Source organism: Pseudomonas sp. LjRoot71, assembly GCF_964253255.1.
Taxonomy (GTDB): Bacteria; Pseudomonadota; Gammaproteobacteria; order Pseudomonadales; family Pseudomonadaceae; genus Aquipseudomonas.
Genome location: NZ_CAXURA020000001.1, coordinates 1,532,501 through 1,647,843 on the forward strand (window position 1 = coordinate 1,532,501; position 115,343 = coordinate 1,647,843).

The window sequence follows — 115,343 nt, forward strand, 5'->3', positions numbered from 1 at the left end:
TCCCCACGCTTTCGCACCTCAGTGTCAGTATCAGTCCAGGTGGTCGCCTTCGCCACTGGTGTTCCTTCCTATATCTACGCATTTCACCGCTACACAGGAAATTCCACCACCCTCTACCGTACTCTAGCTCAGCAGTTTTGAAAGCAGTTCCCAGGTTGAGCCCGGGGATTTCACTTCCAACTTACTGAACCACCTACGCGCGCTTTACGCCCAGTAATTCCGATTAACGCTTGCACCCTTCGTATTACCGCGGCTGCTGGCACGAAGTTAGCCGGTGCTTATTCTGTCGGTAACGTCAAAGTAGCAACGTATTAGGTTACTACCCTTCCTCCCAACTTAAAGTGCTTTACAATCCGAAGACCTTCTTCACACACGCGGCATGGCTGGATCAGGCTTTCGCCCATTGTCCAATATTCCCCACTGCTGCCTCCCGTAGGAGTCTGGACCGTGTCTCAGTTCCAGTGTGACTGATCATCCTCTCAGACCAGTTACGGATCGTCGCCTTGGTGAGCCATTACCTCACCAACTAGCTAATCCGACCTAGGCTCATCTAATGGCGCGAGGTCCGAAGATCCCCCGCTTTCTCCCGTAGGACGTATGCGGTATTAGCGTCCGTTTCCGAACGTTATCCCCCACCACTAGGCAGATTCCTAGGCATTACTCACCCGTCCGCCGCTCTCAAGAGAAGCAAGCTTCTCTCTACCGCTCGACTTGCATGTGTTAGGCCTGCCGCCAGCGTTCAATCTGAGCCATGATCAAACTCTTCAGTTCAATACTGCTTGGGTTTTGAGAAAACCCTAAACTTGGCTCAGCAATCGCAAAACTCTCAATTTAATGAGAGGTAACTCTCGAATTAACGAGTGTTGCTTTGTGATGCTGATAATCTTGCGACTAACAGTCTTACCTCACAAGCACCCACACGAATTGCTTGATTCAGTTGTTAAAGAGCGGTTGGTTAAGTCTTTCGCCTCAACCGAGGCGCGCATTCTACAGCAGCCTCATTCCTCGTCAAGTGATTTTGAAAATTTCTTTTCAATCTCAACCACTTGCGCCTTCGATCAACATCTAGCTTCTCGTCAGCGGGAGGTGAATTCTACAGCGTTTCAAACCACTGTCAACCGCCTCTTTTACCGCTTTCGATCTACCTGACCGAACCTCTTCAGACTCAAACACCACCACCTGAAGAGGTGGCGCATTCTACGCAACTTTCGCTGCTTTGCAAGCCCTTATTTAAATATAACTTCTTGTTTTATAAGAAGTTTAAGGAACCGCTTACACCTGAAGAGCTGCGCATTATAGGGACAGAAAATCCAAGGTCAACCGATTGTTGCGCTTTTGTTTCACCCCCAGCAAAAGCCTGCGCAACAATCCAAGCACCGCGTCGCCTGCAGAAACGACAAAGCCGTTGAAGCTGACGCTTCAACGGCTTTGTCGAACCAACCGCACAACAACCTACACAGCAGTGAGCGGATAGGTTATTCCGTCTTGAGCGTAATCCGCGCGAACGCTTTCTTACCCGCCTGGCAAACGTGCACCGCACCTACCTTATATATGAAGGAGCGATCAACCACCTCGCCATCGACACGCACACTGCCGGAACCCAGCAGATCACGCGCCATCGCCGCATTCTTTACCAACCCAGCTTTATTCAGCAGTGCAGCAATCGGCATATCTTCTGCGGACAGGACTTCGATCTCGGGCAAGTCTTCCGGCAGCTCACCATCCTTCATGCGATTCCCCGCCGAACGATGCGCACTGAGCGCTGCCTCTTCGCCATGGAAACGCGCCACAATCTCTTCAGCCAGCTTGATCTTGATATCGCGCGGGTTGGCACCCTGCTCGACATCACGCTTGAACTGCTCAATCTCATCCATGGAGCGGAAGCTGAGCAACTCAAAATAACGCCACATCAGCGCATCTGGCATGGACACCAGCTTGTTGTACATAACCCCCGGCGCTTCCTGGATACCGATGTAGTTACCCAGTGACTTGGACATCTTTTTAACGCCATCCAACCCTTCAAGCAGCGGCATGGTGACAATGCATTGCGAGGCCTGCCCATAGGAGCGCTGCAATTCGCGCCCCATCAGCAGATTGAATTTCTGATCAGTGCCGCCCAGCTCTACATCCGCCCGAAGTGCAACCGAGTCATAGCCCTGCACCAGCGGATAGAGGAATTCGTGAATGGCGATCGGTTGATTGGTCGAATAGCGCTTACTGAAGTCATCGCGCTCGAGCATGCGCGCAACGGTGTACTGCGAGGTCAGGCGGATGAAATCTGCTGGCCCCATCTTATCCATCCAGGTGGAGTTGAACGCGACCTCGGTTTTCGCCGGATCAAGGATCTTGAACACCTGGCTCTTGTAGGTTTCGGCGTTCTCCAACACCTGTTCACGGGTCAACGGCGGGCGAGTCGCGCTCTTGCCGCTGGGATCACCGATCATTCCCGTGAAGTCGCCGATCAGGAATATCACCTGATGCCCAAGCTCTTGGAACTGACGCAGCTTATTAATAAGCACGGTGTGCCCGAGGTGCAGATCCGGCGCCGTTGGATCAAAGCCGGCCTTGATACGCAGTGGCTGACCACGCTTGAGTTTCTCAACCAGCTCGCCCTCAACCAGAACCTCTTCCGCGCCACGCTTGATCAGCGCCAACTGCTCTTCAACCGACTTCATGACAGGACTCACGACCACTCAAAACAAAAGGGAACCAACCATACAAGATCGCAGACAAATCACAAGTTTTGCCCACCACCCGCCTACGCTAAGACCAGCGCGCGACAACCGGGGTTGCCTAGCTAGCGATTTGGTTATATTTTATACAGTTACTGCATATTCATCATTTTGTTTATCTATTTTTCTTTTCATCTTTTCAAAGTCAAAAAGCCGCCTATGACCTCTACAACTAAAGCGCCGCCTCTGTATCCGAAAAGCCATATCCTGGCAGCCAGCGGCGTCGCCGCCCTGCTGAGCCTAGCCCTCCTGGTTTTCCCCACCCGCGAAGTAGAAGCTAAAAAGACCTTTATAAACCTTGAGCTGGACAATGGTGCCGAGTATTCCGAGCAGCAGAATGACCCCGAATCCGCCAATTCACTGAGCCTTGCCCCAAGCGAATCCCCTTTTGCGAGCAGCGCGACAGACGCACGCCAAGATAAGCTGCAAGCCAGCCAACCTGAAGAGCCTCAGGAGACCGACCCGCTACACCGCGTTGTTCGCGTCGAGAATGGCGATACGCTGTCCACGGTTTTTGCCAAGGTCGGCCTGAGCGCCACCGTCCTGCATGCCGTACTCAACAGCAGCAAGGACGCCAAACAGCTAACACGCCTGAAAGTGGGCCAGGCTCTGGAGTTCAACCTGAGCACCGATGGTCAGCTTGAAAGCCTGCACAGCAAACTCAGTGACCTGGAAAGCATTGCTCTGACCAAAAGCGAAAAGGGCTTCAGTTTCAAGCGCGAGCTGGTCAAGCCTGAAGTCCAGACCACCTACACCCGCGGAGTGATCAACAGCTCGCTGTTTCTTTCGGCCAAGCGTGCCGGCCTGTCGCACAACCTGACCATGGACCTGGCCAACGTATTCGGCTATGACATCGACTTCGCCATGGATATTCGCGAAGGTGACGAGTTCGAGTTGATCTACGAGAAGAAAGTGGTCAACGGCAAACAGGTCGGCACCGGCAATATCCTCTCCGCACGCTTTATCAACCGCGGCAAGACTTACACCGCCGTGCGTTACACCAACAAACAAGGCATTAGCAGCTACTACAACGCCAATGGCGAGAGCATGCGCAAAGCCTTTATCCGCACTCCAGTGGATTTCGCCCGGATCAGCTCACGCTTCTCCACAGGCCGTCGCCACCCAGTACTGAACAAGATTCGCGCTCATAAGGGTGTGGACTACGCTGCGCCACGTGGCACACCGATCAAGGCGGCCGGCGACGGACGCATTACCTTAGCCGGCCGGCATGGCGGTTATGGCAATGCCGTGATCATCCAGCACGGCCAGCGCTACCGCACCCTATACGCCCACATGAACGGCTTTGCCAAAGGCATTCGCAGCGGCACTAACGTCAAGCAAGGGCAGATCATCGGGTATATCGGCACTACCGGTTTGTCCACAGGCCCGCATCTGCACTATGAATTCCAGGTCAACGGCGTGCACGTTGACCCACTGAGCCAGAAACTGCCGATGGCCGACCCGATTGCCAGCAACGAGAAAGCTCGCTTTATGCAGCTGAGCAAACCCCTGATGGCACAAATGGACAAAGAAAAGTCCACCATGCTCGCCCTCAACAATCAGCGCTGAACCATGCCTCTCTACCTGGGCGTGATGTCCGGCACCAGCCTCGACGGGCTGGACATCGCGCTGATTGAGCAGACCGATACGACCCAGCTGCTCGGCACCCACTACCTGCCCATGCCCGACGCGTTGCGTAGCGACCTGCTCAGCCTGTGCGCCTCTGGTGCAGATGAGCTGGCCCGCGCAGCTGTCGCCGAGCAGCAGTGGGTGCACCTCGCAGCGCAGGGCATCAACAACCTACTCAAGCAACACGGCATCGCCGCGCAACGTATTCGCGCCATCGGCAGTCACGGCCAAACCGTACGCCATGAGCCAGCGCGAGGGTTTACTGTCCAGATCGGCAACCCGGCATTGCTGGCTGAGCTGACCGGCATCAGCGTCGTCAGTGATTTTCGTCGCCGGGATGTAGCCGCTGGCGGTCAAGGTGCACCGCTGGTTCCGGCCTTCCATCAGGCTCTGTTTGCAAGCCCAAAGAGCATCTGCGCGATTCTCAACATCGGTGGTTTCAGCAACCTCAGCCTGCTGGAGCCTGAGCGCCCAGTGCATGGTTTCGACTGCGGGCCGGGCAACGTGCTGCTGGATGCCTGGATACAGCGCCATCAAGGCGTGGCCTATGACCAGCATGGCGCGTGGGCAGCCAGTGGCCAGGTGCAGACGCACCTGCTGCAGACGCTACTGAGCAACCCTTACTTCCAGACGGAAGGCCCGAAGAGCACAGGCCGTGAACTGTTCAACCTGGACTGGCTGGATCAGCAGCTGCAAACCCTGCCGGCCTTGGTCGCAGTAGACGTGCAGGCCACCTTGCTGGAGCTGACGGCGATCAGCATTACCGAGTCGCTCAAGGCCGCTCAGCAGAACACCGAACGCCTGCTGGTCTGCGGCGGTGGCGCGCACAATCACAGATTGATGCAGCGCCTGGCCCAATTACTGCCGCAGTGCCAGGTCAGCAGCACCGATGAGCAGGGCGTACCCGCCGACTGGGTTGAGGCCATGGCCTTTGCCTGGCTGGCGCATTGCTGCCTGGAAGGCATTCCGGGCAACCGCCCCAGCGTCACTGGCGCACGTGGCCTGCGGGTTCTCGGGGCAATCTACCCCGCCTGATGGCCGCGCAACCCAACAGCCAGAAACGACAACGCCGTGCTCAAGGCACGGCGTTGCAGTCAACCGCCTGAATCAGATCGAGAACGAAGAGCCACAACCACAGGTGGTGGTGGCGTTGGGGTTCTTGATTACAAACCGCGACCCTTCCAGCCCTTCCTGATAATCGACTTCGGCACCCGCCAGGTACTGGAAGCTCATCGGGTCAACCACCAGGCTCACACCTTCGCGCTCGATGATGGTGTCATCCTCGGCCACGTCTTCATCGAAGGTAAAACCATACTGGAAGCCGGAACAGCCGCCTCCCGTTACAAACACGCGCAACTTCAAGCGCGGGTTGCCTTCTTCATCGACCAGGCTCTTCACCTTGTTCGCCGCCCCCTGCGTAAATTGCATTGCACTGGGGGTGAAGGTTTCGACGCTCATGCTGATTAACTCCCGGCGCTACGCGCCATACTGCGTTCTGAGCGGCATTATCCGCTTACCCTAGAAAAGCGGTCAACTATTGTGCGGCATCCTGCGGTTGCGGCAGCTCCAGCGGTCGCGCCTCGTCCTGCAAGCGGCACAGGCGCCCTTCGATCTGCGCCCCCATGGCCATTTCCATCAGGGCGTAGTAGAGATTGCCGCGCACCCGCGCACGCGAACCGAGCTCCAGATGCGTGCTGGCGTGGACGTCACCGATGACCTCACCGTCGATCACGATATGGGGGGCGCGGATCTCACCTTCAACCCGGCCTTGCACACTGATGCGCACCATGCCTTCGCTGGCCAGCAGATTGCCATGGACCTGGCCATCGACCTGTACCGCGCCCTGAAACCGCAGGTCGCCATGCAATTCGGCGCCTACCGCTATCAGGCTGGTCTTGCCGGCGAAACGCTGCACGTCAGGGCGCGCCTTGTCTTTATTCCACATAGGGAACGGCTACTCCTCGTTGTTCCATTTGAACGTGCGCAGCAGCGGCTTTTCACCCTGCACCTCGGCACGCACCTTGATTTCACGCGGGATAAAGCCCTCAGGCAACTTCAGCTCGGCGAAGCGCCCGGCGTCAGGGATGGCCTGGAAGTGCTTGAAGGCAAAGGCAATCGTTTGCCCTGGCAGCGCGTCTGGCAAGCCAGCAGTCAGCGCCGCCAGCTCAAGCGTGACATCCTGCTCGCCCTGCTTACCCACTATAGAGACCTGCAGCTGGCCTTCCAGCGGCGTTTCGCCTTTCCCCACGCGGCTCAGGAGTATCTTGTAGCGGAAATGCTCAGGCTTGTCCGTGGCTTGCAGCTCAAAGGTCTTGATCCGTAGCCCTTCGCGGCGACTGGCCGGAGCCAGTACGCCCTTGTAGAACGCCAGGTCCTGCTGCTGCTTGTAGATTTGCTCTTCCAGCAGCTTGATGCTCAGACGGCTTTGCTCATTGGCCTGCTGGCTGACCTTCTCGGCACTGCTGAGTACCACCAGACGCTGGCGCAACTCGTCCACCTCACGCAGCAACTGCTCATCGCGTACTGCCACGCTCGCCGGCTCCGCCTGCACAGCGGGCTGGCGCTGCTGTTGCCACAAGCTCCCGGCATAAAAAGCCAGCGGGATACACAGCACCAGCAGCATGGCAAACAAGCGCACGCGCCGGGCACGCGCCGGATCGTGCAGGCGAACCTCCCAGCCTGCCATCAGGGCAGCAAGGCTGCGTGCGACAACCCCAGGCGCTCATCGAGGCCGAAGAGGATGTTCATGTTCTGCACGGCCTGACCGGAAGCGCCTTTGACCAGGTTGTCGATCACCGAGAGCACCACCACCAGATCACCATCCTGCGGACGGTGCACGGCGATCCGGCAGACGTTGGCACCGCGCACGCTACGGGTTTCCGGATGGCTGCCGGCCGGCATTACATCGACGAAAGGTTCGTTGGCATAGCGCTGTTCGAACAGCGCCTGCAGATCCACCGAGCGGTCGACCACGGTGGCGTAAAGGGTGGCGTGGATACCGCGAATCATCGGCGTCAGATGCGGCACAAAAGTCAGGCCGACATCCTTACCCGCCGCCCGGCGCAGGCCCTGGCGAATTTCCGGCAGATGGCGATGGCCCTTCACGCCATAGGCTTTCATGCTTTCGCCGGCTTCGCTGAACAGCGAGCCGACGCTGGCCCCGCGCCCGGCACCACTGACCCCCGATTTGCAGTCGGCGATCAGTTGCGTGGTATCGGCCAACCCGGCCTCCAGCAGCGGGATCAGCGCCAGCTGCGCAGCCGTCGGGTAGCAGCCCGGTACCGCAATCAGACGCGCCTGCTTGATCGCGTCGCGGTTGACTTCCGGCAGGCCGTAGACCGCCTCAGGCAACAGATCCGGCGCACCGTGAGGCTGGCCGTACCACTTGGCCCATTCATCAGCATCTTGTAGGCGGAAGTCGGCGGACAGGTCGATCACCTTGGTGCCAGCAGCCAGCAACTCGCCGGCCAGGGCATGGGCGACGCCATGCGGCGTAGCAAAAAACACCACATCACAGGCACCCAGGGTGGCGACATCCGGCACGCTGAACACCAGGCTGTCGTAATGACCGCGCAGATTCGGGTACATCTCGTCGACACGCATGCCTGCTTCGGAGCGCGAGGTGATGACCTCAACCTGCGCTTGCGGGTGCTGCGCCAACAAACGCAACAGCTCGACACCGGTGTACCCCGTGCCGCCGACGATTCCGACCTTGATCATCACTTGCCCCTTTGCAATACCAGCAGTGGAAAGCTGCCGATAATACGGCCGCTTCGGCCAGGGGCCAACCGCCAGTGATGACGGCGACGGTCACGCCCACTACTATCGGGGCACTTTTCTGCAACGAGTTCGGACAATGCTCTATCTGTGGCTCAAGGCTCTGCACATCATCGCCATGGTCTGCTGGTTCGCCGGCCTGTTCTACCTGCCACGCCTGTTCGTCTACCACGCCATGAGCACGGACGAGGTCAGTCGCGAGCGTTTCTGCATCATGGAGCGCAAGTTGTATCGCGGCATCATGTGGCCGTCGCTGATTCTTACCGTCGGCCTGGGCCTGTGGCTGATCAGCCTTAACCCGAGCTACTACTTCAGCCAGGGTTGGATGCACGCCAAGCTGAGCCTGGTGGCGCTGCTGCTGGTCTATCAATTTATGTGTGGCGCCCAGCTCAAGGCCTTTGCCCGTGGCGAGAACCAGCGCAGCCATGTGTTCTACCGCTGGTTCAATGAAGCGCCCGTGCTGGCCCTGCTGGGCATTGTCATTCTGGTCGTGGTTCGTCCGTTCTAATTCCATCAAGAGGATTACTGCATGTCGCTGCCTGCCCTGCTCGAACAACGCCTGCGCCTGCCCGTCGTCGCCGCGCCGATGTTTCTGGTGTCCAACCCGCAACTGGTGCTGGCCTGCTGCAACAATGGCATCGTCGGTAGTTTCCCGGCGCTGAACCAGCGTGAGAGCAGTGGTTTCAAAGACTGGCTGGAAGAGATCGAGGCCGGCCGCAGCGAAACGGCGGCGCCCTATGCAGTCAACCTGATCGTACATGGCAGCAACCCGCGCCTGCAGGCGGATCTGGCGATCTGCGTCGAGCAGCGCGTACCGATTGTGATCACCAGCCTCGGTGCGGTGAAGGAAGTGGTGGATGCCGTGCACAGCTACGGTGGCCTGGTGTTCCACGACGTGACCACCCGCCGGCATGCCGAGAAAGCCGCTGAAGCGGGCGTCGATGGCCTGATCGCAGTCGCCGCCGGCGCCGGCGGACATGCCGGCACCTGGAGCCCGTTTGCACTGATCGCGGAAATCCGCCAGTTCTTCGATAAAACCCTGCTGCTCGCCGGCTGCCTCAACCAAGGCCACGAGATACTCGCCGCCCAATTGCTCGGCGCCGACCTGGCCTACCTCGGCACCCGCCTGATCGCCACCCAGGAAAACGCCGCATCGGCCGCTTACAAGCAGATGATCCTCGACGCCAACGCCGCCGACATCATCCACACCCCGGCGGTATCCGGTGTACCGGCGAGCTTTATGCGCCAGAGCCTGGAGCAGGCCGGGTACGACCTCAAGCAGCTGCAGAACAAGGGCGAGGTCAACTACGGCGAGAAACTCAAACCCATGGATGAAGAGGCCAAGGCCTGGAAAACCGTATGGTCGGCGGGCCAGGGCGTCGGCAACATCCGCGACCTGCCGAGCGTCGAGCAACTGATAACCCGCCTCGACAACGAATACCGCGCAGCGCTTATAAGCAGCCGACAACTGCAACAACGCTGGGCACGATGAAGCGACGCAGCCTGCTCGGTCTCGGCGCACTCGGGCTGCTGGCCGGCTGGGCGCTGCGCCCGAACGACCTTGGTCAACCGCACACGCCCTACTTCGCCGCGCTTAACCAGTTGCTGCGCCGTGAGGGCAGTGGCATCCCCCTACTGGTGGTTGACCTCGCGCGCCTGGATCAGAACGCCGAACAGTTGGCCAGTCAGCTCGGCGGCCAGTTACCGCTGCGGTTGGTGGCCAAATCCCTGGCCTCCATCGGTCTGTTGGAATACCTGGCAAAGAAGCTCGGTACGCAGCGTTTTATGGTATTTCACCAGCCGCAGATCAATCAGCTCGCGGTGAACTTCCCTCAAGCCGACCTGCTGCTCGGTAAACCCTTGCCCGCGGCGGCCGCATTGAGCTTCTACCAGCAACTGCCCCAAGGCAGCGCCTTTGTCCCCAGCCAGCAGTTGACCTGGCTGGTCGACAGCCAGGTCCGCCTGCAGGAATACGCCGCCCTGGCCAACGCCCTCGGCCAGCCGCTGCAAATTGCCTTCGAGATCGACATCGGCCTGGCGCGCGGCGGTTTTGCCACACCGCAAGCGCTCGGCCTGGCGCTCAATTGGCTGCGCAGCACTCCGAATCTGCTGCGCATCCGTGGCCTGATGGGCTATGACGCACACCTGGCCCATACGCCCTTCTGGGTCAATCAAGACACGGCCTTTGCCCAGAGCGCAGCGCGCTACCAGGCCTTTATTGCCAGTGCGGCCACCTTTAGTGAGTTGTGGCCGGCGCAACCGCTGCTCAATGGTGCCGGCAGCCTGACCTATGCCCTGCACACGCGCCTCGCCACACCGCTGAATGAGGTCGCGGTGGGCTCGGCACTGCTCAAACCCAGCGACTTCGACAGCCCCTTGCTCAGCGACCTGCAGGCAGCCTTGTGGATCGCCAGCCCGGTACTCAAGGCACTGCCTGGGCAGTTGCCGTTTCTCGACTCGGCACAGCCGTTGCTGCAACGCTGGGATCGTAACCGTCAGCAGACGTACTACCTGTATGGCGGACAATGGCCAGCCACTCCGGTTTCACCCGCCGGGCTGAGCTATGACGCGCTGTATGGCCGCAGTGCCAACCAGGAGCGGCTAATCGGCTCCCTCGGCACGGGCTTGCAAGTCGATGACTGGGTGTTCCTGCGTCCGCAACGCTCGGAGGGGCTGTTCGAGCTGTTCAACCAGCTCGTACTGCTGCGCAATGGCCGCCTGGTCGGCAGCTGGGCGGCGCACGGCAGAGCGTGAAACACCTCTAGGGACGCACATATTTGCCGGCAAAGCGGCTTGTTTACGGGCCTGCAGGCCAGCTAGTCTGTAGCGCAACTCCATCCTGGCACCGACAAGGACGCCAACATGACCCAAGCCCGCTACAAGATTGTCTTCAACGGCGAGTTGATGCCAGACGCCAGCCTGGAAGCCACCCAGGAAAACCTCGCCCGGCTGTTCAAGAGTGACCTGACGCGAATCCACTCGTTGTTTATCGGCAAAGCCATCGATCTCAAACGCGACCTCAGCGAGAACGAGGCGGATCAGTACCTCAAGGCCCTGCAAAGCGCCGGCGCCATGGTGCGCAAGGAGCAGGACTTCGCTGCCAGCCTGAGCCTGGTGGAAACCGACGACCACCGCGCCCCTGATAGCGAACCAGCCAGCAACGTCCCGATGACCTGCCCCAAATGCGGCCATCAGCAAGCCAAAGCCATTGAGTGCTCGGCATGCGGCATCGTTATCGAGAAATTTATCGCTCGCCAGGCTCTGCTCGCGGAAAACCCACCAGAAGTCGTCAGCACGGCGGCCAGCCCCTATGCCACGCCCAAAGCCACTGTGGCGGAAAGCCTGCCCGAATTTGCCGAACTGAAGGTGATCGGCATCGAAGGGCGGATCGGCCGTTTGCGCTACCTGGCCTGGTCACTGGTCTTGATACTGGCCTGTATGCCTGTATTCGGCATCGCCGCGGGCTTCTTTGCCGCCTCGGAAATACTCGGCGGTCTGTTGATGGCTGTCGCCGGTATTGCTGTTGCCGTGGTCAGCATCATGTTCGGGGTAAAGCGCCTGCACGATATCGGCTGGTCAGGCTGGTTACTGCTGATCACCCTGGTGCCGGTGGTGGGTGGCGTATTCTCGCTGCTGATGTTCATCATCCCCGGTAGCACTGAAGCTAACCGCTTCGGTCCACCGCCACCACCCAACAGCACGGCGGTGAAAGTCCTTGCCCTGCTGTGGATCGCCCTGATCATCGTCGGCATCCTCGCGGCCATCGCCCTGCCCGCCTATATGGGCTATGCAGACGCTGCCGCCTAAGACGCAACCTTGCACGGTGCGAGGGGTCGAAAGGCCCCTTCCCGGAGAATCCTATGACCCGTTATGCGCTTATCACCGGAGCTTCCAGCGGTATTGGCCTGGCATTGGCCGAAGCCCTGGCCCGGCGTGGCCGCAACCTGATTCTGGTGGCGCGCCAGCGCGATGCGCTGGAAAGTATTGCCTGCGAGCTGACCCAGCGCTTTTCCGTGGAGGTGCTGTTCCGCGTCTGCGACCTCAGCCAGCCGCTGCAGGTCAGTGGCTTGCTGCATGAGCTGGAGCAAGGCGAGCGCAGTATCGATCTGCTGGTGAACAACGCCGGCATCGGCACCTCGGGCGCTTACGTGGCTCAGGACTGGGCGCGTGAGCAGCAACTGATCGAGCTGAATATCCTGGCCCTGGCGCGCATGTGTCATGCCATCGGCGCCATCATGGCCGGCCAGGGCAGCGGGCAGATTCTTAACGTCGCCTCGGTCGCCGGCTTTCAGCCAGGCCCTGGCATGAGCAACTACTACGCCAGCAAAGCCTATGTGCTGCACTTCTCCGAAGGCCTGCGCGAGGAGCTGAAAGCCGACGGCGTGAAAGTCTCCGTGCTCTGCCCAGGCCCCACTCGCAGTGCGTTCTTCCGCAGCGCCAGCATGGACGTCAAAGCCCTGCAAGGCAGCAAACTGATGATGAGCTGCGAAGAAGTGGCACTGATCACGGTTAAAGCCCTGGAGAAGAATCGCGCGATCATCATCCCGGGTTGGCGCAACCGCCTGCTCGCCCTCAGCCCGCGCCTGGCACCGCGCTGGCTGGTCCGACGGATCAGTGCGCGGCTGAATCGCCAGTTCGGCAAGCCGGCAGCCTAGCTAGCCGGCATTGACCGTACGGCCGTCCGCCCACGCGCGCAGCGCCGCAAGGTCTTCGGCCATCACCACCGACAGCGGCGCAGTACCCTGAATGCTTTGCAACAACAAGGCCTGAGTCACTGTCTGTTGTTGCGCCTGTGCGGCATACAGGGCGCTGACCACCGCCTGCTCGATCTCCGCGCCGGAAAAGCCATCGCAAGCAGCGGCCAACTGGGCCAGATCAAACTCCGTCACCTCCAGCTCACGCCGCGCCAGGTGAATCCGGAAAATTTCGGCCCGCACTGCCGCGTCCGGCAGGTCGACAAAGAACAGCTCATCGAAGCGCCCCTTGCGCACCAGCTCCGGCGGTAGCCGGGAAATCGCGTTGGCCGTGGCCACCATAAATACCGGCGCCTTGCGCTCGGCCATCCAGGTCAGCAGGGTGCCGAGCACGCGCTGGCTGACGCCGCCATCATGGTCACCGCTGGCCAGGCCCTTCTCGATCTCGTCCATCCACAGCACACAGGGCGCCATCTGCTCGGCCAGCTTGAGCGCCTCACGCAGGTTGCGCTCGGTTTCACCGAAGAACTTGTTGTACAGGCAGGCGAAGTCCAGGCGCAGCAGGGGCAAGCCCCACAGGCCGGCGATGGCCTTGGCGGCCAGGCTCTTGCCGCCGCCCTGTACACCCACCAGCAGCACACCCTTGGGCAGATCGACGCCTTTGCCTTCGAGAAAGATGCTCTGCCGATCCCCCAGCCAGCGCTTGAGGTTGCTCAGCCCGCCGACCTCGGCGAAACGTGCCGTGTCATATTCGAAGCTCAACACCCCATCGAGATCGAGCAGCTTGAATTTGGTTTTGTTCAGTTCCGGCAGGTCTTCCTGAGTGATCGCGCCGTCGTCGCAGATGACATTGCGCGCCAGCGCCCGCGCCTCGGCATGGCTGAGGCCGCGCAGGTTCTTCACCACCTGCTGCAGGGTGCGGTTATCGGTGCGCACCCGGGCGTTGCGGTTACGCGCACTCCAACCGGAGGCCTCGTCACGCACGATGGCCAGCAGCTCTTCTTCAGAAGGCAACGCCAGGCTGAAACGCGAGGCGTAGCGCTGCACCTCGGGTGGCAACTTGCAGGCGTGGGATACCAGCACCAGCGTCGGCTTGCTGGACAACTCGCTCATGGCGATTTCCTTGAGCAAACGCACCAGCTTGGGGTTGTCCTCAAGAAACGGATGCAGATCGCACAGCACATAGAGCGTCGGCTGAGTGTCCGCCTTGATCAGGCGCAGCGCGGTCTCCGGTTCCAGGGTGGCGCTGTCGACCGGTTCCTGAATGGAATAGCCCACGCGCTGCAAGCCCTCGGTCACCGACCACACCTGCAAGCCAAGACCACGGCGCACAGCAAGCCCGGTCAAGGTTTCCAACACCCGCGGCTCATCCCAGGACTCGATCAGCACCAGCTTGGTTTTGGAATCCAACACCAGGCCCAGATCATGAATATCGTTTTTCACCCACACTCCTTGTCTACTAAACTCGGCCCTCTTTTGAATGGCCTGGGGACTGTCCATGGACTGTCTGTTTTGCAAGATCGTCGCTGGTGAAATACCCGCGCGCAAGCTTTATGAAGATGATCAGGTGGTGGCCTTTCACGATATTGGCCCACAGGCACCGGTGCACTTTCTGGTGATCCCGAAAAAACACATCAGCACCCTCAATGACCTGAGTGCCGCCGACACGCCACTGGCCGGGCATATTCTCTTCACCGCCCAGCGCCTGGCCAAGGAGCAGGGCTGCGAAGACGGCTTTCGCGTGGTGATGAATTGCAATGACCTGGGTGGCCAGACCGTGTACCACATCCATATGCACGTCCTCGGACAACGGCAGATGACATGGCCGCCGGGTTGAGCCGTCGGCATGCCTGCCGGCTCATGCTCCTTGGCCTGCTGCTGAGCCCACTTGCACCCGCCCAGGAGGTAGGCCACGTATTCAGCGACAGCCTGCCCCAAGGCAAACAAGGCCCGCCGCTGGTTGTGGTGCCGGCTGGGCGCTACCTATTGGGTGACCACAGCGGCCGAGGCAATCACAACGAACGACCGCTGACGCCCATCGAAATTTCCCAGCCGTTTGCCATCGGCCGTTACGAGGTGACGTTCAACGACTGGCAGCAGTATGCCGAAGCCAGCGCGACGCCAATGCCCGATAACGAAGGCTGGGGCCTGTCGGCGCAACGGCCGGTGATCCATGTGTCCTGGCATCAGGCCGTGGCCTATAGCCAATGGCTGTCGAAAGTCACCGGGCAGCGCTATCGCTTGCCCACCGAAGCCGAATGGGAATATGCCGCCCGCGCCGGCAGCACCAGCTATTACTGGTGGGGCGAGCAACTCGATAGCCCGGACAGCCAGCCGCGCGCGCATTGTCGCGGCTGCGCCACCTCACGGCTGATCCAGAGCAAGACCGAGCGCGTCGGCCAGTTCGCCGCCAATGCCTTCGGCCTGTATGACACCGCCGGCAATGTCTGGGAATGGACCGCCTCGCGCTTTGCCAGCCCCTTCGACGGCAGCGAACAGCACAGCGCCAGCCTGCTGGATCAGAGCCCACGGGTGGTGCGCGGCGGTGCCTGGAACAGCGGGCCAACCTACCTGCGCAGCAGCCAGCGCGACATGAAGCAGCCACAGCACAAGGACTACGCCCTGGGTTTTCGCGTGCTACGCGAACTACCCTAAGACCGACGCGCGTCAAGGCTGCGACGAAACGTCAACAGACCTTCTGGCGCGTGTGGAGTAAACTGAACGCCGTCATCATCGCCGGAGGTCCTTATGGCCAGCGAACGTCACTTCTCACCCGTTGACCGCCTGCTGCTGCAAGCCGATGCTGCCCTGCGCACCTTGCTGCCGTTCAGCGGCCAGCCGACGCGGCCGTCACCGGCGATCGTTCAGCCAGAGGCCGAACTGGACGAGCGCCAGGCCCAGCATGTGGCCGGGCTGATGCGCATCAACCACACCGGCGAGGTCTGCGCCCAGGCGCTGTACCAGGGCCAGGCGCTGACCGCCAAGCTGCCGCAGGTACGCCAGGCGATGGAGCATGCTGCCGATGAGGAAATTGACCATCTGGCCTGGTGTGAACAACGTATCCGTCAGCTAGGTAGCCAGCCGAGCATTCTCAATCCGCTGTTCTACGGCCTGTCTTTCGGTGTCGGTGCAGCGGCCGGGCTGATCAGCGACAAGGTCAGCCTGGGGTTTGTCGCTGCCACCGAAGATCAGGTAGTCAAACACCTGGACGATCACCTGCAGCAGATCCCGCAGGAAGACCAAAAATCCCGGGCGATTCTCGAGCAGATGCGTGTCGATGAAGAGCAGCACGCCTGCAACGCGCTGGACGCCGGCGGCTTGCGCTTCCCGGCACCGGTGAAGTTCGGCATGAGCCTGTTGGCCAAGGTCATGACCAGCACCACCTACCGCGTGTAAGGCTGAGTCAAGCGGCACAAAAAAGGGCACCTAAGTGCCCTTTTCCATTCCTGAGAGAGCGTACCGAGTTACTCGCCCAGTTCGACAATCTCGTAATCATGGGTGATCTCAACCCCGCCGCGGCCCAGCATGATCGAAGCTGAGCAGTACTTTTCGGCCGACAGCTCAACCGCACGCTTGACCTGGGCCTCTTTCAACCCACGACCCTTGACCACGAAATGCAGGTGGATCTTGGTAAACACCTTGGGTTCTTCCGTGGCGCGTTCGGCTTCGAGAAAGGCTTCGCAGCTCTCGACCGCCTGGCGGGATTTTTTCAGGATGCTGACCACATCAAAGTTACTGCAGCCACCCAGACCGATCAGCACCATCTCCATCGGGCGCACACCCAGGTTGCGGCCACCGCTCTCCGGCGGGCCGTCCATCACCACCGCATGGCCGCTGCCCGACTCTCCGATAAACAGGGCTTCACCGGCCCACTGAATACGCGCTTTCATTACCCAGGCTCCGCTGCTAAAAAAGGAAGGCAGCTTAGCACAGCGCTTTTGCCAACCGCTGTGCACACCTGTTACGCACAAGTTCCCTCTGCTTGTGATAGCCAGGTCGCAATTCCACACCTAGTATTGGAGTGTTTGTTAAGCTCGCGACGGATTGCTGGCACACTTGTACGGATAACTATTATTAGAAACGCCAGCCAGACAACGGCTTACTTTTATAAATTCGGGATTCGGGCATGGTTGCTATTACCCTCACACCTAAAATAAAAAATCTCGACAAACTACTCGCGCACTGTCACCGCCGCCGCTACACCGCAAAGAGCACCATCATCTATGCTGGCGATCGCTGTGAAACGCTGTTCTTCATCGTCAAAGGTTCGGTCACCATCCTGATCGAAGACGATGATGGTCGAGAAATGATCATCGCTTACCTCAATGCCGGGGATTTCTTCGGTGAAATGGGCCTGTTCGAAAAGGACGGCGCCGAAAAAGAACGCAGCGCCTGGGTGCGCGCCAAAACCGAGTGCGAAGTGGCGGAACTGAGCTATGCCAAGTTTCGCGAACTCACCCAGCAGGATCCGGACATTCTCTATGCCCTGGGCAGCCAGATGGCCGAACGCCTGCGCAATACCACGCGCAAGGTCGGCGACCTGGCCTTTCTCGACGTCACCGGCCGCGTTGCGCGCACCCTGCTGGATCTGTGCAAGCAACCAGACGCCATGACGCACCCTGACGGCATGCAGATCAAGATCACCCGCCAGGAGATCGGCCGCATCGTCGGTTGTTCGCGCGAGATGGTCGGCCGCGTGCTCAAGGCCCTGGAAGAACAGGGCCTGGTCAGCGTCAAAGGCAAGACCATGGTGGTGTTTGGCACACGCTAGCCCCCGCAGTAGAAATAAAAAAGCCGACGCATGCGTCGGCTTTTTTATGGTTTGGTGGTTTCAGTCCACGTCAGGCGCCGCGATCACCCGCTTGCGCTCCGGGAAGAACAGGCGCTCCAGCTCGGCCCCTGGATTGTCCGCACGCATAAACGCCTCACCGACCAGGAAGGCATACACCTCGCTGATTTCCATCAATTCAACATCGGCGCGGTTGAGGATGCCACTCTCGGTCACCACCAGACGGTCACGGGGAATCCGTGGCAGCAGGTCAAGGGTGGTTTCCAGGCTCAACTCGAAGGTGTGCAGGTTACGGTTGTTGATCCCCACCAGCGGCGTATCCAGGGTTTTCAGGGCGCGCTCCAGCTCGTCGCCGTCATGCACTTCCACCAGCACGTCGAGATCGAATGCCTTGGCCGTCGCAGCCAGCTCGACCATCTGCGCGTCTTCCAGCGCCGAGACGATCAGCAGCACGCAGTCAGCGCCCAGGGCGCGGGCTTCAACGACCTGGTACGGATCGATCATGAAGTCCTTGCGAATCACCGGCAGCGAGCACGCCGCACGGGCATCTTGCAGGTAACGATCGGCGCCCTGAAAGAAGTCGATATCGGTCAGCACTGACAGGCAGGTGGCGCCGCCGGCCTGATAATTCTGGGCAATCTCGGCCGGCACGAAATGCTCACGCAATACGCCCTTGCTCGGCGAGGCCTTTTTGATTTCAGCGATCACCGCCGGCTGCTTGCGCTTGGCCTGGCTGATCAGTGCCTCGGCAAAACCGCGCACCGGATCGGCCGCACGGGCTTGCTGTTCAAGCTCGGCCAGCGAAACGATGGCACGGCGTGCGGCAACTTCTTCAGCCTTACGCGCGAGAATCTTCTCCAGAACGGTTGGAATACTCACCCGGCATTCTCCTCTTTGAATACAGCGGTAAAGGACACCAACTCCTGCAATTTCTCCCAGGCCAGGCCGGTGTGCAAGGCGTCATGGGCCAGCTGCACACCCTGCTTGAGGCTGCTCGCCAGATCCGCCGCATACAGCGCCGCACCGGCATTCAGGACAATCATGTCGGCCGCTTTCTGCCCGGCTTCGGTCTTGCGCTTCGTCAGAGCATCGCGAATCAGCGCCAGCGAGGCCTCTGGGCTTTCCACCGCCAGGCCAACCAAACTCTGGCTCTTCAGCCCGAGGTCTTCCGGCAGCACTTCGTATTCGGTGATCTGGCCATCCTTCAGCTCAGCGACATGGGTCGCCGACGCCAGGCTGAATTCATCCAACCCATCGCGCGAATGCACTACCAGAATGTGCTGACTGCCCAGGCGCTTGAGCACCTCGGCCAGCGGCCGGCACAGCGCCTGGCTGAACACACCCACCACCTGATGCTTGACCCCGGCCGGATTGGTCAGCGGGCCGAGCATATTGAAGAGAGTACGCAGCCCCAGCTCACGGCGTGGCACGGCGGCATATTTCATCGCCGAGTGATGCACCTGGGCAAACATAAAGCCGACACCCACACTCTCGATGCAGCGCGCCACCTGCACGGGCGTCAGGCTCAGGTAGATCCCCGCCGCTTCGAGCAGGTCGGCACTGCCACTCTTGCCGGAGACCGCGCGGTTGCCGTGCTTGGCCACCTTGCCGCCCGCCGCCGCTACGACAAAGCTCGCTGCGGTGGAGACGTTGAAGATGTTCGCGCCATCGCCACCGGTGCCGACCACATCGACCACATGATCGAGGGTCTGCAGGTGCACATGGCTGGCCAGCTCACGCATGACCGAAACGGCACCGACGATCTCGTCGATGGTCTCGCTTTTCATGCGCATGCCCATCAGAAACGCGCCAATCTGCGCATCCGTGCACTGGCCCGTCATGATTTCGCGCATGACGTCCTGCATTTCTTCGGTGTTCAGGTCGAGCTGGTTGACCACTCGGTTAAGGGCTTCCTTGATGTTCATCAGCGCTGGCCTCCTTGTTGTTTGAGGAAGTTGGCAAACAGCTCGTGGCCCTGCTCGGTGAGAATCGACTCAGGGTGGAACTGCACGCCCTCAATATGCAGGGTCTTGTGGCGCAGGCCCATGATCTCATCCACGGAGCCGTCCTCATGCTGCGTCCAGGCGGTGACTTCCAGGCAATCCGGCAGGGTTTCGCGTTTGACCACCAGGGAATGGTAGCGGGTCACGGTCAGCGGGTTGTTCAGGCCGGCGAAGACGCCCAGGTCGCGGTGGAATACCGGACTGGTCTTGCCGTGCATGACCTGGCGCGCACGCACCACATCGCCACCGAAAGCCTGGCCGATGCTCTGGTGCCCCAGGCATACGCCGAGAATCGGCAGCTTGCCGGTAAAGTGCAGGATGGCCTCAATGGACACCCCGGCTTCAGTTGGCGTGCACGGCCCCGGCGAGACCACGATGCGCTCAGGCTTAAGCGCCTCGATCTCGGCAATCGACAGCTCATCATTGCGGATCACGTGCACGTCAGCACCCAGCTCGCCCAGGTACTGCACCACGTTGTAGGTGAAGGAGTCGTAGTTATCGATCATCAAAAGCATGGCGGGACTCCTCAGCGCTTGGACAGGTCAGGAACGGTTTGCTCGGCAAGCGCCACAGCACGGAACATGGCGCGACGCTTGTTCAGCGTCTCCTCCCACTCCAGTGCCGGCACCGAGTCGGCCACGATGCCGGCACCGGCCTGCACGTGCAGTTCGCCGTCCTTGATCACCGCGGTACGAATGGCGATGGCGGTGTCCATATTGCCGTTCCACGCCAGGTAACCCACCGCGCCGCCGTAGACACCGCGCTTGACCGGTTCCAGCTCATCGATGATTTCCATGGCGCGAATCTTCGGCGCACCGGACAGGGTGCCGGCCGGCAGAATGGCGCGCAGCGCGTCCATTGCAGTGAGGCCTTCCTTCAGTTGGCCGGTGACGTTGGAGACGATGTGCATGACGTTGGAATAACGCTCGATCACCATCTTCTCGGTGAGTTTGACGCTGCCGGTGCTGGCCACGCGACCAACATCGTTGCGGCCCAGATCGATCAGCATCAGGTGCTCGGCGACTTCCTTGGCGTCGGATAGCAGGTCCTCTTCCAGGGCCAGGTCGGCCTCCTCGGTCGCACCGCGCGGGCGGGTGCCGGCAATCGGGCGCACGGTGACCAGACCATCTTCCAGGCGCACCAGCACCTCCGGCGAGCTGCCCACCACATGGAAGTCCCCGAAGTTGAAGAAGTACATGTAGGGCGTCGGGTTGATGCAGCGCAGCGCGCGGTACAGGTCGATCGGCGCGGCCTTGAACGGGATCGACATGCGCTGGGAGATCACCACCTGCATGCAGTCGCCGGCGAGGATGTACTCCTTGATCGCCTTGACTGCATTTTCGTAGTCATCGCGTTTGAAGCTGGAAACGAAGTCCGGCTCGGCAGCGGCCGGCGCGGCCAGGTCCACGCCAAGGCGCGGCGTGATCGGCTGACGCAGCTTGTGCAGGATCTCCTGCAGACGCGCCTGGCCCTGCTCCAACGCTTCGGCTTCGCTCGAGTCGACCAGTACGATGGCGTGCATCTTGCCCGCCAGGTTGTCGAACACCACCACCGCATCGGAGACCATCAGCAGGATATCCGGCGTACCCAAGGCATCTGGGTTAACACCCTTGGCCAGTTTGGGCTCGACGTAGCGCACGCTGTCATAGCCAAAGTAACCGACCAGACCACCGTTAAAGCGCGGCAAGCCGGCCAGGGTCGGCACCTTGTAGCGGTCTTTGAATTGCTCGACGAAGGCCAGTGGGTCTTCGCAGTGATGGCGTTCGACTTCGACACCGTCGACGCTGATGGTCACGTCATGCTCGTAAGCGCGCAGTACGGTGCGCGCTGGCAGGCCGATAATGGAGTAGCGGCCCCACTTCTCACCGCCCTGCACGGACTCCAGCAGGTAGGTATTGGCCTCGTCGGCCAGTTTCAGGTAGATCGACAGCGGGGTATCGAAGTCCACCAGGGTTTCGCAGGCAACAGGAATGCGGTTATAGCCGGCAGCGGCTAAACGCAGAAATTCTTCGCGGGTCATGAGCAGCCTCGTGGCTTGAGGTTAAAACGGTCGAATGCAGGCGTGCCGCCGTGGCGGCCAGGATCAGGTCAGAGGCGCCAGCGCCAACGGGCCAGGGCCTTGATGATTTTCATGTCGGTGCTTGCCGACCAGCGCGTGCAGGTGACCACCACGAAACTCTCTTAATTCAGGCGGGATTGAACTCCGGCCACACTAGCGCAGGGCCGGAAGCGAATCAACCCGCAAGGCCCGGCAAAAGCGCGGGCTCGACAGCATGCAGCAGGCCGCTGAGGCAATCGAGCACATACGCCGGGTTTTCCTCGGCAATCGGCCGGCCGTGGTTATAGCCATAACTCAGCGCTACGCACTGCACCCCTGCCGCTTTGGCTGCAAGCACGTCATTGCGGGAATCCCCCACGAACAGCGCCTGATCAGCCATCACACGTGCCAGCTTTAATACATGCCGCAGCGCCGCCGGATCCGGTTTTTGTTGAGGCAAGGTGTCACCGCCGACAATCCAGCGGAAATAGCCGCCCAGGCCTTTCTCATCAAGCAGCGGCGCGACAAAGCGCTCGGGCTTGTTGGTGACAATCGCCATTTCCACCTGCTGCTCACGCAGCCAGTCCAGCACCAGCCGCACACCGGGGTAAACCTCGGTCAGCACATGGTTGTCGGCGTAATGCTGCATAAACAGCTCCAACGCCTGCTCGGTGAGTGCCTCATCGACATGCTCATGTTGCAACCCACCCGCCAGAGCGCGGCGCACCAGCACCCGCGCACCATTGCCAACCCAGTTGCGCACCTGCACCACACCGGCAGCCGGCCGGCCCAGGTCGCGCAAAGTCTTGTCGATGGCTGCGGCCAGATCCGGCACCGAATCGACCAGGGTGCCGTCCAGGTCAAACATCACCAGGCGCGGTAACTCGCCCTGGAACAGCTCGCGCAGCAGGCTCACCCGCGAACCTGAGCCAGTTCAGCGCGCATGGCGTCGATCACGGTTTTGTAGTCCGGCTGATTGAAGATCGCCGAGCCAGCGACAAAGGTGTCAGCACCGGCAGCGGCGATTTCGCGGATGTTCTGCACGTTCACCCCGCCGTCGATCTCCAGGCGGATTTCACGACCCGACGCGTCGATCAGCGCACGGGCTTCCTTGAGCTTTTCCAAGGTATGGGGAATAAATTTCTGCCCACCGAAGCCCGGATTGACGCTCATCAGCAGGATCATGTCGACCTTGTCCATCACATGCTTGAGCACATCCAGCGAGGTGGCTGGGTTGAACACCAGACCGGCCTTGCAGCCGCCGTCACGGATCAGTTGTAGAGAACGGTCGATATGCAGCGAGGCTTCCGGGTGGAAGGTGATGTACGTCGCACCGGCCTCGATAAAGTCGCCGATGATGCGATCCACCGGCTGCACCATCAGGTGCGCATCGATCGGCGCGGTGATGCCGTACTTACGCAACGCCGCGCAGACCATTGGGCCTATGGTCAGGTTCGGCACATAGTGGTTGTCCATCACATCGAAGTGCACGATGTCGGCACCGGCGGCGAGCACCTTGTCCACTTCCTCACCCAAGCGGGCGAAATCGGCAGACAGAATCGACGGAGCAATGGCGAAAGGTTGCATGACGCACCTCGGCGGTATTCACGGAAGGCGCGCATTGTACCAGCCCGATCCAAGGCCTGGCGCGCGCGCGAAGCACCTGACAAACACTGGCAGGAACAGCTAGGCTGCTGAGACCCGATATTCGCTGGAGAGCCCCATGTTTTTGCGCACTGCCGCACTGGCCTTGAGCCTGCTGTTATCGACCAGTCCACTGCATGCGGAAGAGCCCACACCCGCGCCTGACGCCCCAGCCACAAACGATGCCGCCCCCGCCGAACCCGCCACCGAGACGCGCGCGCCCTTGCCCGAGCGCAGCGAAGTGGAAGCCACCGCATTGGAGCAACGCCTGGAGCAAAAGGAACAGCAGCAACTTAAGGCGGGCGATGAAAGCTTTCTGGCCCTCTGGCTACCGGCCAACGTCGCCGAGCCCAGCGGTGCGGTGATTCTCGTGCCGGGCGATGATGAAAATGCCGACTGGCCGCAGGGCGTTGGCCCACTGCGCCGCAAGCTACCCGATGGTGGCTGGCACAGCCTCAGCCTGACCCTGCCGGACCCCAACGGAGATGCGCCCCCTCTGCGTGACGTCACCGCGCAATCCGCCACACCGCCCGCAACAGACACGCCAGCCAATACCGACAGCGCACCTGCCGGCGACGCCGCACAAACTGAAGCACCAGCCGAAACGGACACGGCCGTAGCTGCCGATAGCACGCCCACTGCGAGCGCAACGCCAAGCCTGGAAGAGCGGCAGAAGGCACATGCCGAACGCGTCCTGGCGCGCATTGAGGCCAGTATTGGCTTTGCCGAGCAGCAACAGGCCAAGACCATCGTCCTGCTCGGCCATGGCAGCGGCGCTTACTGGGCCGCGCGTTACCTGGCCGAACGCAAGCCGGCCAAGGTCAGCAACCTGCTACTGGTCGCCGCCGAACTGCCCGCCGGTTTCACACCGCCACTGGATGAGCTGATCCCACAACTGCAACTGGCCACAGGCGATTTCTACTACAAGGATCAGGTCGCTGACCGCCAGGCAGCACTGAAGCGCTCACAGGCCAGTAAACGGCAGAAACATCCGGCGTATATCCAGGTGGCCATGAAGGCACTGCCGGGCAACCGCGAAGCCGAACAGGAACAGCTTTATCGGCGGATCAAAGGCTGGCTGACCCTGAAAGTGCAGGCAAAGTAATCAGCAACGCAGAGCTTGGTGCACCACTGCCGACCTAGCGAAAACCGTGACGCTGGCGAATCAGGTCATAGGCCTGGTGCAGTTCACGGGTACGCTCCGTGGCCTCACGCACCCGCTCCGGACTGGCACCACTGCCGGCCAACTTGTCGGGATGATGGCGACTGAGCAGACGCCGATACGCCTGCTTGATCTGCGCCGGCTCAGCCTCGGCAGCCACATTCAGCAGGTTCAGTGCGCGCTGATAGGCGTTGCTGGCGGTGGGTGCCAACGGCCCCTGCTGCGGCGCATAGGCATCACTGAATTGCGCCTGGGTCGCGGCAGCCACCTGCAACCACTTACCCCAGAGCATGATCAACTCACGCTCCGCCTGGCTGACCTGGCCATCGGCCCAGGCCATGCGCCAGCAGGCACGCAGCAAGGTTTCAGCCCGCGCCTGTTGACGACGCAACGGCCCGCGCAGACTGTCGCGCCCGGTCTTGCCCTGCGCAAACGCTTCAATCGCCTGGCGCTGCCCCTCGGCACTCAAGCCCAGTCGCTGCATCTCTGCCCGCGCCTGCTGGATATGTGCAGGCAGCACGCGCCCGGCACTTTTCGCCAACCGCCCGAGCAGTACAAACAACAGCCACTCATCACTCGGCGCTGCACGCCCGCCCAGACGTTCACGCAGCGCCGCCCAGGACTGCAGCCGCAAGCGCCGATCCAGCACCTGACCGAGCAGCGCACCGAGCAACGCGCCGGGAATACTGGCCACCGCCAGCCCGGCAACAGCACCCAGCAAAGTGGCAGGCCAAATCATCCTAAGCTCGCGCCTCAAGCAGTCGCTCGACTTCAGCCAGGCGCTCATGGGTGCCGACATCTACCCAGCACCCGGCAAACTGCTCACCGCTGACCTGGCCCTCAGCCATGGCCTGGCGCAACAAGGGCGCAAGTTTGAACGCACCCGGCTGACACTCGGCAAACAACGCGGGCGACAGTACCGCCAGCCCGCTGTAGGTCAAGTTGCCTTCCCCCGCCTGAGCATCACTGACCTGGCCGCCCTGCAGGCAGAAATCACCGCCCGCATGGTGCGTCGGGTTAGCCACCAGCACCAGATGAGCCAAACCACTTAACGGGCGGCGCAACTGGGCAAAGGGGTAGTCGGTGAAAATATCGCCATTGACCAGCACAAAGGGTTGATCACCCAACAGAGGCAGGGCCTTGAAAATTCCACCGCCGGTTTCCAGCGGCTCGCCTTCTGCGGAATAGGCGATACGCACACCAAAGCGCGCACCGTCACCCAGGTAATCCTCGATCTGCTGCCCGAGCCAGGCATGATTGATCACCAACTCGGTAACCCCGGCGGCCGCCAGAGCGCGCACGTGGTACTCGATCAGCGGGACGCCAGCGGCACGCACCAGCGGCTTCGGCGTATGCAGGGTCAGCGGCCGCAGGCGCTCACCTTTGCCTGCTGCCAGAATCATCGCCTTCATACTGGCTCCTGCGGCAAGCTGGCCAGCAGTTCACCCAGCTCGGCCAGCTCAGGTCGCCGCGCCAGCACCGCTTCTATATAAGAGAAGAAACGCGGCACATCCCCCAGGTACTTGGGCTTGCCATCCCGGTGGCAGATCCGCGCAAAGATGCCGATCACTTTAAGGTGACGTTGCACCCCCATCAGGTCGCTGGCACGCAGAAAATCCTCAAGCTGCGGCTGAACCGGCACGCCGACAGCGCGCGCCTGCTGCCAATACTGCTCCAGCCAACCGCGTACGCGTGCCTCAGGCCAACTGAGGAAGGCATCCTTGAACAGACAGGTGATGTCGTACGTCACCGGCCCGTAGACGGCATCCTGAAAATCCAGCACGCCAGGGTTCGGCTCACTGCGCATCAAGTTGCGCGGCATGTAGTCACGGTGCACCAGCACCTTGGGCTGCGCCAGGGCGCTGTCGATCAGCAATTGGCTGGCGCGCTGCCAGGGCGCCAATTGCGCAGCCGTCAACGTCACGCCCAGGTGACGCTGTACATACCACTCGGGAAACAACTGCAACTCACGACGCAGCAGGGCATCGTCATAGCTGGGCAACGGCGTGCTCATCGGTAACTGCTGGAAAGCCAGAAGTGCCTGCATGGCATCGGCGAACAGCTCATCCGCATTGCCTTCGTTGATCACATCCAGATAGGTCTGCCGCCCCAAGTCGTTGAGCAGCAAAAAGCCGCGCTCAAGGTCCGCTGCGAGAATCTGCGGCACATTGAGCCGTGCTTCAGCCAGCAACTGGGCCACCTTGACGAAGGGCCGGCAATCTTCCTGCGGCGGTGGCGCGTCCATCACAATCAGGCTGCGCTCAGCCCCCAGCCAGCGAAAATAGCGGCGAAAACTGGCATCGCTGCTCGCCGATGTCAGGCTGGCAGCCGGCACAGCGCCCCAGCCCTGCTCGGCAAACAGCCCAGGCAGCTGCTGATCCAGCCAGTTTTCGAGGAGTTTCAGGCGTACATCTTCATCAGGCATTACAAGGTCTCCGACGGCGCTAGCCGTTGCGCGGGTCATGCTTTATTATCCAGCATCTTTTCAAGCCCATCGAGAGGCGTGCGGCCTCAGGGCCAATGGCGCGCAGGAAGCCCGGAAAAAATAAGATGGCAGTAAAATACCCCGCGTTTCGTAAAAAATTCCCTCTACTGGTCACTGGCAGCCTTCTGGCGCTACAACCTCTAGCCGTTCCTTTTGCTATCGCTGCCGAGCAGTATGATTGCCAGGTTTCCGCCTCCGGCGGCTGGGCATGCGCCCCGAAAGCCAGCAATGCTGCACTGCCCGCCCGGCCAGTACAACGTGATTCGGTTGCAAGCAGCAAAGCGGCTGATGACAACACTGAGCCCGCTAAGAGCCAAGTAGCGCAAACCACGCTGGTTACCGAGAGCCGTGGCAAAGGCCTGACTTCACGCAGCGCGGATTACAGCCACCTTGATTGGGTCCCGCGTGAGAACCTCACTGCCGCTCAGCTGGCAGAAGCCGGCCCTTACTGCGCCGGTGCGTATGTAGAGCCGACTCGTCCGGGCATGGACGACAAGACGCCGATGGACGAAGCGCCGATGTTCGTCTCGGCCAAGGCTTCGCGCTATCAGCAGGAAGAACAGGTTGCCACCCTCGCCGGTGATGTGGTCCTGCGTCAGGCAGGCATGCAGGTCGAGGCAGACGAAGCCAACCTGCATCAGGCAGAAAACCGCGGTGAGCTGGTTGGCAATGTGCGGCTGCGCGACCAGGGCATGCTGGTGGTGGGTGACCGCGCCGAGCTGCAACTGGACAACGGCGAAGCCAAGGTCGATAACGCCGAATACGTTCTGCACAAGAGCCATATTCGCGGCAGCGCGCTCTACGCCAAGCGCGAAGAAAGCGCGATTATTCGCCTGAAAGACGGCACTTACACCAGCTGCGAACCTGGCAGCAACGCCTGGCACCTGAAGGGCAACAACATCACCCTGAACCCGGCCACCGGTTTCGGCACCGCGACCAACGTGACCCTGCGAGTGAAGAATATTCCGGTGTTCTACACACCGTATATCTACTTCCCAATCGATGACCGTCGCCAGTCCGGCTTCCTGCCGCCCAGCATCGGCAGCTCCAGCGACAACGGCCTGACCCTGCACACGCCTTACTACTTCAACCTGGCTCCGAACTACGACGCCACGTTGTACCCGACCTATATGAGCGATCGCGGCCTGCTCATGGAAGGCGAATTCCGCTACCTCACCAAGAACAGCGAAGGCCAGTTCGGCGCCGCCTACCTGGACGACAGCAACGATGACCGCAAACTGCAGTCCGAGTACGAAGACCAGCGCTGGATGTACAGTTGGCAACACAAAACCGGCCTGACCTCGCGCCTGCTGGCTGAAGTCGACTACACCGACATCAGCGATCCGTACTATTTCCAGGATCTGGACAGTGATTTGGGCATAAGCTCCACCAGCTATGTCAACCAGCGCGGCACCTTGACCTACCGTGGTGACAGCTACGTCGCGCGCCTGAATGCGCATGCTTACGAGCTGGCCAATATCACCGACATCACCCCGTACAACCGCCTGCCACAGCTGACGCTTGATGGCGTACTGCCATTCAAGCCAGCCGGGGTGAACTTCAGCTACGGTACGGAATATGTGCGCTTCGACCGTAGTCTGCGTAAAGGCAACTTTATTGATGAAGATGGCGGGCCGCTCAACCCGAATGGCACCGTTGGCACACCGTGGTACGACACACGCCTGAAAGGTCTGGCTCGCGCCAACGGTGAGCGCCTGCATGTCGAGCCAGGCGTCAGCCTGCCGCTGAACTGGAGCTGGGGCTATATCAAACCCCAGGTCAAATACCTGCAGACCAATTACGACCTGAGTCTGGATCAGCAGGGCAAGAACACCCTGCTCGCCGAACAGACTTATAAGAGCAGCCAAAGCCGTGGCGTAGGTATGTTCAGCCTGGACAGCGGTCTGTATTTCGACCGCACCACCCAGTTGTTCGGCACTCAGTTCCGCCAGACGCTGGAACCCCGCGCCTTCTACCTGTATGTACCAGAGGAAGATCAGACCGATATTCCCGTCTTCGACACCAGCGAGAGCACCTTCAGCTACTCCTCGCTATGGCGTGAAAACCGCTTTTCGGGCAAAGATCGTATCGGTGATGAAAATCGTCTGTCGCTGGGTGTAACCAACCGCTGGATCGAACCAAATGGCTTCGAGCGCCAGCGTTTCAGCATCGGCCAAGCCGTGTACTTCGAAGACCGAAAAGTGCAAATGCCAGGCATCGACTACCGCACACGCGGTGATGCAACCGCCTCGGTATCGCCGTACGCCCTCGAGTACCTCTATCGCTTTAACCGCGACTGGCGTTTCTCCTCGGATTTCAACTGGGATCCAGACAGCGGCAGCACACGCTCCGGCAGTGCGATGTTCCACTACCAGCCAGAAGACAATCCGAACAAGGTGGTCAACGCCGGTTATCGCTACCGCAATGACAGCGTGCGTTATGACGAAGCCAGTGGTAACTGGGTCGTGGGCGGTGGCGACTACGGCACCCCCGGCACACCTGAATACATCAAGGACTACTACAAGATCAGCCAGCACGACTTCTCGGTCATCTGGCCGATCGTGCCGCAGTGGAGCGTGATCTCTCGCTGGCAGTATGACTACGGCCGCGACCGCACACTGGAAGCCTTTGCCGGCTTCGAGTACGACAGTTGCTGCTGGAAACTGCGCCTGATCAACCGCTACTGGATCGACTACGACGAAGTGAGTTTGCAGCCATCGCGTAACGACCAGGCAGACCGCGGTATTTTCCTGCAGATCGTGCTCAAAGGTCTGGGCGGTGTAGTCGGCAATAAAGTTGAGACTTTCCTCGACCAAGGCATTCAAGGTTATCGTGAACGTGAAGACAAAGCTTTCTGATTGCGTGCGCCCGCTGCTGTTGGGCGCGCTGTTTCTGGGTACTGCGGCACAGGCTGAAGTACAACCGCTCAACCGCGTTGTGGCAATTGTCGATAACGACGTGGTGATGCAAAGTCAGCTCGATTCACGCCTGCGTGAAGTGCAGCAGACCATCGCCCAGCGCGGCGCGGCACTGCCGCCTGAGCATGTGCTGAGCCAGCAGGTGCTGGAACGTCTGATCATCGAGAATATCCAGCTGCAAATCGGTGAGCGTTCTGGCATTCGCATCACCGACGAAGAGCTGAACCAGGCCATTGGCACCATCGCTCAGCGTAACGGCATGAGCATCGAGCAGTTCCGCGCCGCCCTAGCGGCAGACGGTCTGTCTTACAACGATGCGCGTGACCAGGTTCGTCGCGAGATGATCATCAGCCGCGTGCGCCAGCGCCGTGTGGCTGAACGTATTCAGGTCACCGATCAGGAAGTGCAGAACTTCCTCGCCTCGGACATGGGCAAGATGCAGCTGTCGGAAGAATTCCGCCTGGCCAACATCCTGATCCCGGTTACCGAAGGTGCTTCTCCGGAAGATATCCAGGCGGCTGACCGTCAAGCCCGCGAGTTGTATCAGCAACTGCAGCAGGGTGCCGACTTTGCCCAGCTGGCAATTGCCCGCTCGGCCAGCGAAACCGCACTGGAAGGTGGCGAGATGGGCTGGCGCAAGGCCGGTCAGCTGCCGCCACCGTTCGACGCCATGATCAGCGCCCTGGCGGTCGGTCAGGTCACCGAACCGATGCGCACGCCTGGCGGTTTCATCATGATCAAGCTGCTGGAGAAGCGCGGTGGCGGCAATCAGGTGCGCGACGAAGTCAATGTGCGTCATATCCTGATCAAGCCCAGCGAAATCCGCAGTGAGGCCGAGACCAAACGTCTGGTTGAGCGCCTTTACCAACGCATCCTGGCCGGCGAAGACTTTGCCGAACTGGCGAAGAACTTCTCCGAAGATCCGGGCTCCGCACTCAATGGCGGCACCCTGAGCTGGATCGACCCCAACACTCTGGTTCCGGAATTCCGTGAAGTCATGAACAACACGCCAGCAGGCGAGTTGTCCAAACCATTCAAGAGTCCGTACGGCTGGCACGTGCTGGAAGTCATGGGCCGTCGCGCCACGGACAGCAGCGCACAGTTCCGCGAGCAGCAAGCCATGACCGTACTGCGCAACCGCAAGTACGATGAAGAACTGCAAGCCTGGCTGCGGCAGATTCGCGATGAAGCCTACGTAGAGACCAAACTCTGACAGGCATGCGTTCTCGCGCATAACATCAGCAGATCAAGCCCGGTTCATGCCCACGCATAACCGGGCTTTTTTCTGCGCCTCGCCCATGCAGCGACGCATAATGTAGCCCGCAAAGACCACGAATCCCCGCTGATACACAAGAGAGCCTGCCGATGACCACTGCCCGCCTCTTTGCCCTGACCCCTGGCGAACCCGCCGGCATAGGCCCCGATCTGTGCCTGCTGCTGGCTCGTGAAGCGCAGCCACACGCCTTGATCGCCATTGCCAGCCATGACTTGCTGACTGAACGCGCCGAAGTGTTAGGGCTAACGATTGAACTGATCAATGTCGGCCCCGAAAACTGGCCGACCCAGGCCGCGCCTGCTGGCAGCCTGTATGTCTGGGACACGCCTCTGGCAGCACCGGCAAGCCCCGGCAAGCTGAACCCAGAGAATGCCCACTACGTGCTGCAAACCCTGACCCGTGCCGGTCAGGGCTGCCTCGACGGCCACTTCGCCGGGATGATTACCGCGCCCGTGCACAAAGGCGTGATCAACGAGGGCGGGGTTGCCTTCTCCGGGCACACCGAGTTTCTCGCCGAGCTGACCCACACCGAACAGGTGGTGATGATGCTCGCCACCCATGGCCTGCGCGTAGCGCTGGTGACCACACACCTGCCACTCAAGGATGTGGCCGACGCCATTACCCCCGAGCGCCTCAGCCGAGTCACGCGCATCCTTGACCAGGACCTGCGTACGAAATTCGGCATCGCTCAGCCGCGTATTCTGGTCTGCGGTCTCAACCCGCATGCCGGTGAAGGCGGCCACCTGGGCCGTGAAGAAATTGAAATTATCGAGCCGACCCTGCAGCAGTTGCGCGCAGAAGGCATCGACCTGATCGGCCCGCTGCCGGCCGACACCCTGTTCACGCCCAAGCACCTCGAGCATTGTGATGCGGTATTGGCCATGTACCACGATCAAGGCTTGCCGGTGCTCAAGTACAAGGGCTTCGGCGCGGCGGTCAACGTGACGTTAGGCCTGCCGATCATCCGCACGTCGGTTGACCACGGCACCGCGCTGGACCTGGCTGGCACCGGCCAGATCGACTGCGGCAGCCTGCAGGTTGCCCTGCAAACCGCCTATAAAATGGCCGCCAGCCAGCTGAAAAGCCGCTGACGGCTAAGCCCGGTACAGGGCGCAGGCCGCCAATGCTGTTAAACTGCCGGGCTTTCTACCCGCGTTACATTCGCTTCACGCCACTGGCGTGAAGCCTGGAGCTGCTGCATGTCCGAATACCAACACCGCGCGCGCAAGCGTTTCGGCCAGAACTTCCTGCATGACGCTGGCGTGATTCACCGCATCCTGCGCGCCATCCACGCCCGTGAAGGCGAGCACATGCTGGAAATCGGCCCTGGCCAGGGTGCGCTGACCGAGGGCCTGCTGAACAGCGGCGCGCAGCTCGACGTGATCGAACTCGACCGTGACCTGGTGCCGATCCTGCAAGGTCAGTTCGGCAACAACCCGCGCTTCCGCTTGAATCAGGGCGACGCCCTCAAGTTTGACTTCACCCAGTTGCAGGCCGCGCCGCACAGCCTGCGCGTGGTCGGCAACCTGCCGTACAACATTTCTACGCCGCTGATCTTCCACCTGCTGGATAACGCGCCCCTGATTCGCGACATGCACTTTATGCTGCAAAAGGAAGTGGTCGAGCGCCTGGCCGCCGAACCGGGTGGTGGCGATTGGGGCCGCTTGTCGATCATGGTGCAGTACCACTGCCGCGTGGAGCACCTGTTCAATGTCGGCCCGGGTGCGTTCAATCCGCCGCCCAAGGTCGACTCGGCCATCGTCCGCCTGGTCCCACACGAGGTGCTGCCACATCCCGCCAAGGATCACCGCCTGCTTGAGCGCGTAGTGCGCGAAGCGTTCAACCAACGCCGCAAGACGCTGCGCAACACCCTCAAAGCCCTACTGCCCGCAGAGGCCATTGAGGCCGCCGGAGTTGATGGCAGCCTGCGCCCGGAACAGCTGGATCTCGCTGCGTTTGTACGCCTGGCGGACAAACTGGCTGAGCACACCAACGCAGACTGACAGCGGCTAGACTGGTTTCTGCCTACCGAGTTAATTACGCATGAGCGATCCGCGTTACCACATCGACGTCAGCGTCGTGACCCGCTACCTGCCGGAGCAGTCGCAGCCGGAGCAGAACCGTTTTGCCTTCGCCTATACCGTTACGGTAAGCAACAACGGCGAATTGCCGGCCAAACTGCTGTCCCGCCACTGGGTCATCACCGATGGTGATGGCCGTGTGCAGGAAGTCCGCGGTGCAGGCGTAGTTGGTCAGCAGCCGCTGATCGAAGCCGGTGCCAGCCACACTTACAGCAGCGGCACGGTGATGACCACCCGTGTGGGCATCATGCAGGGCAGTTACCAGATGCTCGCCGAAGACGGCAAACGCTTCGACGCACTGATAGCCCCCTTCCGCCTGGCGGTACCGGGCTCGTTGCACTGATGGCTACCTATGCCGTCGGCGACCTGCAAGGTTGCCTGAAACCCCTGCAATGCCTGCTTGAACGCGTGGCCTTCGACCCTACGCAGGACAAACTGTGGCTGGTCGGCGACTTGGTCAACCGTGGCCCTGAGTCCCTGGCGACACTGCGCTTTCTCTACAGCATGCGCAGCGCGCTGACCTGCGTGCTGGGCAACCATGATCTGCACCTGCTGGCCGTGGCGCACAACATCGAACGCTTGAAGAAAGGCGACACCCTGCGCGAGATCATCGATGCGCCGGATGCTGCCGACCTGCTCGACTGGCTGCGCCTGCAAAAGCTGCTGCATTACGACGAAGCCCGTGACACCGCCCTGGTACATGCCGGCATTCCGCCGCAGTGGAACATGAGCAAAGCGCTCAAGCGCGCCGCCGAAGTAGAAGAAGCCCTGCGCGACGATGCGCGCCTGCCGCTGTTTCTCGACGGCATGTATGGCAATGAGCCAGCCAAATGGGACGGCGACCTGCAGGGCGTGACGCGCCTGCGAGTGATCACCAACTATTTCACCCGCATGCGCTTCTGCAAGGCCGATGGCACCCTTGATCTGAAAAGCAAGGAAGGTGTCGGCAGCGCCCCTGCCGGCTACGCCCCCTGGTTCAGTTACAAACAGCGCAAAACCCGCGGCCAGCGCATCATCTTCGGCCACTGGGCGGCGTTAGAAGGACAATCCCCAGAGCCTGACGTGATCGCCCTGGACACCGGCTGTGTATGGGGCGCGAGCATGACCCTAATGAATATCGATAGCGGCGAGAAATACAGCTGCGACTGTAAGGAGCAAGCATGAGCGAGTTCAAACGCATCCCCCCCGAGCAGGCCCAGGCATTACGCCAGCAAGGCGCGGTGGTGGTCGACATTCGTGACCCACAAAGCTTTGCCGCCGGGCACATCAGCGGCTCGCAGCACCTCGACAATCACTCGCTGCACGCCTTTATCACCCAGGCTGATCTCGACGCACCACTGATCGTCACTTGCTACCACGGCAACTCCAGCCAGAGCGCAGCGGCCTATCTGGTCGGCCAGGGCTTCAGCGACGTCTACAGCCTTGATGGCGGCTTCGAACTGTGGCGCGCAACGTTCCCCAACGATACCGCACACAGCTCGGAAGAATAATTTTCTCCACGCCCAGGCCGCACCAGCTGTGGCCTGCCGGGCATTGCCGAGCAACCGTAATATCCTGTTATCGTTGCCCGGCCCTTGACCTCGCCGATTCCGAACTATCCTTTAGCTCAGGCCATCCAAAACAAGGTAGAGCCGGCCAAACGGCATCGGGCCATCGGTAAGAACCTGTTTAATGTCTCTAGCTAGAGCCGGGTTTTAACGCAACAGGGCCGCAGCGCAGCAGACGTTGAACAAGTTTCAGAATTTTAGGTGTTCTGGGGGTTTTACCCGGCGGCATCCGCACCGGGGCTACCAAGCACCTGACCGAACCCGCACCGGCTCTGCGCATCGAGCGAGGTGAAGTCATGAGCATATTCAGCCACTTCCAACAACGTTTCGAAGCGACTCGCCAGGAGGAGTTTTCCCTCCAGGAGTACCTCGAGCTTTGCAAACAGGATCGCAGCGCCTACGCCTCGGCAGCTGAACGCCTGTTGTTGGCCATCGGTGAGCCGGAACTGCTCGACACCTCAACCGACCCACGGCTCTCGCGAATTTTCTCCAACAAGGTGATTCGTCGTTACCCGGCGTTTGCCGACTTCCACGGCATGGAAGAGTGCATCGACCAGATCGTTTCCTACTTCCGCCACGCCGCCCAAGGCCTGGAGGAGAAGAAGCAGATCCTCTACCTGCTCGGCCCGGTAGGCGGCGGTAAATCTTCGCTGGCCGAAAAGCTCAAGCACCTGATCGAGAAAGTCCCCTTCTATGCCATCAAAGGGTCGCCCGTATTTGAGTCGCCACTGGGCCTGTTCAGCGACGCTGAAGACGGCGCCATCCTCGAAGAGGATTACGGAATCCCCCGGCGCTACCTCAACAGCATCATGTCGCCCTGGGCCACCAAGCGCCTGCAAGAGTTCGGCGGCGATATCAGCCAGTTCCGCGTGGTCAAGCTCTACCCCTCGATCCTCAACCAGATCGCCGTGGCCAAGACCGAGCCGGGCGACGAGAACAACCAGGACATCTCCGCCCTGGTCGGCAAGGTGGATATCCGCAAGCTGGAGGAATACCCGCAAAACGACGCCGACGCCTACAGCTACTCGGGCGCGCTGTGCCGTGCCAACCAGGGGCTGATGGAGTTCGTCGAGATGTTCAAGGCACCGATCAAGGTGCTGCATCCACTGCTGACCGCCACCCAGGAAGGCAACTACAACAGCACCGAAGGCCTCGGCGCGATCCCTTACAGCGGCATCCTGCTGGCCCACTCCAACGAGTCGGAATGGCACAGTTTCCGTAACAACAAGAACAACGAGGCGTTCATCGACCGCATCTACATCGTCAAGGTGCCGTACTGCCTGCGCGTGTCGGACGAGATCAAGATCTACGACAAACTGCTGATCAACAGTTCACTGGCCAAGGCCCACTGCGCGCCGGACACCCTGAAAATGCTCGCGCAGTTCTCCACCCTGAGCCGCCTGAAAGAGCCGGAAAACTCCAACGTCTACTCGAAGATGCGCGTCTACGACGGCGAAAACCTCAAGGACACCGACCCCAAGGCCAAGTCGATTCAGGAATACCGCGACACCGCCGGGGTGGATGAAGGCATGACCGGTCTGTCGACCCGCTTCGCCTTCAAGATTCTCTCCAAGGTGTTCAACTTCGACCCGCACGAGATCGCCGCCAACCCGGTACACCTTCTGTATGTGCTGGAGCAGCAGATCGAGCAGGAACAGTTCCCCGCCGAAACCCGCGAGCGCTACCTGCGCTTTATCAAGGAGTACCTGGCCCCGCGCTACATCGAGTTTATCGGCAAGGAAATCCAGACCGCTTACCTGGAGTCCTACAGCGAGTACGGGCAGAACATTTTCGACCGCTATGTGCTGTACGCCGACTTCTGGATTCAGGATCAGGAATACCGCGACCCGGAAACCGGCGAGATTCTCAACCGCGTGGCGCTCAACGAGGAACTGGAGAAGATCGAGAAACCCGCTGGCATCAGCAACCCGAAGGATTTCCGCAACGAGATCGTCAACTTCGTGCTGCGCGCCCGCGCCAACAACAATGGCAAGAACCCGACCTGGCTCAGCTACGAGAAGCTGCGCGTGGTGATCGAGAAGAAGATGTTCTCCAACACCGAGGATCTGCTGCCGGTCATCAGCTTCAACGCCAAGGCGAGCAAGGAGGATCAACAGAAACACAACGACTTCGTCACTCGCATGGTCGAGCGCGGCTACACCGACAAGCAGGTGCGCCTGTTGTCCGAGTGGTATCTGCGGGTTCGTAAATCGCAATAGAACGGCCTGGCGCAACCGGCCAGGGAGCAGCGCAGAGCGCGGCAACGCGCTCTGCCAGCGCTTGCGCCTGATGCCTGCAGTGCACGGAGGGCAGTTATGAGCCATGTGATCGACCGCCGCCTGAACGGCAAGAACAAGAGCACGGTAAACCGCCAACGCTTCCTGCGGCGCTACCGTGATCACATCAAGAAGGCCGTAGAAGAGGCGGTCAGCCGCCGCTCCATCACCGACATGGAGCACGGCGAACAGATCAGCATTCCCGGCCGCGACATCGACGAGCCGGTATTACACCACGGCCGTGGCGGTCGCCAGACCACCGTGCACCCCGGCAACCGCGAATTCACCACCGGTGAGAAGATTGCCCGCCCGCAAGGCGGAGGCAGTGGCCAGGGCGCAGGCAAGGCGAGCAATTCCGGCGAAGGCATGGACGAATTCGTCTTCCAGATCACCCAGGAAGAGTTTCTCGACTTTATGTTCGAGGATCTCGAACTGCCCAACCTGATCAAGCGCCACCTGACCGGCAGCGACACTTTCAAGAACGTGCGGGCCGGCATCAGCAACGAGGGCAACCCGTCACGCATCAATATCGTGCGCACCCTGCGTTCGGCCCATGCCCGGCGCATTGCCCTGTCCGGCAGCAGCCGCAACAAGCTCAAGAGCGCTCAGGCCGAACTGGAGCGCCTGAAGCTGGAGCAGCCAGATAACCTCAGCGATATCCAAGCACTCGAAGAAGAAGTCAGCAAACTGCGTGCGCGGATCAAGCGCGTGCCCTTCCTCGACACCTTCGACCTCAAGTACAACCTGCTGGTCAAGCAACCCAATCCCAGCTCGAAAGCGGTGATGTTCTGCCTGATGGACGTCTCCGGCTCGATGACCCAATCGACCAAGGACATCGCTAAGCGCTTCTTTATCCTCCTGTACCTGTTTCTCAAGCGGAACTACGACAAGATCGAAGTGGTGTTTATCCGTCACCACACCAGTGCCCGCGAAGTGGACGAGCAGGAGTTCTTCTACTCACGCGAAACCGGCGGCACCATCGTTTCCAGCGCGCTCAAGTTGATGCAGGAGATCATGGCCGAGCGCTACCCGATCAACGAATGGAATATCTACGCCGCCCAGGCGTCGGATGGCGACAACTGGAACGATGACTCGCCAATCTGCCGGGATATATTGATCAAGCAGATCATGCCGTTCGTGCAGTACTTCACCTACGTCGAGATCACCCCGCGCGAGCACCAGGCGCTGTGGTTTGAATACGAGCAGGTCAGCGAGGCGTTCGCCGACACCTTTGCCCAGCAGCAGCTGGTCTCGGCCGGCGATATCTACCCGGTATTCCGCGACCTGTTTCAGCGGAGGCTCGTGACATGAGCAACAGCAAAGACAAAAAGCGCCAGCCTATTTCCACTGGCTCGGAGTGGACCTTTGAACTGATCCGCCAGTACGACCGCGAGATCGCGCGCATCGCCGAGCGCTATGCGCTGGACACCTACCCCAACCAGATCGAAGTGATCACCGCCGAGCAGATGATGGATGCCTACGCCTCGGTCGGCATGCCGCTGGGTTACCACCACTGGTCCTACGGCAAGCACTTCCTCAGCACCGAGAAAGGCTACAAGCGCGGGCAGATGGGCCTGGCCTACGAAATCGTGATCAACTCCGATCCGTGCATCGCCTACCTGATGGAGGAGAACACCATCTGCATGCAGGCCCTGGTGATTGCCCACGCCTGCTACGGCCACAACAGCTTCTTCAAGGGCAACTACCTGTTCCGCACCTGGACGGACGCCAGCTCAATCATCGACTACCTGGTGTTTGCCAAGCAGTACATCATGCAGTGCGAAGAGCGCCACGGCATCGACGCGGTGGAAGACCTACTGGATTCCTGCCACGCCCTGATGAACTACGGCGTCGACCGCTACAAACGCCCCTACCCGATTTCCGCCGAGGAAGAACGGCGGCGCATGAAGGATCGCGAAGAGCACCTGCAAAAACAGATCAACGATCTTTGGCGCACCATCCCGAAAAGCGCCAGCAAGGGCGACGGCAAGGACAGCAAGCGTTTCCCCGCCGAGCCGCAGGAGAACATCCTGTACTTCCTGGAAAAACACGCGCCACTGCTGGAGCCCTGGCAGCGCGAGATCATTCGCATCGTGCGCAAGATCGCCCAGTACTTCTACCCGCAACGCCAGACCCAGGTAATGAACGAAGGCTGGGCGACCTTCTGGCACTACACCCTGATGAACGACCTGTACGACGAAGGCCTGGTCACCGACGGCTTTATGATGGAGTTTCTGCAGTCGCACACCAGCGTGGTCTACCAACCGCCGTTCGACAGCCCCTACTACAGTGGCATCAACCCCTACGCCTTGGGTTTTGCCATGTACCGCGACATCCGCCGTATCTGCGAAGAGCCCACCGAGGAAGACCGCCGCTGGTTCCCCGACATTGCCGGCAGCGACTGGCTGAGCACCCTGAAGTTCGCCATGACCAGCTTCAAGGATGAGAGCTTTATCCTGCAGTACCTGTCACCCAAGGTGATCCGCGACCTCAAGCTGTTCAGCATTCTCGACGACGACCAGAAGGACGAGCTGTACGTCCCGGCAATCCATGACGAGCCTGGCTATCGCAGCATCCGCGAAACCCTGGCGGCGCAGTACAACCTGGGCAACCGCGAACCCAACGTGCAGATCTGGAGCATTGATCGACGCGGCGACCGCTCACTGACCCTGCGCCATCAGCAGCATGACCGCAAACCACTGGGCAACTCGACCGAAGAAGTGCTCAAGCACCTGCACCGTCTGTGGGGCTTTAACATTCACCTGGAGATCTATCAGGGCGAACAACTGATCGGCACCCAGCACGTGCCGCCCAAACATCAAAACGAGCATGACAACGACTACCCGCGCCTCGATTTGATGATTCCGCCCATTTGATCGGTTGCGCAGGCCCCATGCCGAACACCAGCATGCGCAGCAGAGCAACCGGGAGTCTGCTGATGCGCCTGTTTACCGTGTTACTGCTGTGCCTGGCCCTGGCGACCTGTATTAACCTGGCAAATAAATAGGGCATATCGGATAATCTGTCTCCATGAAAACAGATGCCCGCAAACTCAGCCCCCAAGAACAGCGTGAAAAGCGCGCCACGGCCCTGCGCATGCGTGAGCAGGGTTACACCTACAAGGCTATTGGCGAAGCGGTTGGTGTTCACCCCCGCACCATCGCTCACTGGGCGCAGGTCGCAGAACACAAAGGCGAAAAGGCTGCCATTGCCGGCGGCCAGCGCGGTGTGCGCCAGGGTGATCGCCGCAGTTTGAGCCCCAGCCAGGAAGTGCTGGTGCGCACCTTGATGACCGATAAGATGCCCGACCAACTCAAGCTCGGCTTTGCACTCTGGACGCGTGATGCCGTGCGAGAACTGATCCGCCAGCGCTGTGGTTTTCTCATGCCGGTTCGAACGGTTGGTGAATACCTCAAGCGTTGGGGCTACACCCCGCAGCGACCACTGCATCGGGCTTATCAGCAGAAACCTGAAGTGGTTCAGCGCTGGCTGGATAATGAATATCCACGCATCGCACAGCGGGCCAAGGCCGAGAATGGTGAGATTCAGTGGGGCGACGAAACCGGTATGCGCAGTGACAGCCAGGCTGGCCGCAGCTACGCCCCTATTGGCGAAACGCCAGTGCGCCAGGTCAGCGGCAGTCGCTTTTCCACCAACATGATTTCCACTGTGACCAATCGGGGCAAACTGCGCTTCATGCTGTATCGGGAAACGCTGACAGCCCCAGTGCTGATTCGCTTCCTGGGTCGCCTGATTCGCGATGCGCAGGGCCGCAAAGTGTTCTTGATTCTCGACAACCTGCGCGTACACCACAGCAAAAAGGTGAGCGCCTGGGTCGCCGACCGCAAAGAGCAAATCGAACTGTTCTTCTTGCCGGCATACGCCCCGGAGTTGAATCCTGACGAGTATTTGAATTGTGATTTGAAACATCAGGTCCGTACGGGCTTGCCAGCGCGTAATCAGGACGAACTGGAAGGGCGTGTTCGCTCGGTCATGAGACGATTGCAATTACACCCCCAAAGAATCCGTTCTTATTTCCGGCATCCACGTATCGCCTACGCGGCATGATTTGGTGTATTTGATTGCCGGGTTAATAGTAGCCAGCTACCGCGCGCCCAGGTACTGACCCCCGCCAGCACCGAACTGGCAGGTAAACGCAGCTTCAGCCTGATCGCCGCCGAGCAGGCGGTAGAGGGTGACGTACCCTTTGCCGAGCGCTATGAGCAGCTTGAGCAACTGCTGCGCGAAGGCCTGAGCAACCGCGGTTACCAGGCCAGCCCGAGAGCAGAAATTCAGGTCTATTACTGGCTGGCCGTGCAGGACAGCCCACTGGATTTCAAGGTCGACGCAGCCCCGCCTACTCCACTCGGTCCCTACCAGGCGATCCATCGTCTGCGTGATGAAACCGGCACCCTGCGCATCCGCCTGACGACCCCAGAACAGCAAACTCTCTGGGAGGGTCTGGTCAGCACCGGCCTGAGCCCCGCCAAAGACAGCGCCGAACTGCTCGAGCGCGCCACCCAAGCGCTCTTGCAGCAGATTCCCATGGCCAGCCCATAGCGGGTGCAATTCAGTCCCCTCAGAACGCCATCCAGCCACAGCACTAACCGGACAACCCCGGCATCCAGCCGTTATGCTCTGCACAACGGAGGATGAACCATGCAGATTTACAAAGTGGGCGGCGCGGTACGCGACCGCCTGTTGGGCCGTGAAGTCAGCGAGATCGACTGGGTAGTGGTCGGCGCCAGTGCCGAACAGATGCTCGAACAGGGCTTTCGCCCGGTCGGCGCGGATTTCCCGGTGTTCCTGCACCCGCAGACCGGCGAGGAATACGCCCTGGCCCGTACCGAACGCAAGAGCGGTCGCGGCTACGGCGGTTTCACCTTCTTCGCCAGTCCGGAAGTCACGCTGGAAGAGGATCTGATCCGCCGCGACCTGACCGTCAACGCCATGGCCGAAGATGCTCAGGGCCGACTGATCGACCCCTACGGCGGCCAGCAGGATCTGGCCGCAAAGCTGTTGCGCCATGTCTCCCCGGCCTTTGCCGAAGACCCGCTGCGCGTGCTGCGCGTCGCCCGTTTTGCCGCCCGCTATGCGCCCCTGGGTTTCAGCGTGGCCGTAGAAACCATGGTGCTGATGCGTGAACTGAGCGAATCCGGCGAACTGACGGCGCTAACGCCGGAGCGCAGCTGGAAGGAAATCTCCCGCGCGCTGATGGAACCGCGACCGGATGTGTTTATTCAGGTGTTGCGCGACTGCGGCGCCCTGCGCGTTCTGCTGCCGGAGGTCGACGTGCTGTTCGGCATCCCGCAGCCACCGGCCCATCACCCGGAAATCGACACCGGCGTGCACGTGCTCAGCGTCTTGCGCCAGTGCGCCGAGCATCAGCAGCCGCTGACGGTGCGTTGGGCCTGCCTGCTGCACGATGTCGGCAAGGGCCTGACGCCCGAGGCCGAGTGGCCACGCCACATCGCCCATGAACACAAGGGCCTGAAACTGATCCGGGCGATCAACCAGCGCTGCAAGGCGCCCAAGGATTGTCAGGAGCTGGCGCTACAGGTCGGCGAGTTCCACACCCACGGCCACCGCGCCCTGGAACTCAAACCCTCGACCTTGCTCAAGCTGCTGCAAGGTTTCGACGTGTTCCGCCGCCCGCAGCGTTTCGAAGAGTTTATCGCGGCCTGCGAGATGGACGCCCGCGGCCGCCTCGGCCTGGAGCAACGGCCCTACCCACAAGCTGACTACCTGCGCGCTGCCATGCATGCCGCGCGGGCAGTGGCCGTGCAGCCGCTGCTGGCGCGTGGTCTGCAGGGCGCCGAACTGGGCAATGCCCTGCAGGAAGAACGCCTGCAGGCAGTGCAGCAATTCTGCCAGGCACACCCTCGAACGTAGCGTTCCGCGCAACACACTGTTAGGTTGGAGCCCTTGCAGCACTAGGCCTCCAGCCCAATCAAGCATAAATTTTGACGCCAAAATCTAAGCGTATGCGCTTTACTCGATAAGAGCCTGCTCGTGCACCGATCCCGTACGGCGCATGAGCACCGAACAGGCCACGCCGGAGACCTTCACTTTGTACCTGACCCGTATTCTGTTTATGCGCACACCTCGACACCTGCTCTTCAGTGTATTGCTCGCACTCCTGCCGGCACTGGCTCGCGCCGAAGCGAGCACGCCGGACAGCCCCACCCTGCGCGCCAATCAGGTTGCCCATGTGGTCCACGGCATCCTCAGCTATGCCCGCTGGCCGCAGCAACACGACACCCTGCGCCTGTGTGTGATTGCGCCGACTGAATACACCGACCAGCTGTGGCAAAACCACGAGCTGGAATCGCGCCAGCCGGTGCAGGTGCGCCGCTTGCTGGTAGACAGCCCGCAGCTGGAAACCGAGTGCGAAGCCGTCTACCTCGGCGTGATTGCGGAGAATCAGCGTCTCGAACTGTTCAACCGTCTGGTCGGCAAACCGATCCTGACCATCAGTGAAAGCAGCAAGGCCTGCAGCGAGGGCAGCCTGTTCTGCCTGAACATCAGCGATGAGCATGTCGCCTTCAAGGTCAACCTCGATGCTGTCGCGCGCAGCGGCATCCGCATTCACCCCAATGTGCTGCAACTGGGCAAACGCGCAGGGCCGCAGCCATGAACCGCAGAAAGCCACAAGCCTCCCAGCAACGCCCAAGCCTGCGCCGCCTGCTGCATCACGCCCACCTGCGCGTGGCCCTGCTGGCCATGGGCCTGACCAGCCTGTCGCTGACCCTGGTCAGCCTGCTGGCGCTGAGCACCTATGCCGGCCACAACCTGCAACTGATTGCCCGCTCGCTGGCCTACACCCTGGAAGCCGCCGTGGTGTTCAACGACCGCGTGGCCATACAGGAAACCCTGGAGCAGATCTGCAAGACCGAAGAAATCGCCACGGTGGCTGTCTTCGACGATACCGGCAGCCTGCTCGCCAGCCTGGATACCCCCAGCAACAGCATGCTTAGCAGTGCCGAACAGTCGATTGCCCGCCTGCTGCTGCCGGAGATTGTCGTCCAGCCGATCATCTACCAGGGCCAGCAGATCGGCGCGCTGCACCTTCGCGGCCAGGGCACCACCCTGTTGCGCTTCCTGTTCTTTGGCCTGCTCGGCCTGCTCGCCAGCCTGGCGCTCAGCGCCCTGGGCGCGACCTATGGCTCCAAACGCATCCAGCGCGCCATCACCGGCCCACTGCGCAACTTGTCAGAGGTGGCGCACAGTATTTCCGTGGACCGCACCTTCAACCAGCGCGTGCCGGCCACCCATATCGCCGACCTCAACGAACTGGCCGAAGACTTCAACGCCCTGCTCGATCAACTTGAAGCCTGGCAGCACCAGCTGGAGCGCGAGAACGCCTCGCTGGCGCACCAGGCCAGCCACGACGCGCTGACCGGTTTGCCCAACCGTGCCTTCTTCGAATCTCGCCTGCTCGGCGCCATGCGTGAAGCCCGCGATAGCCAGACGCAAATGGCCGTGCTGTTTCTCGACAGCAACCGCTTCAAGGAAATCAACGACCAGCAAGGGCACGCCGCCGGCGATGCCGTGCTGATCGCTATTGCCCAGCGCCTGCGCGCGCAACTGCGCGAAGGCGATATCGTCGCCCGCCTGGGTGGCGATGAATTCGCCGTGCTGCTCAAGCCCATTCATCACGAAGACGATGCCGTGCTGATCGCCGACAAGATCATCGACAGCATGCACGCTCCCATCGCCTTGCCCGAGGGCGGCAGCATCACCACCTCCCTGAGCATCGGCATCGCGCTGTACCCAGAGCATGCCGACAACCCCGAAGCGCTGGTGCATGAGGCGGATGTTGCCATGTACCACGCCAAACGCAGCCAGGGCGGACGCACCATGGCCAAAAGCCAGGACCCTCTGCCCCAGTAAACAAGGAGCTTCACTTTGCGCAGCTTATTGCGATTGATCTTTATCAGCGTGCTCGGTGTGGCACTCCTCAGCGGTTGCCAAAGCACCCCCAAGGGACTCAGCGCCGAACAGGTCGCCCTGCTCAAGAGCCACGGATTCCAGTGGACCGAGGACGGCTGGGAACTGGGGCTTTCCGGCAAGGTACTGTTCGATACCGACTCCGAGGTGGTGTCCAGTGCCAGCACCGCACAATTGACGAAAATCACCCAGGCGCTGCTCGGCGTCGGCATTCAGCAGGTACGCCTGGAAGGCCACACCGATAACGTCGGCCAGCCGGCCTACAACGAACAGTTGTCGCTGCGCCGCGCCAAGACGGTGGCGGCCGTGATGCAAGGTGCGGGAATGGATGCGCGGCTGATTACCACCAGTGGCCTGGGGCAGAGCAAGCCGATTGCCGACAACAACACCGCCGAAGGACGCAGCGAAAACCGCCGCGTGGCGATTATCGTCAGCACGCCCTGATCAGGTTCTGGCGGGGAACTCAGCACACAGCGCGGGCGGCGTCAGCTGCTGCTCACGCCAGGTGAACGCCACCGGCCACAACTGCTGGTCAATCTGCGCCGCCTGCCACAGCTCGGCAAAGCTGCGCTGCTGCGCCGGGTGCAGGGTATCTGGCGCCAGCAGAGCCAGCGGCCAGAGGACGAAGGCGTTTTTCAGAATTTCCGCACGCGGCAGGATCAGGCCATCGAAGTTGCCGACCAGATCGCCATACAGCAGCACGTCGATGTCCAGCGGCAGGCCCTTGCGCTCTGGCGCATAGCGACCGTTATCAGCCTCGATGAATTTCAGCCGACGGTCCAACTCACCCAGTGGCAACGCGCTGTAGCCGGCCACCACCAGATTGAAGAACGGTCCGCTCTTGATGCCGACCGCCTGGCTTTCGAACACCGGTGAGCAGCGCATCTCACTGAGCAGCTCGGCGAGCGCCTCCAGGCCGGCGCACAGGTGCGCTTCGCGGCCGATATTGCTGCCCAGGCCAAGCAGAACGGGAGTTAGCGACATCCGCGCTCGATCTCCACGCCTACCCCACCACTGGCCGCAGGCACCGCGCCGGGCTTGGTCAGTTTGAGCCGCACCCAGGGAATCTGGAACTCCGCCATAAGCAACGTGACCAACCGCTCGGCAAAGGTTTCCACCAGAATGAACTGCGATTCGCTGGCAAACGCCTGGATGCGTTGCGAGACGCGGGCGTAATCCAGCGCCTTGTCCAGGTCATCGCCTGCGGCGGCAGGGCGGTTGTCCCAGCCCAGGTACAGATCCAGACGCAGGCACTGGCGAATGGTGCGCTCCCAGTCGTAGGCACCAATCACCGTGTCGACTTCCAGACCCTCGATAAAAACTGTGTCCAAGCACGCTCTCCGTGGCACGACAAGGCTGTCGCACCTAGTTAGAATCAGGGCTCCCTCGCCCGGAATGGATACCATGTTTTGGCTGTTGGCGACCCTCGCCTACCTGCTCGGCTCGCTGTCCTTCGCCATTCTGCTCAGCCGCCTGGCCGGCGGACCGGATCCTCGCGCCAGTGGTTCGGGCAATCCCGGGGCCACCAACATGCTGCGCGTCGCCGGCAAACGCCTGGCCATCCTCACGCTGCTCGGCGATTTGTGCAAAGGCCTATTGCCAGTGCTGGCTGCCAACTTGCTCGGCCTCGACACCCAGCAGCAGGCCTGGATCGGCCTCGCCGCCGTGATCGGCCATCTCTACCCGCTGTATTTCCGTTTCCAGGGCGGCAAGGGTGTGGCCACTGCCGCCGGCATGCTGCTCGGCCTCTACCCGCCGGCCGCCCTGTTGGCACTCGCCGCCTGGGCCCTGACCTTCGCGTTGACCCGCACCAGCTCGCTGGCGTCACTGATCGCCACACCACTGACCCTGCCACTGCTGGCCTGGCAGCAACCAGCAGCCTTGCTGCCGATGTGCGCCCTTACCGGTCTGATCGTCTGGCGCCATCGCGGCAATTTACGCGATCTGTTCGCCGGCCGTGAGCGGCATTTCTAACGCCACAACCTGAATCTGGCTCATCATGCCGCCGCTTATAGCGCTGGCAGCTGCTCCATCGGCCAGCGCGCCTGCACTTTGATCGCCAGATCTTCGTGCTGCCCCGCCAGCAAACGCTGACAGCCGGCATAGGCGATCATCGCGCCGTTATCCGTACAAAACGCCGGACGCGCATAGAACACCGCCCCCTTCAACTCGCTGAGCATCTGTTCCAGTGACTGGCGCAGCGCCTTGTTGGCACTCACACCGCCAGCAATCACCAGGTTGTTCAGACCGGTCTGCTTGAGCGCACGCTTGCATTTGATGGTCAGGGTCTCGACCACCGCCTGCTGAAACGCCAGGGCGATGTCACAACGGGTCTGCTCGGAGTGATCCCCTTCAGCCTGGCACTGCTGCCAGGTATTCAGTGTAAAGGTCTTCAAACCACTGAAGCTGAACTCCAACCCAGGGCGGTCAGTCATCGGCCGCGGGAATTTGAAGCGCCCCGGCGTGCCATTCAGCGCCAGACGGGCAATCTCCGGCCCACCGGGGTATTGCAAGCCCATCAGTTTGGCCGTCTTGTCGAAGGCCTCACCTGCCGCGTCATCCAGGGACTCGCCAAGCAACTGGTACTGGCCAATGCCATCCACACGCACCAGCTGGGTATGCCCGCCCGACACCAGCAAGGCGACGAACGGAAAGGCCGGTGGCTGTTCTTCCAGCATCGGCGCCAGCAGGTGACCTTCCATATGATGCACGCCCAACGCCGGGATATCCCAGGCAAACGCCAACGCCTGGGCGCAAGAAGCGCCAACCAGCAAGGCACCGACCAGGCCAGGGCCTGCGGTGTACGCAATGGCATCGATGTCAGCCTTCTCCTTGCCAGCCTCGTCCAGCACCTGACGAATCAGCGGCAGCATGCGTTTGACATGGTCGCGCGAGGCCAACTCAGGCACCACGCCGCCATAGATACGGTGCAGATCGATCTGACTGAACAGCGCGTCCGCCAGCAGGCCGCGCTCGCTGTCATACAGCGCGACACCGGTTTCGTCGCAGGAGGTTTCCAATCCCAGAACCAGCATGGGCAGTGCCTTGTAGTAGTGTGTGCAACTTCGAAGGCGCGCATGATAATGGCCGCTGGCGCGAGCCGGCCAGCGCTTTTCGATCAGAGGCTTTGCATTCCTCGCGATGAGGCGGTAACATCCGCAACCCTTAAAAACCTACGTTCTCCAGCGCCAAATGCCAGGAGCAACGTTACCCCCGGTAATAAAGAAGGTACGCCCTGGATGCCAGCCGTCAAAGTTAAAGAGAACGAACCCTTCGACGTAGCTCTGCGTCGTTTCAAGCGCTCCTGCGAAAAAGCCGGTGTTCTGGCTGAAGTTCGCAGCCGTGAATTCTACGAAAAGCCAACTTCCGAGCGTAAGCGCAAAGCAGCTGCTGCTGTTAAGCGTCACGCCAAGAAAGTGCAGCGCGAGCAGCGCCGCAGCGTTCGCTTGTACTAAGCAGCGGGCTCACGCCCACACGCTAGTTACACGCGCACTGCCTGATACCCGGCTTCGGCCGGGTTTCGCTTTTAGACTCCGCGCCACCCTTGGGTGACGACCGGAGTCTTTTAGTTTTTGCCCTGACCTGTTCTGCCCCAACGCATAACAGTATTCTGAGCGCCTATGGCCGGCCTGATCCCACAGTCTTTTATCGATGACCTGCTCAACCGCACCGACATCGTCGACGTGGTCGCTTCGCGCATCCAACTGAAAAAGGCCGGCAAGAACTACACCGCCTGCTGCCCCTTCCACAAAGAAAAAACCCCCTCGTTCAGCGTCAGCCCGGATAAGCAGTTCTATTATTGCTTTGGCTGCGGCGCCGGTGGCAACGCTTTGGGGTTTGTCATGGATCACGACCAACTGGATTTTCTCCAGGCCGTCGAGGACCTGGCCAAACGCGCCGGTATGGAAATACCGCGCGAGGAAGGCACGCGCAGCAACAAGCCACGCCAGCCAACCGACTCACCACTTTACCCCCTGCTGACCGCCGCCACCGAGTTCTACAAACAAGCACTGAAAAGCCACCCACAGCGCAAAGCGGCGATTGAGTACCTGAAAGGTCGCGGCCTGTCCGGCGAGATCGCCCGCGACTTCGGCATGGGCTTCGCCCCGCCCGGATGGGACAACCTGCTCAAACAGCTTGGGGGCGACAGCCTACAACAGAAGGCCATGATCGATGCCGGCCTACTGATCGAAAACGCCGAAACCAAACGGGTTTACGACCGCTTCCGCGACCGCATCATGTTCCCGATTCGCGACAGCCGTGGCCGCGTGATCGCCTTTGGCGGCCGAGTACTGGGCGACGAAAAACCGAAATACCTGAACTCCCCGGAAACCCCGGTTTTCCATAAAGGCCAGGAACTGTACGGCCTGTTCGAGGCGCGCAAACATAACCGCGACCTCGACGAGATCATGGTGGTCGAAGGTTACATGGACGTCATCGCCCTGGCCCAGCAAGGCCTGCGCAATGCCGTGGCCACCCTCGGTACCGCCACCAGTGAAGAACACCTCAAGCGCCTGTTCCGCCTGGTGCCCAGCGTATTGTTCTGCTTTGACGGCGACGCCGCCGGACGCAACGCCGCCTGGCGCGCCCTCGAAGCCACCCTGCCGAACCTGCAGGACGGCCGCCGCGCGCGCTTCCTATTCCTGCCCGACGGCGAAGACCCCGACACCCTGGTACGCAGCGAAGGCACTGACGCCTTCCGCGCACGCATCAACCAGCACGCTCAACCCCTGGCCGATTACTTCTTCCAGCAACTCAGCGAAGAAGCCGACCCGCGCTCTCTGGAAGGTAAAGCGCACCTGATGACCCTCGCCGCACCGCTGATCGACAAGATCCCCGGCAACAACCTGCGCACCCTGATGCGCCAGCGCCTGAGCGAGATTACCGGACTGTCCGGCGAAGCCATGCAGCAGATGGCACCCAGCGCACGCAGCAGCCAGCCCAACCACAACAGCGCACCACCAAGCGATCACCCGAACTACGCCGACATCCCCGACAGCGCCTATTACGATGTCGAGCCACACAACAACGAATACGAAAACCCGAGCCCTGCGCCGACCTTCGAGCGCAACCCAGGCAAAGGGAACTGGAAAAAAGACGGCGGCAAGTGGAGCAAGAAAGGCTCGGGCGACTTCACCCCGCGCGCACCACGCACCGCCGTCAGCGTCGAATCGCCGCACCTGAGCGCCCTGCGCACCCTGCTGCACCACCCGCAACTGGCGCAGAAGGTTGAGGATGTCAGCCACTTTGCCGCCGAAGACGACACCTACGCGCAACTGCTGGTCGCCCTGCTCGGCGCCCTGCAAAAGAACCCCGGACTACGCTCACTGCAACTGATTGCACGCTGGCACGGTACGGAACAGGGCCGCCTGCTGCGCGCCCTGGCAGAAAAGGAATGGCTGATTTCGGCCGACAACCTTGAACAACAGTTTTTCGACACTATAACTAGTCTTGTAGCCCGCCAACGCGAGCGCAGCTTGGAACATTTGCTGCGCAAAGCCCGTCAAAGCGAGTTGAGCGCAGAAGAGAAAGATCAGCTGCGCAGCTTGCTGAGCCGTAATGCATCACCGGTAATCCCGAGTCCAACTGGCGCTTAGGGGTGTTACTCGGGTATAATCCGCGGCTTGTTTTTTGCCCGCCAAGACCTTCAGTGGATAGGGTGTTATGTCCGGAAAAGCGCAACAGCAGTCTCGTTTGAAAGAATTGATCAGCCGCGGTCGTGAGCAGGGTTACCTGACTTACGCGGAGGTCAATGACCACTTGCCGGAGGATATTTCCGATCCGGAACAGGTGGAAGATATCATCCGCATGATCAACGACATGGGGATCAACGTATTCGAGAGTGCTCCGGATGCGGACGCCCTGTTGTTGGCGGAAGCCGACACCGACGAAGCAGCCGCTGAAGAAGCCGCTGCCGCACTCGCGGCCGTTGAAACCGATATCGGCCGCACCACCGACCCCGTGCGCATGTACATGCGTGAAATGGGTACCGTGGAGTTGCTGACCCGCGAAGGCGAAATCGAAATCGCCAAACGCATCGAGGAAGGCATCCGCGAAGTCATGGGCGCAGTGGCTCACTTCCCCGGCACTGTCGACAGCATCCTGGCCGAGTACACCCGCGTCACCACCGAAGGTGGTCGCCTGGTCGAAGTCCTTAGCGGCTATATCGACCCGGATGACGGCAGCGTACCCGCCGAAGCAGCCGCACCTGTCCCAGCCGCCGACGGTGATGCCGCTGACGACAAGGACGATGACGAAGAAGACGGCGACAGCGACGACGAGGAAGAAGAAGGCGACGGCGGTCCGGATCCAGAAGAGGCTCTGCGCCGCTTCACCGCGATTGGCGAAGCCCTTGAACTCGCCAAGAAAGCCCTGAAAAAGCACGGCCGCAACAGCAAGCAAGGCAATGCCGCGCTGAAGGACATGGCCGAGCTGTTCATGCCGATCAAGCTGGTGCCCAAGCAGTACGACGCGCTGGTTGTGCGTGTGCGCAGCTCCCTGGAGCGTTTGCGCGCCCAGGAACGCGCCATCATGCAGCTCTGCGTACGTGATGCCCGCATGCCGCGCGCCGACTTCCTGCGCCTGTTCCCCGGTAATGAAGTTGACCAGACCTGGGCCGAGCAACTGGCCAAGGGCAAGGCCAAGTACGCCGAAGCCATCGGCAACCTGCAAGCCGACATCCAGCGTTGCCAGCAGAAGCTGTCTGCCCTGGAAGCCGAATGCGAGCTGAGCCTGGCTGAAATCAAGGACATCAACCGTCGCATGTCGATCGGCGAGGCCAAGGCCCGCCGCGCGAAGAAAGAGATGGTTGAAGCGAACTTGCGTCTGGTGATCTCCATCGCCAAGAAGTACACCAACCGCGGCCTGCAATTCCTCGACCTGATCCAGGAAGGCAACATCGGCCTGATGAAGGCGGTGGACAAGTTCGAATACCGTCGCGGCTACAAGTTCTCGACCTACGCCACCTGGTGGATTCGTCAGGCGATCACTCGCTCGATCGCCGACCAGGCGCGCACCATCCGTATTCCGGTGCACATGATCGAGACGATCAACAAGCTCAACCGTATTTCCCGGCAGATGCTGCAGGAAATGGGTCGCGAACCGACCCCGGAAGAGCTGGGCGAGCGCATGGAGATGCCTGAGGACAAGATCCGCAAGGTACTGAAGATCGCCAAAGAGCCGATCTCCATGGAAACCCCGATCGGTGACGACGAAGACTCGCATCTGGGCGACTTCATCGAGGACAGCACCATGCAATCGCCAATTGACGTGGCGACCGTGGAAAGCCTCAAGGAAGCCACCCGCGAAGTGCTCTCCGGCCTCACCGCCCGTGAAGCCAAGGTGCTGCGCATGCGCTTCGGCATCGACATGAATACCGACCACACCCTTGAGGAAGTCGGTAAGCAGTTCGATGTAACCCGCGAGCGGATTCGTCAGATTGAAGCCAAGGCGCTGCGCAAGCTGCGCCACCCGACGCGAAGCGAGCACCTGCGCTCCTTCCTCGACGAGTAAAACCAAAACCCCCGGCCCTGCCGGGGGTTTTGCATTATGGCCACCTACCCAGGCCGGCAGGGCAGGTCTACACTTTTCCCATTGCCCATAAGAACGAGCCCGCCCATGTCGCGCGTTTCGGCCACTCTCCTGTTGTGTCTGGCTTGCTGGTCCCTGCCCGCAGTCAGCCTGGAACTGACCGCCGAGGAGCAGGCGTGGCTGGCAGCACACCCTGAACTCAGCCTCGGGGTCGATCACAACTGGCCGCCTTATGAATTCATCGATGACAACGAACGCTACCAAGGCCTGGCTGCCGATTACGTCGAACTGCTCGAACAACGCCTGCCGATCAAGCTACGCCCCGCACCCGCACGCAACTGGAGTGAAGTACTGGCTGATGCTCGAACCGGCAAGATACAGCTGCTACCCAGCCTGATGGCCACACCGGAGCGCCGCCAGTACCTGACCTTCACCCGCCCCTACCTGGACTTCCCGATTGTCATCCTGACCCAGGAGCAAGGCCCGCAACCGCGCAAACTACGTGAGCTGCAAGGATTACGGGTGGCGGTGGTTGACAGCTATGCCACCCACGAACTGCTGCGTGAAAAACACCCCGAGCTGCGCCTCTGGCCTCGGCCGAACGTCGCCGCAGCGTTACAGGCCCTGGCCGCCGGCCAGGCCGATGCCATGGTGGGCGATCTGGCCTCCAGCGTCTGGCACCTGCGCCAACTCAAGCTCGACGGCATCGTTATCAGCGGACAAACCCCTTACCGTTACCAACTGGCCATGGCCGTACCCAAGGATCAGAGCACCCTGGCCGGGATCATCGACAAACTGCTCGGCGAGCTTACGTCCACCGAAATTGCCGAGATCGAACAGCGCTGGATGGGTGACCCTATTGATCAGCGGCCCTTCTGGCGCAGCCTGCTGCTGTTCGGCCTGCCCGGGCTGCTGGCAGCCCTGCTGATCATCTTCAGCATCCTGCGCATCAATCATCGCTTGCGCAGCGAAATGAATCGTCGCGCCACACTGGAAGATGAGCTGCGCAACAGCGAACAACACTATAGGGGGCTGGTGGAAAGCCTAAACGCTGTTGCCTGGCAGATGGACTTGCACGACTACCGTTTCACCTACGTCGCCCCCCAGGCGGAAAAACTGCTTGGTTACCCCGCACAGGACTGGCTGCAGCCGGGATTTATCGAGCGCGTCCTACACCCCGATGACGCCAGTCGCACCCTCGACTATTGCCGCAGTGAAACCGAGGCTGGCCGTGATCACAGCATGGACTACCGCATGCTGGCCGCAGATGGCCGTGAAGTCTGGGTGCGCGACATCATCACCCTGTCGCCTGCAAACGGCAGGCAGATGCTGCGTGGCCTGCTGATCGACATCACCGAAACCAAACGCACCGAGCAAGCCTTGGCCCTGTCCGAGCAGAAGTTCGCTTCGGTGTTCCACAACTGCCCGGATATCATCGCCCTGCTCAGTGCTCAGGATGGTCGCCTGCTGGCCATCAACAGCACCTTCGAGCAGCAATTCGGCATCAGTGCCAACGAAGCCATCGGCCGCACCACGTCGGAGCTGGACCTGTGGATCGAGCAAGGCAGCGGCCCGCGTATTCTGCAACGGCTGCTTGTGGGCAACTCGCACAATATCGAAGGCACCTTCCGCCGCCGCGATGGCAGCCAGTTCACGGCACTGATCTCGGCGCAGAAAGTCACCCTGGATAACAACAGCACCCTGGTCGTCGCCGCCCGCGACATCAGCGAACTGAAGGACACCCAGCGACGCCTGCAACTTTCCGAAGACAAATTCGCCAAAGCCTTCCATGCCTCCCCTGACGGACTGCTGATCACCCGCCTCAGCGATGGCCGGTTGCTCGACGTCAACGAAGGATTCAGCCGCATCACCGGCTACAGCATGGATGAAGCCACCGACAGCTCAACCCTGCAACTGGGCATCTGGGCCAACCCGGATGACCGCACGCAGATGATTGCCCAGGTGCAACAGCACGGCTACGTGAAGGACTTCCGCGCCCTGATCCGCACCCGAAACGGCAACATGCGCACCTGCGAAATGTCGGTGCAGCCGATCCCCATCGAAGGCGAAACCTGCATGCTGACCATCGCCCGCGACGTCACCGAACGCGAGCAAATGCAGGAAAATCTGCAACAAGCGGCCACCGTCTTCGAAAGCACCGCCGAAGGCGTGATGATCACCGACCTGCAACAGCGCATCACCGCAGTCAACCGCGCCTTCACCACCATCACTGGCTACAGCGAAGCCGAAGCCCTCGGTCAATCACCGCGCCTGCTGGCCTCCGGCAACCACGACAGCGCTTTCTACGCCGCCATGTGGCATAACCTCAGCGCCTCGGGCCACTGGCAAGGCGAGATCTGGAACAAACGCAAGAATGGCGAGCTGTACCCCGAATGGCTGACCATCAGCGCGGTGCGTGACAGCAGCGAACACATCACTCACTTTGTCGGGGTCTTCGCTGACATCAGCTCACTCAAGCACGCCCAGGCGCGCCTGGATCACCAGGCGCACCACGACCCGCTCACCGGCCTGCCCAACCGCACCCTGTTCGAATCCCGTCTGCGCGCCGCTATCGAAGATGCCCTGCTCGACCAGCGCATGGGCGCCGTGCTGTTTATCGACCTCGACCGTTTCAAGCACATCAATGACAGCCTCGGCCATCCGGTCGGCGACCAACTGCTCAAGAGCATCGCCGAACGCCTCAAGGCCCACCTGCGCGACATCGACACAGTAGCGCGCCTGGGCGGTGACGAATTCATTATCCTGCTGCCTGGCCTGCAGCAAAAAGGCGATGCCGAGCTGGTCGCCCAGAAACTGCTCGATTGCTTCAACCAGCCCTTCCAGCTCGACGAACAGGAACTGTTTATCAGCGCCAGCATCGGCATCAGTCGCTACCCTGAAGACGGTCAGGATGTCGCCACTCTGGTGAAGAACGCCGACGCCGCCATGTACCGCTCCAAGGCTCGAGGCCGTAACCGCGTGGAGCTCTACACCCGCGATCTGACTTTCCAAGCCACCGAACGCATGGCCCTGGAACGTGAACTGCGCCGCGCAATCGAGCAGGAACAACTGCTGCTTTACTACCAACCCAAACGCTGCCTGAGCAGCAATCGCCTGATTGGCGCTGAAGCCCTGGTGCGCTGGCACCACCCACTATTCGGCGAAATTCCACCAGATCGCTTTATCCCGCTGGCCGAAGAAACTGGCTTGATCATCGCCCTCGGCGACTGGGTACTGCGCCAGGCCTGCTGGCAGATGCAACAGTGGCAGCAGCAACACGCGCCCTTCGGCCCGCTGTCGGTCAACCTCACCGGCGTACAACTGCGCCAACCGCACCTGCTGCTACGCATCTCCAGCCTGCTGGAAGAACACCACTTGCCGGCCGAGTTGTTGCAACTGGAAATCACCGAAAGCTTCATCATGAATCAGGCCGAAGAAGCCCTGAACCTGCTGCACCAGCTCAAACAACTCGGCATCCAGTTGGCCATTGACGACTTCGGCACCGGCTACTCTTCCCTCAGCTACCTAAAACGCCTGCCAGTCGGCACCCTGAAAATCGACCAATCCTTCGTCCGCGGCTTGCCCAATGACAGCAACGACGTCGCTATCGTGCGCGCCATCATCGCCCTGGGCCGCAGCATGCAGCTGACCGTCATCGCTGAAGGCGTGGAAACCAAAGCCCAGGAATTGTTCCTCGCCGCCGAAGGCTGCGAACAGATCCAAGGCTTCGTCATCAGCCGAGCGATCCATGCGGACGCCTTCGCACAAAACTTCCTCACCCCGCGCCATTCGGTTGGCGCTGCCGAGAAGGCACCGGTATAATCCGCCCGCCTCTGAGGGCCCATAGCTCAGTTGGTTAGAGCAGAGGACTCATAATCCTTTGGTCCACGGTTCTTATGTGGTATGGAGCCAAGGGTGGTATTTGAACCGTAGATTTGATAGCTTCAATGACGTTTTTGGGCCTCTAGCTCATGTTGGTTAGAGCAGCGGACTTAACAGATCAGCACCTAAATCCTCTGGGGCATGGTGCTGAACAAATGGGTTGCCTTGGGGTAAGTTAACTCTGCCCCTTGGTAGAATCGCTCAAATTCGGGGAAGCCTCTGCATTAGCGTGGTAATCCCGAGCCAAGCCTCGAATAATCGAGGAAGGTGTAGAGACTGTACGGGCGGGCCGAAAGGTAAGAGACAGTCCAGACCACAAACCCGAAAGGGGCAGTGAAAACTGAAGTGGTAAGCATAATCCGTTGGTGCCCGGTTCGACTCCGGGGAGGCCCACCAATCCTAAAGCCAGACCACCAGGTCTGGCTTTTTCATTTCCCCCCCTGGGCAAGCGCTATTTGACCGAGATTAGCCGCAATGTGACCACCAGAGGGCCCACGAACTATTTTCAGTCATAACAGTGACGCCAAGCTCATCAGCTACCTGCCCCAACTCACCGGAATGGCCTGGCCAAGAATATTTTCCTGATTTTTTTTGACACCTCAAGCGCCGCATCTATCCTGAAAAAAGGTGTGGTATTTGGAAGTGGTGCTTATGAAAAATTTCATCCTGGTCGAAGCACCGCACACAAGTGAAGCGCACTACCTCCTGCTCCACCTTGACCCATGCATAGCCGATAAGGATCGGGAGTTCAGGCCATTTACCCACTACACAATCTGGCTAGCCCGAAGAGGTTACGCCTATAACACGGCGAAGCTATACGCCGAGCATGTTGGCCGATTCATCGATTACGTGTACGAGGCCTCAAAAACCCAGTTTCCACCAGATGTCGAAGTAACCATTGAGACCATCATCTACAGCTATCAGGCTTACCTGCTGTTCGGTAAAAACGCAACAAACCCTATCGCCCACAAACTGGCCGAAAGTCTCGGAAAAGAGACACTCACGAGCCATAACTCACTTTCCCAGACCATAGAGGTATCTATTCGGTGGTTTCTCCAAGTCCTGGAAAAGAAAGACAACGGCATTCTTGACCACTTATTCAGTCCGTTTTATCTAAATCGCAGCGAATATCGAAGTCAGTTCGAGATTTCAGCGCAAATGGCAAATTCCTGGCTGGCCGCCGTTATGCGCAACGCGCTCAGCTCTGTCCTACCAAAGCGCAGGAAAGACAAACTGTTTCCTCAGGCAAAACGTAGGGACAGGAAAAATGATAAACAAGCATACAAGACCACTGCTTACCCTATAGAACTGTCAGTCGATTTAATCAGGCAGGCAAAGCCTCCCAAATCGAAAACCTTTTACAGAGACATGACATTCTACGCCTTGCTTGCAGCAACTGGCGCCCGCACAAGTGAAGCTCTTCAGATCAGAATAACTGACATTAATAGCGATAAATTTGAAGTATTCCTTCGCGACCCCTTTGCCCGTAAGACAACCGGAATTACTGAAGCCGAGTACAAGCTTCTTTCATGGAAAGGCCGGGAAACTGAACTGACTTTCATGATTGAACCATTCGCAAGCATATTCTGGGAAAGTCTTGAGAAATATTTAACCCTTGAATATAACTCTAGCGTTACTCATGACTTTGTCTTTCAGGACTATAACGGCAGACCCTTCTTCGCTAGTGACAGAAGCAGTCGAGACAAAACTTTCAAACAGTACGCCAAAAAAGCAGGATTACTGGAATTAAGTGGAATAAGTCCACACTCGCTTAGGCACATGTACGGAACTTACACACTGAATTACATGCCCGTACCAGGACAAAGCATCCCTGGCCTACCTATCACCTATGTCAAAATTCTAATGGGTCACTCAAACGTTACTTCGACAATGAAATATGCAAAGCACGATACCGACATGATCGATGCTTACATACAACATGCGAACCAGTACGTAACACAGCGCGGCGAAGATTCATTTAATACAATCCGCGAAAATTACCACACAAGACAGCTTGAGATATTGAGGCAAGAAGCCAGAAGAATTAATGGTACTCAAGCATGATTAATATCACAAAAGATATAGTCATCATCCAGTCTGGAGCGGCTCTAGAGAATTCAATAAAAATCGCGATAAGCAAAGCTAAAAGCTGTGTATGCAAAGAGCTATACCAACTAAATAGCATACCCCCAAGCAAAGTCACAAGCTCAACTCGCAATGAATTTTATAACGCCTCAATAGTAAGATTATTCGAGGATCACATAAGCCCTACTAATGCGCCCCAATATAACGAGACGTGGGTAAAAAACGCTCATAAGTGCACAAAAAAAACGCCTGAAGCCAGCATTGCCAAACAGGTAGTCGTGAAGAGTGCTCATGACTGGCTCAATAAATCGTCTCTAGAACGACTGACCAGAGACTGCTTGTTGATTCTTCATTTTCTTTGGCAGGAGAAAGCAGTTCTTCTTCCAGTTGACATGATTAGACCAGTAGTTGGCGACCTAAAGGAAAAAAACTCGAACAATTATGAGTTTGCAGCACCATATTATACAGAAGTTCTGGCACTTGTTAGAGCACCTTTTTTATCCAACGCCACACATAAGGATATCCCGGACATTACCTCGGTAATGAAACCCAGTGCGCTCAGGAACTTTGACTGGTATGCATGGCGCATGATCAGATGCTCTGACTGGCATAAAATCGAAGACATTAATCCACACGATATCTCAGCCATCGCAGAGCACCTTAATCGAACGCGCAACGGCGACGTGAACTGGTTTAAATACCCAATAGCCCCAGTTGCATTTTGGCAATACATCCAATTGCTCTACCCACAAAGGTGCCAGCAGGATGCAACAAGCACACCAATTAGGAATCACCAAAGGGCAACTAAGAAAGCTCTACTATCTGGAGAATTCGCGCTCTCTGATAAGCACAAAGAAATTGTTAAATGTTGGCTAGGATACCAAGATAAATTTGTTCAGCTACAAAAATCTCGCGGCATCAAGACATACAATACGTACGCTAAAAGCCTCACAAATCTCAATACATATTTGTTCGGCGAACTTCCTGCCATAGGCATAACACCACCTTATCCAAAGCAGTTCAATCGAAAACATATAGAAGGCGATCAACACGAGGGATTCCTAAGCTATCTGCGAAAAGGGAGATCGAACTCGTCTATCCAAAATATTCTCTACAAAATTGATTCATTTTTTGATTACTTGAATGTAAATTCAAGCGCAGACAAAAACCTGTCCGGATTCATCAATCCGATATCTGAAGTCGACTATCCAATTGTCAAAAAACCGTCCAGCTCAACCAAAGCCGCATTTGAATCAGGGCATTTTCCACACTTATTACAATATTGTTACGCCATTGAATCATTCGGTACTTATCTAGCTGATAAAGTTCATGACGAGCAAATAGATCTTTTCTCCCACAAATATAGGGCAGTTAAAAACCCTAACAACTGGAATGATGCTCAAAAAATCATAAGCACTGAAAAGTTTGGATATGTTCCTATTGTATTTTATCGAAACCCACTATTCGACCCAGCAGAACCCAAGTCCAAGACTAATAGCCCAGTAAAGTACGAAGCACTGCGTCTAATCCCAAGATTTACCCTGCCAATAATTGAGCATGCTGTAGAGCGAAATGGAAAATGGGTCTTTTATCCGCAGCTAACCTATATCCGGCATAATGTTATCGCGCTGGAAACTGGAATCAGAAGTATTCATATACGCTGGCTTGATAAACGCACCTATGATAGAGGCATTGATCGTTCGAAGAGGCTACCTCCCCTATGCAATCTGCATATCAATACAGACAAAGTTAATAACCCTTGGGATGCCAAGGTTTCTAAAAACGTTATTGAGGTTTTAGACCGCCACAAAAATATGCTGCCTTGGTTTAACGAACCTAATCTTGATGAAGAGGTTTGGTATGACTACCATGAGGGCAGTGAATTCGGAAAGATAGTTCCAATATTCCGCAAGGGAGGAGAGCCAGGTGTACTGAGAGCAGGGGGATACGCAAATTATTTTAAAAAGCTAATTTACTCTTTTGATCTATTTTGCCGCTTTCAACTAGGTATTGCCACTACAAATAAGATGCCAGAAGCACTTAGCAAACTAGAAACCATTGACAACCCTTGCGACTATTTAACCGCATTAAAGCTTACCGAAGTTGCTTGCGAATTTATTGAACATACCCCTCACTCCTGCCGGGTATCAGTAGTATCTGAGCTCATTAGGATCTTGCCCCCACATATCATTGGCATGTACATCACTGGCCAGGCAACGGTAGAGCATGTCATATATTACGCTAAACTTGATCCCGCATACCTAAAAATTATGGGTGAGTATCAACAAATCAGCATAGAGCAGGGTTGGTTGCTTGAACGCCCAGCAATGTCTACTATCAAGGCTGAAGACATAAATTCCAAGTTGCAGCAGGCATTTCGTCGAGATAAGGAGAAATCTTTAATTGACTTCGGTGCTATCTCATTCGACCGCGAAACCAAGAATGATGTACGGTCGGGTATAAAGGCCGCAAGGCAGCGCCCGATTGATTCACTGGCTTTCATGCCAACTCACATCTGCGTATTTGGTAACCAATGCCCACCGGATGTTATCGACGATCTGGGTGCCATACCAGGATTGAGTACGCCTTGCGGTGGCTGCTACTACTCAATCAAAACTGTCGACCACTTGCCCAGAATTCATGGTCTTATCCGCGTATATACTGACGAGTGTTGCGAGCTTGAAAGCCACATAGCCGAGGCCAAAAAAAATGGCGCTTCGACAGAAAGTCTAGTTCAGAAAGCCAACCGCCGTAAATTTTTGGCTTCAGAGATCATATCATGGAGCATTACCGCTCACTGTCTTGAGCAAATGTATAAAGAGATCAAAACACGCTCTAGCTTCTTGGTAGAAAAGCCTGAAATCGTATCGGAGCACTTGGAGCGAATAGTATTGGAAGACCACACATTATCCAATCTTATTGCACGAACTACGGAAGCCAAGTCTCATGCGGAATTTTTCACACCACAGTTAAAACAGCAGATCCTCTTTGCCAGGAATAAGCTCCTCGCATTTACTGGAGACTTTAATCGAATGCTGCAAGAGGCTCCTTCTGGATTTACCCTGATCGACGAATTTAGGGGATTGATTCGATCAGCCTGTGAAGTCCTGGGGCTTTCACTGCATGACCTAAGCGATGCCATGAAAAACCCCATGACCCTTGAGTATCCTGATTTAATTCTGAAACTAATATCGAGTACCAAGGAAACTTCAGAATGAGCAAGGGTGCTAAACAAGGGCAAAATCGTTTTGCAGACGCCCAGAAGCGCCATCAGGATTACCGAACAACTCGAATAAAAGATGAGGTGATACCCAAGCTTAAAGCCTTTGTTGGCAAAGCTACATTTAGTGGAGTTACGCCTTTCTCTAGATTCTGCGCCGAACTTTACAACGACGGACTTCCTGTAAACGAAAAGAAAATTGGCTATAGAACCCTTGTACAGAGCACTCAATACTGGACGCTGATCGGGCCAATCTATTACAAGAATTGGGACTCCGATGTAAACATGGAATCTAAGAAAGACAAGCTTGTAGGGAGGCTAGCTACACAGCGAGCAGACCGGCTACAAACAGATTTAGAAAGGTTGAAAAAAGAGATTCAGGCTCTTCAAGCAGCCCTCCGCTGCCATGGTGCCTCGCTCCCCCCACTACCTGATTCAAAACATAGCGATCAAGAGTTCATGACAAAGTTCGATAAAACATGTCGTGTACTAAAACTGGTGTTAGACACTAGCGACGGTATGTTTACGGTTGATACGGATGCTACAAAAATAAGTTGCGCATATAACGACCTTGAGCCTTTGGAAGGACTTGCACCAAAGGAGCTTATCGAACCCTTTGTCCTTTGGCTTAAAGATAAAGAGAAAAACCATGGCGCCTAGTAACCAGAAGAGCTCTCCATTCGAGCGGTACAGGGCCTACGTCTTACAATTGGAACAAGCCGGGAGAAAATTCCCAGTAAATCAATTTGGTGACGTAAATTTCAGCAAGGTTGCAGATGAGTGTGGTAATCGCCGGCAATGGTTCTCTGAGAACGCCAAGAAGGTTTTCACTGAGCGCGAGGAACCCCTTGAGAAGATTATCCAAGCTGACATCCGGCGCGTAGGTAGTGAGTTCGTTGCAGCAAAAGATCCAGAGTCGGCTCTATTGGACTTGGCAGAGTCAAAAGGGCGTGAAGCTTCCCTGTTGCGAAACCTGCTTGATCAGAAATCGAAAGAGAACGATTTGCTTCGTCAGCAAGTTGAAAGATTGACGGTCGAGATCAGGACTTTGCAAGGAAGTGTCAACGAACTAACCAGCCAGCAAGAATTGATGCTGGACTCAGGCAGAGTATTCATTTTGTGAGCGTCCTGTCAGGCGTAATCCAAGTCACGTCTGTTAAACTCGGCAGCTTCGGGGGTGCCATTTTTTCCGGACGGATAATCGGCGAACATCGTATCTACACTTGCAAAGTCAACTACAAACTGATCACGCGTGCCCCACAGCCAGGTGAATGCTGGCAACTGGAAGGCTCCATTGTCGGTCATGACCAGTTCACCAACTTCGTGCAGGTGAACAGATGCCACATCGTAAATCTCCCTGTCGCCGCGTACCTGGAGCGCCTCCTCGTAAAACATCCGACGTTTAGAGGATTGTCTTTCGGAAAAGCCAAAGTCCGCAAACTGTTGAGGGAATTTTCAGCTGAAAATCTGGTGCAGATACTCAACGCTGGAAAAGTTACCCATCTTGCAGAAGTAATTAATCCTAACCTAGCAAAGAGTATTGTAAACGCTTGGCTCACACTGAAAAACGAAGTCGCAACCGTTGAATTCCTTATGCGGCATGACTTCCCCCCAGACCTGGCAAAAAGCATTATCAAGGTTTGCAAGACAAATACTGTCGAGCGCCTTCAGCAAAACCCTTACAGCCTCATAGCGTTCCATGGCCTACACGAAAACCTCTGGAGAACCATCGAATCTGCGGCCTTAAGATTGGGTATCGCACGCGACGATCCAAGGCGACTATCTGGAATTGTTGAGCACTTTCTTCTCAGCCGTCTCGACCATGGGCACACAGCTTGTCCCATAGACGATGTTAGATCTGGGATTTCGGCCTATCTTCAAACGAACGATCTTACGGAGAAAGCCATAACCTGCGCTCTAGAACGGCGCGCCATTTGCGTCAAAAAGCTGAACGGGACAACTCTTTTGCAACCTTTGGGCGCAGCTATCATCGAGAGCCAGGTTGAGCAACGCTTCAGAGAGCTGGTTGCAACTCCGCACACTCTATTGCACAGATCTAACAGCCAGGTTGCTGAAGCCATTCAGTCTTACTGCAAACTGCATAGCGAGCTTCACGGCTATAGCCTCGCCGAAAAACAGAAGCAGGCAATAGGAATGGCTTTAACAAACAGAGTCAGCACCCTCACCGGATTTGCCGGCACGGGAAAAACAACGGTTCTCAAGGCCATTGTCGATATCACCTCGTCATACCGTACCGTCTATGTGTTGGCGTTGAGCGGAAAAGCCAAAGAAAGGGCAAGGGAGGCAACTGGGCAGGAGGCATATACGATTCATAGTTTCTTGGCCCAAGTGAACGACGAGCACTCAAAGATTTCCACTGGAGGGGATCCGCTCGTGATAGTAGATGAAGCTAGCATGGTTGATGTCGCGCTGATGCTGAAGCTACTGAAGGCTTTCAGAAACAATGCGTTCTCACTGCTTCTGGTAGGAGACTCCGGCCAATTATCCCCCGTCGGGTTTGGGATTTGCTTCCACATCCTAGCAAAGTCGTCACTGATTCCCTCCACGCAGCTGAACCAGGTACATCGGACGACTGCCGATAGCCTGCTGCAACAAGTAGCGATGAAGGTTCGCATAGGAACCCTGCCAGAGCTTCCCATCTGGAATATGGAAAAGGATGGCGTCTACCTGGTTCCCTGCACTAATAAGTCCGATCTACTGAGAGAGCTGACGAAGATAAAACGGTTTCTCCCTGACTCTCAGATCCTGACCCCTCATATGTCCGAGCGTATGCCGGACTCAGCTCATCTGATCAATAACAGCCTTCAAGCAGACCGCCAGAACGCATTCGAAACGCCAGGAATATGGATGGGAAAGTACTGGCTGCGAGTTGGCGACCCTGTGATCATCACACAGAACAGCTACGAACATAACCTGTTCAACGGCAATACCGGACTCATGACAGACCTAGTAAACACTGATGATCAATCTAGCGGTGTTTTCTCTTTCAATGGCGAGATCTACACTCTTTCAAGAGCAGATTTGTTCTTGCTCGGGGTGAAGCTTGCCTATGCGATATCCATTCACAAATCCCAGGGAAGCGAATACCAAACGTCAATCATCTGCTCTCTTACCAACAGTGATTTCGTCGAGCGCAGCATGTTCTACACCGGGCTTACTCGCGCTAAGCGCCTGGTTTTAATACTGAGCACGCAAGAGATATGTGAACGGAGTGTGGCCCGCCCTAATCGCAGTGACATGCTTTGTGTAGGATTCGCGCTATAAAGTGCCAACGCATCCCACAAGCCCAGTCAAAGACCATCTCCGTCAGCGCCTAAGCATATTGGGCAGTGGGCCATTAGCCAAAGAGCAGCGCCTAGCTAACCGGAGAGAAGCAGCCGAATAGCTCAATCAGTCCTCACCTTTACCCAATACCGGTACACCGTTGTACGGCCCACGCCCAGCTTGCGAGCAATTTCTTCCTTGCTCACGCCTTCGCCTTGCAGGCGGATCACGGCATCACGAGTGCTATCAGCCCTTTGCCCCTTGACCCCTCGCCTTACATATTCCTTATCAACTGGCTCAAGCCTACCAGCAGCCAGCAACGCCCCAACCCTCGCATTGCTCACAGCAAGCTGTTCTTCAACCCTAAGGTCAGACATGCGTGCTTCAACAACCAGAAGTACATCGGCCAACGCCACACCCAACACCTCACAAAGACCAACAAGGGTGTCGATCCTGATTGCAACCAAGCCGTTCTCGACCTGACTCAAATTCGAGATAGTGAGAATTTCAACGCATTCGCTGCGCCTGATACCGGCCCGCAATCGAATATTTCGAAGCACCCGTCCCAAAACCTTTTCGTACTGCATTTTTCTTTGAGCCCAAAACTGAGCATCAGAGCAGCTTTGACGTACCATATAGTTACCGCTTACGATAACGATATGGAACTGATCGTATCACAGAAGCCCGTCAATAAATGCCATTTGAAATTTCATGGCGTAGGGCTGCCGGTTCAGATTTATGGATCAAACCGACCCGAGAGCGCTCACTAGCAGAGCAGCGGTAAGCCGCGAGCTTCAGCTCCACGGGATAGCGAAAATTTAAATCGAGGCATGAACAGCATGAGCGAGAGAGCACAGACAGAGACTGTCTTGTTTACATCTTCATCACCAAAGAATTGGTGCCTCACGAGGCGCGGCGATCTGCCTTGGATGTGCCTGACCATAGCTCGCACTGACAATCAAATGGTTGTCGGGTCAATCGATACTAATGATGTAGATAAAATTAAAGAGTCTATTTCATCATCAATTGATCGATTATTTATTAAAGCGATACATATTCTTGTGCCGACTAGTAGCGGAATTACATCTGCCGAAGTTTTAGATTTGGTTGAGGCAAGATTTAATGGCGCTGTGGCTTTCCATTGTTTGGTAACTAAATTCGGGGCGACTCAGATAGATGGCACATTGGATTTGCTGCCTCACCAAACGGAAGATTGCACTTATACCTCTATCTATAAGAAAAACTCACTACCAAGTGGACATAAAGGTGAACGATGATGCGTGGGATTAATAAAGTCCTAGATCTGCTTTATGGCGATGGCTTACCGATGCCAGGCTTCCAAATGAGCAAAAATGATGCGGTAAGAATCGTCCGCGAACGCTACCCGTATGCAGAGTACTGCCTTATTTCTGATTGGTGCTGGATAGATCTCGACGTCACCCCAGCTCAACTCAACGAGCTAACTAGAACCAACCGGCAACCAGTCGTGATCTACGCCGATACCGTAATTTACGATAGTCGACGTCGATGGGATGTGGGTGACTTTGTCCGGACAAGTTATCTCCATCAATTAGAAGATGAATTCTTCTTCAAGACGCTAAACTCGATCTACATCCTCGTTGGTGACGGCATAAGAAAACGAGCCTCTCTTGAAGTTCTCGGACGCATTTTTTGATGCCGATAAGCAAACTATCGAGACGCACTAAGCTGCGCCTGCTTAAAGCACAAAGCGCACAGTTTTCATGGCGAGTCACTGGATACCTGACAGATGTACATGTCTACGCAAGATCGGCAATTGGCTGCGTATTCAGCCATCAAGGCACTCGAAAAACATTCAGAGAGGGAGCCACAATCCGCACGTCAGATATAATACATATCCAACACGAAGCAGGCTTTTGGGTTCTACACACCACAAGCGGTAGTTTCTACGTCATCGCAACTTTTGACAGCAAAATCGGTTGGTACTCGCTGATGCAGTTCAACTCCTCGGGGCAGGCCAAGTTTCGCTTGCCCCGCAGTCTATTGCACTGAAGTCCCTTGCTGGTCAACCTCGGCCTCTCAGCGTGGATCAGGCACCCGATTCAAATTCTTCCAAAAGATACAAAGCCGCTGCGCCGGCCAGGTTTACGCAGAGGCCAGCCTCGCTTTTCGTAGGAGAAATGGCATCCGATGCCGCACCATGCGCATCACCATGCTTGTTCCTCATATCACCTATACCCCAGATGATTGAGTTCAAACCCTCAATGGTTTTCTCGATAGGCTTTCCTTTTACCACTAAGCCTAGAGCATCAATTGCCTTACTGAATAGCTCTTTATTATTATCAGTCGGAATTCTGCCGCGCTGTTCAATGATCCACTTCAGCGTCGTTTCAAGGAGGGCTCTTGCCGCAGTGATCGCGCCGCTTGGATCTGTGACCCGCCGATTAAGTGCTTTTTCCCACTTTTCGCGAATGCTATGGCTTGAAATCCTCTCAAACAAGTCGGCTAAGGTTTCATCCACTGGTGTTGGTTGCCCCGAAAACTCTTGTAATTTGAGTACACCTTCATGGGTAAGCCCTCCTCTCACCAGTATTAGGTCATAATGACCGTTGCCAGAATAGTGCTCCTTATGGGGAATCATCTGTTCAATATAACCTAAACTCTGAGCATGGACGATTGCCTTGGCGAAACTTTGGAATCTGTTAATGTCGTCGAGTGATGGACTGTCTGACTTGAAGGACATCATGCCCGAATGAATCTTGCGAAGTACCTCATGCAACAATACATCCATGCTCATCGCGCTTACCTCTTATAGATCACCAACTAAAACTCACAAACCCTGCCCGAAAAACCGAAAAATCAGAATCTTATTTCCAAACAAGCTATTCCGAAGCAAATTTTAATGGGGTCAATGCACAAAACTAGATACGCACCGCCAGACACAAGGAATTTCTCCACGATAAGCCATGCTGTCAACGGAACCCTATCCATGACCAAAGAAAAATTCTGATGATGGTGAAAGCGCCACCGGCAAGAAACAGACGATCAGCACTGATAGCGGTCGCGAATCACCCGATCATAATAAGCTCCCACGGATCCAGCATTCATCAACCCCTGATGTACATCAGGAGGCACACCGCAAAATTCATACGTGCGACCTTGCTTGAATGTGATCTTCATTCTTCGAGTGACTGCGTCGTAGCCTACAGCTGTAATAGCTGAAGATCGAACAGATATCATTTGCATGACTTACCCCCTTCCATGAAATTCCATATCTTGTGAGACTGACAATCGTCGACCTCTTTCTTTTTCCAACCCACCTAATCTGCGGTTATCGCGAACGACAATAGCCGACAATGAGCAAGCGGCTAGGATTATAATGAACTCCACCACCCGCCCCATGGATTATAGTGATTTTACGTCGCGGTACAGTTCCGATAGATGCCCTGTAGACAAATCCAATATTGGCTCATACATAAATGAGTTCAAATGTATATTTGAACTGACTGTCACGCTAACTTTTCGCAGCGTTTGTATGGTCGGACAGTTTGAGTAGTGGTTGATATATTGCCCGAGCAATCTGCCAAATTGGCTATGATCGGCGCACCAGTAATTTTGGTCTCCTAAAGCCACTCTAATTCGCGCCAACATATAGGCTTCAGCTTTAAGTCGAATTGCTATCGACATTACAACCTTGTCCTCAAGATTTAATCCTGTCTGCAAGGGGCTGACAGCGATAGCTTCAGCCTGTTCAAAAATTATCTCTTTAACAGGCCTTTCTGTTCCAGGATGCTGGTAACCAAATGTTGAGTTATATATTTCGACAAAATCTTGATGAGTTATTATGTCTGTATCATTTTTTTGATGGAGCAAGCTTGTTAGCTTGAGGTAGTCAGGGTGTGCGTCGCCCTTCGTGTACTCAATGATGTTTCTAGTAAATGGAATGGCAGCGCACATTGCGCGTAAATTTGTATGGAATTTTCTTTTGATGATGCCGATAAAGTAGTTCTGAACGCCTTCTGCGGTTTCTAGTTCGATCTTGTCGGGATGCTTGTTTGCCATGAGGCATCTTTTACGATGCACAAACCTCGTGAGACTTCTGAAGAAGTCGTAATTATGGGTTAGTATTATTTGATAGACATTGTTTTTTTCTTCCATATCCTCAAGGTATTGAATGATTGCATGTTTGTTCTTGTAATCAAATGAGTCAGCAATGTCGTCTATTATAAAAATTGTTTCGTGATTTAGCTTTGATTTTGCTTCAACTTCAAAGATAAAATTCAGAAGATAAAGAGCTCTCTTCTCGCCCTGGCTAAGTGTTTTAAGCTCGTTTCGACCTAGCTTAACTTCCTTTCCGTCTTCATCCGTGAACACATATGCTAATTTTGCTCGTTCTTTCCCAAGGGCGGCTTGAGCATGATTTTCTACTGTGAGCCGGAAGGGCATGTCAGTGAAGCGGTCATTGAACAGGCTAACTGCCGCGCTCCACTCTGGCGCTAAGCTAGCCGCCTCCTGTTCTATGGAGTCGATTTCTTCTTTTGCGGCTGAATACAAACTCAGATAGGTCGCAGTCTCTGGGCTATTCTCTAGGTAAAACCTCCATAATATTACTTTAAATACCCCTTGGTTTTCAGGCTTCAAACCCTCTAACAGCGAGTCTATATCGCTCATTGGGAGGTTCTCAAATAACCTTGCTATCGCTTGTGTCTGAGCGTTGTTGGCAATATCGTCCTTGATGGATTTTAGATGCTGGTCATCTTCAATCCTTGCTAGTAGAACTTTAACTCTCTCTTCTAACTCATCAACCCCAACGGGGGAGGAGTCTCCACTTAGGAATAAGAGATGACCGCCTTCAAAGTACCCTTGGCTTTTAAGGGTTGTAAATGAGCGCTCAGCTTTTATTGGATTGAATATATCCTTCTTGAAGATAGTTCCTTCTTGCGTAAAAATCTCCTGATATCTTTCGCTAAACTCTCTGGCGCTGCTTAGGAAAGCTTCGCTTCTTAGTAACTCTGTGACCTTGCCGTCAAATATCGTCGCATAGTTGTAGGGGGGCGTGGAAGATATGGCTAACGGTTCTTCTGAGAGTTTGGATATACATGCGAAAAATGTACTCTCTCCAATGTCACTCAGTATTTTCTCTTCAATATCCTTTTTAGGCACGCCTGACAGCTTCTGTAACGAGCTAATGGCTTTTACCTTTTGCTTCTCGATATTTATAATTAACGAGTCGTATCTCGTCTTTTTTTCGGGATTAACTAGGATATTCGAAATCTCTGGACTTTCTTGAGACAAATCGATTTCTGACTTTAGTACATGAATGCACTCTGGCGTGATAGCGATGTTATCTATGTGCACCACGGCTGTGGCAACTTTATTGAATCGCTCTTCCTTTGGAGTTTCACCTGCGGCCAATTTTTCAAAGGTCTTAGTGAATGATGTTTTCATCAGCCCATTTGGGGCGTAAATTGCAAAAGATTTCTTGTGCTCAGCTGGCGCGCCAAAGTCAAACTTATAATATAAGGACTTAATCCCATAGCAATTTTTTAGATCGATACATACTTCTTTCATTGTATAGCAGCCTTCTTTCCTTAATCCCTGGCTTGCGGTGCACAGAGCCGTTAAAGTTCAACGCTATCACCAATAACCAACGAGGTTTAGTGTTATTTTTCTTCTTTCCCACGCTACGGTTATACCAACGTATAGCTGCTTTTGGCCGTTTGCGCGCTAGGGAGGGAATGCGCATCCTTCGAGGGCCAGTCTAGAAGAAGCTGGCGACTGTCGAATGTGTAACTGCGCGCAGTGAGGCACCTGGCAATGGGCCCCAGGGGGGGTTAGCAAAGCTCAGTGCGGTGCAAGCAGGCGGTTGAAGTAGATATCAACCTCACCGTGACTTCGCCATGGCTCAGCGTTTCATGTAGAAGGAAGGTCGTCCAGGCGACAAGGATCGGGGATCGCTCTGGCTCGATACGCCAGAGAGCTCGGCGCTGGAGTGCATGGTGGCTGAGGGCCGGGGCCATGTCGTGACCACGACACCACCAGTGGAACATGCCTGGATACATGATTACTGACCAGTGCTGGCTTCCCTAAGAGGCACATAGAGCAAAATCCCCTAAAATTGGCCATTTCTGGTGGGAAATCGACAATTGCGACGGAGCTAGAGCCGGCCAATAGCGGATAATGCGCGCCTAAAAATCTAGGCCAATTCGCACCGCATGGCTATTTCCAGATATCGTCGCTCTTCGAAACGCCCTAGCGAGGCCAATGTAGGCGCTGTGCTATGAGCATGACTACAGATATGCTCGTGATGAACCGAAAGCCTATGCAGCTGGTGAAGCTACCTGCCTGACGAGACAGCAGAACGAGGTTAGTGTCATCCGGCTTCAAGAGGTTTGAAATCTAGATTGCTTAAAAACCCCGCCCTTCTGCGGAAGTGTAATGAAGACGCGGGTAAATACTGGCAAAATCAAATTCAAGAAACGTGTAGCTGGTTTAGATGCCAGCAAATGAGAAAAAGACAAATATATGCCAACACTTCATTGGGTCGGAAAGAATAAGGTGGTCAACCACCACCATGATGTGCCATTCCGTTTGCTGGACAAGCAATACACCTTCAAAGCTAAAGAAGGCACTCCTGCTAACTCCGAAAATAATCGAATCATTCATGGCGACAATCTAGAAGCCCTTAAGAGCCTTCTTCCCGAGTTTGAAGGCAAAGTTAATTGCATCTACATTGACCCACCTTACAACACAGGCAATGAAAGCTGGATATACAACGACAATGTGAACGACCCAAAAATCAAGAAATGGCTGGGTCAAGTAGTAGGGAAAGAAGGTGAAGATTTAAGCAGGCACGATAAGTGGCTGTGCATGATGTACCCACGACTGAAGCTACTGCATCGCTTACTAGCAAAGAATGGCGTTTTATTCCTTCAGCTAAATGACGATGAACTTCATTATGCCAAAGTATTAATGGATGAAATTTTTGGCAGGGACTCTTACATCAATGAAGTCTGCGTCAAGATGAAGTTGACTGCTGGGGCTTCTGGTGGCGGCGAAGACAAAAGACTTAAGAAAAACATCGAAAACATCCTCATTTACACCCGCGACAGAACTGGCGAAGGCGGCTTTGATAAGTTCAATGATGTTTATGATGAAGAGAATTTGTTCGATATCATTGACGACATGGAGTCCGAAGGTAAAAGCTGGAAGTACACAAGTGTCCTTTTGAGCAAAGGCGACTTTGTTGAAGAACGAGTAGTCCTAGATGGCGCAGGCGATGAAATCAAGGTTAAAAAATACAAAAGCGTAAAGAGAACAACCGTCAATTCTCTTGTTAAAAGTGGTGTTGAGCGTGAAGACGCATACCTTGATAACTTCAACTGGATTTTCTCTGACACAAATGCCCAGACCAGCATTCGAACACGAATAATGGATGAATTTGTTTCACTAGAAGATGATGAACTGCTTATTGCGGAATATGTACCTAGATCGGGACGCGCCAAAGGAACGTTAGTTCAACACTATTACATTAGCCCAACAATTAGAAGGGTTATCTGGCTTAAAGATACCGCCGTCAAGAGGGGTAAGGGAATTGTTAAACTTGAGAAAGCAGGCACCTACTGGGATGGTTTCCCACTAAACAACTTAACAAAGGAAGGTGGAATTCAATTCCCAAGCGGAAAGAAGCCGGTACTTCTAATTGAGAAAATTCTTCGGCTAGCAACCACAAAAAATTCGATTATTCTTGACTCATTTGCCGGCAGTGGAACAACTGCTCATGCAGTCTTGAATCTCAATGCTCAAGATGGTGGCAATCGTCGCTTCATCTTGTCTGAAATGATGGATTATGCAGAGACTATAACTGCTGAACGAATTCGCCGCGTTATAGATGGTTATAGTGAAGGAAATAAAATTGTAGCAGGCCTAGGTGGATCTTTTGACTTCTATAAGGTTGGGGCTGCTCTCTTCAAAGAAGATAAAAGCCTGAATGAAGAAGTTGGTGCTGAAGCCATTAGAAGCTATGTAGCCTACACTGAGAACATCCCGACCGGGCAACGGTTAGGGACTGAAAATCCTGTAAGCCCCTATGCTTTGGGGTCAACAAATACGGCCCTGTTTATTTTCTACTATGAAGAAGATCGGGTGACGACACTTGATATTGATTTTCTTGGACAACTGAAAGTCAAGAACCTGCAATCCAGACCTGAACAATTTGTGATTTATGCGGACAAGTGTGCTTTGGACAAGGATTTCCTTTGCAAGCATGGAATTACCTTCAAGCGAATTCCTCGTGACATCACACGATTCTAAGAAGATTAAATATGGAACTCAAAGACTACCAAGCTGATGTACTGAGTGACCTCAGCCAATACTTGGAAACCCTGCTTGAGTGCAAGGGGCATCTTCTCAATGCTTTCACAAAGTTTTGGAAAGATCGAGGCGTCCTTAATCAAGCCTACAAGAACAACATCAAAGAAGTGCCTCATGTCTGTGTCAAGGTGCCCACTGCTGGTGGCAAGACTTTCATTGCAGTGAATGCCTTGGACAGGATTTTTTCTGCCTTCGCAGAATACAATCCTACCCGTCCTAAGTTCGTGGTGTGGCTGGTTCCTTCTCTAACTATCCTTGAACAGACGGTTAAGAATCTGTCCAACATCGACCACCCATACCGCCAGAGGTTGAATGACCTCTTCAATGGTCGTGTGCAGATTTATGAGAAAGCTGATGTGCTTCAGGGTGCAGGATTCAATGCTGACACCGTCAAGGAACAGCTTTCAGTGGTTGTGATGTCGTTTGACTCACTCAAGGCCACCAACAAAGAGAACCGCAAAGCCTTTCAAGAGAATGGCTACCTTGCATCATTCCTGAATGATGATGGTCAAATTATTGAGCCACTAGATGGAACTGACCCCTCAGCGCTCATCAATGTCATGCGGAACCTCAAGCCAGTTGTGGTTGTTGATGAAAGCCACAATGCTGAAAGCACTCTGTCTGTTGATATGCTTCGCAACATTAATCCAAGCTTCATTTTTGACCTGACTGCTACACCAAGAGATAACAGCAACATCATCAGCTATGTGGATGCCTTGCGGCTCAAGAAGCAAAACATGGTCAAGCTTCCGGTGATTGTTGCCAATCAAAGAAGTCAAGAAGATGTGATCATGGCGGCCCTCAACATGCGGCGCCAGTTAGAAGAATTTGCCAAGAAAGCGGAAGAGAAAGGTAGTGGCTACATTCGCCCTATCGTACTATTCCAGGCTGAACCGAAGAACAAAGATGACACAACCACCTTTGAGAAGGTGCGGGATATTTTACTTGAACTGAACATCCCACCTGAACACATTGCCATCAAAACTGCAAATATCAACGAACTAAAGAATGTTGATTTGATGAGTCGTGATTGCCAAGTACGATACATCATTACGGTCAACGCACTGAAAGAAGGTTGGGACTGCCCGTTTGCTTACGTTCTTGCAACACTAGCAAACAAGTCATCTGTGGTGGATGTTACTCAGATACTGGGGCGTGTTCTACGCATGCCTTATACCAGAAAGCACAGCATTGAGCTGCTGAACCTGAGCTATGTGTTTACCTCTTCCAGCCACTTCCAGAACACCTTGAGCCAGGTTGTTGAGGGTCTCAACAAGGCAGGTTTCTCCAAGCGGGATTACAGAGAAATTGACCTTTCGAAAGTTGAGTATGAACCAGCGCCTACTCCTTCACCCACACAGAATGAACTGAATCTAACTCCTCACACTGGTGAGGTAAACCCTGCTGAAACGGACGAAAGCAAGGATCTTGATATTGAGAAAAATAAGCTCAATCCTAACTGGGAACACCAAGCTGTAGAACAAGCTGCAAATGTGGATACCAGTGGTATTCAGCAGGCGACATCTACTGCAAGCGACACAACTGGCATTGAGGCAATCAAGGCCCAGGCTGTTGCACAAGCTCAACAATTTGAAGAACAGGCCAATGCTGCAAATGGTCAAAGTTGCCCTGAAGAACTGAAGGCGCATATGAATGAGCACAAGATAAAGCCAATCTATGAAGAGTTGGCAAAAGCAATTCAGCTGCCTCAGTTTTTCATCAAATTGCCTTCTGATGGTGGATTCTTTGACAGTGGTGATGAATGGCACAAGCTCTCCAAAGAAAACTTGCTGTCTAACTTCGTACTGGGAAACCTCGATGCCACTATCAGCTTCACTGCTATTGAATCAGACGTGTATGCAGTAGATGCAGAAGAAATTGGTAAAGGTGAGAGTGCTCCAGCTTTCAAGGCAGTGAAAAAAGCGGAGAAGGAGAAGCTGAATAGCATCATCAAGAGCCAACCGACTTCAGGTCAAATTACCTCTATCGTTGCTCGGCTGTTTGGTCTGATTGGGAAGAACACCTTCTACCCAATTGAGGACAACGATATTAAACATTACCTGACTCGTATTCTTGAGGCAATGAATGCGGATCAACGAGCAGATTGCCTTGAACGCGACTACGCTTATGTAAAGCTAATCAAAGACAAGATCCATAGCCTTGCCAATGAATATGCCGCCAAGGAATTCGGCAACTGGCTGACAACTCAGAAAATCAAGCTCCGCCCTTCCTTCTCACTACCGCCAAGTATTGCGCCAAGCGACAATGCTCCTGCAATAAGTAAGAGCCTCTATGTCACGGAAGGTAGTGTGAACAACTTGGAGAGCAAGGTTATTCGCGGCGTGGCTGACCTAGAAAACATAGTCTGGTGGCACAGGAATCTTGAACGAGGAAAAGGCTTCGTCATCAATGGATTCCTGAATCATTACCCTGACTTTATTGTTCTCACCGAGAGCAAGAATATAATTATTGTTGAAACAAAGGGAGATGACAGAGATAACTCAGATTCTAAAGACAAGCTCAAACTTGGAAAAATCTGGGAAGCTCAAGCCAATCAGATTTCCCATGAGACAGGCTACCGCTATCACTACATGATGGTGTTCGATAACAACCCGATTGATGGAGCTCAAACAGCGGGTAGCGTATTAAGCCTGATTGAGTCTCTATAAATCTATTGCGAGTCTTATCTTTGATACTGAACCAACCATCGCATATGGTGATAGCTCATGCTTAAGTAAAAACCCACAGGCCTGCTCTACTGCTGCTGTTTTATTCGAGCTTTTTATGACAATTCCTCCAGAAGACCGAAGATCTGTTGTCGTTGAGGGCGAGTTTTGGCACAAAATAACAAGGGCCGCTTACGCGGCCCTCTGATTAACTCGAAACGAGTTCATTGCAGCCAGCCCTCGACGGTATCAGCACCATATTCAGCTTTCCAAGCCTTCAACACCTTCTGATTGCCGCCTTTAGTTTCGACCACTTCGCCTGTGCTTGGATTCTTGTAGCACTTAACGGCGCGCTCGCGACGACTACCTTTGACTGGTGCAATCACTGCCTTCCCTGCATGGGGATCGAGCAAGGCAATGACGTTGCGAAGGGAATAGCCGAACTCGGCGAGCAAGGCGCGGAGTTTGTTTTCAAACTCGATTTCCTTCTGGAGCTTTTGGTCATTTTTTAGGGCTTCGAGGCGCGCTTGTTGCTCAGCGATCTGGGCTTCTAATGCTTTATATTCGGCGATAATCGACATGCTGATTCCTGATGAAAAGTTAAGGGGCCTATCTGGCCAGAGTTTGCCATTCAATGCGGGGATTTACACCTGAGGGAAAGGTTCTCCCTCAATATGGGTATATTAATTCAGACTTAAAACTCTCGTGTACTTTCGTGAAACCCAGCCCTCTATACCCACAGCAATGACGGTGACATGGAGCCAATCCGGATTGCTACTGTCGAGCACCTCAACAACTTGTCCATCGGCCAGGTGAACAGGGAGGACTGCGGCCTTGGTGCCGGCCCCCTCTCTCAGCCGCACTCCTACCCCTTTCACAAATCGGTAGTCGCCATCAATGACAAACGTGGCTTCGCACAGCGCCTTTCTCACTGTCTTGCCCATCTGCCCTGCTGTCATGCCAGGCAATATCTTGGGTTGTAGAAAGCACAGTTCTTCGCGAACGGCATTTTGGGCTGCAAGGTAGGTGGCAAGCAGACCTAGAAACCAGCAAAACCATTTGAAGTAGGCCTTCGCCGCTGGGCTTAGCTTTGACAGGTCTCCCGTCGAGGCTGCATCAGCCAACTCACTCTGGAGCTGTTGGGGTGTAGAGGCGAGTCCGCCGTCACCATCATTACTGGCATCAGGCAGGTCGGTCGGGTGCGGAACGGGGACAGGTGCTTCTTTTAGCGTTTCAGCCGCCGCTGCAATGGTCGAAAGTAGTTGGCTAGATGCAGGAGCGTCCCACTCGATATCTGCGACTTCAGCGAGGTGCCCCGTTTTGAACAGGGACGAGCCCATTGAGACCAGTTCAGCCATCCTCGGATAGGTGCTGAACGAATTTGCAGTTGCAATTGCCGCTAGCTCAGCAGCCACCAACGAGGCGCCTCTCAAAGGCTCCACCACACTAAACATCTCACGGATCGACTTGGTGTCGGCTAGTACAGAGGGGCTGAGGAGGGACTGTACGGAGGCCATCTCTTTTGCGATCTGACTAACCTGAGTTAGCCCCGCTACCTGAGCGCGAAACTCAGCGCCAATTGAGCTGACAGGAAAGAGCTGAGCCTGCATGTCCATGAATGGGCGGATACGCTCCAATGCTGATTGCATGGCCATGGTGGGCTTTAGGGCGTCACGGATAGAAGCGCTGGCTGCTGCGATAGCAGCTGAATAGTTGGCGCCCAGTGGTTCTATGGTGGCCATGGCCAATTGGGCACTGACTCGTTCGGGCAGACCATGGGTAGTGGCGAATTCCGAACCGACACCGGCTACAGAAAAGATTGGATCTAGAGCGCTGGCTGCCGACCCAATCAGATCGTGTATAGCGGCGTTTTCAGAAGGCTTTGTCATCGATACCAGCCGTTATGGGATAGCCGTTCAATGATATCAGCAGCGCGGGCACAGCGTTCATAGACAAGCCCCATACACATGCTGGTCAATTCAATACAGTTTCAAATTTTTGATTGCCTGGAGAGATCACATCCCGGTAGGGGCATCACTTGCATTAGAGATTCACGAACGATTTCACCCATACGACAGCTAGCAGCGCTCTAGCTGCTAGCAATACAAATACAACACCGGTGTTGTATTTGTATTACTGAATACCATAAGATGGTTAAATAGCTGTGAGTCCCTTGCTAACAGGGACTCACTCTGCATTTACCACCGGACGGACAGTTAAATATCGGGCTATTTCAATACCACATAACGGTTCGAGTCCGTGTGGGCCCACCATATAAAACAACGACTTAGGTCAGCCACCGTGCTGGCCTTTTTTCGTTTATGGGCTCGATAAAAAATTTGCGTACCGTTTTGCGTACCGTTTCTTTTTTGCTGCGACGGAACGAAACGAGCGCTTTAGCTCGCAGCTCGACACCCAGGCAGCACGCCAATGGGCTTGTGCTACCGCCCAAACGGGTACGGGATTAGGTGTTCAGGCCGGAGAAAGGAGCTGCGTATTGCCGGAAGCGCGACACGCAGTGAGTATTGCCGCACCTCGTTTGCGACTCACTTGAGCTGTCGCACTCTCCCGCAGCAACACACGGACGATGTCGCATAAGACGTGAAACCCAATTTAAATGCCGCCTAGTCACTTCTGAGTGGCAGGCTTGACCCAATAACGCTCGACTGTCCTCACCGTAACGCCTAACTGACGCGCGATATCAGCTTTAGATAGGCCTTCGGTCTGCAATCGACGAGTCTCATCGCGGGTCGCATCAGCCTTCTGGCCACGAATTCCTCTCGCTGCATCTTTTGAGGTGACAGGCTCGAACCGCCCGGCCTCCAGAAGCAACCGAATTTGCTTGTTGTTCGCGCCAAGGTGCTCTTCAACCGCCTGACCAGCCGAGCGCGCCTCAGCAACCAAAAGCAATTGGCTCGGTGAAACGCCCAGCACTCCACATAGGGCTACCAGCGTGTCAATTCTGACTGCGGCCAGCCCCTTCTCGATCTGACGTAAGTGGGTAGCGTTGACGACTTCAGCACAAGCTTCATGCGTGAGGCCAGCCCGAAGCCTCACGTCTCTAACTACCTCACCCAACACCTTTTCGTAGCTCATCTATCGCGCTCAGAAAAGGAAGTATCAAGCCACCTTTGACGCGACACATCGTGATGGCATAGCATTACCTTGTTTCGCTACCACCAGCCACATACCGCTGTCAATAAATACAAATCAGATTCTCAAATTACTGGAGAAGCCCATGAACACCACGACACAAACCACACCCGCAGGCGGCAAGCTTCAGCTCAAGATGAACATGGAATCGCTGCAACTCCGCGTGGAACTGAAATCGCTGCTTCAGTTGTTCGGCGCACAAACATCCCTGGCAGAGCTTGCCATCACAGAGTTTGGAGGCGAACTCCGTGTTGAAGAGGCACAGGAAGCTGGGGGCTCGCTCTACTACTTGCCGCTACGACTAACCCCAGACTTCATTGACCACATCCTGGATCAACTTTGCCCGGATAGCAGACGCGCAGCCATTGAGTGCCTTAATAAGTATCGCTCTGCATGGAACAGGGCCGATCAAGACACCGCACAGATGCTGGAGAAAAATGCTGATCTGCGAAGATCACTACAGCTGTTCAAGAAACAAGAACAGATGGTCCACACTCTCAGGAAGATGCTCTCCTCGCTTCAAAAAAACCGCCAACCGGCGCTCTAACTCAGGGCCGCCGTCATGACTACCAAACGTCCAAAAGAGTTTTTAACTCCCACGCCCCAAGAAATCCTTAACGCAATAACGCTCTGGCAGAGCATGCACGGGGCCCCCAACGGGCAAATCACGCGGGTCGCAAGGATGGAGCGAGAATTCACGACAGTCTTCGGGGGCACCTTCGGCACCGTCTCGATTGATCAATTGCCGCAGGCGATAGATGTACTGTGCAATGTCATCGCCAACCTGGACCTGCTTAGCCTCAGGTCGGCGACCAAGAGACTGGAACTGATCATGGAGCATCTGGTCACGACAATCGGCAAAGGGTCAGGTCGTGCAGGCTTCGCCGATGCAGAAGCCCTCACAAGCGCACTCCAACTCGCGCGACTAGAGCCAGACTTCCCTTACACCTACCCGGGCTGGGCTAAGTAAAATGGCCGACCTCACTCCGCTGGCTGAACTTTTTCCGGGTTTCAGCCTGCCTATGCCAGGCAGCTCAATGTCGGATAAAAAGGCACTCAGCTGCGCCAGCAAGCACTTTCCTAGCACGTCAGGCCTGCAACATGCAGCAGACTCCATGAGCGGTAGTGGGCAGCTAGCTGCCCCAGCTATTGCCCGGAATGTCACAAGCCATCCTCAGAGGATATGGATCAATCAACCATGAATTCACTGAAAGAAATCACAGAGCTACTTTACGCAGTAGGGGTGTCCATGCCCGGCAGCCCCATGTCCGACGAAGAGGCACTCAGCTATGCCCGAAAGAACTTCCCCTATGGAAATTTTTGCCTGGTGCGTGACTGGCTGTGGCTCGATATAGAGACCACGGACGCTCAACGGCATGCCCTGGAGAAGACACAACGCCAGCCGGCTTTGATCTATGCGCACCAGGTTGTCTTCGACAGCGAGCGACGATGGGATGTCGGCGACTTCGTGAGAACTTCGCTACTGCATCAGTTCAGCGAGGGATTTCATTTCAGAACGCTCAATTCTGTGTACCTGCTACTGGGCCCCGGTACTCGCAAGCCTGCCAGCGCCGACACCATCGCATGCCTGATTTAAGCCATTGAGTATCCCGGTGAACACACGGCCTCAACCAGCAGTTGATCATTGATCTGTGAGGAGCAGTAATGCGCCCAATTTCTCCCGAGAATATGCGGAAGCTGCGCAAGGCTCAGGCATACCCTTTCAGCCAGCCGGTCACGGCCTATCTCACTGATGCCCATATCGCGGCATGCTGCTGCCTGGGAGTAATGCATCGACATGTCAGGGCTGATCCGCTCGGTGGGCGATTTGCCGATGGGCGTCTGATCCGCACCTCGGACATCCTGCGTATCGAACTGGAGGGAGAGTTCTGGGTGCTCCACACATACACAGGAAGCTTCTATGTCATCGCCTCGTTCCACCCAGGTGGATACCAATCCCTAATGGACTATCAGGCATTTCTGCCTCAGGGCTTCTATCCGACGCCTGATCGGCTCCACTGACTCAATTCAGAAAGAGGCCAAGCCGTGTCATGAAGATCATAACTCCTTCTTCATCTCCACGCCTGGGATCATTGCTGGTCTTTCCGGGGATATCAACGACCTGTTCCTGACTCACCTTTTCTGGGCCGGCCCGATGTGTAGCGAGCCAATCCAAGGGGCGTTGCTATTCAAGATTGGGGCCCAAAATCTGCGACACGACTACCGTGCCGCATGGGCGATTGCGACATAGCTGGCAACCAGTACTCCGGCAGCCACAGGCAGAAACCGGCCAAAAGCGGTCATCGAATGCCTACAAAACTAGTGGCGATTCAGTATTTCGGCACGGCTAAGGTCTTCTTAACTATTAGCACAGACCCTGCGAATTACTTAAGTCGCCTAGCAGCTCGCCACCGTGCTTATGGGAGCCGACCAATCATTCGATAGCTCCCAATCATAAGCGCTATATTATCTAACTTCGAGAGGTCTTCATTTTTGCTCTGGGTAATGGCATAAAGTTTATTGAGCATGTCCTTATCACTATCGCTTAACAAGTCCATAAGCTTACTTATGCCCTCATTAGTAGAGGGCGTACCCAAAGCGCCAACATTCCTTGTTAACTCATTTCCCGATAGCCTAGAAAACATTGTCTTGCTACCTGAATCTAAGACCTGATAATCCAAATTTAGTGCTGGAAAATCTTCAGCATTGTATCGAACAACTGGTTTGGCACTAGGGTCAGTAGCGCCATCAGAACCAGATGCTGAGAATGCATAGGCGATGTTTTCCAGAAACGAGAAGTCTGACGCATGTACAGACATCCTTGTCGGACTAAATACGGCTTCCAGAAAGCCACGATCAATCAAGGTATCGCCCATTGCTTTACTGGTTAGCACTCTCTGTGCAACAGCCTCATCCTCTGCATTGAATTCAGGAATGAAGGGGTTGCCCTGAAGATCATATGCCTTTCCTGCACCGTCCAGAGGCCCTCCGGGGCCGGCCCTTCGGTAGACCCCAAGATCAAAAGCCAGGCCATCGACTTTAAGCGGATCTATTCCGTTTGCACTTGCATATTCATAAACGGTTGACAGCATTTCCCTGTCACTTTTGGTAAGAAAATTATAAACACTGCCAGAAGTGTTCCTTGTAGTCGTCGTTGTTTCTATTCTTGGCTCAACAGAGCCATCTGAATGAAATAAACGGGAAAGCATTGTGGCTCTTCCACTGATACTAACTGTGGCCGATTCCTGTTTTTTGACAAGTGTCTCATTCTGAGAAGAGGAGCCAGTAGCCGAAGACTTAACTGGCTTGGGTTCAACCGAGCCAGCTGAGCCGGCGATTGAGCTAGAAACCGTGTTTATTGACACCATTGCGTTGCTCCTTGCTCGCTAAGCTGTGCGACAAAATATCTGGCCACCAGCCTGCGGTGGATGGCCACGAAAATAACCTACCGCCAATACTATAGACTCAGTACGAATAGTTAACCGTTACACAGTCGGACGAGTTGGAGACAGCCGTGTAGCTCCCTCCCGTAATAGTATGGCGAATCCAGAATTGGCCTCTGGCGTTGAAACCTGATGAGCCATGAGTAGCGTAGGCTCATTTTCAACGACTGCTTCTGGACGGGGAGCTAGTGTGTATTGTTGACCCATTCGAGGAGGCGGTTCTGCGGGAGGTGGAAGAAGGCTCTCTTGATCAGCAGAAGCGCGATGCTGCCTGGGAAATGCTTGCGGATGTCGCTCAAAACCCTGGGTTGTTCATTCGCAAATCAAGAGGACAAATCCTCATAGGCATCATGGAACGCCATGGTGTTACTAAGCAGACGGCATACAGGCTGTTGAGGCGCTATTGGCAGCGGGGTATGTGCAGGAACGCCCTATTGCCGGACTACGTCAATTCGGGCGCGCTCGGAAAACGACGAAAACCAAGCCAAGCCAAGCTGGGCAGACCCAGGGTTGTGAGAGAGGGGCGGGGGAGCAACGTCACACCGGACGTGGAACGTATTTTCCGTCGAGTCATCGATGAGCGCTTACTAAAGCAAAAACATCCGTCCATCCCAGACGCTTACGCATCCGGGTTGAATCTGCTCCATGCAGTCCTACCGATGCGGTCTGTCGCCGAGCTGCCGACTTTGGAGCAGTTCCGCTACTTCTACAAACGTGAATACCACTTCACGGAAACGTTACCAAACAGGATGTCCGCCGTTGATTTCGCCAAGGACATCCGTCCGATCACAAGTACATCGACGGCCGAAGTTCTGGGCCCTGGGTACCGCTATCAGATCGACGCTACCGTAGCTGACATCTATCTGATTTCAGAGCAGGATCGCAGCCGCATCGTCGGTAGGCCCGTCGTGTATATGGTGATCGACGTGTTCAGCCGTATGGTTGTTGGCATGTACGTCGGTTTCGAGGGACCTTCCTGGGTCAGTGCAATGGTGGCTTTGGCCAACACGGTCACCGACAAGGTCGAGTACTGCCGCCAGTATGGCGTGGATATCGATGTTGGCGATTGGCCGGTTAAGGGCTTGCCGGATGCGTTTCTGGCCGACAAGGGCGAACTAAACGGCACCAAGGTCGAAGCATTTTCCAAAGCATTCGGTGTTCGTATCGAGAATGCGCCGGCCAGGCGCGGGGATGCCAAGGGTATCGTCGAGCGCTATTTCCGGACGGTACAGGAGAATTTCAAGCCCTATGCCAGCGGCGTGGTCGGAGATACCACAAGTCGGAAAAGAGGTGGCCACGACTACAGGCTCGATGCCAGTCTGACGCTAGGCGAGTTCACTCGAATCATCATCGCAGGCGTACTCTGGCATAACAACTTTCATACGCTGGGCAAGTACGACAGAGCTGCTGGTATGCCGGGCGGTCTGCCGGCTATACCTACCATGCTGTGGAGTTGGGGGCTGGCCAACCTAACTGGTCGGTTGCGCACTGCACCTGAAGATCTGGTCCGGATCAACCTTTTACCTCATGATCAGGCCACGGTTTCGGAGCTGGGAATCAGGCTGTTCGGCTGCTTCTACACCTGTCAGGAAGCAATCAAGGAGGGTTGGTTTCACCGAGGCCAGGGGCGTAGGCCGACAGGGGTAACGGTCGCATACGATCCGCGTAGCGCCGACCACATCTATCTGCGGCCATCTAATAGCCTCAAGGACTACTGGATTTGCGATCTTGCTGACCGTAGTCGACGTTTCAGGGGGATGACCTTCTGGGATGTCTGGCTGTTGTCCAGAGAGGAACGTCGTAGCGATGCCAACGCGGCGGCGGAGGCCTTAATGGAGAGAGGCAAGCTTCTGGAGCGGATCGAGTCCATCGTTGCCCAGGCAGAGGATGCTAGTCCGGTCAAAACGGGTATGACCAAGAAGGATCTTGGAACCCAGATCCGTGAGAACAAGCAGCAGGAAAAGCGTCAGGAACGCCGGAAAACGGCATTCAAACCGGCGAAAGTGCAGCAAGAAATACCTGCCGAAGTTATCCCGCTGCGAGGCGAAAAGCAGGAAGACTATGCCTTCCCAGATCTCAGTGACCTGATATTCAAGGAGGAAGGCGATGACTGAAGAAATCCGGCGCGGAGTTATCCCCCCGGCTCGTTACCATGAGCAGCAGCTTCCCGAATATCAGGAAAATCCACTCATCAGCGCATTGCCCCCGATACCTGATCTGCAGGAGGTGGTCGGCTTGTTGCAGAAGCTTCCCAGTTTCGAGCCGCAGGAGGTACTCCTGGATGGTAGGCTCAGGGCTCATGCAATCGCCCGGCTGTTGCACGGCTTCTTCCAGCCGCTCAGCCACCACTTGGAGCTGGAGAGCAAGATCAGCCTGATGATCCGTCAGGGCTACATCGGTCGGAATCCTGCCTGCGGCGCTTGGTATGCTCACTTGCAGAATGGCTATCGCCGGATCGAGGAGGAGAATCTGGATGCGGTGGTTTACCAGAGTGTCTCCTCCACGGCCAACAGCTTGTCGCTATTCGGCTGCTCAGGTTGCGGGAAAACGCGCACTCTTGAGCGGATTCTGGGCATGTACCCCCAGGCTCTACATCACCCAGATTACAACATCACCCAGCTGGTCTACCTGAAGGTCGACTGTCCCATCGACGGTGACCTGGATGAGTTGTGCCTGAGTTTCTTCAACGAGGTAGACAAGATTCTTGGTACAACCTATAGCCGCAGCCATGGTCGCAAGAAACTGGGCACCAAGCGCCTGATGGCATCCATGTGCCAGGTGGCCAACCTGCACGCGCTTGGTGTGCTGATCATCGACGAGGTTCAGAACCTCAACGAGGCCCGCTCCGGTGGTGCCGAGAAAATGCACAATTTCTTCGTGTCGCTAGTGAATACCATCGGTGTTCCGATCATTCAGGTCGGGACCCACCGAGCCAGTAAGTTCTTTCAGCGCACATTCCGAGCCGCGCGTCGAGTCTCCGGGTTGGGCAGCATTCGCTGGGACAGGTTGCCTCGGGATGAGCACTGGAAGCGCCTTTTGAAGCGGCTCTGGAAGTACCAGTGGCTGCGAAATGCGGCGCCGCTGGACGACGAGTTGGAATCGACTATGTACGACCTCACACAGGGGGTTATGGACATTGTCATCAAGCTGTTCGCGTTGGCGCAGATCCGGGCGATAGTGACTAGCGTCGAATGCATCAAGCCACTGTTGCTACGCAAGGTTTTCGAGGACGAGTTCAAACCGGTCCAGCCCATGCTGGCTGCCTTACGGAGCGGTAGACCCGAACTGATCGCCAAATATGACGACCTGCTGATGCCTGAGATCGAGGGACGGTTGCTGACATTGACGCGCTCTCTGGATAACGTCGCCCAACCGAAACCGCCGACACCTTCGGCTGATGACAAGGCGAAGCGACTGGCCGCCCTGCTCGAAGAGATGGATATCCCTATGGATATCGCTATTCCCATGGCTGACGAATTGTTGGCAAAGAATCCGGGTATCCCGATGGCGGCCCTGATACATAAGGCCACGGCCTACCTCGTGCAGGATATCCCCAAAAAGCCCAGTATTTCCAGGTTAAAGCGGACAGAGTGGGGATGCCTATCCGAGGAGGATCTGCGCAGGCGTTATGCTGACGGGTCTGAGAGTGAGGTCTACGACAGATTTAAACAGGCCGGCCTGATCCTCGATCTGCGGCTTTTATTGAAGGCGAGCTGACATATATTTCCCCAGGCTTTATCCGGACGAGCTGCTCTACAGTGGCATTGCTCGGTGCAGGGTACATCTGGGGATAGGTAGTCATAAAACGCTGCTGCACATGCTTTTTGGTGACAGTAAGGTAGCCGCTATAACCGACCTGCCCACGCATCTGACCGCTCTGGCGAACAATACTGGGCTGGATACGGCGAACGTGATAATGCATCACACACTATTTCCGCTCTATGCCCCCTTCATTCCACAGGCTCGTCGTACTGACCTTTTCCAGGCCATGCTCGCTGCTGATCGGTCGACCATCGGTCTTGCAGGGGCTTCGACGGCCTTGGTCAAGTGGCCCGAGTGGCTGCGTTACTGCCCTGTCTGTTTCGAGGACATGGCCGCCTGTTTCGGTGAGCCCTACTGGCGGCGTAGCTGGCAGATGCAAGGAATAGACGTTTGTCCCGAGCATGCCTGTCAGCTCTTGGATTCACCCATTCCGTTCCGTCGAGCGCAGCGACACGAGTTTCACCCAGCTTCTCCACTGTTTTTGTCCCGTAATGTTCGCGCTAGACTCGCAAGCGAAGAGGCAATCAGGCTCGCCAAGGCAGCTACGCAACTTCTGGCGCTCGAAGAGGCGCAATCGACTGGTTACGGGCACTGGACTAACCTGTACCGGTACTTGGCAGAAGAGTGCGGTGCCAGGCGCGGCCGACAGGTCAGAGCCGAGGTCTTATGGGATAAGATCCTAGCATCTCACCATAGGGATTGGCTTGTTGCGAACGGTTTGCTAGCAACCGGGGAGCCTCCGCCCTGGCTTTTGGCGATGTTCAGGAAGCATCGCAAGGGATTTAGTGCGCTGCAGCATCTTATCATTTGGACAAGCCTGCGCCCCGGCCAGCATGCTAGCGATCTGATCGGCGAGGCGAAGACTCGCCAGGTCGATCTTTCCATCGAACATTCAATGCAGCTGCTCTCCGACGTGTTTGAGCAAAAGCAGCTGTACCGAGCTGTTTGGCTGCAGGCACTGGATAGGAACGCTGGAGCCAAGGCAGCTAGACAACACGGAGGGGAGGCATGTTATGCCTGGCTCTATCGTCATGACCGAAGTTGGTTGATGGCTGCGAACCAGGCAAGGCAGCGTCGACAGGGTAACAACAGGCACATAGACTGGCTAGCACGCGACAGGAAGTTGGTGCGCCTGCTGATTCGGATTGGCAGAAACAGCGAAGAAAATCTGAGTCTTCCACGCAGGAGCCGCAACTGGTTCCTGCAGCAGTTACCCCACCGGGCATCAGTCGAGCACCATCTTGATCAACTGCCTACGTGCCGTACCTTCCTGGATCGTTATGCCGAATCCGTCGGCGAGTATCAGATCCGTCGCCTGACTGTAGCCGTACAGGAGGATGTAATGGATGGTATGCCCATGCCGTCTAGGCGCTGGAAGCTAGAAAAGCGTTGTGGGTTGGAAAAAAGCAGGGAGGCACCGCTGACTACTGAGTTCATTCGATTGATAGGAAGATGGATTGAATAGGACCTTATTCCGTCAGATTCAGACCGGATCTAAGCTGCGGGCTATTGGAAATTTCTACAGAGCACCCTCTCCGGAGGCTCGGTGGTGCATGGCGGCACTGTTTGAGTGCGATGGCCAGCCGCAGTTCAAGCAGCTCCCATTGGAAATGTCCTGTGTCCTCGCGACTGGTCGCGAGTTTCTTGGGGCAGACGGGGTTCCTTTCCGCTCCAGTGGTTTCAAGAAAACGGTGGTGCTGCCTGCAATAGATACCTGGCGGGAAAAACATTTGGGCGAGTGTCCACGTCTGGCCAGAAGGCTGGCAGCAAATCCTGAGATATCTGCACAGCGATGCTTTGTATTCGAGGTTAATGGCCTGACAGTCTGGCTACCGAAATTTGAGCTTGCGCGAAAACTATACTTTCACGCGGCTTTTATAGTCCGTGCAGCCTTTGTACCGAATGGCCTAGACATGGCCTTCACGATCTATAACGAGGGCGATGTTGTTCATATTCATACGCCCCCTAAGACAGGCGCGCCAAGTAGGCTCCTCAAAGTCAAGGCGTACAGAGACTATTTAAGTTGGCTGCTGCTGACTCAGGATGTGAAGCGATCCTTCGAGTCAATCTGGAAAAGCCTCAACCAAGCGCAAGAGCAGGTATCACAAAAATCGGCTTATGCCAGATGGCAGTTCGACTTCCAGGCACCTCCTTCTATCGCGGGTACCATGATGGATGTGCGAGGCCCCTTTGATCCAGAAAGCAAAGAGTTGCTGGTCTGGGAGATCGAAACGCTCCAGGGACTACAGTTTAGCCATCGTGGAGAAATTTTCTTCCATCACCCTGCTCTCAAGTTACCAGTTAGGGGAGAGAACTCCGGCTGCGGAACTGTGCCATCGGGGGCTGACGAAGTTGAGGTGGATGCTGAAGAAGATCCCACTGCCGCGAAGGAGCCGAGTTTGATTCATTTGCCTGTGGAGGGAATCAAATTTGATGCTCAGATGAATACGATGATTGCCTTCAACGGGGAGCATGCCAGCGGTCATGGCAAGGAGGTCAATGATGAGCAATCTCCGGGCAAAGAAAGCAAACTCCTCGGTGTTGCTGATCCCGTGAGCGACGGCAGCACAGCTCCAGGGGAGTTCCAGAAACTGGGAGAGATAGAGGACAAGGACAAGGACGAAGACAAGGACGAAGACAAGGACGAAGACAAGGACGAAGACAAGGAGCATGATCGGTTTGTTGGTCGCTTCTCGCTTCTCCGTGAAATCATTGAGCAGATCCCCCACGAGTCCGATATTGCGCTGGTATCACTGTATGTGAAGCCACTGCCTCCTGTTCCGCGCTGCAGCTACCATATGTTTGATCACGAAAAGCCACGCTGCTATTTGATGGCAATGTTCAAGCTGAAAAACGGTAATCAACGCTACCTTCTAGAAATAGATACCTCAGACAATCGTAAGACCATGTCAACGCGAGTCATGGGCTTCAAAGCAGATGTTGAGGTAGAAAAATGCATAGGCCGGATCTTGAAAAATACAGTGAAGGGCTCGTTGCGCTGGCCAAGCAATATGGCGGACTTCTGTGAGCCTTTGCACTCCGTACATCACCCGAAAGAAAGCCAATCCAGCACCAACCATGCCAGGGTGAACGACTGGAAGCAGCGTATACGTGATGTCCTGAAGTGATCGCAGAACTCTGCTAGAAGGCATCTCAAGCTGATCAAACCTGGTAAAGGTACTTCTGAAACCCACAAACGCTTTTCGTATGCTATCGGACGTCTCAGATCAGCGAATGCATACGCAATCGCGTGTTGTATTTGAGCTAATGGCCCCAGCTTAACTTCGTCGAGCTCATCCACGTCGGCGCTGAGCAAGTACGAAATTCAAAAAGCCTGCAGCTTGGTATCCGTCCGGCCAATACACCTTCCTGACCCCGACACCATTTCTAGCCTTTTACCCGAGGCAGGAACCGTATGCGGTAGTTCCGCACTTACGGATCTGTGCGGGGAATGGCAGGTAACTGCCATCCCTACCGCAACCTCCCTATTAATGTACATGACAACCTTAAGTTAATAGCTGGACCAGACCTGTCTCATGCCGCTTAGAACTGCGCGGCGCCGAGCAGATACAGGCTCTCGCTGCCGGCCTTGACCGAGGCGCTCAGCGAGTGGATGCGCGGCAGCAGGCGGGCGAAGTAGAAACGCGCTGTGCCCAGCTTGCTGGCGTAGAACTCGTCCTGGTCTACCTTGCCCAGCGCAGCACGGGCCATCAACGCCCACATATAGGCGTAGGCGGTGTAGCCGAACACCTGCAGGTACTCCACCGAGGCGGCGCCGATCTCGTTGGGGTTGCCCTTGGCGCGGTCCAGCACCCAGGCGGTCAGCTCGTCGAGGTTGGCCACCGCGGCGGCCAGCGGCTGGGTGAACTCGGCCAGCGAGGCATCGGCGTCGGCGACGAAGGTCTTGATCTCGTCGGCCAGGTGCCGGTAGAAGCTGCCGCCGCTGCCGACGATCTTGCGCCCCATCAGGTCCAGCGATTGGATGCCGTTGGTGCCTTCGTAGATCTGGGTGATGCGGCAGTCGCGGATCAGCTGTTCCTGGCCCCACTCACGGATAAAGCCGTGGCCGCCAAAGATCTGCTGGCCGTGCACGGTGGTTTCCAGCGCCATGTCGGTGAGGAAGGCCTTAGCCACCGGGGTGAGCAGGGCGACCAGATCTTCGGCGCGCTTGCGGGTGGTGGCGTCTTCGCTGTACTTGGCGGTATCCAGCTGCATGGCCACGTAGCTGGAGAAGGCGCGACCGCCCTCGTTCAGCGCTTTCATGGTCAGCAGCATGCGACGCACATCCGGATGCACGATGATCGGGTCGGCGGCTTTGTCCTTGGCTACCGGGCCGGTTGGCGCACGGCTCTGGATGCGGTCACGAGCGTATTCCACAGCGTTCTGGTAGCTGCGCTCACCCAGGGACAGGCCTTGAATGCCGACGCCCAGGCGCTCGTAGTTCATCATGGTGAACATGGCGGCGAGGCCCTTGTTCGGTGCATCGACGATCCAGCCGGTGGCGCCGTCGAAGTTCATCACGCAGGTGGCCGAGGCCTTGATGCCCATCTTGTGTTCGATCGATCCGCAGGACAGCGCGTTTTTCTCGCCCAGCGAACCGTCGGCATTGACCATGACTTTCGGCACCAGGAACAGCGAGATGCCTTTCGGGCCAGCCGGTGCGTCCGGCAGTTTGGCCAGCACCAGATGGATAATGTTCTCGGTCAGGTCGTGCTCGCCGCCGGTGATGAAGATCTTGGTGCCGCTGACCTTGTAGCTGCCGTCGGCCTGCGGCTCGGCGCGGGTTCTGATGATGCCAAGGTCGGTACCGGCGTGGGGCTCGGTCAGGCACATGGAGCCGGCCCAGACGCCGGCGTACATGTTCGGCAGGTACTGCTGCTTCAGCTCTTCGCTGGCGTGGTTGAGGATCGACAGGCAGGCACCGGCGGTCAGCATCGGGTACAGTCCGAAGGACAGGTTGGCCGAGTTGACCATCTCCTCGACCTGGGCCGAGATTACCTTGGGCATGCCCATGCCGCCGAAGCGCGGGTCGCCGCCGACGCCACCCCAGCCGCCCTCGGCAAAAGTCTTGTAGGCCTCGGGAAAGCCGGCCGGCGTGCGCACTGCGCCGTCGTGCCAGCTGCAGCCTTCCTCGTCGCCGCTGCGGTTGAGCGGGGCGATCATCTCGGCGGCGACCTTGCCGGATTCCTCGAGGATGGCGTTGGCGGTGTCTTCGTCCACCACTTCGGCCAGGGCCGGCAGTTCGGCCCACAGCTTGGAGACCTCAAACACTTCGTTGAGCACGAAACGCATATCGCGTAGGGGAGCTTGGTAATCAGACATGCTTGAGTCACTCAGGTAATGCGAGGGCATGGAACATGCCCCGGTTAATAGAAGGGTCAGCCGCGCAGGCTGGCCCCGGGAAAGCGCAACGGCACTACGGTTGCGCCATCTGCAGCCGCGCTCGGCTGCTTGAGAACGCCGGCCAGGGAACCGAGGACGATCGCGCAGATCACCTCCTGCCGCTGCGCCCGGCTCAAACCGGATTGATCCAGCCAGGCCGGCAGGTTGTTCAGCCAGGCGACGACCGCCTGCACGGTGGCCTTGAGCACCGGCAGCGGGCCGCTGGCGCCGGCCTCCAGCAGGCGCGCCAGGAGCTTTTCCTCATAACGCCCGCGCATCTGCCGGATCTGGCCCTGGTGCTGCGGCGAGAGACAGCGATACTCCCGCTCGGCCATCAGGAAATGCAGACCACGGTGCTCGTGCAGTGCGATATGGGCCCGCAACAAGGCCTGCAGGCGGCCGTGCACGGCGTCCTTGTCGCTGAGCAGGGCCGCCTCGAGCAGGTCTTCATAGAGCTCCTCGATCAGCTCAAACAGCAGTTGCTCCTTGCTCTCGAAATGGTGGTACACCGAACCGGCGCCTATCCCCAGATGGAGGGCCAGCTCACGCATGCCCACCTCGGCAAAGCCCCGCTCGGCGAACAGTTCCAGCGCCTTGCCGCGGATCTGCTCGAGTCGCGAGAGCGCTGCCCCTGACTCGTCAGGGTACGATCGCTTGGTATTCATGCCGACATGCCTCCCGGAAAACGCCAGCGCTGGCCCATGGTCAGCCATAGCGATAGAAGCCATGGCCACTCTTGCGCCCGAGGCGACCGGCTGCCACCAGTTCCTTGAGCAGGGAGGGCGGGCGATATTTGGGGTCGCCGAAGCCCTGCTGGAAGGACTCCAGAATCGCCAGCAGGGTATCCAAACCGATCAGGTCGGCCAGCGCCAGCGGCCCCATGGGCTGACCACAGCCCAGCTTCATGCAGGTGTCGATGTCCTCGGCACTGGCCAGGCCCTCCTGCAGGGTGAAGATGGCCTCGTTGAGCATCGGCACCAGGATGCGGTTGACCACGAAACCCGGACGGTTGCCGGCGCTGATCGCGGTCTTGCCGATGCGCTCGGCAAACGCTAGGGTGCGGGCATGGCACGCCTCGGCGGTTGCCAGCCCACGAACCACTTCCACCAGGCTCATCAGCGGTACCGGGTTGAAGAAATGCAGGCCGATAAAGCGCTCGGGATGACTGACAATGGCCGCTAGCTGACTGATCGACAGCGACGAGGTATTGCTGGCGATGATGGCCTCGGCAGCGACCTGCTCACTGATCTGCTTGAGAATGCGCAGCTTCAGCTCCAGGTTCTCGGTGGCCGCTTCGATCACCAGGCTGGCGCTGGCTAGGCTGGTATAGTCGGTGCTGGTGCCGATGCGCACCAGCGCCTCGGCGCGCTGCTGCTCGCTCAGCATGCCCTTCTCCACCTGCCGGCCGAGACCGCTGGCGATGGTCGCCATGGCCTTGGCCAGGGCGGCCTCGGAAATGTCGACCAGGGCGACGGACAGACCTGCAAGGGCACACACCTGGGCAATACCGCTGCCCATGATGCCGCCACCGATGACGCCGATACGTTCGTCGCTCATGGTCCTGCTCTCCTGCCTGCTCAAACGCGCTCGAAGATCGCGGCGATACCCTGGCCACCGCCGATGCACATGGTCGCCAGGGCATAGCGGCCCTGGGTGCGCTGCAGCTCGTGGATGGCCTTGGTGACGATGATCGCCCCGGTGGCGCCGACCGGATGGCCGAGGGAGATGCCCGAACCATTCGGGTTGACCTTAGCCGGGTCGAAGTCCAGCTCGCGGGCCACGGCGCAGGCCTGGGCCGCGAAGGCTTCGTTGGACTCGATCACATCTAGGTCGGCGACCTTCAGGCCGGCCCGCTGCAGGGCCAGACGGGTGGCCGGGATCGGCCCCAGGCCCATCAGCTCGGGCTCGACGCCGGCATGCGCGTAGCTGACCAGGCGGGCCAGCGGGCGCAGGTTGTCGGCCTGCACCGCCGCGCCTGTGGCCAGCACTACCGCCGCCGCGCCGTCGTTGAGTCCCGAGGCGTTGCCGGCGGTGACCGTGCCGCCCTGCTTGAACGCGGTGCGCATGCCCGCCAGTTGGACGAGCGAGGTCTCACCGCGCACATGCTCGTCGACCTCGAACAGCTGGGTGCCTTTGCGGCTCTTGATCTCGACCGGCACGATCTGGCCGGCGAAGCGTCCTTCGGCAATCGCCCGCGCCGCCCGCTGTTGGCTTACCAGTGCCAGGGCATCCTGGTCTGCGCGGCTGATGCCCAGGCGCTCGGCGATGTTCTCGGCGGTGATGCCCATGTGCATGCGCTGGAACGGATCATGGAGGATGCCGAGCATGTAGTCGACGGCCTGCATGTCGCCCATGCGGCCACCCCAGCGCGCCCCCGGCAGCAGGTACGGGCCGCGGCTCATGGACTCGGCGCCGGCACCGATGGCGATATCGCATTCGCCCAGCAGCAGGCTCTGCGCCGCCGAGACGATGGCCTGCAGGCCGGAACCGCAGAGGCGATTGACGTTGAACGCCGGGACTTCCTTGGGGATACCGGCATTCATCGCGGCCACCCGGGAAATGTAGGCATCGCGCGTCTCGGTAGGAATGACATTGCCCATCACCACATGCCCGACCCGTTCGGCGGCGCAACCGCTACGCTGCAGGGCGGCGCTGACCGCGGTCGTGGCCAATTCGCAGGGTGGGGTATCCTTGAGCGTGCCGCCGAAGGAGCCGATTGCGGTTCTGACGGCGCTGACGATATAGACTTCGGGGTTAGGCATGGGAGACTCCGGTGGCAGTGAGATGCGGCTGTTTGCCGAGCGGCGCGACCGTGATGGCACGCGCACCACTCAAGCCTGGATTAGTATAGAAAAGGCGATTGGCCCCGGCCTATGCCGAAAATGACCGATTTGACTGATGCTTTTTGCCACTCCTGGCAACTGACCGCAGCGAGCGAGCGTTATGCGAGAGAAGGACTCGGTGGCCGTGTATTTCGTCCGGGCCGCCCTCTACGGACTGCGCAACAATCCGCAGCGCCGGGCGCAACTGCTGTGCCAGGCAGGCATTGCCGAAGAGCTTCTGGACGACCCTAGGGGCCGGGTCGCGGCCTTGCAGCTGGCCAAACTGTGGCTGGCCATAGCCGAGGAACTGAACGACGAGTTCCTCGGCTATGACTCGCACGGCATGCCGCTGGGCAGCTTTGCCCTGATCTGCCGCGGCCTGATCCAGGCGGACAACGTTGGCCAGGCTCTGCGCCAGTGCCTGAGCGGCCTGGGCCTGTTCTTGCGGGATATCCGCGGCAGCCTGTCGGTACGTGGCGACCGCGCGGTGATCAGCCTGCACAATCGCCAACCAGACCCGCTGGCGCGCGGCGTCACCGAGGAAATCTACCTGACCGTGGTGCTTGGCCTGCTGTGCTGGCTGGCGGGGCGGCGCATTCCAATCGACCGCTCGCAGTTCGCCCACCCTCGACCGTCGCATGGCGACGACCATCTGTTTTGGGGGCCGAACCTGACATTCGAGGCCGCCCAAAGCGAAATCGAATTCGCCGCCAGCTATCTCGACCTGCCGGTGGTGCAGGACCTGGCCTCGCTGAAAACCTTCCTCGGCACCTCACCGCAATGGCTGATCGTACGCTTCAGCAACCGCCAGGGGCTCAGTGCCCAGGTATACAAAGAGTTGCGCAACTGCAGTTACGAGCACTGGCCCACCCTGGCCGACATGGGCGAACAGCGCGCCCTGAGCATCGCCAGCTTCCGCCGCCAGTTGCAGCGCGAGGGTTTCTCCTTCCAGGAACTCAAGGACGAGGTGCGCCGCGCCATCGCCTTCGAGTGCCTGCGCAACAGCGACCTGAGCATCACGGCGATTGCCGAGAAGGCCGGCTTCCGTGAGGCCAGCGCGTTTCACCGGGCGTTCAAGCAATGGACCGGCGAAAGCCCCGGTCAATACCGGATGAAATGGCGTAGCAGCGGATAATCACGCCCTTGGGCTATACCTTCTGCGCGTCGACAAACTCGCGTCGAGCATGCGTCCAGCAGACCAGGTGTTTGATGCCTCTTGAATGACCACGGCGTTGTAACCGGCGTAGTTGTCGGTACTCATGTAGCCGCAGTAGCCGTCGAGCAGGCGCAAGGGCTCCTCCTGCGCTCGGCTGGCGGTGTTGTCGAAAAGGACCACCGGTTTGTCGGGTGGTGGCCCACCGCTTTGTACTTAAATCCAGGACTGCGCGCTGGAATCGTATCCCGGTTCATGCTGCACCTACAGGCATGTTTCGTCGCAGTGCAATAGCGGTTACTTCAGCAGCGTGTCGCGCATTAGATTGAGCAGCGGTTACAGTTGCTCGCCACGTTGGATCACCCAGCGCCCCAGGGGCTGGCGTGGGATGTCGACGCCGTGGTGGCTGAGCATCTTCTCGAAGCGGTACAGCGGGATGCCGTTGGCGTACTTGGCGGTCAGTAGTATCGCCAGCACGCTGGGGCTGGCCAGGCTCTTCTCGATCAGTTGCGGCGGGTCGGCGCTGCTTCGCAGACGTAGGTCTTACGGATGTGGCGGAGACAGCGGCTTGCGCTTGCCTCGACGCTTGGCCGGTGTAACGACTTCTTCGGCTTCGCTTGACGCGGCTGCGGGCTCTTCGAGCAGCTCTCTTCTGCCATAATGGCCAGCTGCGGCGAGTTGGCGTCTTTTGGGCTGCGCTCGGACTTTGTGGGCAGCAGGGCGACCTGTTCTCGGAGTCGTGCCACCTTCCCGTGCGCCAACAGCAGCACAGTCCGGTGGCCTTGTCACTCACATCGGGCTTGGTCTTGAAACGCTCGGCTTCAAGACGCCTGGGCTACAGGCAGAAACCATTGCGCTCCCAGGACAGGATCTTGACCTGGCTGCGAGAGTGGTTGTATTAAAAGCCTCTGTTACCGCTCGGTGGCGCCGCCACCCAAGAGGTTCTAGTACATCCGCACCATATTAGCGAAGCTGTTGCTTGGCGCCCCCTCCATCAGGTGCGTATCAGCGCGCGGCCGGAGCTGCACTTGATCGAGCGAGTTGGATGCGAGCTTTTGGTCAACCTGTAGGCGAAGGGTAGGGATAACGGCTACGGGAACGGCACCTTCCGTTTGAGGAAGTCGAGTTGCCGGGCGCTGACCTGTTCGAAGGCTTCATCTAGGTAGATGGCAAAGTGGCCTTCTTGGCACAGATGTACTTCCCCATCCGGGGCTTGTCCGGCATAGCGCAGTGCCGGGCCAGCCGGGGCCACGCTATCGGTCCGGCATATGCAGAAGAGCGTTGGGCACTGAATTTTTGCGGTTTGCCTGCCTGGCGAGTAACGCAGAACCGACAGTGCTATGCGTGCCGCCACCTGGTTCTGAAAGGAACAGTGTTCCGGCTTCAGGGCGAGGTAGCCAGGTTCTGCATCTGCTGCGGTCAAGAGCGCTGCCGAATGCCTGGGTCCAACCAGCTTGACCATAACCGGTGCGGCGCCGAACATGGAACCGACCATATCTGCCAGCGCCAGCGCGCCCACCTTGAGCAGGCTCAAGGTGTCCATGGCCCGGCAGGCAGCGGGGCCGTCGGTAAAGGGACCTTGGACCATCGCGGCGGCGATAGCGGAGTCTGCGGCTGCCACTTCGAGGACATGCCCTCCACTAAAAGAGCTGCCCCACAGGATGACGCGCGTTGCATCCAGGCTGTCTAGGGTTCTGGCGTAAGCCACCGCAGAGCGCCAGTCCTGCAACTGGTGCGCGATATCCAACAGCTGTCGAGGTTGGCCTTCACTGGCGCCGAAATGTCGATAATCGAATACCAGGCAGGCATAGCCGGCCCTGCAGAATTTTTCGGCATAGGCATCCAGGCGCATCTCGCGAGTGCCGCCCAGGCCATGGGCCATGATTATGACGGGATGGGGCTCTTGCCGTTCCGGCTGATACAGCCAGGCTGCACAGTGCACTTCGCCGGACAGGAATAGGACATCGGTACGCTGGATCATCACGAGCTTCCCTCTTATGGGGGCGAAGTTATTGCGGGCGTCCCGGCATGCCGGACACGGATCTGCGGTTGCCCATTTTGATTAGGCTGCGGCTGCTCTCGCACAGACCGGCGCCAGGCTGCGTATCCCACGGTCGCGACTGGCCTCCATCGGCTCCTGCAGATTCTTCGGCGGCTGGCCCGGTTGGAGGGGGGTTATCTACTAAGGATGTGGATGGCCACTTCCGCCTCTTCGATTCCCTGCAGGCCACCGCCATTCTCCTGGATCGCATGCCGGGCGTCTTTAACCTGGCGCGCGCCGGCCTCACCGCGCAGCTGGGTGACAAGTTCGTACAGCTGGCCGATGCCCGTAGCGCCTAGTGGATGGCCTTTGGATTCCAAGCCGCCGGAGGTGTTGATGGGCAGGCGCCCGCCGAGGCTGAACTCGCCGCGCTCGGCGCATACGCCGCCCTGGCCGAGAGGCGCCAGGCCAAGGTTTTCCGCATGGATGATCTCGCCCATGGCCGATGCGTCATGCAGCTCGGCGACGTGCATGTCCTGTGGGCCGAGGCCCGCGATCTCGTAGGCCTGGAGGGCGGCGAGTCGACTGACATGCTTTTCCGGTTCGTCCAGGCGGCGGTTGCTGAAGCTGCGCAGGACGCTGGCGGATATTTTGATGCAGCGCTTCTTGTCGGCGCCGATTCGCTTCAGCCCTTCTTCCGTACACAGAATCGCGGCGGCGGCACCGTCGGAGAGCGGCGCGCACATGGGCAGGGTGATCGGGTAGGTGATTGGTGGGGCCGCCAGCACTTCGTCGATGCTGAACGGCTTGCGGAACTGCGAGTAGGGGTTGTGTACCGAGTGTTGGTGGTTTTTCGCACAGACCGCAGCGATCTGACGTTGAGTGGTGCCATAGGTGTGCATGTGCCAGCGGCACATGGCGGCGTAGATGGCCATGAACTTACTGTAGGGCTTGTCCGATTCGGAGCCGGCTGGCGGGGTGATACCCGCGCCCATCTTGACCAGGATCTGGTAGTTCTCCTCGGCGCGGGAAACATCCCAGCCAGCCTCAAACAGGGCAAAGGCCTTCATCTTGTCCGGGATGTTCATCTTCTCGGCGCCGATGGCCAGGACTACGTCAGTGGTGCCGGCTTTGAGGCACTGCACAGCTAGGTTGATCGCCGAGCTGCCGGAAGCGCAGGCGTTCTCGACGTTGACGATGGGGATCTGCTCGATGCCGAGCTTACTCAGCACCACTTGCCCGGGGATGGAAATCTGTCCCTGTAGGGGACCATTGGTCATGCCGGCGTAGTAGGCCGCGCCAAGATCCTGGGTGCTGCACCCGGCATCTTTCAGCGCACCGCGCAGGGCCTCACCGGCTAGGTCGTCCAGACTGCGTTCCAGGTGGCGACCGAACACGGTCATGGCGATACCAGCGATATAGATAGTGCTCATGAATGACTCCTGTGGATGGCTTGCTGGGCTGGTGTGTCGGTTACTGCGTGGGCACTTGACTTTTAGTGTCTGCCTTTTGCGGTCAGTGCGAAGCGAGTCAACTGGCGTTGCTCCCGCTGGCGGTTTGCAGGCTGCTGGTGTTGCGTAGATAGCGCCAGAACAGCAGAGCGAAGATCAAATCGCCGAAGGCCAGGATCGGAAAGTGCAGGCCGGTGTTGCCGCTGAGCCAGTGGCCAAGGATCACGCTGGCCACCAGCAACTTCAGGACAATACTGAGGCCGATGTAGGGGCGATAACGTACGGGATTCCGGGCGATGAGCCAGTAGGTAAAGCCGAACACCACGACCACGCCCATGGTTATGTGCATGAACAGTATGGCTGCCGGGTTGAGCGACAAGCCCAACAGGGCGGAGGCCGGGCCGGGGGCCAGCAAGAGGGGCAAGCCCGCTAGCAGACTGAAGAGTGCTGCGGAGATAAACAGTTTGCGGCTATGACGTTTGGACATCGGTTTTCTCCAGCGCTATCGCCCCGCCTTGTCCGTTAGACGAAGGCGGCTACGTGGGATTCTTGCTTCAGCAGTTGGACTTCACCCAGCTGCCAGCTTTGTCGAATCGACTCGACAGTGGTGCCGCCCTTGCAGCCCATCATGATCCTGGCCGACTCGAGCAGGTAAAGGGGGCATCGACAGCTTCTGATCATGCAACGCAGAGCGTAGTTCGGCGGCCAAACGGGAAGGCTTATGACGGCTGTTGCGGGTTTTGGGCATACCAGCGGAGTGATGTTTTGAGAGTCCGCAACGGTTCTGTAGGCAGAAAAAACCCGTGCCAGAGGGCACGGGGGTCGCTCAAATCTTCTTGCCGATGTTTTGCCAGTACTTCTCGCGCAGGTCTTTCTTCAGCACCTTGCCGATCGGGCTGCGGGGCAGGGTGTCGATGAAGTCGACCGTTTTGGGTGCCTTGACCGACCCCAGTTTCTGCTTGCACAGGGCGATCAGTTCATCGGCTGAGATGGTCTGGCCAGCGTTCAGCTCGACCACCGCCTTGACCGCTTCGCCCCACACGGCATCGGGCACGCCGATCACCGCGCAGTCCTGCACGGCCGGGTGGCCCCAGATCACCTGCTCGACCTCGCTCGGAAAGACGTTGAAGCCCCCCGAGATGATCATGTCTTTCTTGCGGTCGGTGATATGCAGATAGCCTTCGGTATCGATGTGGCCGATGTCGCCGGTGTGCAGCCAGCCGTCGATGATGGTTTCCGCAGTCTTGTCCGGCGCCTTGTAGTAGCCCTTCATCAGCAGGTCGCCGCGTACGCAGATCTCGCCGGTCTCGCCCTGTGCCAGAATCTGGTTGTCGTCGTCGAGAATCTCGCAGTGGATCAGTGCGTTGGGCCGGCCTACCGAGGACAGGCGCGCATCGTCGGCGATCCGGCCGTTGCGCAAATGCTCATCCGGCGGCAGGTAGGCGATGGAAGCCGGACATTCGGTCTGGCCGTAGCCCCCCATCATCACCGGGCCTATCACCTCGATGGCCTGCTTGAGCTTTTCCACCGACATGGGCGCGGCGCCGTACATCAGGTACTTCAGCGAGGAGAAGTCGACCTTGTGCTGCAGACCCGGTACATCCAGCAGGCGGTAGATCACAGTAGGCGGCAGGAACAGCTCGGTGACCCGGTGCTTGCTGATGGCGGCCAGCAGCACGGCCGGATCGGGGCTGGTGACGACCGCCACGCTGCCGCCACGCGCAGTTGCCGGCAGGGACAGCAGGCCGGCGGTGTGGGTCATGGGGGCCGCGGCCAGATTCACCGGCTTTTCCTCGGCGCCGTAGGGGCAGCCGATCATGAAGTGGGCGCAGAAGGTCTGCAGGCTGCGATGGGTGTTCATCACACCTTTGGGCTTGCCGGTGGTGCCGCCGGTGGAAGAGAGCATCACCACATCGTCCATGTCGACCGCGACATTGGGCTTGCTGACCGCTTGCCCGGAGATCCAGTCCTGCAAGCTATGGCTGCCAATGATTTCCGGCGCGCTGCCGTCGACGCAGATCCAGTGCCGGATCTTCGGCAGGCGCGGCTGAAGTTCGGCGATCACCGGGGCGAAGTATTTCTGGAAGAACAGCACTTCGCAGTCGAAGGCATCCAGCACGTAGTGGTTATCGTCGGCCGAGTTGCGTGCGCCGACGGGTAGCCAGCACATGTTGGCGCGCCACAGGCCGAGGGTGCAGGTCCAGGCAGTGACGTCGTTGGCAGCCCAGACGGCGCCCTTGGTTTCCTTGGGCAGGTCGGTGGCGAGCAGGGCATTGGCGATGCGGCAGGACAGTTCGCCGACTTCGGTGAAGCTGTATTCGCGTTCGTCCTGGATATAGGCGGAACCTTGCGGGTTGCTGCGCCAGCCGCGGTCGAAGAAATCGATGATGGCCATTTCAGAATCCTGAAGACAGATGTGGCTTCCAGACTCGGAAGCCACACCAAAAGGGAGTGGTTAGAGCTGGCTGACGCTGGCACGAGCCAGGCCACGTTGCTCGAGGAAGCCGAGCAGGTAGCGGTGGCCGAACGCCTTGGAGCCGGAGGCGAAGCCGACCTTATTGGTCTCGCCGTCGATCAGCTTGATGGCGGCGGCGGTCTGCAGGGCACCGGTGGAGATGTAGGGGGCAACGCCATGCACGGTGGCGCGTACGGCAGCCAGCTGGCCGCGGCCGATGGCGACGTCGACGCTGCGCTGAACGGTGGTGCGCTCGCGCGGCGGCATGCTCGGCGTGGTCGACTCGACCAGGCTCTTGACCACGGCATCCTGCTGTTCCTTGGGCAGGTGCTTGTATTCGGCTTCCCACTTCTGGGCCAGGGCGTGGACCATCTGCATCACATTGTTGTCGTAGAAGCCCACACTGGAGATGCAGCTGCGTACGCGTGAGTCCTGCTCGAAATAGACCGGCAGCGAAGTACCGCTCCAGGGCAGGGAGAACACCGGCTGGATGAAGTTGGGGTCAACGATGTTGAAGGACGCGGTGACCGGGTGAGCCACCAGCTTCTTATCCCACAGGTAGCACTGTTCGTTGCGGAAGAGTTCGAAGATCGAGGCGGCCGAGCCGATACTGACGCCGGCGGATTCGCGCGGGCCACGGCACATAGCGGCAGTTTCCAGAGCGTCGATGCCCTGGGTTTCCAGAGCCAGTTCGGCGGCGATTTCGGAGAAGCTGTACATGTAGGAAACCGAAGGCGAGACCAGCAGGCCGGCCTGACGATACAGCTCGCCGAATTGATCGCGAACCTGGCGCACGTAGCTTTGCTCGCCAGTGGTGTCGAGGTGGTGGCAACCGGCCTTGAGCGCGGCTTCGACGGCGATCAGACCGAAATTGACGAACGGACCGACGGTGTTGCACACCACCTTGGCGCCTTTGAAGGCGGCGGTCAGCGATTCGACGTTGTGTTCGGCCTCGATGATCTCGTAGGTGGCCGATTCCAGGCGCACCACGCGCTGGGCCATCATTTCCTGGGTGCGTTTGGCGTTGCGCGCCACGGCGGTGAAGGGGATGCCCTGGTCGATCAACCAGTCCATGGTCAGCATGCCGGTGTAGCCACTGGCGCCGTAGACAACTACTGGGTACTTAGCCATTTTTCTTTCCTCTTTCTTGTTAGTGGGGCTATGCGCCGGGAAATCAGTTCTTTGTCCAGCCGTCTTCGAACAGCTGTTGCGCCAGGTAACCCAGGCGGGTGGTCAGCATGTGGTTCTCGCCATCCTCGATCAGCGCGGCACGGGCGTCGCGGAACAGCTTTTCCAGCGGGTATTCACAGGTCAGGCCGTTGCCGCCAAACATCTGCAGGGCTTCGCTGACCACATGCATGGCTTCCTGGGTGACCGTGACCTTGCCAGAGGCAGTAGCCCAGGGATGGCCCTGCGGGCTCAGGCGGGCATAGGCCAGGGAGCGGCGGGCGACGGCCCGGCACAGCTCGACGCGGCGTAACATGTCGCCGATGCGGTAGCGAGTGAGCTGGTGGTTGATCAGCAACTGGCCGCCTTGCTTGCGCTCATGGCAGTAAGCCAAGGCCAGTTCGAAGGCAGAGCGGGCCACGCCGGTGAACATCTGCGACATGTGGGTGCCGGCAAAGGACCAGGCCGAGGCGACATTGCCGTAGTACTCGTCCTGCAGGGCGATGGCGAAGCGCTTGGGGATCCTGACGTTATCGAAGTAGACCTCGCCCTGCGGCAGGGCGCGCTGGCCGATTTTTTCCAACGGTTTGCCCTTGCTGACGCCGGGCAGATCCAGCGGCACGATCACGGTGATTCCGTTGGGGCGGCCCTGGGCATCGTAGAATCCGTCGCCATAGTCGGCGGTCATATAGACCAGGGCTACCTGTGCCACTGCACCGTTGGAGACCCAGGCGGAGCACTGGCCGTTAATGACGATCTCATGCTCACCAACCTTGGCGAACAGGTTGCCCTTGTTGCCCGGCTGGCCTTGCACCCACTCGCGCTGCATATCGAAGGCGCCGACGTCGGAGCCCTTGTCCGGATGGGTGATCATCCAGCAGCCGATCTTGCCGGCGCACAGGTCGATCAGCTCCTGGTTGCCGACCACCTTGGCCATCTCGGTCGGGAAGGCGGTCACGGCCAGGGAAACCGCCAGGCCGGCATCACCCCAGCCCATTTCCTCGCCGATCAGCGACTCGACGCGCACGGCTGTTTCCGGTGGCAGTTCGGCCAGCAGATCGGAGTCCAGGCCGAGCTTGGCCGCTTCGCTGAACAGGCTGTAATACGGCGAGCCGGGGGCGACCACCTGCTCGGCGGTCATCTTGTCGAGTTCCTGGCCGAGGGGGCGCATGAAGTCCTTGGCAAAGCGATGCACGCTGTCCTGGATGCCGCGCTCGATCTCGCTCAGGGGCGTTTCAAAGCCGGTCATTGAAATGTCAGGCAGATTGATCCGGTTGCTTAGTTTCATGGTGGGCCTCGTGTTGGCACTCGGTTTGTCTATGACCTGCACTCTAGGCGTCGAAGCGCGTCGCGGCTTTCAACAAAGACCCGTATATTTGTCAAAAAAAAAAAATCCATGGAGGACGCTTGCATGCCTGCACCGAGTTGGCTGAAGGTTCGTCGGGAACTGGGGCATAGCCCCATCGTCGAGGGCCGCATAGGCGGTTCGGCACCGCTTTATGTCGAGCGCTACCTGTATCAGACGGTAGAGCGCACCGTGTCCGGCAACGACATGACCAGCCTGGTCACCCAGTTTGGTGGCGGCCGTGTGCGGGAAGGGGAGATCGACCACTGGCGCAGCCTGAGTCTGCCAACCCAGTCGCAGCTGTTACCGGCCGGTGTGCCCACGCACTGGCACTACGCAGGCACGGTGGATTTCGCCGTGTTTTATTTTCTCGATGGCGCCAGCAGCGCCATGCAGAGACTGAAGTTGCTGGGTGCTTCGCGCAACGAGCCAATTCCATTCAGTGACCAGTTGGTCGGTGCGCTGGCACTGCAGCTGGTCAATGAACTACAGAAAGGGCGGCTTGCCGATCAGGGCTTCATGGAGCAACTGGCGGCACTCATGCTCGAGCAGAGTTTTCGGGTGCTGACGACCGCCAGCCCGCGCGGGATCAGTCCAAGACACGTACATTTTGCCCGCTTGCAGCGAGTGCTCAACCATATTCATGAGCATTTGACGGATGACTTGCTTGCCGAGGCGTTGGCCAAACTCGCCGATGTCAGTCTTGCCCATTTTCGCCGAATTTTCGAAGACGCGATGGGAGTGCCTCCCCATCGCTATATTCTCAGTGTGCGTTTGGAGCAGGCGCGCAAGTTGCTGACCCTCTCGTCGATGCCCATTGCGCAAATCGCTCAGGAGTGCGGTTTCAGTAGTCAGAGCCACCTCACAGCCTGCTTTCGCGCGACCCATGCGGTGACCCCGGCTCACTACAGAAAAGCCACAGTGGGTGAGCGGAGCTAGGCGGGCGCCGCGGTCGAGTCTCTTCGGTTGCCTGTTTCCTGGTAGCGCCATGTCACGGCTCGGATATTCATCTGCCGAGCCTGGCGATGATGCATCGACCAACTGATCAGCAATGCTGTACAGACCGTGCACCACACACAGCAACAGCCTGTCCTCATAGCGACAGGCCGGACTTTTCAGTGATCATCGGCTCCAGTGCAACAGCGCCAGAACCAGGGCAACCAGGAAAACGGTTTCGCCGATCATCAGCAGAATCGGCTTGATGCCCACCGAGGCCAGCTCCTTGAGCTGGGTCTTCATGCCCAGGGCGGCAATGGACACCACCAGGCACCAGCGCGACAACTCGTTGATCCCACCCTGCAACAGGCTCGGCACCCAGCCGGTGCTGTTGACGCAGGCGAGGACGACGAAGGCGACGGCGAACCAGGGCAGCAGTGGCGGACGCTTGCCGCTGGCATCGGCGCCCTGCATGCGGGTGATCATGGCCGCGACGACGATCACCGGCACCAGCATGGCCACACGCATGAGCTTGACCACCGTGGCGGTGTCGCCGGTCTCTGCAGACATGCTGTAACCGGCACCGACCACCTGGGCCACGTCGTGGATGGTGGCCCCGAGGAAGATCCCGGCCTCCTGCGGCGACAGGGCGAACCAGTTGGCGATCATCGGGTAGAGGATCATCGCCAGGGTCGACAGCGCCGACACACCGATCACGGTGAACAGCGTGGCGCGTTCCTTCTGCGGGTGGTTGGGCAGCGCGGCGGCCAGTGCCAGGGCTGCCGAAGCACCGCAGATGGCGGTCGCCCCGCCGGTGAGCATGCCGAAGATGCGCTGGAACCCCAGCGCCTTGGCCGCCACCACCGAGACGCCGATGGTCGCCACCACCAGCGTCACCACCAGCGCCACCGGCTGCCAGCCGAGGCCGACAATCTGCTCCAGGGTGATGCGCATGCCCAGCAACGCCACGCCAATACGCAGCACCGTGCGGGCGGTGAACTCGATACCGGCCTTGCACTGACCTTCGGCGGACAGGAAGTTCAGCGCCATGCCCAACAGCAGGGCAAACAGCATCACCGGCGCGCCGTAATGCTCGGACAGAAAGGTGGCGGCAGCAGCCACGATCAGGCTGACGACAAAACCAGGCGCCAGTTCGCGGGCACGAACATGGAGGTGGCTGATGGCACTGTGCATGGGTTTTCCTTGGAAGTGAAGATGGTCAGATGACCCGTTCGATCAGGGCACTTCAGGCAGATTGGATGGGTTTGCAGTGACGGCCTTTTGCCGAGCGATTTCATCCCACAACTGCTCCACCCGCTGCTTGTGGTTGCTATGGAACGTAGGGTTGATGGCCAGATAAAGCGGTTCTTCGATGATGGGAAGGGGGAGGATTTCAAAACGCCCCTGAAACTCGGGCTGGTTGATGGCATGTAGCAGGCGAGACTCGCTATCTGCAGCCAGGTTGCCGCGCCCCTTGAGCAACATGCGCAGCATGGCTTCGATGGTCTGGGGGCTGTCCTCTGCCGATATCTGCCGCGTCCTGAAATGATTTTCTAGCAGGGTTACCCCGGTCATATACAGCACCGGGCCGCTCAGCCCGTGTATATGCTCGCCATCCCAAGTCACTGGGCTACCGCGCTGGCGGATAAACACCATTCGGGCTAACCCGACGGCCCCGCTGTTGTCTTGCGGAAAAGCGAAATGCGCGAGGTTGGTGGTAGAGCGTGTGATCACCGCAATGGCGTCGAAGTGTCCCTGGGCGGTGCCGTTCCAGCAGCGCTTCCAGGGCAGGCGTTCGACGCGGATTGGCCAGCCGAGTAACAATGCTGCGTCCAGTGCCAATTGATGTGCCGTACCGGTTTTCTCCCGGTAGGTGAAGGGCGGTACATCCACATCACTGATGCACACGCGCAGGGGCGGAGTTTGATCCGCACCTGCCAACGGGCTGATCAGCGTCAGCAGCACGCTGATCAAGCCGCAGCCCATATGGGTTAGGCATGGCGCGCGGTAGCGGGTGCGATGCAAAGCCAGCATGCTGGGGCCTAAGCCTTGCGCTCAGTCAGCAGAAAGTGCGACAGCGCCGGGATCAGGATCAGAGCACCGAGCATGTTCCACAGGAACATGAAGGCCAGCAGGATGCCCATGTCGGCCTGGAACTTGATCGGCGACCAGGCCCAGGTGATCACGCCTACCGCCAGGGTGATGCCGACCAGGCCGACCACCCGGCCGGTGAAGGCCACTGCATTCTGGTAGGCATCCGACAACGACATGCCGTGGCGCTGGTAGTGCAACTGCACACTGAGCAGGTACAGCGCATAGTCGATGCCGATACCCACACCCAGGGCGATCACGGGCAGGGTGGCGACCTTGACGCCGATGCCCATGGCCACCATCAGTGCCTCACAGAGGATCGAGGTCAGCACCAGGGGCAGGATGGCCACCATGGCCGCGCGCCAGCTGCGGAAGGCAATCAGGCAGAAGACGATCACCGCCAGGTAGACGTAAATCAGCATCGTGCGGTTGGCTTCACGCACCACGATGTTGGTCGCTGCCTCGATCCCGGCACTGCCTGCGGCCAGCAGGAACTGACGATCCTCGGTGCTGTTTTCCTGGGCGAAACGCTCGGCGATGGCCACCACTTCGTCGAGGGTCTCAGCCTTGTGGTCCTTGAGGAAGGCAATCACCGGCATCACCGAGCAGTCGGTATTGAACAGCTCCGGAGCGTTCACCGAGGCCTGCTGGGCGGCGTAATTCAGCATGTCCTGGTTGCGCTGGATGCTGTTGAGCTTGGGGTTGCCCTCGAAGGAACCAGCCGAAATCTGGCGCACCGCATTGACCAGCGACGAGGTGGCCTGCACCCCGGGATGCTGCTGCAGCTCCCAGGCCAGACGGTCAGCCAGGATCAGGGTCTGGTAGTTCAGGCAGCCTTCCGGAGCGGTCTTGATCATCACCGCGAACAGGTCGCTGGACAGCGCGTAGTGACTGGTGATGTAGGCGTTGTCACGGTTGTAGCGCGAGTCTTCATGCAGCTCCGGGGCGCCGCTGTCGAGGTCGCCGATTTTCAACTGCAGGCTGACGATGAAGCCGCCGACGCCCATCAAGGTGGCTACCAGCACGGCGCCGGTTGCCCACTTGCGGGTAGTGAATAGATCGAGCAGATCCCACAGCTTGCCGAAGCCGCGGTGCTGGGCGGCCTTGTTGTCGATCTTCAGCGCGCGCTCGGCGGCGCTGGCGCTTACGCCGACATAGGACAGCGCCACCGGCATCATCAGCAGGGTAGTGAAGATCAGCACGGCCACGCCGATGCTGGCGGTGATGGCCAGTTCCTGGATGACCGGAATGTCGATCAGCATCAGCACGGCAAAACCCACCGCATCGGACAGCAGCGCGGTGACCCCGGCGATAAACAGACGGCGGAAGGTGTAGCGCGCGGCCACCAGCTTGTGGGTGCCGAGGGCGATGTCCTGCATGATACCGTTCATCTTCTGCGCCGCATGCGACACGCCGATGGCGAAGATCAGGAACGGCACCAGAATCGAGTACGGATCGATCGCGTAGCCCAGCCAGGCGACGATACCCAGTTGCCAGACCACTGCTGTCAGCGAGCAGAGGATCACCAGCAGGGTACTGCGAATGCAGCGGGTGTAGAGCAGGATGATGACAAAGGCACTGACTACCGCCAGGCCGAAGAACATCATGACCTTGATCAGGCCATCGATCAGGTCGCCGATCAACTTGGCGAAGCCGATCACCCGCACCTTGTACTTGCCGGTGCCCTCCTCGCCCGCCTGGCGCGCCGCGCTGTCGCCGGCGAATTCGAACTTATCGCGCAGCTGCTCTTCGATGACCTTGGAAAACTGGTAGTAGTTGATGCTCTGGCCGGTGGCCGAGTTCTTGTCCAGCAGCGGCACGATCAGCATGCTCGACTTGAAGTCGCTGGCCACCAGGCTACCGACGATGCCGGCGCGGTTGATGTTCTGCCGCAGTTGCTCGATGTCTTGCGCTGAACCCTGGTAGCTGTCGGGCATCACCGGGCCACCCTGGAAGCCTTCTTCGGTGACCTCGGTCCAGCGCACCGCCGGGCTCCACAGCGACTTCATCCAGGCGCGGTCGACACCTGTGGCAAGAAACAGCTCATCGTTGACCTGCTTGAGCACCGCCAGGTACTCGGGGTCGAAGATATCGCCCTGGGTGTTTTCCACCACCACCCGCACCGAGTTGCCCAGGCCGCGCAGCGAGTCGCGGTTCTCCAGGAAGTTCTGGATGTAGGGCTGGCTCTGCGGAATCATCTTTTCGAAGCTGGGCCGCAACTCCAGCCGGGTCAGCCCCATGTAGCCCAGCAGCAGAGTGACCAGCACCATCAGCAGGACGAACAGCCCGCGGTTGTTGAATACCGTGCGCTCCAGCAGGTTGCCGGTGCGCGCATCGAAATCGCGCACATCACGGATCACCGGCATGGTGTCTTGTTGGATTTTGCCCATGTCAGGGTACTCGCTCTAATTCTTCTGGTTATTCGGCAGACAGGCTGCGTACGCCGCGCGCACCAACCAGGATCAGGGCACCGTTGCCAGCCTGCGCGGCACCGGCGACCGGAGCTTGCTGCTGCTGTGGCAACAGTTGCAGGGCGTTCTGCTCGGAGCTACCGAGCAACTGGTGGCCCGCCTGGGTAAACAGACGGTATTGCCCCTGGGCATCGACCAGGGCAGCACTGAAGCTGATCTGCAGAGGTGCCTCCAGGCTCTGCCAGAGGTAGCCACCATCGCTGCTGCGCAGGGCATGCCCGCGCAGGCCGTAGACCAGAACCTCACCAGGCTTGCCGGTGATGCCGAAGAAGCTGCCCTGATAAGGCGTTTCCAGTGCGATGAAGCGTTCGAGAATGGCGTCCCACTTGCGCAGCAGACCCTGCTCGCCGGCGATGTACAGCGCATCGCCCGTCGAGGCGATGGCGTTCAGATGCAGGCCCTGAGGGTTCTCGGTGCGATCCTGAAACGGCAGCCAGCTGCGCCCGCCATCGCGGGTATGCAGAATCAGGTTGAACACGCCCACCGCGTAACCCTGCTGCTCGTCAGCGAACCACACATCGAGGAACGGCTTGTCGGCGCCTTCGTCGAGCAGACGCTGGCCTTCTCCAGCCAGCATCGCCCACTGTTCGTTGGCCGGTTCGGCAGCAGCCAGCGCGCTGTAGTGCTTGAGCACCAGTTCGCCGATCTGGCGGCCATCGAGCTGCTTGCTCCAGGTGACGCCAGCATCGCTGCTGTGCAGGATCACGCCGTCATTGCCCACCGCCCAGCCTTGCTGGGATGAGGCGAAATAAACGGCATTGAGGTCGACACTGACCGGCACCTGGGCCTGTTGCCAGGAATGGCCAGCATCGTCGGAATACAGAATGTGGCCGCGTTGGCCAACGGTCACCAAACGCTCACCCGCACGGGTAACGTCCAGCAGGGGGCTGCGCAGTGCCAGCGCACTCGGCTTGGCCGGCAGGTCCAGCACGTCAACGTAGCTGGTCGCCTGAGCAAAGCCCGGCAGCAAGGTCAGCATGGCAGACAGTGCCAGCTGCTTAATCTTGTTGTTACAGGAGCACATACTGCGTCCTCTTGGAAAAAGGGCGCCGGAGTGCATGGATATGCAGTCCGGCACCAAAAACTGCCTGGTTTATCTAGGCAGGGGGAAGCTTCAGCGAATTCCGGCGCCGGCCAGCGAGTCAGGCGACCATTGTGCGTTGGACACTGCCTTGACGTACTTGATACCGCCATACGGGCCGGTCAGGCCTGTGACGCTATAGCCGCCACCGATCAGGTCATAGTTGATGTAGGGCGAGGCGTCTGGAACTTGCTGGTCATAGCTCTGGCTGAGGAAGCTGAAGCTGCCACGGTACAGCTGACCACGGGCGTCATACTGGTCAGAGGCCAGAGCCACCCAGGTGTCCTCGTCCAGGTAGAAGCGGCGCTTGTGGTAGATATGGCGGGCACCTTCCTTGAGGGTAGCTTCGACCACCCAGACGCGATGCTTCTCCCAGCGTACGGAACTCGATTCCATGTGGTTGGGCGTGAGCAGCTTGGCAGTATCGGCCTCATAGGTTACGCGATAGGCGTTATAGGGGACGAACATTTCCTGCTTGCCCACCAGCTTCCAGTCATAGCGATCGAGCGCGCCAATGAAGACGAAGGCGTCATCGTAGGTCGCCGCACCGGCAGAACCCGGGTTGGGGGTGTCATAAGCCAGGCTTGGCGCCAGCTTTACCCGGCGTACGCCAGGCAGATACTGCCAGGCGCGGCGTGGCTGGGTGAGGGGGTTGACTGCGTCGCGCAGCATAATGGCTTCACCGGCCCGGCGAGCCGGGCCGGTGTACATCAGCTTGATCTGGTAGTAGGTGTCCTTGGCCTGCATCGGCTTGCTCAAGTCGCCGTACACCGCATAGTTGATCCAGGCATCGCCGGTAGTGGCCAAGCTGGGGCGGCCGCTGCTGTCGACAAACCAGTTGTCGTACTTGGTGGCGAGATTCACTCCCTGGTAGCGCAGCAGGTGGTTCCACATGGCTTCGGCGCCCGACTGCGGAATTGGGAAGGGGGTTCCCGGCAGCGCATTTTCGATGGCGTTGCCGCCTTCCACCGCTGTGGCCGTGGTGGCGTTCTTCAGCGTATTGTCCAGCACACCCTGGGGGATGGATGCACTGCGGTGCGTCGGGTAGACCTCAAGGCGGAAGCTGGGATGACGTCGGGCCAGTTCGGCGGTTACGGCGGTCAGTTGATCCTTGTACTGTTCGACGTTCTTGCCGTCGATAACCAGCACGGGTTTTTCGCCAGCGAATGGATCCGGGCGCATGCTTTCGCCCGGTTTGTAGCTGGCTGGCGGGGTAGTGAGACCGCCCTCGTAGGCGGGAATGGAGCCATCCGCGTTGCCGGCTTTTTCCGCACCGATCAGGGTCAGCTCAGCGCCGAGCTTGGCTGCCTCTGCCGCCGATACGGCGGCATGCGCCTGGCCGGCAATGATGGTCGCCAGTGAGGCGGCCAGCACGTTATAGAAAAATTTCATCTCGATTCTCTCCGCTTATTGTTGTAGTGCGAGCATCAAAAGGTGGTTTTGAAGGTCAGGTACATGGCGCCGCGATCTTCGGTGGCGCCGGCGCCGCTGAATGAGCTGTAGCCGCCGGGGTAGCAGGTGTAGAGCTCGGTTGGGTTGAGAGCGTTAGGGGTCGAACCATCATTCAGGCCGTCTTCACACTTGCTGGCTTCGCCAAAGGCATCCACGTACTTGAGGTCGACGTAGTACTGGTTGTAGATGGCCGCGCCGACACCGACGGAATAGGTGCCGGTGTCTTCCGCACCACCGCCCTGCACCGGCGACACACCATCGATGCCGAGGTTGACGGAAATCGGCGCGGTTAAGTCCACGCCCGGGAATACCTGATACCAGGTCGGCGTGAAGTTGACGGCGATGCCCCAGTTGTCGCGGGTGGCCTTGTCCACGCCGCGGTAGGTGTCCTCGCCCTTGTACAGCGCTTCGTTCTTACTATCGAGGGACAGCAGGTTGCTGTAGTACAGCTCGCCCAGCAGGCTGGCGGAGTCGAAGAATGGTGTTTCTGCGATGGCCACTAGACCGTTAAGAGTCCAGTGCAGGGTGTCGCCGGTAGCGGCCATACTCGCGCCGTCGCGCGGAGCAACACCAACCACACCTGTTCCAGGATTGCGTGCAGGTAGCCCTACGTTGTCCAGCAGGAAAGGCGCATAAATTGCCGGGATGCTGGCCAGCGGCATATTGCTGCGCACATTCAGGTCACTGCCCACGCTGACGCCGCCGAAGTCCTTGGATAGGCTGATACCGTAGATATCGATGTCGTCGCCATAGGCAAACTTGTAATCCAGAGTAGTGACGGTTGCCGGGGCAGCCTCATTGAAACCAGGCCCATCCACCACAGCCTGCGGCAGCACATCGGAAGTGTTGCGGTAGTAGAGACCCAGGGTGCCATCCAACCACTCGGGCGACCATTTGGCCATCACGCCCCAGTCACCACGATCATCCGGCGTGTAATCGTCGCCACGGCGTACTGTAGTCAGAGCGGTAGGCCCAGCAAATACCCCCCCAGCAAAGCCATTGCCCAGCAGGAGGCTATGCGCACCAACGCCGACCACATCCGAACCATCGTAATAGGTACCAGCCTCGGACAGGCGAGCCGGATCCCACTTGAAGAAGTACTGGGCACCCAGGGTCAGTTCCGAGTTAACGGTGAAACTGGTGGAAATCTGGTTGCGCGGCAGGAACAGCTCTTTGGCCTCAGTACCCGGCGAAGCTGCGGACTTGGCCAGATCCAGGCCGGCCTGACCATAGCTCAGCGAGTGCACCGGGCTCAGTACGGTCTCGCCCCAGAACACGTTGTGTTGGCCGGCCTTGACACTGAACATCGACTCTTCGCCCACGGTGGCGCTGTAGAACACGAAGGCATCGAGGATCTCGCCAGACGGGCCGCTGTAGTAGCGCTGCGCGTAGCGGCTTAGATGTGAGCTACCGAGAGGTGCATACAAGGGCGATAGCGGGTTAGCAGGGCCGGTAGTTGCATCGTTACCGTTGACTAACGGATTGGAATTCGACCCCGCATTGTCATAGGCCTTGTCATACCAGCTCGCCGCGCTGACGCGAAAGCCCATCTGGTTCTGGTACACCACGTCCAACTCGGTCAGCAGGTCGACGCGGTTGGTTATATTGGTGCCGGCCTTGCGGAAGTTGTAGTCGCCGTCGTTGTTGTTCGGCGTGGCCAGCATGCGCTTGTCGGCGCTCTCGGTGCGCACGCCGTAGTTGTACTTGAACGTGTTATCGAAGCGCACTGACCAGTCTTCACTGCCGGTCTCGAGTTCGAAGGCATGGGTCGGAGAAATGCCGAGCGCGGCGAGGATTGCCGTGGCCAGGATTCCGCGCTGGAGGTTGATCTTATTGTTGTTGTATTTCATGGGGCTTTCCCACCTCTCTTTGTGAGTTTTCGGTACCACTTTTATCTGTTGCCGACCCGGCAACGTCGCTTGCGGCGTTGGCTAGGATGTCCGCTGCAGAATCCCGATCGACACGGTACGGCCAAATGCGCAGCTGTGCTGTAAGGCTGTGCGAGCCCCCTTGATCTGTTGCGCGCCGGCTTCGCCGCGTAATTGCCAGACCAGTTCAGCCAGTTGTGCCAGAGCGCTAGCCCCGGGCGCATGGCCCCGGCCGAGCAGACCACCGGAGGGGCAGATTGCCACCTGACCATCTTCACCGGCGTGGCGGCCCCGGCTGAATGAGTCCATCTGCGCTTCGCTGCAGAAACCCAGGGCTGCACAGCCGATCAGGTAGTCGGCCACGCTATGGTCATGCAACTCGACCACATCGATGTCCTCGGGGCCCAGGCCGGCGTGTTCGTAGGCCTGGCAGGCAACCCGCCGGGTCGCCGCGCGCCCCAGCACATCGAGTACTGACAGTGATTGCAGGTCGCCCTCGGTATCGCTGCCGCGCACGCTGGCGAGGCTGGCCACGTCGGCGCGCAAACCATAGCGCCGGGCGAATTCGGGGCTGCACAGGAGGACGGCTGCGGCTCCGTTGGCCGGCGGGCATAGGTAGGGCGCGCCCTCACCCAGATAGTCTTGGTCGGCGTTGAGCAGGGCATGGGGGTTGAGTCGGGCCTGCCGGTGCGCTTGAGCGAGCACGCGCTCGCTGACAGCCGCGGCCCCCCCCAGAAGCGCCTGCAGGGCGCTCATCTGGGCGGCGAACAGTTTCTCCGGAAACTGCCTGAGCATCAGCAGATCCCGCAGGTCCTGGCTGACGAGCAGGCTTTCACGGTCGGTTTCGGGAACCGCGTCGAGGCCGCACGAGGTGCGACCGGCGCTGTCGCTGGACAAGGCTTCGCAGCCGACCGCCAGAACACATTCGGCTTCGCCGGAGAGTACGCACTGGCGCGCCAGGTGAAAGGCCGTATAGCCGGACATCTCGCCATCGCTGATGCTGACCAGAGGCGTGCCGGTAAGGCCGAAACTGCGCATGGCGTGCTCGCCAACGGCGGCTCCGGCATGCGCGTTGGCGGTGAAAATCTGGTCGATCAGCTCGAAATCGATGCAGGCATCGGCCAGACACAGCTGCACCGCGCCGGCTGCCAATGCCGCGGGTTCTGCAGGACTACCGTTCGCAGTGAACGGCATCATCGCTACCCCTGTGACCAGAACCTTTCTAACCATGCTGTATGCCCCGTCTCGGCAATCGTTTCGGCCGGATGACCTCGAACATTCCTTACGCGTGTCGCTAAGCGTGTGGTGC

The 115,343-nt window shown here is 57.8% G+C and carries 94 protein-coding genes, 1 rRNA gene and 3 pseudogenes (1 of these 98 cut by a window edge); 52 read left to right on the plus strand and 46 right to left on the minus strand.

Going from position 1 to position 115,343, the window contains the following annotated elements; all coding sequences use genetic code 11:
- Both ACSQ17_RS07370 and tyrS read right to left on the minus strand, forming a co-directional pair.
- Positions 1-771 (minus strand): 16S ribosomal RNA (locus tag ACSQ17_RS07370); it reaches 766 nt to the left of the window's first position.
- 704 nt (positions 772-1,475) lie between these two features.
- A complete protein-coding gene (gene tyrS, locus ACSQ17_RS07375) occupies positions 1,476-2,675 on the minus strand; it encodes a tyrosine--tRNA ligase (RefSeq protein ID WP_436068121.1) in 1,200 nt (399 codons plus the stop codon).
- Positions 2,676-2,891: 216 nt separating this feature from the next.
- Here tyrS and ACSQ17_RS07380 point away from each other — a divergent pair, with 216 nt between their 5' ends.
- Together ACSQ17_RS07380 and ACSQ17_RS07385 are read left to right on the plus strand one after the other, a co-directional pair.
- The gene (locus ACSQ17_RS07380; RefSeq protein ID WP_436068122.1) at positions 2,892-4,301 is read left to right on the plus strand and encodes a peptidoglycan DD-metalloendopeptidase family protein; all 1,410 of its coding nucleotides are present in this window, start codon (positions 2,892-2,894) and stop codon (positions 4,299-4,301) included.
- Positions 4,302-4,304: 3 nt separating this feature from the next.
- Complete coding sequence (locus ACSQ17_RS07385) at positions 4,305-5,396, plus strand: anhydro-N-acetylmuramic acid kinase (protein WP_436068123.1); 1,092 nt, start codon at positions 4,305-4,307, stop codon at positions 5,394-5,396.
- A 72-nt stretch (positions 5,397-5,468) separates the two neighbouring features.
- On the opposite strand, the gene erpA is transcribed toward ACSQ17_RS07385, so the two are convergent.
- The 4 genes from erpA to argC all read right to left on the minus strand — a co-directional run bounded on the left by erpA (position 5,469) and on the right by argC (position 8,081).
- Complete coding sequence (gene erpA / locus ACSQ17_RS07390; protein WP_436068124.1) at positions 5,469-5,819, minus strand: iron-sulfur cluster insertion protein ErpA; 351 nt, start codon at positions 5,817-5,819, stop codon at positions 5,469-5,471.
- Between the two features lie 76 nt (positions 5,820-5,895).
- Positions 5,896-6,306 (minus strand): bactofilin family protein, encoded by a 411-nt coding sequence (locus ACSQ17_RS07395; RefSeq protein WP_257779320.1) that lies wholly within the window; start codon positions 6,304-6,306, stop codon positions 5,896-5,898.
- Positions 6,307-6,315: 9 nt separating this feature from the next.
- Positions 6,316-7,047 (minus strand): DUF6776 family protein, encoded by a 732-nt coding sequence (locus ACSQ17_RS07400; RefSeq protein ID WP_436068125.1) that lies wholly within the window; start codon positions 7,045-7,047, stop codon positions 6,316-6,318.
- Positions 7,047-8,081 (minus strand): N-acetyl-gamma-glutamyl-phosphate reductase, encoded by a 1,035-nt coding sequence (gene argC / locus ACSQ17_RS07405; protein ID WP_436068126.1) that lies wholly within the window; start codon positions 8,079-8,081, stop codon positions 7,047-7,049. The genes ACSQ17_RS07400 and argC overlap by 1 nt, the downstream gene beginning before the upstream one ends.
- A 136-nt stretch (positions 8,082-8,217) precedes the next feature.
- On the opposite strand from argC, the gene hemJ reads away from it, so the two are divergent.
- The 5 genes from hemJ (at position 8,218) to ACSQ17_RS07430 (ending at position 12,793) form a co-directional block, all read left to right on the plus strand.
- Positions 8,218-8,646, plus strand: coding sequence for a protoporphyrinogen oxidase HemJ (gene hemJ / locus ACSQ17_RS07410; RefSeq protein WP_436068127.1), 429 nt, complete (start codon positions 8,218-8,220; stop codon positions 8,644-8,646).
- 21 nt (positions 8,647-8,667) lie between these two features.
- Entirely contained in the window at positions 8,668-9,630 is a 963-nt protein-coding gene (locus ACSQ17_RS07415; RefSeq protein ID WP_436068128.1) for an NAD(P)H-dependent flavin oxidoreductase, read from the plus strand.
- A complete protein-coding gene (locus ACSQ17_RS07420; protein WP_436068129.1) occupies positions 9,627-10,892 on the plus strand; it encodes an alanine racemase in 1,266 nt (421 codons plus the stop codon). Before ACSQ17_RS07415 ends, ACSQ17_RS07420 begins: the two co-directional genes overlap by 4 nt.
- A 108-nt stretch (positions 10,893-11,000) precedes the next feature.
- Complete coding sequence (locus tag ACSQ17_RS07425) at positions 11,001-11,945, plus strand: DUF805 domain-containing protein (protein WP_436068130.1); 945 nt, start codon at positions 11,001-11,003, stop codon at positions 11,943-11,945.
- Positions 11,946-11,998: 53 nt separating this feature from the next.
- Positions 11,999-12,793: an SDR family NAD(P)-dependent oxidoreductase gene (locus ACSQ17_RS07430; RefSeq protein ID WP_436068131.1), complete on the plus strand. Its 795-nt coding sequence runs from the start codon at positions 11,999-12,001 to the stop codon at positions 12,791-12,793.
- Here the strand turns inward: ACSQ17_RS07430 and ACSQ17_RS07435 are convergent, their stop codons facing one another.
- On the minus strand, positions 12,794-14,275 hold the full coding sequence (locus ACSQ17_RS07435; RefSeq protein ID WP_436068132.1) for an AAA family ATPase: 1,482 nt from the start codon (positions 14,273-14,275) through the stop codon (positions 12,794-12,796).
- 55 nt (positions 14,276-14,330) lie between these two features.
- Between ACSQ17_RS07435 and ACSQ17_RS07440 the strand changes: the two genes are divergently transcribed.
- The 3 genes from ACSQ17_RS07440 (at position 14,331) to coq7 (ending at position 16,228) form a co-directional block, all read left to right on the plus strand.
- Positions 14,331-14,669 (plus strand): histidine triad nucleotide-binding protein, encoded by a 339-nt coding sequence (locus ACSQ17_RS07440; protein ID WP_436068133.1) that lies wholly within the window; start codon positions 14,331-14,333, stop codon positions 14,667-14,669.
- Entirely contained in the window at positions 14,654-15,487 is an 834-nt protein-coding gene (locus tag ACSQ17_RS07445) for a formylglycine-generating enzyme family protein (protein ID WP_436068134.1), read from the plus strand. The genes ACSQ17_RS07440 and ACSQ17_RS07445 overlap by 16 nt, the downstream gene beginning before the upstream one ends.
- 93 nt (positions 15,488-15,580) lie before the next feature.
- Positions 15,581-16,228 (plus strand): 2-polyprenyl-3-methyl-6-methoxy-1,4-benzoquinone monooxygenase, encoded by a 648-nt coding sequence (gene coq7, locus ACSQ17_RS07450; RefSeq protein WP_233685243.1) that lies wholly within the window; start codon positions 15,581-15,583, stop codon positions 16,226-16,228.
- 68 nt (positions 16,229-16,296) lie between these two features.
- On the opposite strand, the gene ACSQ17_RS07455 is transcribed toward coq7, so the two are convergent.
- Positions 16,297-16,722 carry an OsmC family protein gene (locus ACSQ17_RS07455; protein ID WP_233685244.1) on the minus strand — a complete coding sequence of 142 codons (426 nt, stop codon included), beginning with the start codon at positions 16,720-16,722 and terminating at the stop codon, positions 16,297-16,299.
- A 236-nt stretch (positions 16,723-16,958) separates the two neighbouring features.
- Between ACSQ17_RS07455 and crp the strand changes: the two genes are divergently transcribed.
- Positions 16,959-17,603 carry a cAMP-activated global transcriptional regulator CRP gene (gene crp, locus ACSQ17_RS07460; RefSeq protein ID WP_108488573.1) on the plus strand — a complete coding sequence of 215 codons (645 nt, stop codon included), beginning with the start codon at positions 16,959-16,961 and terminating at the stop codon, positions 17,601-17,603.
- Between the two features lie 60 nt (positions 17,604-17,663).
- Here the strand turns inward: crp and trpC are convergent, their stop codons facing one another.
- The 6 genes and pseudogenes from trpC to rpe all read right to left on the minus strand — a co-directional run bounded on the left by trpC (position 17,664) and on the right by rpe (position 23,249).
- A complete protein-coding gene (gene trpC, locus ACSQ17_RS07465; protein ID WP_436068135.1) occupies positions 17,664-18,500 on the minus strand; it encodes an indole-3-glycerol phosphate synthase TrpC in 837 nt (278 codons plus the stop codon).
- Positions 18,497-19,546 (minus strand): anthranilate phosphoribosyltransferase, encoded by a 1,050-nt coding sequence (gene trpD, locus ACSQ17_RS07470; protein WP_436068136.1) that lies wholly within the window; start codon positions 19,544-19,546, stop codon positions 18,497-18,499. Before trpD ends, trpC begins: the two co-directional genes overlap by 4 nt.
- Positions 19,546-20,139 carry an aminodeoxychorismate/anthranilate synthase component II gene (locus ACSQ17_RS07475; protein ID WP_436068137.1) on the minus strand — a complete coding sequence of 198 codons (594 nt, stop codon included), beginning with the start codon at positions 20,137-20,139 and terminating at the stop codon, positions 19,546-19,548. The genes trpD and ACSQ17_RS07475 overlap by 1 nt, the downstream gene beginning before the upstream one ends.
- Before the next feature lie 11 nt (positions 20,140-20,150).
- A complete protein-coding gene (trpE, locus tag ACSQ17_RS07480) occupies positions 20,151-21,644 on the minus strand; it encodes an anthranilate synthase component I (protein WP_436068138.1) in 1,494 nt (497 codons plus the stop codon).
- A gap of 68 nt (positions 21,645-21,712) precedes the next feature.
- Positions 21,713-22,578 (minus strand): annotated as a pseudogene (locus ACSQ17_RS07485) (phosphoglycolate phosphatase).
- Complete coding sequence (gene rpe, locus ACSQ17_RS07490; protein ID WP_436068139.1) at positions 22,575-23,249, minus strand: ribulose-phosphate 3-epimerase; 675 nt, start codon at positions 23,247-23,249, stop codon at positions 22,575-22,577. The pseudogene ACSQ17_RS07485 and the gene rpe overlap by 4 nt, the downstream one beginning before the upstream one ends.
- A gap of 136 nt (positions 23,250-23,385) precedes the next feature.
- Between rpe and ACSQ17_RS07495 the strand changes: the two genes are divergently transcribed.
- Positions 23,386-24,411, plus strand: a complete 1,026-nt coding sequence (locus tag ACSQ17_RS07495) for an alpha/beta hydrolase family protein (protein WP_436068140.1) — start codon at positions 23,386-23,388, stop codon at positions 24,409-24,411.
- Positions 24,412-24,445: 34 nt separating this feature from the next.
- Here the strand turns inward: ACSQ17_RS07495 and ACSQ17_RS07500 are convergent, their stop codons facing one another.
- The 3 genes from ACSQ17_RS07500 to ACSQ17_RS07510 are packed head-to-tail and all read right to left on the minus strand — an operon-like array spanning position 24,446 to position 26,893.
- Positions 24,446-25,207 (minus strand): TerB family tellurite resistance protein, encoded by a 762-nt coding sequence (locus ACSQ17_RS07500; protein ID WP_436068141.1) that lies wholly within the window; start codon positions 25,205-25,207, stop codon positions 24,446-24,448.
- Position 25,208: 1 nt separating this feature from the next.
- Positions 25,209-25,880: an N-acetylmuramate alpha-1-phosphate uridylyltransferase MurU gene (murU, locus tag ACSQ17_RS07505; protein ID WP_436068142.1), complete on the minus strand. Its 672-nt coding sequence runs from the start codon at positions 25,878-25,880 to the stop codon at positions 25,209-25,211.
- Complete coding sequence (locus ACSQ17_RS07510; RefSeq protein ID WP_436068143.1) at positions 25,877-26,893, minus strand: aminoglycoside phosphotransferase family protein; 1,017 nt, start codon at positions 26,891-26,893, stop codon at positions 25,877-25,879. The genes murU and ACSQ17_RS07510 overlap by 4 nt, the downstream gene beginning before the upstream one ends.
- Positions 26,894-27,018: 125 nt before the next feature.
- Between ACSQ17_RS07510 and ACSQ17_RS07515 the strand changes: the two genes are divergently transcribed.
- From ACSQ17_RS07515 to ACSQ17_RS07590, 16 genes and pseudogenes are all read left to right on the plus strand, one after another.
- Positions 27,019-29,811 carry an LPS-assembly protein LptD gene (locus ACSQ17_RS07515; protein ID WP_436068144.1) on the plus strand — a complete coding sequence of 931 codons (2,793 nt, stop codon included), beginning with the start codon at positions 27,019-27,021 and terminating at the stop codon, positions 29,809-29,811.
- Positions 29,786-31,084, plus strand: a complete 1,299-nt coding sequence (locus ACSQ17_RS07520; protein WP_436068145.1) for a peptidylprolyl isomerase — start codon at positions 29,786-29,788, stop codon at positions 31,082-31,084. Before ACSQ17_RS07515 ends, ACSQ17_RS07520 begins: the two co-directional genes overlap by 26 nt.
- 152 nt (positions 31,085-31,236) lie before the next feature.
- Positions 31,237-32,238 (plus strand): 4-hydroxythreonine-4-phosphate dehydrogenase PdxA, encoded by a 1,002-nt coding sequence (pdxA, locus tag ACSQ17_RS07525; protein ID WP_436068146.1) that lies wholly within the window; start codon positions 31,237-31,239, stop codon positions 32,236-32,238.
- A 108-nt stretch (positions 32,239-32,346) separates the two neighbouring features.
- The gene (gene rsmA / locus ACSQ17_RS07530) at positions 32,347-33,150 is read left to right on the plus strand and encodes a 16S rRNA (adenine(1518)-N(6)/adenine(1519)-N(6))-dimethyltransferase RsmA (RefSeq protein ID WP_436068147.1); all 804 of its coding nucleotides are present in this window, start codon (positions 32,347-32,349) and stop codon (positions 33,148-33,150) included.
- A gap of 40 nt (positions 33,151-33,190) precedes the next feature.
- On the plus strand, positions 33,191-33,571 hold the full coding sequence (gene apaG / locus ACSQ17_RS07535) for a Co2+/Mg2+ efflux protein ApaG (RefSeq protein ID WP_436068148.1): 381 nt from the start codon (positions 33,191-33,193) through the stop codon (positions 33,569-33,571).
- Positions 33,571-34,392 carry a symmetrical bis(5'-nucleosyl)-tetraphosphatase gene (locus ACSQ17_RS07540; protein ID WP_436068149.1) on the plus strand — a complete coding sequence of 274 codons (822 nt, stop codon included), beginning with the start codon at positions 33,571-33,573 and terminating at the stop codon, positions 34,390-34,392. Before apaG ends, ACSQ17_RS07540 begins: the two co-directional genes overlap by 1 nt.
- Positions 34,389-34,718 (plus strand): thiosulfate sulfurtransferase GlpE, encoded by a 330-nt coding sequence (gene glpE, locus ACSQ17_RS07545; RefSeq protein WP_257779346.1) that lies wholly within the window; start codon positions 34,389-34,391, stop codon positions 34,716-34,718. The genes ACSQ17_RS07540 and glpE overlap by 4 nt, the downstream gene beginning before the upstream one ends.
- A 353-nt stretch (positions 34,719-35,071) precedes the next feature.
- Positions 35,072-36,994 (plus strand): PrkA family serine protein kinase, encoded by a 1,923-nt coding sequence (locus ACSQ17_RS07550; protein ID WP_090256068.1) that lies wholly within the window; start codon positions 35,072-35,074, stop codon positions 36,992-36,994.
- A gap of 96 nt (positions 36,995-37,090) precedes the next feature.
- Entirely contained in the window at positions 37,091-38,362 is a 1,272-nt protein-coding gene (locus ACSQ17_RS07555; RefSeq protein WP_436068150.1) for a YeaH/YhbH family protein, read from the plus strand.
- Positions 38,359-39,927, plus strand: a complete 1,569-nt coding sequence (locus tag ACSQ17_RS07560; protein WP_436068151.1) for a SpoVR family protein — start codon at positions 38,359-38,361, stop codon at positions 39,925-39,927. The genes ACSQ17_RS07555 and ACSQ17_RS07560 overlap by 4 nt, the downstream gene beginning before the upstream one ends.
- Before the next feature lie 154 nt (positions 39,928-40,081).
- Entirely contained in the window at positions 40,082-41,119 is a 1,038-nt protein-coding gene (locus ACSQ17_RS07565) for an IS630 family transposase (RefSeq protein ID WP_126624845.1), read from the plus strand.
- Between the two features lie 27 nt (positions 41,120-41,146).
- Positions 41,147-41,611: pseudogene (locus tag ACSQ17_RS07570) on the plus strand (DUF4136 domain-containing protein); the annotation flags it as partial.
- Positions 41,612-41,710: 99 nt separating this feature from the next.
- Positions 41,711-42,943 (plus strand): multifunctional CCA addition/repair protein, encoded by a 1,233-nt coding sequence (locus ACSQ17_RS07575; RefSeq protein ID WP_436068152.1) that lies wholly within the window; start codon positions 41,711-41,713, stop codon positions 42,941-42,943.
- A gap of 202 nt (positions 42,944-43,145) precedes the next feature.
- Entirely contained in the window at positions 43,146-43,688 is a 543-nt protein-coding gene (locus ACSQ17_RS07580; RefSeq protein WP_436070443.1) for a YfiR family protein, read from the plus strand.
- Positions 43,685-44,944 (plus strand): diguanylate cyclase domain-containing protein, encoded by a 1,260-nt coding sequence (locus tag ACSQ17_RS07585; RefSeq protein ID WP_436068153.1) that lies wholly within the window; start codon positions 43,685-43,687, stop codon positions 44,942-44,944. Before ACSQ17_RS07580 ends, ACSQ17_RS07585 begins: the two co-directional genes overlap by 4 nt.
- A gap of 15 nt (positions 44,945-44,959) precedes the next feature.
- On the plus strand, positions 44,960-45,445 hold the full coding sequence (locus ACSQ17_RS07590) for an OmpA family protein (protein WP_436068154.1): 486 nt from the start codon (positions 44,960-44,962) through the stop codon (positions 45,443-45,445).
- Here the strand turns inward: ACSQ17_RS07590 and folK are convergent, their stop codons facing one another.
- Positions 45,446-45,985: a 2-amino-4-hydroxy-6-hydroxymethyldihydropteridine diphosphokinase gene (folK, locus tag ACSQ17_RS07595; protein WP_436068155.1), complete on the minus strand. Its 540-nt coding sequence runs from the start codon at positions 45,983-45,985 to the stop codon at positions 45,446-45,448.
- Positions 45,976-46,332, minus strand: a complete 357-nt coding sequence (folB, locus tag ACSQ17_RS07600) for a dihydroneopterin aldolase (RefSeq protein ID WP_436068156.1) — start codon at positions 46,330-46,332, stop codon at positions 45,976-45,978. Before folB ends, folK begins: the two co-directional genes overlap by 10 nt.
- Before the next feature lie 73 nt (positions 46,333-46,405).
- On the opposite strand from folB, the gene plsY reads away from it, so the two are divergent.
- On the plus strand, positions 46,406-46,975 hold the full coding sequence (gene plsY, locus ACSQ17_RS07605; protein ID WP_436068157.1) for a glycerol-3-phosphate 1-O-acyltransferase PlsY: 570 nt from the start codon (positions 46,406-46,408) through the stop codon (positions 46,973-46,975).
- A gap of 35 nt (positions 46,976-47,010) precedes the next feature.
- On the opposite strand, the gene tsaD is transcribed toward plsY, so the two are convergent.
- Complete coding sequence (gene tsaD / locus ACSQ17_RS07610) at positions 47,011-48,036, minus strand: tRNA (adenosine(37)-N6)-threonylcarbamoyltransferase complex transferase subunit TsaD (protein ID WP_436068158.1); 1,026 nt, start codon at positions 48,034-48,036, stop codon at positions 47,011-47,013.
- A 204-nt stretch (positions 48,037-48,240) separates the two neighbouring features.
- On the opposite strand from tsaD, the gene rpsU reads away from it, so the two are divergent.
- The 9 genes from rpsU (at position 48,241) to ACSQ17_RS07655 (ending at position 65,003) form a co-directional block, all read left to right on the plus strand.
- Positions 48,241-48,456, plus strand: a complete 216-nt coding sequence (rpsU, locus tag ACSQ17_RS07615; protein WP_003296736.1) for a 30S ribosomal protein S21 — start codon at positions 48,241-48,243, stop codon at positions 48,454-48,456.
- A gap of 165 nt (positions 48,457-48,621) precedes the next feature.
- Positions 48,622-50,598: a DNA primase gene (dnaG, locus tag ACSQ17_RS07620; protein ID WP_436068159.1), complete on the plus strand. Its 1,977-nt coding sequence runs from the start codon at positions 48,622-48,624 to the stop codon at positions 50,596-50,598.
- A 67-nt stretch (positions 50,599-50,665) separates the two neighbouring features.
- Positions 50,666-52,513 carry an RNA polymerase sigma factor RpoD gene (gene rpoD / locus ACSQ17_RS07625; RefSeq protein WP_436068160.1) on the plus strand — a complete coding sequence of 616 codons (1,848 nt, stop codon included), beginning with the start codon at positions 50,666-50,668 and terminating at the stop codon, positions 52,511-52,513.
- A gap of 105 nt (positions 52,514-52,618) precedes the next feature.
- The gene (locus tag ACSQ17_RS07630) at positions 52,619-56,353 is read left to right on the plus strand and encodes a bifunctional diguanylate cyclase/phosphodiesterase (RefSeq protein WP_436068161.1); all 3,735 of its coding nucleotides are present in this window, start codon (positions 52,619-52,621) and stop codon (positions 56,351-56,353) included.
- Between the two features lie 711 nt (positions 56,354-57,064).
- Complete coding sequence (locus ACSQ17_RS07635) at positions 57,065-58,477, plus strand: tyrosine-type recombinase/integrase (protein WP_436068162.1); 1,413 nt, start codon at positions 57,065-57,067, stop codon at positions 58,475-58,477.
- Entirely contained in the window at positions 58,474-61,716 is a 3,243-nt protein-coding gene (locus tag ACSQ17_RS07640) for a hypothetical protein (RefSeq protein WP_436068163.1), read from the plus strand. Before ACSQ17_RS07635 ends, ACSQ17_RS07640 begins: the two co-directional genes overlap by 4 nt.
- Positions 61,713-62,378, plus strand: a complete 666-nt coding sequence (locus tag ACSQ17_RS07645) for a hypothetical protein (RefSeq protein ID WP_436068164.1) — start codon at positions 61,713-61,715, stop codon at positions 62,376-62,378. Before ACSQ17_RS07640 ends, ACSQ17_RS07645 begins: the two co-directional genes overlap by 4 nt.
- Positions 62,368-62,841 (plus strand): hypothetical protein, encoded by a 474-nt coding sequence (locus ACSQ17_RS07650; protein WP_436068165.1) that lies wholly within the window; start codon positions 62,368-62,370, stop codon positions 62,839-62,841. Before ACSQ17_RS07645 ends, ACSQ17_RS07650 begins: the two co-directional genes overlap by 11 nt.
- Entirely contained in the window at positions 62,838-65,003 is a 2,166-nt protein-coding gene (locus ACSQ17_RS07655; RefSeq protein WP_436068166.1) for an AAA family ATPase, read from the plus strand. Before ACSQ17_RS07650 ends, ACSQ17_RS07655 begins: the two co-directional genes overlap by 4 nt.
- Positions 65,004-65,125: 122 nt before the next feature.
- On the opposite strand, the gene ACSQ17_RS07660 is transcribed toward ACSQ17_RS07655, so the two are convergent.
- Complete coding sequence (locus tag ACSQ17_RS07660; RefSeq protein ID WP_436068167.1) at positions 65,126-65,590, minus strand: helix-turn-helix domain-containing protein; 465 nt, start codon at positions 65,588-65,590, stop codon at positions 65,126-65,128.
- Between the two features lie 252 nt (positions 65,591-65,842).
- On the opposite strand from ACSQ17_RS07660, the gene ACSQ17_RS07665 reads away from it, so the two are divergent.
- Together ACSQ17_RS07665 and ACSQ17_RS07670 are read left to right on the plus strand one after the other, a co-directional pair.
- On the plus strand, positions 65,843-66,280 hold the full coding sequence (locus ACSQ17_RS07665; protein ID WP_436068168.1) for a hypothetical protein: 438 nt from the start codon (positions 65,843-65,845) through the stop codon (positions 66,278-66,280).
- A complete protein-coding gene (locus ACSQ17_RS07670) occupies positions 66,280-66,678 on the plus strand; it encodes a DUF6957 family protein (RefSeq protein ID WP_436068169.1) in 399 nt (132 codons plus the stop codon). Before ACSQ17_RS07665 ends, ACSQ17_RS07670 begins: the two co-directional genes overlap by 1 nt.
- A 393-nt stretch (positions 66,679-67,071) precedes the next feature.
- On the opposite strand, the gene ACSQ17_RS07675 is transcribed toward ACSQ17_RS07670, so the two are convergent.
- The 3 genes from ACSQ17_RS07675 to ACSQ17_RS07685 all read right to left on the minus strand — a co-directional run bounded on the left by ACSQ17_RS07675 (position 67,072) and on the right by ACSQ17_RS07685 (position 70,553).
- Entirely contained in the window at positions 67,072-67,779 is a 708-nt protein-coding gene (locus tag ACSQ17_RS07675) for an abortive infection family protein (protein ID WP_436068170.1), read from the minus strand.
- A gap of 248 nt (positions 67,780-68,027) precedes the next feature.
- Positions 68,028-68,228: a KTSC domain-containing protein gene (locus ACSQ17_RS07680; protein WP_436068171.1), complete on the minus strand. Its 201-nt coding sequence runs from the start codon at positions 68,226-68,228 to the stop codon at positions 68,028-68,030.
- Positions 68,229-68,387: 159 nt separating this feature from the next.
- A complete protein-coding gene (locus ACSQ17_RS07685; RefSeq protein ID WP_436068172.1) occupies positions 68,388-70,553 on the minus strand; it encodes an AAA family ATPase in 2,166 nt (721 codons plus the stop codon).
- 954 nt (positions 70,554-71,507) lie between these two features.
- Between ACSQ17_RS07685 and ACSQ17_RS07690 the strand changes: the two genes are divergently transcribed.
- Positions 71,508-73,295: a site-specific DNA-methyltransferase gene (locus ACSQ17_RS07690; protein ID WP_436068173.1), complete on the plus strand. Its 1,788-nt coding sequence runs from the start codon at positions 71,508-71,510 to the stop codon at positions 73,293-73,295.
- Between the two features lie 11 nt (positions 73,296-73,306).
- Positions 73,307-76,024 (plus strand): DEAD/DEAH box helicase, encoded by a 2,718-nt coding sequence (locus ACSQ17_RS07695; protein WP_436068174.1) that lies wholly within the window; start codon positions 73,307-73,309, stop codon positions 76,022-76,024.
- A 221-nt stretch (positions 76,025-76,245) separates the two neighbouring features.
- Here ACSQ17_RS07695 and ACSQ17_RS07700 read toward each other — a convergent pair whose 3' ends face one another.
- The 3 genes from ACSQ17_RS07700 to ACSQ17_RS07710 form a co-directional block, all read right to left on the minus strand.
- Positions 76,246-76,602 (minus strand): histone-like nucleoid-structuring protein, MvaT/MvaU family, encoded by a 357-nt coding sequence (locus tag ACSQ17_RS07700; protein ID WP_436068175.1) that lies wholly within the window; start codon positions 76,600-76,602, stop codon positions 76,246-76,248.
- Between the two features lie 102 nt (positions 76,603-76,704).
- Positions 76,705-77,910 carry an SH3 domain-containing protein gene (locus ACSQ17_RS07705; protein ID WP_436068176.1) on the minus strand — a complete coding sequence of 402 codons (1,206 nt, stop codon included), beginning with the start codon at positions 77,908-77,910 and terminating at the stop codon, positions 76,705-76,707.
- Between the two features lie 739 nt (positions 77,911-78,649).
- Complete coding sequence (locus ACSQ17_RS07710) at positions 78,650-79,117, minus strand: helix-turn-helix domain-containing protein (protein WP_017675687.1); 468 nt, start codon at positions 79,115-79,117, stop codon at positions 78,650-78,652.
- A gap of 142 nt (positions 79,118-79,259) precedes the next feature.
- Here ACSQ17_RS07710 and ACSQ17_RS07715 point away from each other — a divergent pair, with 142 nt between their 5' ends.
- The 4 genes from ACSQ17_RS07715 (at position 79,260) to ACSQ17_RS07730 (ending at position 81,196) form a co-directional block, all read left to right on the plus strand.
- Positions 79,260-79,721, plus strand: a complete 462-nt coding sequence (locus ACSQ17_RS07715) for a hypothetical protein (RefSeq protein WP_075750100.1) — start codon at positions 79,260-79,262, stop codon at positions 79,719-79,721.
- A 15-nt stretch (positions 79,722-79,736) separates the two neighbouring features.
- Positions 79,737-80,144, plus strand: coding sequence for a hypothetical protein (locus ACSQ17_RS07720; protein WP_436068177.1), 408 nt, complete (start codon positions 79,737-79,739; stop codon positions 80,142-80,144).
- A 228-nt stretch (positions 80,145-80,372) separates the two neighbouring features.
- Positions 80,373-80,771: a DUF6957 family protein gene (locus ACSQ17_RS07725; RefSeq protein ID WP_075750104.1), complete on the plus strand. Its 399-nt coding sequence runs from the start codon at positions 80,373-80,375 to the stop codon at positions 80,769-80,771.
- A gap of 68 nt (positions 80,772-80,839) precedes the next feature.
- On the plus strand, positions 80,840-81,196 hold the full coding sequence (locus tag ACSQ17_RS07730) for a hypothetical protein (RefSeq protein WP_075750106.1): 357 nt from the start codon (positions 80,840-80,842) through the stop codon (positions 81,194-81,196).
- A 395-nt stretch (positions 81,197-81,591) separates the two neighbouring features.
- On the opposite strand, the gene ACSQ17_RS07735 is transcribed toward ACSQ17_RS07730, so the two are convergent.
- Positions 81,592-82,383 (minus strand): hypothetical protein, encoded by a 792-nt coding sequence (locus ACSQ17_RS07735; protein ID WP_436068178.1) that lies wholly within the window; start codon positions 82,381-82,383, stop codon positions 81,592-81,594.
- A 422-nt stretch (positions 82,384-82,805) separates the two neighbouring features.
- Here ACSQ17_RS07735 and ACSQ17_RS07740 point away from each other — a divergent pair, with 422 nt between their 5' ends.
- The 4 genes from ACSQ17_RS07740 to ACSQ17_RS07755 all read left to right on the plus strand — a co-directional run bounded on the left by ACSQ17_RS07740 (position 82,806) and on the right by ACSQ17_RS07755 (position 89,507).
- Positions 82,806-84,731 (plus strand): Mu transposase C-terminal domain-containing protein, encoded by a 1,926-nt coding sequence (locus ACSQ17_RS07740; protein WP_436068179.1) that lies wholly within the window; start codon positions 82,806-82,808, stop codon positions 84,729-84,731.
- Positions 84,724-86,334, plus strand: coding sequence for an ATP-binding protein (locus ACSQ17_RS07745; RefSeq protein WP_296277324.1), 1,611 nt, complete (start codon positions 84,724-84,726; stop codon positions 86,332-86,334). The genes ACSQ17_RS07740 and ACSQ17_RS07745 overlap by 8 nt, the downstream gene beginning before the upstream one ends.
- A 1-nt stretch (position 86,335) precedes the next feature.
- Positions 86,336-87,844, plus strand: coding sequence for a TnsD family Tn7-like transposition protein (locus ACSQ17_RS07750; RefSeq protein WP_296277629.1), 1,509 nt, complete (start codon positions 86,336-86,338; stop codon positions 87,842-87,844).
- Between the two features lie 88 nt (positions 87,845-87,932).
- Complete coding sequence (locus ACSQ17_RS07755; protein ID WP_436068180.1) at positions 87,933-89,507, plus strand: Tn7-like element transposition protein TnsE; 1,575 nt, start codon at positions 87,933-87,935, stop codon at positions 89,505-89,507.
- Between the two features lie 415 nt (positions 89,508-89,922).
- Here the strand turns inward: ACSQ17_RS07755 and ACSQ17_RS07760 are convergent, their stop codons facing one another.
- Genes ACSQ17_RS07760 through ACSQ17_RS07775 form a run of 4 tightly spaced genes read right to left on the minus strand, consistent with a single transcriptional unit; the run spans position 89,923 to position 94,523 of the window.
- Entirely contained in the window at positions 89,923-91,701 is a 1,779-nt protein-coding gene (locus ACSQ17_RS07760) for an acyl-CoA dehydrogenase C-terminal domain-containing protein (RefSeq protein ID WP_296277326.1), read from the minus strand.
- Positions 91,702-91,757: 56 nt separating this feature from the next.
- On the minus strand, positions 91,758-92,426 hold the full coding sequence (locus tag ACSQ17_RS07765) for a TetR/AcrR family transcriptional regulator (RefSeq protein WP_203477129.1): 669 nt from the start codon (positions 92,424-92,426) through the stop codon (positions 91,758-91,760).
- A gap of 40 nt (positions 92,427-92,466) precedes the next feature.
- On the minus strand, positions 92,467-93,318 hold the full coding sequence (locus tag ACSQ17_RS07770) for a 3-hydroxybutyryl-CoA dehydrogenase (protein ID WP_203477131.1): 852 nt from the start codon (positions 93,316-93,318) through the stop codon (positions 92,467-92,469).
- 20 nt (positions 93,319-93,338) lie between these two features.
- Positions 93,339-94,523, minus strand: coding sequence for an acetyl-CoA C-acyltransferase family protein (locus ACSQ17_RS07775; RefSeq protein WP_203477484.1), 1,185 nt, complete (start codon positions 94,521-94,523; stop codon positions 93,339-93,341).
- Positions 94,524-94,704: 181 nt separating this feature from the next.
- Here ACSQ17_RS07775 and ACSQ17_RS07780 point away from each other — a divergent pair, with 181 nt between their 5' ends.
- The gene (locus ACSQ17_RS07780) at positions 94,705-95,718 is read left to right on the plus strand and encodes an AraC family transcriptional regulator (protein WP_203477133.1); all 1,014 of its coding nucleotides are present in this window, start codon (positions 94,705-94,707) and stop codon (positions 95,716-95,718) included.
- Positions 95,719-95,734: 16 nt separating this feature from the next.
- On the opposite strand, the pseudogene ACSQ17_RS07785 reads toward ACSQ17_RS07780, so the two are convergent.
- The 7 genes and pseudogenes from ACSQ17_RS07785 to ACSQ17_RS07815 form a co-directional block, all read right to left on the minus strand.
- Positions 95,735-96,506 (minus strand): annotated as a pseudogene (locus tag ACSQ17_RS07785) (IS66 family transposase); the annotation flags it as partial.
- 320 nt (positions 96,507-96,826) lie between these two features.
- Positions 96,827-97,717, minus strand: a complete 891-nt coding sequence (locus ACSQ17_RS07790; RefSeq protein WP_203477135.1) for an alpha/beta hydrolase — start codon at positions 97,715-97,717, stop codon at positions 96,827-96,829.
- Between the two features lie 194 nt (positions 97,718-97,911).
- On the minus strand, positions 97,912-99,150 hold the full coding sequence (locus ACSQ17_RS07795; protein WP_296277327.1) for a thiolase family protein: 1,239 nt from the start codon (positions 99,148-99,150) through the stop codon (positions 97,912-97,914).
- Positions 99,151-99,247: 97 nt separating this feature from the next.
- Complete coding sequence (locus ACSQ17_RS07800; protein WP_203477139.1) at positions 99,248-99,655, minus strand: hypothetical protein; 408 nt, start codon at positions 99,653-99,655, stop codon at positions 99,248-99,250.
- A 339-nt stretch (positions 99,656-99,994) separates the two neighbouring features.
- Positions 99,995-101,563 carry an AMP-binding protein gene (locus ACSQ17_RS07805; protein WP_241474440.1) on the minus strand — a complete coding sequence of 523 codons (1,569 nt, stop codon included), beginning with the start codon at positions 101,561-101,563 and terminating at the stop codon, positions 99,995-99,997.
- 60 nt (positions 101,564-101,623) lie between these two features.
- Positions 101,624-102,754 carry a saccharopine dehydrogenase family protein gene (locus tag ACSQ17_RS07810; RefSeq protein ID WP_436068181.1) on the minus strand — a complete coding sequence of 377 codons (1,131 nt, stop codon included), beginning with the start codon at positions 102,752-102,754 and terminating at the stop codon, positions 101,624-101,626.
- Between the two features lie 43 nt (positions 102,755-102,797).
- Positions 102,798-104,078, minus strand: coding sequence for an acyl-CoA dehydrogenase family protein (locus ACSQ17_RS07815; protein ID WP_436068182.1), 1,281 nt, complete (start codon positions 104,076-104,078; stop codon positions 102,798-102,800).
- 123 nt (positions 104,079-104,201) lie between these two features.
- Here ACSQ17_RS07815 and ACSQ17_RS07820 point away from each other — a divergent pair, with 123 nt between their 5' ends.
- The gene (locus ACSQ17_RS07820; RefSeq protein WP_436068183.1) at positions 104,202-105,074 is read left to right on the plus strand and encodes a helix-turn-helix domain-containing protein; all 873 of its coding nucleotides are present in this window, start codon (positions 104,202-104,204) and stop codon (positions 105,072-105,074) included.
- Positions 105,075-105,257: 183 nt separating this feature from the next.
- Here the strand turns inward: ACSQ17_RS07820 and ACSQ17_RS07825 are convergent, their stop codons facing one another.
- The 7 genes from ACSQ17_RS07825 to ACSQ17_RS07855 form a co-directional block, all read right to left on the minus strand.
- On the minus strand, positions 105,258-106,265 hold the full coding sequence (locus ACSQ17_RS07825) for a YeiH family protein (protein WP_436068184.1): 1,008 nt from the start codon (positions 106,263-106,265) through the stop codon (positions 105,258-105,260).
- Positions 106,266-106,307: 42 nt separating this feature from the next.
- A complete protein-coding gene (locus ACSQ17_RS07830; protein ID WP_436068185.1) occupies positions 106,308-107,105 on the minus strand; it encodes a substrate-binding periplasmic protein in 798 nt (265 codons plus the stop codon).
- 8 nt (positions 107,106-107,113) lie between these two features.
- Complete coding sequence (locus tag ACSQ17_RS07835) at positions 107,114-109,552, minus strand: efflux RND transporter permease subunit (protein WP_436068186.1); 2,439 nt, start codon at positions 109,550-109,552, stop codon at positions 107,114-107,116.
- A 28-nt stretch (positions 109,553-109,580) separates the two neighbouring features.
- The gene (locus ACSQ17_RS07840) at positions 109,581-110,657 is read right to left on the minus strand and encodes a WD40/YVTN/BNR-like repeat-containing protein (protein WP_436068187.1); all 1,077 of its coding nucleotides are present in this window, start codon (positions 110,655-110,657) and stop codon (positions 109,581-109,583) included.
- A gap of 90 nt (positions 110,658-110,747) precedes the next feature.
- Complete coding sequence (locus ACSQ17_RS07845; RefSeq protein ID WP_436068188.1) at positions 110,748-112,106, minus strand: DUF1329 domain-containing protein; 1,359 nt, start codon at positions 112,104-112,106, stop codon at positions 110,748-110,750.
- A 35-nt stretch (positions 112,107-112,141) separates the two neighbouring features.
- Entirely contained in the window at positions 112,142-114,016 is a 1,875-nt protein-coding gene (locus ACSQ17_RS07850; protein WP_436068189.1) for a DUF1302 domain-containing protein, read from the minus strand.
- An 81-nt stretch (positions 114,017-114,097) separates the two neighbouring features.
- Positions 114,098-115,264 carry a thiolase C-terminal domain-containing protein gene (locus ACSQ17_RS07855; protein WP_436068190.1) on the minus strand — a complete coding sequence of 389 codons (1,167 nt, stop codon included), beginning with the start codon at positions 115,262-115,264 and terminating at the stop codon, positions 114,098-114,100.
- Between the last annotated feature and the right edge of the window lie 79 nt (positions 115,265-115,343).

Excerpts from the sequence above, each read along its gene's own strand:
- rsmA (WP_436068147.1), top strand. The coding sequence starts at position 32,347 with ATGTCCGAATACCAACACCGCGCGCGCAAGCGTTTCGGCCAGAACTTC.
- ACSQ17_RS07710 (WP_017675687.1), bottom strand. The coding sequence starts at position 79,117 with ATGAGCTACGAAAAGGTGTTGGGTGAGGTAGTTAGAGACGTGAGGCTT.
- ACSQ17_RS07630 (WP_436068161.1), top strand. The coding sequence starts at position 52,619 with ATGTCGCGCGTTTCGGCCACTCTCCTGTTGTGTCTGGCTTGCTGGTCC.
- ACSQ17_RS07835 (WP_436068186.1), bottom strand. The coding sequence starts at position 109,552 with ATGGGCAAAATCCAACAAGACACCATGCCGGTGATCCGTGATGTGCGC.
- rpe (WP_436068139.1), bottom strand. The coding sequence starts at position 23,249 with ATGCAACCTTTCGCCATTGCTCCGTCGATTCTGTCTGCCGATTTCGCC.
- ACSQ17_RS07500 (WP_436068141.1), bottom strand. The coding sequence starts at position 25,207 with ATGATTTGGCCTGCCACTTTGCTGGGTGCTGTTGCCGGGCTGGCGGTG.
- ACSQ17_RS07825 (WP_436068184.1), bottom strand. The coding sequence starts at position 106,265 with ATGCACAGTGCCATCAGCCACCTCCATGTTCGTGCCCGCGAACTGGCG.
- ACSQ17_RS07440 (WP_436068133.1), top strand. The coding sequence starts at position 14,331 with ATGGACTGTCTGTTTTGCAAGATCGTCGCTGGTGAAATACCCGCGCGC.
- ACSQ17_RS07685 (WP_436068172.1), bottom strand. The coding sequence starts at position 70,553 with ATGAAAGAAGTATGTATCGATCTAAAAAATTGCTATGGGATTAAGTCC.
- ACSQ17_RS07665 (WP_436068168.1), top strand. The coding sequence starts at position 65,843 with ATGAGCGAGAGAGCACAGACAGAGACTGTCTTGTTTACATCTTCATCA.
- hemJ (WP_436068127.1), top strand. The coding sequence starts at position 8,218 with ATGCTCTATCTGTGGCTCAAGGCTCTGCACATCATCGCCATGGTCTGC.
- ACSQ17_RS07845 (WP_436068188.1), bottom strand. The coding sequence starts at position 112,106 with ATGAAATTTTTCTATAACGTGCTGGCCGCCTCACTGGCGACCATCATT.
- ACSQ17_RS07715 (WP_075750100.1), top strand. The coding sequence starts at position 79,260 with ATGAACACCACGACACAAACCACACCCGCAGGCGGCAAGCTTCAGCTC.
- ACSQ17_RS07400 (WP_436068125.1), bottom strand. The coding sequence starts at position 7,047 with ATGGCAGGCTGGGAGGTTCGCCTGCACGATCCGGCGCGTGCCCGGCGC.
- ACSQ17_RS07510 (WP_436068143.1), bottom strand. The coding sequence starts at position 26,893 with ATGCCTGATGAAGATGTACGCCTGAAACTCCTCGAAAACTGGCTGGAT.
- crp (WP_108488573.1), top strand. The coding sequence starts at position 16,959 with ATGGTTGCTATTACCCTCACACCTAAAATAAAAAATCTCGACAAACTA.
- ACSQ17_RS07820 (WP_436068183.1), top strand. The coding sequence starts at position 104,202 with ATGCCTGCACCGAGTTGGCTGAAGGTTCGTCGGGAACTGGGGCATAGC.
- ACSQ17_RS07560 (WP_436068151.1), top strand. The coding sequence starts at position 38,359 with ATGAGCAACAGCAAAGACAAAAAGCGCCAGCCTATTTCCACTGGCTCG.
- murU (WP_436068142.1), bottom strand. The coding sequence starts at position 25,880 with ATGAAGGCGATGATTCTGGCAGCAGGCAAAGGTGAGCGCCTGCGGCCG.
- dnaG (WP_436068159.1), top strand. The coding sequence starts at position 48,622 with ATGGCCGGCCTGATCCCACAGTCTTTTATCGATGACCTGCTCAACCGC.
- ACSQ17_RS07725 (WP_075750104.1), top strand. The coding sequence starts at position 80,373 with ATGAATTCACTGAAAGAAATCACAGAGCTACTTTACGCAGTAGGGGTG.
- ACSQ17_RS07670 (WP_436068169.1), top strand. The coding sequence starts at position 66,280 with ATGCGTGGGATTAATAAAGTCCTAGATCTGCTTTATGGCGATGGCTTA.
- ACSQ17_RS07580 (WP_436070443.1), top strand. The coding sequence starts at position 43,146 with ATGCGCACACCTCGACACCTGCTCTTCAGTGTATTGCTCGCACTCCTG.
- plsY (WP_436068157.1), top strand. The coding sequence starts at position 46,406 with ATGTTTTGGCTGTTGGCGACCCTCGCCTACCTGCTCGGCTCGCTGTCC.
- ACSQ17_RS07775 (WP_203477484.1), bottom strand. The coding sequence starts at position 94,523 with ATGCCTAACCCCGAAGTCTATATCGTCAGCGCCGTCAGAACCGCAATC.
- ACSQ17_RS07380 (WP_436068122.1), top strand. The coding sequence starts at position 2,892 with ATGACCTCTACAACTAAAGCGCCGCCTCTGTATCCGAAAAGCCATATC.
- ACSQ17_RS07810 (WP_436068181.1), bottom strand. The coding sequence starts at position 102,754 with ATGGCTAAGTACCCAGTAGTTGTCTACGGCGCCAGTGGCTACACCGGC.
- folK (WP_436068155.1), bottom strand. The coding sequence starts at position 45,985 with ATGTCGCTAACTCCCGTTCTGCTTGGCCTGGGCAGCAATATCGGCCGC.
- trpE (WP_436068138.1), bottom strand. The coding sequence starts at position 21,644 with ATGACCCGCGAAGAATTTCTGCGTTTAGCCGCTGCCGGCTATAACCGC.
- ACSQ17_RS07540 (WP_436068149.1), top strand. The coding sequence starts at position 33,571 with ATGGCTACCTATGCCGTCGGCGACCTGCAAGGTTGCCTGAAACCCCTG.
- ACSQ17_RS07855 (WP_436068190.1), bottom strand. The coding sequence starts at position 115,264 with ATGGTTAGAAAGGTTCTGGTCACAGGGGTAGCGATGATGCCGTTCACT.
- ACSQ17_RS07660 (WP_436068167.1), bottom strand. The coding sequence starts at position 65,590 with ATGCAGTACGAAAAGGTTTTGGGACGGGTGCTTCGAAATATTCGATTG.
- erpA (WP_436068124.1), bottom strand. The coding sequence starts at position 5,819 with ATGAGCGTCGAAACCTTCACCCCCAGTGCAATGCAATTTACGCAGGGG.
- ACSQ17_RS07425 (WP_436068130.1), top strand. The coding sequence starts at position 11,001 with ATGACCCAAGCCCGCTACAAGATTGTCTTCAACGGCGAGTTGATGCCA.
- ACSQ17_RS07420 (WP_436068129.1), top strand. The coding sequence starts at position 9,627 with ATGAAGCGACGCAGCCTGCTCGGTCTCGGCGCACTCGGGCTGCTGGCC.
- ACSQ17_RS07455 (WP_233685244.1), bottom strand. The coding sequence starts at position 16,722 with ATGAAAGCGCGTATTCAGTGGGCCGGTGAAGCCCTGTTTATCGGAGAG.
- ACSQ17_RS07755 (WP_436068180.1), top strand. The coding sequence starts at position 87,933 with ATGGCGGCACTGTTTGAGTGCGATGGCCAGCCGCAGTTCAAGCAGCTC.
- rpoD (WP_436068160.1), top strand. The coding sequence starts at position 50,666 with ATGTCCGGAAAAGCGCAACAGCAGTCTCGTTTGAAAGAATTGATCAGC.
- ACSQ17_RS07515 (WP_436068144.1), top strand. The coding sequence starts at position 27,019 with ATGGCAGTAAAATACCCCGCGTTTCGTAAAAAATTCCCTCTACTGGTC.
- ACSQ17_RS07695 (WP_436068174.1), top strand. The coding sequence starts at position 73,307 with ATGGAACTCAAAGACTACCAAGCTGATGTACTGAGTGACCTCAGCCAA.
- ACSQ17_RS07700 (WP_436068175.1), bottom strand. The coding sequence starts at position 76,602 with ATGTCGATTATCGCCGAATATAAAGCATTAGAAGCCCAGATCGCTGAG.
- ACSQ17_RS07765 (WP_203477129.1), bottom strand. The coding sequence starts at position 92,426 with ATGAATACCAAGCGATCGTACCCTGACGAGTCAGGGGCAGCGCTCTCG.
- tsaD (WP_436068158.1), bottom strand. The coding sequence starts at position 48,036 with ATGCTGGTTCTGGGATTGGAAACCTCCTGCGACGAAACCGGTGTCGCG.
- ACSQ17_RS07680 (WP_436068171.1), bottom strand. The coding sequence starts at position 68,228 with ATGCAAATGATATCTGTTCGATCTTCAGCTATTACAGCTGTAGGCTAC.
- ACSQ17_RS07690 (WP_436068173.1), top strand. The coding sequence starts at position 71,508 with ATGCCAACACTTCATTGGGTCGGAAAGAATAAGGTGGTCAACCACCAC.
- pdxA (WP_436068146.1), top strand. The coding sequence starts at position 31,237 with ATGACCACTGCCCGCCTCTTTGCCCTGACCCCTGGCGAACCCGCCGGC.
- ACSQ17_RS07780 (WP_203477133.1), top strand. The coding sequence starts at position 94,705 with ATGCGAGAGAAGGACTCGGTGGCCGTGTATTTCGTCCGGGCCGCCCTC.
- ACSQ17_RS07495 (WP_436068140.1), top strand. The coding sequence starts at position 23,386 with ATGTTTTTGCGCACTGCCGCACTGGCCTTGAGCCTGCTGTTATCGACC.
- rpsU (WP_003296736.1), top strand. The coding sequence starts at position 48,241 with ATGCCAGCCGTCAAAGTTAAAGAGAACGAACCCTTCGACGTAGCTCTG.
- ACSQ17_RS07650 (WP_436068165.1), top strand. The coding sequence starts at position 62,368 with ATGGCGCCTAGTAACCAGAAGAGCTCTCCATTCGAGCGGTACAGGGCC.
- ACSQ17_RS07645 (WP_436068164.1), top strand. The coding sequence starts at position 61,713 with ATGAGCAAGGGTGCTAAACAAGGGCAAAATCGTTTTGCAGACGCCCAG.
- ACSQ17_RS07705 (WP_436068176.1), bottom strand. The coding sequence starts at position 77,910 with ATGACAAAGCCTTCTGAAAACGCCGCTATACACGATCTGATTGGGTCG.
- ACSQ17_RS07840 (WP_436068187.1), bottom strand. The coding sequence starts at position 110,657 with ATGTGCTCCTGTAACAACAAGATTAAGCAGCTGGCACTGTCTGCCATG.
- ACSQ17_RS07575 (WP_436068152.1), top strand. The coding sequence starts at position 41,711 with ATGCAGATTTACAAAGTGGGCGGCGCGGTACGCGACCGCCTGTTGGGC.
- ACSQ17_RS07830 (WP_436068185.1), bottom strand. The coding sequence starts at position 107,105 with ATGCTGGCTTTGCATCGCACCCGCTACCGCGCGCCATGCCTAACCCAT.
- ACSQ17_RS07585 (WP_436068153.1), top strand. The coding sequence starts at position 43,685 with ATGAACCGCAGAAAGCCACAAGCCTCCCAGCAACGCCCAAGCCTGCGC.
- trpD (WP_436068136.1), bottom strand. The coding sequence starts at position 19,546 with ATGAACATCAAGGAAGCCCTTAACCGAGTGGTCAACCAGCTCGACCTG.
- ACSQ17_RS07800 (WP_203477139.1), bottom strand. The coding sequence starts at position 99,655 with ATGTCCAAACGTCATAGCCGCAAACTGTTTATCTCCGCAGCACTCTTC.
- ACSQ17_RS07475 (WP_436068137.1), bottom strand. The coding sequence starts at position 20,139 with ATGCTTTTGATGATCGATAACTACGACTCCTTCACCTACAACGTGGTG.
- ACSQ17_RS07415 (WP_436068128.1), top strand. The coding sequence starts at position 8,668 with ATGTCGCTGCCTGCCCTGCTCGAACAACGCCTGCGCCTGCCCGTCGTC.
- ACSQ17_RS07735 (WP_436068178.1), bottom strand. The coding sequence starts at position 82,383 with ATGCTTTCCCGTTTATTTCATTCAGATGGCTCTGTTGAGCCAAGAATA.
- apaG (WP_436068148.1), top strand. The coding sequence starts at position 33,191 with ATGAGCGATCCGCGTTACCACATCGACGTCAGCGTCGTGACCCGCTAC.
- coq7 (WP_233685243.1), top strand. The coding sequence starts at position 15,581 with ATGGCCAGCGAACGTCACTTCTCACCCGTTGACCGCCTGCTGCTGCAA.
- ACSQ17_RS07385 (WP_436068123.1), top strand. The coding sequence starts at position 4,305 with ATGCCTCTCTACCTGGGCGTGATGTCCGGCACCAGCCTCGACGGGCTG.
- tyrS (WP_436068121.1), bottom strand. The coding sequence starts at position 2,675 with ATGAAGTCGGTTGAAGAGCAGTTGGCGCTGATCAAGCGTGGCGCGGAA.
- ACSQ17_RS07675 (WP_436068170.1), bottom strand. The coding sequence starts at position 67,779 with ATGAGCATGGATGTATTGTTGCATGAGGTACTTCGCAAGATTCATTCG.
- ACSQ17_RS07815 (WP_436068182.1), bottom strand. The coding sequence starts at position 104,078 with ATGAAACTAAGCAACCGGATCAATCTGCCTGACATTTCAATGACCGGC.
- ACSQ17_RS07770 (WP_203477131.1), bottom strand. The coding sequence starts at position 93,318 with ATGAGCGACGAACGTATCGGCGTCATCGGTGGCGGCATCATGGGCAGC.
- ACSQ17_RS07640 (WP_436068163.1), top strand. The coding sequence starts at position 58,474 with ATGATTAATATCACAAAAGATATAGTCATCATCCAGTCTGGAGCGGCT.
- ACSQ17_RS07720 (WP_436068177.1), top strand. The coding sequence starts at position 79,737 with ATGACTACCAAACGTCCAAAAGAGTTTTTAACTCCCACGCCCCAAGAA.
- ACSQ17_RS07745 (WP_296277324.1), top strand. The coding sequence starts at position 84,724 with ATGACTGAAGAAATCCGGCGCGGAGTTATCCCCCCGGCTCGTTACCAT.
- ACSQ17_RS07565 (WP_126624845.1), top strand. The coding sequence starts at position 40,082 with ATGAAAACAGATGCCCGCAAACTCAGCCCCCAAGAACAGCGTGAAAAG.
- ACSQ17_RS07555 (WP_436068150.1), top strand. The coding sequence starts at position 37,091 with ATGAGCCATGTGATCGACCGCCGCCTGAACGGCAAGAACAAGAGCACG.
- ACSQ17_RS07795 (WP_296277327.1), bottom strand. The coding sequence starts at position 99,150 with ATGAGCACTATCTATATCGCTGGTATCGCCATGACCGTGTTCGGTCGC.
- ACSQ17_RS07445 (WP_436068134.1), top strand. The coding sequence starts at position 14,654 with ATGGCCGCCGGGTTGAGCCGTCGGCATGCCTGCCGGCTCATGCTCCTT.
- ACSQ17_RS07805 (WP_241474440.1), bottom strand. The coding sequence starts at position 101,563 with ATGGCCATCATCGATTTCTTCGACCGCGGCTGGCGCAGCAACCCGCAA.
- argC (WP_436068126.1), bottom strand. The coding sequence starts at position 8,081 with ATGATCAAGGTCGGAATCGTCGGCGGCACGGGGTACACCGGTGTCGAG.
- ACSQ17_RS07550 (WP_090256068.1), top strand. The coding sequence starts at position 35,072 with ATGAGCATATTCAGCCACTTCCAACAACGTTTCGAAGCGACTCGCCAG.
- ACSQ17_RS07760 (WP_296277326.1), bottom strand. The coding sequence starts at position 91,701 with ATGTCTGATTACCAAGCTCCCCTACGCGATATGCGTTTCGTGCTCAAC.
- ACSQ17_RS07430 (WP_436068131.1), top strand. The coding sequence starts at position 11,999 with ATGACCCGTTATGCGCTTATCACCGGAGCTTCCAGCGGTATTGGCCTG.
- ACSQ17_RS07730 (WP_075750106.1), top strand. The coding sequence starts at position 80,840 with ATGCGCCCAATTTCTCCCGAGAATATGCGGAAGCTGCGCAAGGCTCAG.
- glpE (WP_257779346.1), top strand. The coding sequence starts at position 34,389 with ATGAGCGAGTTCAAACGCATCCCCCCCGAGCAGGCCCAGGCATTACGC.
- ACSQ17_RS07635 (WP_436068162.1), top strand. The coding sequence starts at position 57,065 with ATGAAAAATTTCATCCTGGTCGAAGCACCGCACACAAGTGAAGCGCAC.
- ACSQ17_RS07850 (WP_436068189.1), bottom strand. The coding sequence starts at position 114,016 with ATGAAATACAACAACAATAAGATCAACCTCCAGCGCGGAATCCTGGCC.
- ACSQ17_RS07395 (WP_257779320.1), bottom strand. The coding sequence starts at position 6,306 with ATGTGGAATAAAGACAAGGCGCGCCCTGACGTGCAGCGTTTCGCCGGC.
- ACSQ17_RS07790 (WP_203477135.1), bottom strand. The coding sequence starts at position 97,717 with ATGATCCAGCGTACCGATGTCCTATTCCTGTCCGGCGAAGTGCACTGT.